Genomic DNA, 109,784 nt, shown 5'->3' on the forward strand with positions numbered 1-109,784 from the left:
TTGGAGTATTAAGTATTAAGATTGGAGTATTAAGTATTAAGACTTTGATGAATTTGCCACTGAACGTATCCTTATGCCCTACCGAACCTACCTATCGTTGGTGCCTTCGCTCGACGAAGGTCGGACACTGTGAACATTGTGAACCACTTTATGGAACATTGCGCTCCCTCAATGCCTAAGCCCGCCGAAGGTTGGTGCCTGAGCTTGTCGAAGGCTGGTGCCTGAGCTTGTCGAAGGCTGGTGCCTGAGCTTGTCGAAGGCTGGTGCCTGAGCTTGTCGAAGGCTAACCGCAAAGCACGCAAAGATCTACGCAAAGTTCACAAAGAAGGAAGCTTTCCATTTTTTCTATTTTTTCTATTTTTTAAATTCTTTTTATTCTTTCAATCTTTCAATCTTTCAATCTTTCAATCTCGAAATCTCGAAATCTCTTCCCCTGCCCCGGATAGCAACGGAAAGCCTTTGAAAAAAAAGCCGAAAAGTCGAACAACAAAAAAAGCGCGACCAACGGAAGCGCTTTTTTTGTTTGTGAGGCCCGGCTTTTTGACAAAGCTTGAAGTGGATAGCCGGATTAGGCCCTAAAAATAAGTATCGTTACACTATTCCGGATCGGTTTCGTTTGTAGGCGCTACCGATTTCTTGCCGAACTTATATATAACCGGAATCATGGTAACAGCAACTAAGCCGATAACAATAACTTCGATGTGTTCTTTTAAGTCGATTTGATAGTTCTCCAACAAGAAACCGTACAAATAATGCCCGGCGAAAATGAGCGAAAACGACCAAACGAAGGAGCTTAAAATATTGTAAAACATAAACTTTTTGCGATCCATGTTTACAATACCTGCCACAATGGGTGCAAAGGTTCGGAAAATGGGAACGAAACGCGCAAAAATAATGGCGCGACCTCCGTGCTTTTCGAAGAAATCTTTCGACTGTACCAAGTACTTTTTCTTCCACCAAAAACTGTCTTCTTTACTATACAAATAGTAACCGCTCTTGGCACCAAACCAATACCCTACGATATTGCCCAAAATTCCGGAAACTGCTACGAGCGTAGATAAAAGGGTAACGTTTAAAAAAGCACTTTCGATAAAAACCACGTTTTCGATAAGCTCGCGGTTGTAGATACCTGCCAAAAAAAGCAGGCTATCACCGGGAAGAAAGAAACCCGCGAACAAACCGGTTTCGGCAAAAACGATAAACAACACGATGAATAAGCCAACTTTTAGACCGTTTATATCGAAATGAATATAGAACAAGGGGTCTAGTAAGTTTTTCCATTCAAAATTTTCCATCTGTGTTTGTTTTGTGATTGTATGGGCGAAAATACTAATTAAAGAGGCTTCAGCCTAGTTTACTGCTCGTGTTTACCAATTTATTAACGCGTTTTTAAGCGAATTGTAAGCTACTGCCTTTTCAGAACGCTAAAGGTCAACTTCCTACAAATTAGCCGAACAACATAGCCACTCCTAAAACAATCATGATGCTGTTCTCGATAAAAGTGGCTTCGGTCATCGGCAATTTAAGCACGGTTCCCAAACAGGCACAGCGGATTTTCTGTTTGTGCAATAAGGTTCGCGTTACCCCCAAAGTGGTGGGAATTAGCGTTAATAAACTCACTAAAATCGCCGGAATAACTGCAATTTCAAGCAAAAACAAAATGCCTAAAAGCAGTTCCAGAAACGGGTAAGCGCGTGCGTAGCCTTGGCTTTTGGCGGCAATCGGATCGTACATGGCAAAACTTTGTGCGAATCCGCTCACGTCTAAGAGTTTGAAAAACGAGAAAACGATATAAAACAAGCCCATAAAAAGCAGCATCATTCGTTTGGGTTCAAACTCGGGAACGGCGCCAAGAACGGTGCCTAGCAAAAGAAATCCGAAGATTAAAAAAAGCGGAAACAGTTGTTTTAATTTGGAAACTTCCGCTTCGGTTTCGATTACTTTCTGCTTTACAGGCGCGGGTTCTTCAACTTCGTGATAAGCCGTTACGGTATATTTTCCGGGCAAGGCTTCGTTTAGTGCATCTGCCGAATAGCGAACAGCAGCATCTACTACGAGCTTTCCTTCGGCCATGTCGACCAAAACGTGTTGCATATCGGGCAAAACCGACAATGTATTTTCGACGGTAGCTTTACAACTTGTGCACGTCAGTCCGTTTATATGGTATATGGTACGCATTCTTTCAAAATTGTTTGTTAGATTTTTAGGATAAAATTTATCCGATAAGTTGTAGAATATTTTACTCGTACTACAAGCTAGATGAAATTTCTATGTTCTTTTTAATCGGCTATCAAATTGTATTTTCTCTTTTGAGATAACTTTGATTTTTGACGAATCTGGATGATTTGGATTTATTAAGTAATTGTATTCGTGTGGGACTATGGCACTCGGAACTTTTAAAACCGCTGCTTGTCGTTGAGAAACAAAATCATCTCCAATAAACTGCGTTATAATAGTTGGTGGTTTTGCGTCCCAATTTTCGGGCAATTGACTTACAAGTAGTTCTAAAACTTCGATTTCATCTGGTATGAAAATTTCAACGTAATAGCGATCGGTCGGCAAATCTTCAGAAAAATCTAAGTGTACAGAAACTTCAAGCACTGCAAGCGAACGAGATTCGGCAGTATAAACGAGATAAGTGTTTAAGCTATTCCATCTAAAGCCATCAGTCAAGGCTGCTCCCACGCCTGCTAAAGTTGCGTTTAAGTATTTTTCGCGCTCAACTCTAAAAACGGTCATTATGCTAAATTTCCGTATTCGATGCGATTTAGACAATTTTTCACCTCCTGAATACCGGTAATAGAATCCAATAAACTCTCTGGAGTATTGCCACTTAATGCGATATTTGGCTTTTTCAACCAACGTTGAAATTTGTCTTCCTCATTATTAAAAACTTCCAACCCAAAATCAAGAAGTTCAGTTAGTAGCAAAACAATTTCACTATCACGACCGTTTAGCAACGATTTCTCTCTCCGCTTTTTATTGTATGTTGTTTGCGGAAGACCAAAAATGTGCAAAACTTCTTTTATTGGCACATTAATTCGCTTGCTAATTACTTCCAATGAAGCGTACGGAATTCCAGCTCTTATAACACTTACGCGTTCTAGTTTTGTAGCCCAAACATATTCCTTGCCTTCCGATTCTAATCGCCACTGCGGAGCAGAAGTTTTAGCAAACATAGCTCTATTCACGCTTTCTTGCGGATTGTATGTTCCCTTTAGACCCACTTTGTTTTTCATAAAAACAGCACAATAACTGTAAAGATACAACAATTATGCTGCATTATCTCTCTTGCCCAAAATTAATAGCCGCCCTATTCTTTGCGATCGTATTTACAACAGTGGTGTAGATTGTTGTAGGTTTCGTCGTTGGCTTTTACATTTTTGGTATCGTGCCCTATTTTCGCGACCGCTTTCTCAACGTCGGTTACCGAACATTTGGTTTCGTTAATGATGAGCTGTAAAACCTTGTCGTCGATATGCCACTCAGCCGATTTAACACCGGGTACGCTGTACGCAGCTTTTTCAATGCGTTTCTTGCATTGCTCGCAATTGCCGTTTACTTCGACATTTACTTTTGCATTTTTATTTTTTTGTTGTGCTTGTGCAGAAAAGGCCACAAACAACAAAACGAGGTACACTAAATTTTTCATGATATAAAGTTAATTGATTTTAAAACGCAATCCTGCGTAATACATTCTTCCAAAAACAGGGCCATAAACTACCGAGGCGTCGAAATTGTTGCCAAACGGATCGTTAGCACCACTAATTACTTGAGGTTGTCTAAAATTTGTTGCGTTTTCAATGCCGCCGTACACTTCGAATACTTTGGAGAAAACACGGGTTACTTGGGTATTTAACGTACCGAATGCCGCCGACCTCTGCGGCAAATCGGTTGTGGTAGGTAATACTTGCGATCCGAGCCAATTATACGTTGCATCGAACTTCCAGCGTGAACCATTTTCGTGTTCGTGTGTCGAAAACTCGCCGTTTACAAAAAAACGGTGTTTTGCTTGCAGCGGTCGTTGATTTGCTCCCGACGCAAAATCGGTTTTCATGTCGTAATATTTATACGAAGTTCGCAAGTTCAGATGCGTTAAGATGTTGATGCTAAAATCGAGCTGTACGGCATTAACAAACGAATCGCCTTGAAGCATTTGAACCGATAATTCATTCGCTCGATACGGATCAATAACCACTTGTTGTTGAAAATCGGTGCGGTAAATATCGGCACCAATATTGGCACTACGTTTAAAAAGTTTAAACGATTGTGAATAGCTAAAACCGTAATTCCACGCAATTTCTGGATCTAATCCATAAATTTCGCCGTTGCCACTAGCTACATTCCAAATTCGATTGCTGGCAAGAAACTGTTGGTTTTCGGCAAAGATATTGGCAATGCGTTTTCCGCGTCCGGCGCTAACTCGAAGTGTACCGCCTTCCCAAGGGTTGTAACGTGCATGCAAGCGCGGTGTGGCAAAAACACCCAAACGGTTGTGATAATCCACACGAGCACCGGCTACTACACTAAAATCGTCGGTATTGTCGTACGTATATTCAAAGAAAGCACCAACCGAAGTATCGATGCGATGCGGGTTTGCCACAAAATTGGGCACACGAACCGTTTCGCCATACTGATCGAAATTAAACGACAAACCCGTTGCAAATTTGTTTAACGTATTCGAGATGATAGAATTAAAAATTAAATTTGAATAGAAATTTGTTTGGCTAATTCCGTATTGATTTAGTCCGTAAAACCCTTCTTGATTGTGATACGAAAATGCGTTCTGAAATCCGATGGATTGGAACGGCATGTCTGGAAACACGTAGCCAACTTTAGTTGACGCATCGAATCTCTGCGTATTGATTTCGGAACCCCAAGCCCCGTCGTGCAAAAATCCGGCGTGGTCGCGAAAATCTTTTTGGCCTGCTATTTTCTGATCGTTTAAGTATCGGAACGTGAAAAATCCGACGACTCCTTTTTCGTTGTTGGTGTACTGATACCGATTGAGAATATTGACTTGTTGTCCAGTTGGATTGTCGAGAAAACCATCGTGATTCATGTCGTTTTGAACAAGACGAGCATTTCCGTGTACGAGCAAAAGTGATTTCCATCGCTGCGATAGGGTTTGGGAAATATGCGTATTGAGTTCAAATCGCGCATCGGAAGAGCCGTAGAAATTGACGAAAAATCGTTCGGCCTCGAACGGCTTAAGTAATTCGGTATTAATTTGTCCGGAAATACTTTCAAAACCGTTGACGACCGAACCAGCACCTTTTGTAATTTGAATACTCTGAATCCACGTGCCTGGTGTAAACGACAAACCAAAAGCCTGACTGGCACCTCGAACCGACGGAATATTCTCTTCAGTGATTGTAAGATACGGCGATGTTAAGCCGAGCATTTTTATTTGCCTTGCGCCGGTTAGCGCATCTGCGAAAGCAACATCGATAACCGGATTGGTATCGAAACTTTCTGCTAAATTACAACACGCGGCTTTCAACAACTCCTTTTTTGTCATCACATAGGTGTTGGCAGCGGGCTTTTTCAGTTGTTTCAGCGAGCGTTCGTTCGCTTTTAGATTTACTTCCTGTAAGGTATCTTGCGCGAAAGTAGTAGCACTAAACACAAGTGCAAAAAGGCATAAAACCTTTATTTTATTCATTATAAAAATCCATTAAAAGTTAATTACTGATTCAAAAACCAATAATTTAACCCAAATGAATTTTCAGCGTACAAAATAAAATGTAAAGCGGCGGTGCGTGCGCATCGGGAAGTAATTCTAAGATTTGTTCTTCCTCGCACTTTATTACAAGTACAGCTTTTAGAGGTTGCGATTCGAAAGCTGTTCCGACCACCGCAGAAAAGTCGGGATACTTTTCAACCAGAAAATCTTTTTTGGCTTTTAGCTCTACTTTTTTGTCGGTACAACAAGGTTTGTCTTGTTTTGCTTTTATAGCGCAACAATCAACGCTGTTTTTAGAGATTGGTTCGCAATTGTCTTCTTGAGTAAAGAAATCGAGCGAAGCTAATTTATCGCCACAAAAATGAGCGGTAAATGCGAATCCCTGAGCGGTGCTCATTACCGTCAGTGCTAAGAAAATCGCTATGTACTTCTTAAAATTCACAGTACAAAGATAGGGAGGTCTGTCTTAAATAGCAGAAATGCTTACTTAAAATCTTCTTAATGTAGCTGTTCCACAAAGAACGTCGCCTGAAATTAGGAAGAAATCGGGTTAGTTAGTTTTGTTTGACAACTGCGTTTCGCTGAAAATAAAAAGCCGGAACGAACAATAAAACTAAAATCGGATGAATGATAAAACGGCGTGCATAGAACATGGACATGAGGTTTTCATTTCGCGTCCACACTAAAATGGTTAGGAAGATAAACATCGCAACCAAAAAGAAAATTCCGTAAAGAATTGCCGAAAAACGAACTAACTTCCAGTCTTTAAATAAGGCGTAAATAATTCCGAGAGAAAAGAGCGTATTGAGTGAATATCGAAAAAGCATACTCAGCGATAAAAGCATCGTATTGGCATGCGGCAATTGCTTACCGTAAAAATCTTGTTTAAAAAAGTAAATAAACGGGTCGTAAAACAAATGATTTTCAAATGCACGAACGCTAGCTAATAAAACTACAAATACCGCAAAAAGCAGAACACGTAATTTATGTTGGAGCAGTTTATTTAGCATAATTCGAAAATTTAGTTACCCAGACAATCCAGAGTACAAACGTTATGCCGTAGATGAGTAGCGGAAAAACAACATCGTGCATTAAATTTCCGTATTCGGGATAAGCATTTAGCCCCAAAATCAGTGCAACAATTCTGGCAATATTCAAAAAGTGAATGATTAATACTCCGCTTAATATAAAGAGAACGGTCGATTTCAATCTACCGGTAAAAGCAATCACAAACGCGGTAAATAAAATCATGATGCTAACCGCGTTGCAGCCTTCGACGATGCGTACTACAGACTCGGCGCCGAGATAAATACGAAAAGCGGGTTCATTAATGCTTGGCCCCATCGATGCTACGTAACCCAAGGCGTTTAAAAGCCACACGCTTTGTTCGGTAACGATTTTAGTAAAAAAATCGGGTTCGAAAATCGCTAAATTTAACGACCGTAAATAGCTTTGATATATAACAGTTGCTACGATATACGACAAGAAAAAGCGTCCAAGAAAGTGTATAAACGGCTTGTATTGTTGATAATAATTCAATTCTTTTTTTTAACAAAAGTATGTAAATCGACGCGAGTTCCTGTAATACCTTTGCAAAAAAAATACGAATGGAATATACAGCATTACTCGGTCAAGTACAGCAAATTTGCGCCAATGCAGCTACGACCAAAACAGAAAAGTTACAAGCAATCTGCGATTTATTAAAGGAAAACATTAGTTATTACGATTGGGTTGGCTTCTATTTTAGAAACGGCGATAAAGAAGAGCTTATCTTGGGTCCGTACGCTGGTGCAGAAACCGATCATACAGTTATTCCGTTCGGAAAAGGAATCTGCGGACAAGTAGCGGTTTCGAATCAAAATTTTGTGGTTCCAGATGTGAGTGCGCAGGACAATTACATTGCATGCAGCATGACGGTAAAATCGGAAATAGTTGTGCCCTTATTCGTAAATGGCGCGAATATCGGTCAGATCGACATCGACTCTGAAACCCTCGATGCTTTCGGTGTTGCCGACGAGCGCTTTTTGGAGCAGGTGAATGTGGAAGTTGCGAAATTGTATTAACTAAATCGATAAAAGCTGCGAGGTTTAACTTTGTTTTGGAGCATTACTAACGGCAAACTTTTGCTTATGCTCGCAGAGGAATCAGAAAATTACCAATTTGATTAAAAATTGATTTTCAAAAACTCATGAAATACCTACCAACGTTACTACTTCTATTCGCACTTACTTCATACAGCCAAGAATCGGTACAAATCATCTATCTAGATTCACTCGATCAAAAAACGGCTTACAGCAAACACAAATCATACGCAAGTATTAGTGCTGCAGAATCATCGGGAAGCTTTGAAGTGAGTCAGTTTTTAAAAGACGGGATTTTAATTGCCAAAGGCAAAAGTGCAGAACCAAATACTTGGGTAAAAACAGGAATCGTTACCGCATATTTTCCCGATGGGACAATAAAAAGTAAAATTACTTACGAGAAAGATATACCTAGCGGTACTGCTGAATTTTGGTATGCGAATGGAAAAAACAACTTGAAGGATCGTACCACATCCCTGAAAACAATAAAATCCAAAATTTAAAAATCGATAATTTCTGGGACGCAAATGGAAATCACCAAGTATCGAACGGAAATGGCTCTTACGAGGGTACTACTACTGAGGTTTTTGGTTACGAAATTCTGGAAAAAGGAACAATCAAAGACGGATATCGAGACGGTAGCTGGATATTGACAAGCATAAACAACAAAGAAAAATGGACCTTGAATTACGCTAATAACGCTTTTACAGACGGCATTTATGTAGACGATAAGGGCAATTCTGAAAATTTTACAGAATTATATACGTCTCCAATAGACAACGGTGGTAAGGAAAAAATAATGAAGCACTTGGTAAAAAATTTAATCATACCAGAGAATCTAACTTCTAATATTAAAGTCATTGCAAAGTTAACAATTGGCCTGCAGGGAGGTATCTCTAATGTTACTTTCCCAGATAAACTCGACGCCACGCTCGAAAAGAACATCAAAAGCGCATTACTTCGATTAAAGGATGTAAAACCAGCAACAAAACTGGGCAAGAAAATTAGCTATACGATTTCCTTTCCCATTAACATACAAGCCAGCAAATAGATAAAAGAGCGCAATTACTTCATATTTACATGTGTAAAACGCCAGAATGCTCCCAAATACAAACTGGAAACTGTCCTAAAGAAAACGGTTTCTAAAATTTTATTTTGCACAACGCGAATTAAAACATACCTTTGCAGCCGAATTGCAAAAACAACAATTCATACATAATAATCATTTTAACAATATTAGCATGTACTTAACTAAAGAAGTAAAAGAAGAAATTTTCACAAAGCACGGCGGTTCAGCTGGAAATACAGGTTCGGCTGAAGGTCAAATCGCTTTGTTCACATTCCGTATCAACCACCTAACAGGTCACTTGAAAAAGAATCGCCACGACTACAACACGGAGCGCTCTCTTGTGAAGTTGGTAGGAAAGCGCAGAAGCTTGCTTGATTATCTGAAAAACAAAGATATCAACAGATACCGCGAAATCATCAAGGAATTGAATATTAGAAAATAATCAAAAGGGAAAAGAGGTGCTTACGCGCCTCTTTTTTTTACACGACTTTCAGCCCTAAACAACTGATAGTCAAATTGCCAAAAGCAGAAAAAAAGTACGGTTTTTCATTGGGCGCACACAACTACAACAACAACACAGCTACCCATTGTTTAATCAAGTGAATTAAATTTTTATGATTCCAAACGTATTTAAAGAGGTTATCGATTTAGGAGACGGAAGAACCATCTCAATCGAAACCGGAAAACTTGCCAAACTGGCAGACGGCTCTGTTGTAATTAGAATGGGCGACACCATGTTGCTCGGAACGGTTGTTTCCGCAAGAAAAGCCAGCCCAGGCGTTGATTTTCTACCATTAACCGTAGATTATCGCGAAAAATTCGCCGCCGCCGGACGTTTCCCAGGCGGATTCTTCAAAAGAGAAGCCCGACCAAGCGACGCTGAGGTGCTTACCATGCGACTAGTAGATCGCGTTCTCAGACCTCTTTTCCCTGACGATTATCACGCCGAAACGCAAGTGATGATTCAACTGATGTCGCACGACGAATCCGTGATGCCCGATGCACTTGCAGGTCTTGCAGCTTCTGCGGCCCTTGCCCTATCAGACATCCCGTTTCCAACACTCATCTCTGAGGTGCGCGTAGGTCGTATCAACGGCCAATTCGTAATCAATCCGAGTAAAGAGCAACTCGAAAATTCCGACATCGACATGATCATCGGTGCTTCACGCGATACCATTGCTATGGTGGAAGGTGAAATGAAAGAAATTTCTGAAAAAGAAATGGTGGAAGCCATCAAATTTGCACACGAAGCCATCAAAATTCAAATCGATGCACAAGAGCGTTTACGCGATGCTTTTGGCAAAAAAGAAGTGCGTACCTACGAAGAAGAACGCCACGATGCCGAATTAGAAGCGAAAATTCACGAGTTGGTGTACAACCAATACTACGAAGTAGCGCAATCGGGAACAGGAAAACAAGAACGTGGCGAGCGTTTTTCTGAAATTAAAGAAGCTGCTAAAGCTACTTTTACCGAGGAAGAATTGGCAGAAAACGGCGACTTAATCAGCAAGTACATTTACAAAACGCAAAAAGAAGCCGTTAGAAACGTAATTCTTGATTTAGGCGTTCGCCTCGACGGCAGAAAAACTACCGAAATCAGACCTATTTGGTGCGAGGTGGATTATTTGCCACGTGTTCACGGATCGGCTTTGTTTACACGAGGTGAAACTCAGGCATTAGCAACAGCTACTTTGGGTACTTCGCGCGAAGCAAATATCATCGATTCGCCTTCAGAACAAGGAGAAGAAAAATTCTACCTACACTATAACTTCCCACCGTTTTCAACCGGAGAAGCGAAACCATTACGCGGAACGTCGCGTCGTGAGGTCGGACACGGAAACTTGGCGCAACGTGCCTTGAAAAACATGATTCCTGCCGATTGCCCGTACACTGTACGTATCGTTTCAGAAGTTTTAGAATCCAACGGATCGTCGTCGATGGCAACGGTTTGTGCGGGAACTTTAGCACTGATGGACGCTGGTGTGCAAATGATTAAGCCCGTTTCAGGTATTGCCATGGGATTGATTAGCGACAGTAAAACCGGACGTTGGGCGGTATTGTCGGACATCTTAGGTGATGAAGATCACTTAGGAGATATGGACTTTAAAGTTACCGGTACTGCCGACGGTATAACGGCTTGTCAAATGGATATTAAAATCGACGGTTTGGCGTACGACATCATGGAAAAAGCTTTGGATCAAGCACGTGAAGGCCGACTTCACATCTTGGGCAAGCTTACCGAAACGATGGCGCAACCACGTGCCGATGTGAAAACGTTTGCACCGAAAATCATTATGCGTACCATTCCAGGAGCCTACATCGGAGCCCTTATCGGACCGGGTGGAAAAGTGATTCAAGAATTGCAAAAAGCTACCAAAACAACTATTGTTATCAATGAAGTTGACGAACAAGGCGTTGTTGAAATATTAGGTACCGATCCAGACGGAATTGCAGCGGTGTTGGCCAAAATTGACAGCATTATCTTCAAACCAGAAGTGGGCGAAACCTACGAAGTGAAAGTGATTAAGCTCTTAGATTTCGGTGCAGTTGTAGAATATACGGCAGCTCCAGGAAACGAGATTTTACTTCACGTTTCCGAACTTTCGTGGGAGCGTACAGAAAACGTTACCGACGTGGTTAATATGGGCGATGTTTTTGAGGTGAAATACATGGGTATCGATCCGAAAACGAAGAAAGAACGTGTTTCGAAAAAGGCTTTGTTGCCACGTCCTCCAAGAGACGAGAATCGTCCGCCGCGCGATGAAAACCGCGGGCCACGAAACGACGATCGCGGACCGAGAAAAGATTTCAAAGGCCCAAGACCCGACAACAGAGGACCGCGCGAAAACCGCGAAGAAAAATCCGAATAAATAGAAAATTCGAATAATAATGAAGACCGCTGCATTGGCGGTCTTTTTTTTGGATTTAATTGGGGCGTGCCGGCGCAAAAAAGCAGTTACCCAAAGGAACATAGTGCACGCGCCGTCCGGCTTTCGGCTATATCTTTTCGCGCCGCGTTGCTCTGCGAAAAGGATACCGCCTCAATCCGTCACGCGGCAATCGTTACAAAAATAACGTTTCAAGAACATGAATTAGAAACAATACGCCTCTACTTTTATGAGTGCCGTGCTGTACATTTTTTATAAGAAGAATAAAGATTTTAAAAAAACGGAAAATCAAACTGAAATTGCAACATACGCCTAAACGGTTTACCTGCAATACCAGTCTTTCTAGATGCCTGCACCACGATTTGCAAAGTTAAATTTTAAAGAAATTGAACTAGCTTGAATTATCACAGTCTCAAACTATTGTATATTCGAGCAGAAAAACTAACTTGTAGTATAGTAGGATTATGAAAAAAATAGTGTGGGCACTTTTCCTTACAACTGCCGTATGGTCACAACAAATAGTCAAAACGTTTAATGTAAAGCTGGAAAAGAAAACCGGAGTATTTCACGTAATTGAAGAACAGAAAAAACAAATCGCTTTGTTCTTTACCGATAAAAAATCGGTTCGTGCGCTCCGATTAGACGATAATTTTCAGTTCATCGATTCGATTAACGCCGCACGAATCGATAAAAAATACGATGCTATAATTGGCTCTAGCGTTTCAGACAACCGATACTATGTTTATTGGTCGACACCCAACAACAAAGAAATCGTTGCCCAATGCTTTGATTTCGGAACTAAACAGACCAGCGAAAAAGCGCATAAGTTTGGTTTTTCAGAAGAACGCCTATTTAAGAAAATAACGGTCAATAACATCTTTTACCTCATTACCGCAACGAAAAACGAAAGCATTTTAAATCTATATGCTTTTGCAGATGGTAACGTGACCAAAAAAAGCATCGACTTGTCGAACATAGCCTTTATAAACGAGGAAATGAAACGAACCAAATTGTGGGACATTTTAAGTGCGCAAACAGACATTGATTTCCCTTTTGCCGTGCAGAATATTTTAAATGAAACACCGCCATCGCTGGCATTTAGCGCAAGTAAAAGAAAAGTATATGTGAAAGACAACACGCTGATTTTTGTTTTCGACACCAACCAGAGTTTTTCGCAAATGCTGCGTATCGATTTAAATGATTTTTCTGTTTCGCAAACCGCATTTCAGCAACCATTTTTAATTGAAACCGAACTTGGCTACAACGATTCCAATTCGTTTTTGGTGGATGACAAGCTCATTCAAATGAAAATTAACTCAGAAAAAATGAAGATTTCGGTTAAAAATATGGATAAGACGGAGCTAAAACTTATTGAACTGACCGACGAGCAAGAAATTGATTTTAAAAACTCGCCCATAATCCAAGAAAATGGCAATATTAAAAACACCCGTGTTTTAGAAACTTCAAATCAGCTGCTTCGCAAAATATACAACACCAACCCTTCCATAAGTTGCTACAGTTTTAATGATAAAATATACCTGACTTTAGGAGGCGTATCGGTTAATACGGCGAACAATGGTGTCGCAACAGGGGTCTTGATTGGCGGTTTAGCAGGTGGTTTAATTGCAGCTGCTCTTTCCAGTAATTACTCGGTAGATAACCTCGATTCGTACGCGAACCGAAAAATCATGTACATTAATTGTGTATTCGACAAAAATTTCAACCATATTGAAGGAGATATTATTAGACTTCCCTTCGACAGGTTACGCAAATTTGCTTTCGAAAATGAGAAACTTACCGCTCGAAGCATTTTTCAAATCAATAAGCAGTTGTTCTTTGGTGGCTACGATAACGAAAATCAAACCTACTCGTTTTACCGCTTTAGTAACTCCTTGTAATTACGGGAAGTAGTAGTTTAGTTTTTTGCTGGCCTTTTTAAGTACACAGTTTTCTCTGGAAACGATACGCCGCAATAGCGATTGACGCGAAAAGGGGACAAAAAACAGCGCGTGCGCACCGCGAGTTTTAAGGGCGACCAGCGGAAGCACGCAAAACCGCTGGTGTGCCGCAGCTGTTTGCGAACCCTTGCAGCAAAAAGCGCGACGCTGCGGTGTACGGAATTTCCACTATTGCCGCAGCGGATTGCCCAAAAAAAATAAACATAACATAATCAGAACTTTACGTTTAATTCTGAAATAATTTGGAAGAAATTTTTGGCTGTGTGTAACTTTTTGACAGAGCGCTGCGTACAAGTACTGTATCCATAACAGCAAGGAGTTAAAAAATGAGACAACTCAAAATTACCAAGCAGGTTACCAATCGGGAAACTGCATCGTTAGATAAGTATTTACAAGAAATCGGAAAGGTTGATTTGATTACCGCTGATGAGGAAGTTGAATTGGCACAGAAGATTAAAGCCGGCGACCAGCGCGCGTTAGAAAAGCTTACCAAAGCCAACTTGCGTTTCGTGGTTTCGGTTGCTAAACAATATCAGAATCAAGGACTTACACTTCCGGATTTAATTAATGAAGGAAACTTAGGATTGATAAAAGCCGCACAACGTTTTGACGAAACACGTGGATTTAAATTCATTTCGTACGCCGTTTGGTGGATCAGACAATCGATTTTACAAGCTTTGGCCGAACAATCGCGTATTGTGCGTTTGCCGCTGAACAAAATCGGTTCGATTAATAAAATTAACAAAATGTACGCTTTGTTGGAGCAATCGAACGAGCGTCCGCCTAGTGCCGAGGAAATTGCGAAAGAGCTCGACATGACGGTAAACGACGTGAAGGAGTCGATGAAAAACTCAGGCCGTCACCTTTCGATGGATGCTCCTTTAGTGGAAGGAGAGGATTCGAATTTATACGACGTATTGCGTTCGGGCGAATCGCCAAATCCGGATCGCGAATTGATTCACGAATCGTTGCGCATCGAAATTGAGCGTTCGTTAGAGACCCTAACACCAAGAGAAGCCGATGTAGTGCGCTTGTATTTTGGTTTGGGCGACCAACACCCGATGACCTTAGAAGAAATTGGTGAAACCTTTGATTTGACCCGCGAACGCGTTCGACAAATTAAAGAAAAAGCGATCAGACGCTTAAAACATACCTCAAGAAGCAAAATTTTAAAAACTTATTTGGGATAAATAATAAGTTTTACGATTTTTACGGCGAACAACAGTCTGATTAACTGTTCGTTTTTTGATTGATGATTGAAACTCCGGCTGATTACCGGAGTTTTGTTTTTTTGGGAGATTGCGTTCTACAGTTGCAAATAATGATAAAGTTTCGATAGAAAAAAGGTACTAAGCTAACCCCCAAGTAGTAAACTTAATTATATCAAACTTCAAAAAAACAACAAGGTAAAATTACTTTTGTCGCTCTGCTGAGATTGTCAAAAAGTTATTCTTTAATGTTAAATTTTTATCCGAACGTATCTTTGTAAATTAAAATACTTATATTTGTTGCATAACTTTACATTTTTAATTTATTAAAAAGCTATTTTTTACAATTGCAGCATTAATTGGTTTTGCAACCGCGTCTAACGCACAATGCAACCAGCAATCAACTTTATTAATCACAGAATGCGGCAGATGGTGTGTTACTGTGCAAGTTAAGCTTACTGGCTACCTAGAAGTTGATGCAGTCGCGCCGAGATACAGAAAGCCAACACTTGAAGAACTTCAGTTTGCCGCATCTGTCTTATGTTAAATTAACGATATGACAAAATGCATTTTTTTTACAATTGTGCTTACTTCTTCTTTTTTATTCGGTCAAGCTCCAAAGAAATCTACGACTGATGTTAAAATAACATACCAATTAAAATACAAACGTTTGGTAGATTCTGAAGATCGGAAAATTTCGCAGGGAGTTCTTCTAATAGGCAGAGACAATTCTTTCTTTTCGTTTGAAGGTATGATCGAACTTAACAAATTAAAAAAGGAAAAGGAGTTAACTATTGATGACGTAATGGCAAATCAACCACCCTATTATCTTGTTATTAAGAGAGAAAAAGGCAATTTAGTGCATTATGAGTCAATCGTTAATGATTACTACCTAATTAATGAACCTGTTTTGGTTAATTGGGACTTAATTAACCAAGATAGTTTGATTGGTAAAGTGAACTGTAAAAAAGCAATTACCAACTACGGTGGTCGGAAATGGATTGCATGGTATAATCCCGAAATTGCTGTTTCAACCGGACCTTATGTATTTGATGGCTTACCGGGACTGATTTATAAAATCTCTGACTCCGAAAACACATTCACTTTCGATCTTGAAGAAATAAAAAACGAGAAATTCGAAGTTGACTCCAATATTGCAAACTACTTTATTAACAGCGAACAAAAACCCTTCGAAGCCATATCTAGAGAAAAATTTTTCAAGATACGATCGCGACTAAACCGAATGAGTCTCGACCAACGGATGGCTTACATGAATCGAAGCAAGGAAGAGCAAGAGAAGTTATTGATTACAGACGAGAACGGGGAGGCAATTCGAACAAATTCGCCCGCTAAAGCAAAAAATTTCTTTGAAAAAGACCAATTGTAGTGAAATTGGTAAGAAAAGTATTCTGTGTGATTTTTATGGCATCCTTTTTTGGGATGCCATTTTCTATGTATTGCCAGCAGATTACGATCAAAGGTTTAATCACTGCTGAAAAAAATGAGGCCATCCAAGGTTGTATTGTAACTGTAAGCAACAGTAAAACGTTGGATAAAGTCTTAGCCTACGGAACTTCAATAAGTAATGGCGCTTATGAAGTCAATTTTGATAACAATACAAAACTAGACAGCCTTTACTTAACGGTAAAACACTTTAGCTATGAATCGATTTTAATTAAAATTCCAGCTAAAAGTATCATTCAAAACTTCATCCTTACGGAAAAAATCAATGAACTCAACGAGGTAATAATCAAAAAGGAACGAACTTTAGAAGTAAAAGGAGACACCTTATCATACCTGGTACACGGCATAAAGTCGGCTAAAGACTATACCATAGAAGATGTATTAAAGCGCATACCCGGAATAAGTGTAAAAGAAAACGGGCAAATAACCTATAACGAGAAGCCGATTAGTCATTTGTACATAAATGGCGTTGATTTACTCGAAGGACGTTACAGCATTGCCACACAAGGCATTCCTGCCGACGCGGTTAAAACTGTAGATGTGATGAAGAGGCACCATCACAAGCGAATTGACATTGGTAGAACGGAAAGCGATAATGTTTCCTTGAATTTGAAAATAAAAGACGGAGTTAATGCACTTTTCGGGACACTCAAGTCGGAAATTGGTATTCCGTTCCTAACAGCAAACGCCGATGTCACACCTATTTATCTTCGAAAAAAAATCCAAAACATAGGATCTTTAAAGGCAAATAACATCGGGAAAACACTAAAAAATGTAGGTGACGACCTGCAACTCGACAACAGTAATGCATACGCTCTCAAACTCAACGAGCTGCAGGTAATTAGCCCGCCCAACATTAATGGCGTAGCGATATCCGATAAATTTTGGCTCGACAACGATTCAAAAGCCATCACAAACGATGCACTGTATAAAGTAAACGACTCAACTTTGGTGAAATGGAATGCAAATTACGTGAACGAGTTAAGTCGTATTGAAAGCAAAACTACAACCACTTTTTTAGCCAACGATGCCACGAATACTAATGTAAATATCAGCAGAAATCAATTGCGCACACAGCGTTTTCAAACAGGATCGAGTCAAGAAATCAATAAAAGAAATTACTATCTAAAAAATAGTTTTAACATCAAACTTACAGACAATACAGGTAACGAAAAAAGCAACTTAAATAGCATTGATGTTCTTTCAACCTTTAATCGCCGCGACTTTCTGCTAAACGAAATAATTACTTTTAAAAAAGTGGTTTCTAGAAATAAAACGATAGAAAGCGGCGCCGTTGTTGATTTCGAGCTAAAAAATGAAACCTTAGCTGTTAATCCTCCGGTTTTTGAAGATCTGTTTAACTCGAATTCCCTGAATTCAAAAACAGCACAAGGCGTTCGCGTAACTAGGTTTAATGCGGGTGCTTTCGCGGAGTATCAATTTGCAATAGGAAAAGTAGAGTGGAAATTAAACCAAACTGCAAACTATCAGCATTTTAATTTTATGAGCGGACTCGAATTACAACCCACAACTACAAACCTTGAGTTCCCATTTAAAAGTGATTTTGAGTTCGATAAAACTACATCCATTACGGAACTTAAGTCGAATGTACTCCTAGGAAAAACTCGTATTTCGTGGTCCTTAGCCAGCGAATTCATTTCTTTACAAATGAACGAAAAGGCAGAAACTAATTTAAACCTGAACAAAAACTATTTATTTTTACAACCGCGGTTGAACATAAAACACACCTTCAATTCCAAATGGATTGCAGGAACGAGCTATTCCTTAAAAAATTCGATTTCAGACTTTAGAAATTTAATTCCGCCACTAATTTTAAGTAGCTTCAATACTCTGGTGCAAAATCCCTTTTTTGTAAACAAAACACAAGCTCATTCGATTACGCCTTACTTAAATTTCGACGATGTCCTAAGCAGCTTTTACCTCAACCTCAACTGTGGCTGGGACCAAACAAAATCCGATGTAACATTCGATAGCGAAGTAAATTCGGACGGTTTTATTACCAATAAAGTTATTTTAAGACCAAACACCTTCCTTACTTATCGCTTCGGAACAACTATTCGCAAGAGTTTTCTTGGATCCTTGAACGCAAACTTGTCTTACAATTTTAGATATACTGAAAACGAACTCTTTTTTAATAACGAGTTTCTAATATCGCTAAACAAATCACACAACATCGATTTTGAAATCAGTTGGGACGAAGGAACTTGGTTTGGAGCAGTTTATAAAGCAAATGCGTTCCTAAGCACCTCCTTTTTACCTAGAAATGAAGTGGAAAACAAAGCCCTATTCCAAACGGCTAATTTGGATTTCTATACCAGCGAAGAAACTCGGATTAGTCTCGGAACCGAAGCGGCAACTGCCACTACTTCTCGAGCCGCAAAAGCCGATACCAATGTACTTTTCAACGCACAGTTTTTTTACAAACCATCGAAGAAACTGTTTCTTTCAGCTGGACTGCTCAATTTATTCGACACTAAAGTATTTACAACGACGAATAGTTTAGCGAACATTGTAAACGTGTATCAATTTTCACTTCGACCACGACAGTTTACTTTAGGTTTGAATTACAGCTTTTGATAAAACTTCGGAAGTTAGCATTTGTATTTTACCCTCAAACCAACAAATACGAAGTACTTCTGCCACCACTGTCCGATTTTACAAAAACATTTTTGGCAATTAAATCATTTAAATCACGTACCGCGCTGTCTTTAGAACATTTGCCCATTTTAGCGTACTTCTCCGAAGTTAATTTTCCTTCAAAACCGTCTAAAACTTTATTGATAATGAGCTTTTGTCGCTCGCTGAGTATCGTTTCGGCATGCTTTTTCCAGAAGTTTACCTTTGCAAAAACCAAACTCAAATTAATCTCTGTTAACTTCAACGCATTCAGCAAACAAAGTAAAAACCAAACCATCCACTCGGTGATGTCTAAACTGCCGCGCTGCGTTTTCTCTAAAATTTCGTAGTAGTTTTTTCGATCAATTCGAATACTGGCCGACAAGCTGTAAAAGCGTTGCGAACTCGAATCGGAACGGGCCAAAAGCATATCCGTAAGCGCACGCCCGATCCTGCCATTGCCGTCGGAAAACGGATGTATTGTCACAAACCACAAATGCGCCATCGCAGCTTTTAAAACCTGATCGGGAGTTTCATCGCTGTTAAACCACTCCAAAAAAACTTCCATCTCTCGCGGAACGAATTCGGCCGCCGGTGACTCAAAATGAACAGTTTCTCTACCTATCGTACCCGAAACCACTTGCATCGGACCTCTGGCATCTGTGCGGTAGGCGCCAACGGTAATCCGATGAGAACCCGTTTGCTTCGACGGAAACAACCACTTATGCCACATAAACAAACGCTCGTGCGTCAGCGGCTCTTGATAATTTTGCGTGGCATCAAGCATCATTTCAACCACACCATCAATGTTGCGATCGAGCTTCAAACTGCCACCAATGTCAACTCCCAATTTCTGAGCAATTGACGAACGAACCAAATGCTGATCTAGATACTCGCCCTCTATTTCCGAAGTTTTTAGCACATCCAAAGTGAGCGTATTCAAAACGGCAGCCGATTGCAAGTCAAAACCAATCGCCTCCATCTTCCCCATCAAACGACCCTGTAAGTTTCGCACATGACTCAACAACGGAAGTATTTCCGACTCATCGTAATCAAACTTAGGCCAACCGCGCAATTTATGTATGTAAAATCCCACAACGCTTCCTTTCCCCAAAGATACATCATCCCTCTTGGTTTAAAAACTATTCGACGCATTTTTTGCATTTATTAAAGCAATTATTCGACGCAAAATGTATTAAAACTGAAATTTTATTACTTTATATGGCATAAATTACCTTAATTAAGCAGCTATTCGTTGCAGCTTATCCGAGTAAAACTACTGCTTATCTAACTCGCGGTCGTAATTCGCAACTACGAACAATTAAAAAACTGTTCACAATTAATGCAAACTTCAATCGTTATGGTTTGTAGAAAGGAAAATAATTAAAGTATTTTTGTTTTTAATCGTTTGATCTAAAACCACAACATATGAGCCTAAACGCAATTTTATTGCAAACCGAAACCGTAGCCGACACGCTTGCAAATGCAGCCGCTGCTGCCACAACCGATGTTAGTGTAACCGAAAATGTATCTTACCTCGAATTTTTAATGAAAGGCGGTATCATGATTATCCCAATCATCATCCTGCTGTTTTATTGCATTTTCGTCATCGTCGAACGCTACCTTTCCATCAAAAAAGCCACCAAACAAGACGTGCTCTTGCTACACGACGTGAAAGCGCAGCTTAAAGCCGGAAAAATCGATAATGCACTTATGGTGTGTAACCGCCAAAATACCGCGTCTGGTAACATTTTACGAAGCGGAATTGCTATAATCGGACGTCCGATCAGCGAAATAGAGTCGGTTATGGAAAAAACCGCAAACGTCGAAATTTCCCAAATGGAAAAAGGACTTGGCCACCTCGGACTCATCTCCGGTATCGCGCCAATCCTCGGATTTATTGGCACTATTTCTGGTGTAATCAAAATTTTCCACACCATTTCAAACACCGGTAATTTGAATATTCAGACCATTTCGGGCGGACTCTACGAAAAGATGATTAGCTCCGGAGCCGGACTCGTTGTTGGGGTTGTGGCTTACGCCGCTTACCATTTGTACAATATGTGGATCGACAGCTTTGCGCTTAAAGTCGAAAAACAAACACTCGAAATAATCAACATTATTCACGAACCACAACATGGCAATTAAGCGAAACAGACGATTTCATCCTGAAATTCCTACGGCATCGCTCAGCGATATCATGTTCTTTTTATTCCTGTTTTTCTTGATTATCTCGACCTTGGCAAATCCAAACGTGATTAAACTCACCTTGCCCAAGGCAAAATCAAACGAAACTACGAACAAAGATCACATTACACTTTCCGTGACTGAAGATCAACGCTATTTTGTCGATAAAACTGAGGTAAGTTTCTCTGAACTCGAAAACAAACTCTTAGAGCAAACTACGCTTAAAGGTGATAAAGTAGTGGTAGTGCGACTCCCGGCCGACAATAAAGTGCAAGATTTGGTCGACGTAATGCAAATCGGCGTAAAACTCAAACTCAATTTTGTAATTGCTACAGCGAAGTAGATTTCTTTTATTTCTAGAATTTTCAGAAGCTATTCCGGCTGTTCGCTGCAAATCCGCGCCCAAAAAACGTAATTTAACGTGAGTTTGATGTAAAAATTAAAGTTAGAAAACATTTAAATAGTTGATTACAAGGCGTATTTTCTTTGGGATACCGAGGTATCTCAAAAAAATACAACGCAGTAAGCGACTGTTTAAATGGTTAGCTTTAAAAATTGCTGAACAAAGATTTCCATAAAATATTTAAACACCTCAATTCGAGCGTTCTAACAAAGATTTTTATGTCGAACTCACGTTAAGTAACACAAGCTTAGCCTGGCTTCCGTTGGTCGCCCGCACGTCTTGGTAAATTAGTGTTTTTTGGGCTTTGGGTTTTTCGCTGCCATCCGGGCTAGGGCAATCGTTACCGAAAATCCGTTTCCTTTTACCGGCAACGAATCGTTCTTAATCAACATCGATTCTTTGGGCGCTTCACTTTCCGTTTCGTCGGTTTTCTTACTAAAAAAACGAATCTTCGGATTGTCTTTCGTTCCGCGAACCGTGCACGGAATTCCAATCAAACCAAAAGGCGGCAAACCAACGCGCAGTTTCAAATTCATCTGCCCGTTAAAATTCGTTTTTCCTTCAAATCGCAAACGAAACAATCCGGCACCAAATTTCGTCCGATCTATCGTAATCACATTGTTTCGAATGCTGCTTTTTACCACAACTTTTTTCAAATCCGGATTGGCTACGGCATCCGAACCCGTTTTCTTTCCAACAATCGAAAACATCTTTAGTCCTTTTACCTTAATGTCTTCCAAAGTCAACGAACCCGCACCTACGATGCTCGGATATATCGGCTCCATATTTTCGTTTAATACGCCGTTCAAGCGATAATCCAACGATACTAAACCCGAAGCACTCGCTGCCGAACTTGCTGCCGTTCTAAACAATTCGATTTCATTGTACGCGCGCTTAATATCGAAATTTGAAGCGGTAAGTCGTACATCGTAACCTGCTTTTTCCGTTCCGGAGTTTTTTTACGTTCCTGTAGCAGCCACTTTGCAGCCAATTAAATCGAAACCTGTTTTGGCTAATCGCAAAGTTCCGCGATCGGCATGTACGGCGCCAAAGAAGTCGTTCAAATTCAAATCGTTATAAACAATTTTTTGCGCTTTTGCACGCAAGGTAATATCCAGATTTGTGGGCACTACCACTACTCCACTGGTTTTCGCAGCAGCTGTACTTGTTTCGGGTAGTGTTTCCGAATCGTTTGGTTTCGCTACAGGTTCGGCTGCCATCCATTCAGAAACAACTAACTGATCGGCTTCAAACAAGAAATTTCCTTTCAACACCGCATCTTTCTCAAACAAAAACGGAATTACATCTAAAATCTGTCCGTTCATGCGCAACTCCGACGAGCCATAACGCGCCGTAAACGCATCAAATTTCATCTGATTCTTCACAAAAGAAAAATCGCCTTTCTCGACCTTAAAATCCAACGGCAGAATGCCCGCTTTCAAACGGATGTTCCGAACTTTCAAATAACCATCGTTTTGCAACGCGCCAAAATTCTTTGCTGCAATAGCCGAGGCTGCTCCCGATACATTTAATTTCATGTCGAGAAAACCATCAAGATTCGAGATTTTAAAAACTTTCGCAATCCGACCTACGTCTAAGGCGCCAGCAGCTTTGATTTTGTAAGATATATTTTCGGGATTCACAAACAAAGCCGAAGCGGTAAATGCTTGCTTTTCGAAAGTAAATTGTATGTTATTTAAATCAACTTTGGTGCTGCTTAACTTGGGCGTTTTGTTAAAAACTCCGGCAACTATATTAATATTCTGAATCGGATTTGGGTAGTAACTACTTCGTATCTCACCGTTATTCAAACTCAAATCGAAATCGGTTTTCGGCATCAGCGATTTACTTGCTTCGTATACACCGGCTATGGTTCCTTCTGCCTTGAGCGAGCCGCGCAACTTCACAAAATCCAAATTCAATGCATCAGAAAAGTCTTTTAAATCAAAACGTGCTTGTACATCCGATTTCATCAAAATCCGCTCAATTCCCGTTGAAACATAATTGGCTTTGGCAAAACCGTTCCCGAGCTTAAAATTAAAATCTTTTAAAGAGACATTGGTTTGCGAAAAGTTGAGTTGCCGCGCCGAAACCAACAATTTAAAATTCAAGTTTTCAATAGGCATGGGCGCCGATTTACTTTTCACCAAACCGTTTCGCACGTTAAATAAAAAATTAAAATTCGGATTGGTATTGGTTGCGGCGGCATACTTTCCTTTTATAGAAAAACCAACGTCGGCTTTGCCTTGGAGCATTGTTTGGCTTTGCCATTGCGTATATTCTGGGGGTAATGCCGAAAATAAATCGTCGAGATTGCAATCACTGGCGCGAGCAGAAATATCCATAAAGTAACCGTCGTTCAAAAACTCGAACAATCCATTAAATCGAACAGCTAATTTATTGATGATCAGATCGTTCTTTTCAAAAGTAAAAGCCAACGAATTGGTATTAATTTTTGTGATTAATTCGGCCTGAACTTTCTTGTCTTTTAAATACTGTTTTCCTCCGTAGGCTAAATCCAAAGCTTGAATAGAAGCAGTGGTTTGCAAATCGAAAACAGCTCGATCTAAATTTCCGACTCCCAAATAATTAAAACCCCTTGCATTAAACAAGAAATTCAGTGATTGGTCGGCGTAATCGAGTTTTGCATTATTAATTTCTATGTGCTCCAAACGAATGGCCGTAGTTGAAGAATCGGATTTCGACTTAGTATCAGCCGATTTATAGACGTTATAATTGGCGCGACCTTGCGTATCGACTTTGATAGCTATTTCAGGATTTTCAACATAAATTTCATCGATTTCAACGGTACTTTCAAAGACCAATTTATACAAATCGACACCAAAAGCTACTTCTTCCGCACGAACTAAATTTTGATCTTGAAAAGGCGCAGAACCGTTTAACTTAAATCGCTCTAAGGATAAGGTAAGCGACGGGAAGTGGTTGAAGAACGACAAACTGCTCGATTCAAAATCGAGTTTACCGTCAATATGTTGGTTTGCATACGCTTTAACTTCTTTCTCGATAAATTCCGGAAAAAGGAGCGGAAACAAAAACATGAGCAACAAAACCAGCAGAAGGGAGCCAGCTGTGTACTTTACTATTTTTAAAAGTATCTTAGGAAGTTTCATCGTTACAAAGGTAACGGGCTGTTTCTAAACGGCAAACAAAGAGCATAAAAAAGCCGCTCGATTAGAGCGGCTCTTTAAAACTTAGTTTTTCACAAGTTTGACACTTGAAGTTCGGCTAAAGGCATCGGTTGCCTTTACGATATATACTCCAGGAGTTAGATCTGAAATATCGAAACTGAATTCAGCGTCGTAACTGTTTGAAAATGATTTTACTTGCTGACCTCTGATGTTATAGATTTGAACATCAGCCACAGCTTTATTCAAAGCAAAACTATTTGTTGTTGGATTCGGACTAGCCACAAGTGCTTGAATATCTTCGAACGAATCTACATTCAATAAAGCTTGTTGGTTACCGTAAACTCTGAAACCACCGGCTGGAATCGAAATTGGAGCCGTAGTATTGGTTACAACCAATTGTGTGTTATCCATTAAGTTATACCATGTTCCAGTGAAAGGGAAACTTGGATTAATGTTTTGCTGCGCTACAGAAAAGTTTGCTAAAACAACTACGTTTCGCAATTGCGTTGTTGGCAGAGAATTGTTGAAAATATAGATACGCTGACGGATGTTATTTCCGTCTGGACTTATAGCGTAGTCTCCTTCAAATACAGGCTCATTAATTTTCAATTCGATTAATCTCTTGAATGCCTGATAAATCGGACCTCTGTTTGCACTACCTAACCAGTTATTTGTCCACTGATACTGTGGTTTTGTGTCTAGCTTACAATCGCCAGCAGTTACATCAAAATCGGTATTTACGGTGCCGTTTGTACAAGTGAAAATGGAATCGTCGCAACCCAATTCGGCAAAATGCCAAATCATTTTTGGACCTGGTACTAATAATGAGGTAGCTGCAATAGAAGCGGCTCTGCTAAGTGTATTGGTTAAGTTATTAAGTGGAGGAAAAGCACCACCACCGTTTCCGTAAGCACGTGCACTGTACATTACACGCTCTTTATCGTGAGATTCTGGATAACCAATGAGACGCTTCGCAGAAAAACCTCTTGAATTATGACCAACACGGGTGATATCTGCATCTGTAGAATAACCACCTGCTAACTGTGAATAAGCGAATGTCAATTCACCCCACATCATTACACCTTTGCTTGGGTTTTCGTTGATACGATAATTTGCCCATTGTTGCTCTTCGCCATCGCTACCTAAATGCTCGAAAATAGCTAAGTGAGTTGGATCGAGCGACCAAGTAAAGTCGGCGTATTCTCTTAAAACATCAACACGATCTTGATGATATCCATTGGTACATGATTCTTGATTTGGTCCAGGAGGACAGTTTTGGGTAAATCCTTTAGTCAAATCCCAACGGAAACCGTCTACTTTAAATTCTTCAATCCAGTGCTTAACGACACGCTTTACATAATTTCTAGTACGTGATTGTTGGTGATTAAAGTCAGAACCTACGTTATAGCTGTGCATTCCTTGTGTATTGAAATATGGGTTCTCAGAACTTGGATCACCCCAACCATCTCCGTCTGGGTCGTTCATCCACATACGAACCATTGGATTGCGACCAAAAGCGTGGTTAAGTGCGATATCTAGAATTACAGCAATGCCGTTTTGGTGACATAAGTCTATGAACTCTTTGAATTTATCAGAAGTTCCATAGAATTTATCTAAAGCCATGTGGAAAGAGGTATTGTAACCCCAGCTTTCGTTACCTTCGAATTCCATAACGGGCATCAATTGAATAGCGTTAATTTTCAAATTAACGAAGTAGTCCATTTTATCAATTAAGTCTTGATAGCTGCGATTTGAATCGAAGTCGCGTACTAAAAGTTCGTAAATAACCAAGTCTTCTTTCTTAGGTTTAACGAAATTGGTAACCTGCCAATTATAAGGAGTTGGATTTGTTTTGAAAACAGTAATCTCTCTGTTTTGTCCGGCTGGATATGCCGGAATGTTCGGATACTTTGAACTAGGAATCCACGGATCGTCGAAGTTAGAGATCACTAAAGTTGAGTATGGATCTGCTGTTCGAACGAGTGAAGGCGAATTGTTAATTGGAGTCGTATCTACTACCCAATATTGATATAAGATGTTTTCGCCTGGAGTTAAGTTTTCTAGTGTCAACCAAAATTTTGTGGAACCTGGTGCAGAATCTTTGCGCATCGCGTGAGCTGCAGTAGGCTGCCAGTTGTTGAAGTTACCTGCTACGTAAACGAAATCTTTTCCGGGCGCATCGAGAACTAAAGTAGCCTTAGTTTGATCGGCCATTAAGTTAACGCCATCAAGCATATTAGCCGGCATCGCTTGCGAAATTGTTCCTGGATTTACTAATGCCGAAAATCTTTTTGTAATGGTAAAAGCCCCTTGTGTTACTTCTAATTCGTAAACTTGATTTCCATTAATATTTGTATGATTAAAGGAAAATGTAGAGGTAGCGGGATTTGTAGACAACACATTGCCATTAGCTCTCAAAACATAAGCTGCATCACCATTAGTGTTGTTTGCAGTAATATTCAACGAACCATTAGCTGCTAGAAGCGTCGTGCTGTTTTCAAGTGGAGCTGTTAAATTTACTTGAAACGCACCTACTTCTGTTAAGATATCTTGCGACTTTTTATCACCCGTACCGTTTTTAGCTTTCACCAAAAATCCAATTCTACCAATACCTACGCGATTGTAGAAGGTGGTTGGTGTCATTGTGAAGGTATAGGTATCATTGCCTGCGTTGTAAGTGAACTTGTTTGCTTCGTTAGAGTTTATCCATTGACCGTTTGTGGGACAATCTTGGATGTTTGCATCGTTGATATCAAAGCTCCAAGCCCAGATATACAATGCATTGTTCGTTACGCCCCAAGTAGATTCATTGACGCTATTACCGTTAATTGTAATAGTAATTGAAGTAGTTTCCTCAAATAGTGCGGGTGTTATACTGTGGGTTACAGTTTGCTGTTGCCCCATAGCAGTAACACTGATTAAAAAACATAGAAACAGTATAATTTTTTTCATTTTGGAGAATTTTATTGCGGAAGATAAAAAGGGCTATGGAAAAGACAGCCCTCTTTAAAAAAATTTTAAGAACGAATTAGTTTAGGGTCAGTGTGTAAGTGTACTGTCTTGGGTTACTAAGATCAAGTACCACGTGATAGTTTCCAGAAGCATCTACTGACAAATTTGGTCCATCATAGTTCATTGATCCGTCATCATCAGGATCTCCTCCCAAATTAATCGTCCAAGCATTGTTTGCTCTAAACTTAAACTCACCAGCAGTCATTTGGATATCTCCTTCAAAAGCCTTCGTAGTAGGATTATAAGTCAAAGGAGTACTAGCATCCCATCCACCTGGCGTAGCTGCGCCAACAATCCCCCATGCTGCAGGCTCTAGTGAATAGGTTAAAGACGTTGTGTTAGCTCTAACTCTGTAATACGCAGTTGTAGAAACTGCGCAATTAACTTCATCGGTATCTGTTAGGATACCAGAAAAAGTCCCATCATCTCCGTAATCAGTATTACCCCAGTTGAAGTTTCCTGCAGGATCTGGAGCTACAAATTTAAATTCACCCGCAGTAAGCATGATAAAACCCTCATAATCAGTTTCCCCAAAAGCAGAAGCCGCCAAACGTGGCGCAGTTCCCGGCGACCAGTCTTGATAAGCTCCAGGAACAGCTAATTTTGGTAATGCCGTTGAATATGGTGTAACCAAATAGGTAATTACGTCAGAAAAACGCTCTTGTGACGCTGGCTCCCCAACGCTTGATTTTACACGGATTTCAATTGCTCCTTGTGTAAAAGGAGTTAATCCTACAGAAACAGAAGCTCCATTTAAAGCTTCAGAAATTACGCTTGCATATGTGTTAGAAGTTGAAACTAAATCTAGTGGACTATCGAAATTATCACCAGCTTTATCAATCTGAACTACGTAAGTTATACTAGTTGGCGTACCGTAATCCATAGCAGCCCACGTTAAACTTAATCCTGGATTCAGAGGCGTTTCAGGACCTAATACCACTGCATCGCCAGATGTTGGAGATAAAATTGCAAAATCTCCTTTAGCTTCTAAAAATCGAAGCTCTTGTTCGTCTTCACAAGCAACAAAGCCTGTAAACAATGACAATAAAAAAACGGACTTTAATATTCTTTTCATTTTTAATACTTTTTATTTTTTTTTAATAACCTGGATTTTGAGTTAAGTTTGGATTAGCAGCAATAGCAAGAACAGGGATTGGATAAACAGATCTGAAGGCACCGATAGCAATACCGTTTTGCGCATTACCTTTCCAAGCCCAATTGTATGATCCACCAGTAAATCGACCGTATCGAATTAAATCTTGACGTCTGTGAGCTTCCCAGTGCAATTCACGGGCACGCTCATCTAAGATGAAATCAAGAGTTAACTGACTTGCAGTAATATTTTGCAAGTTGTTTCCATTCGCGCGCTCTCTTAATAAATTAACATAATTCAATGCGTTGCTAGCAGTGGCATTAGATGCTCCTCTCAAGAAACACTCGGCGTACATTAAATAAACATCTGCTAAACGGAATAATGGAAAGTCTGTATCCACAAAAGTTTGGTTACTTCCATTGGCTCCTGACGACGTTTTGTTCGAATATTTCGCAAGAATAAAACCTTGATCGCGATTGATAACATCAGTAATATCTATAGGTCTAGAACCCGAAATAATAGTGTTTCGTACATCGTTATCAAACTGTGCGCCATTGAATTTCTCGACAAACTGTCTTCTTAATCGTATAGCACCACCCCAACCACCAGGACCAACTCCTAATGATTCTCCATTTGCTTCTAAAGACCCTACAGAACCATTAATCATAACCGTAGTTGGTCCAAAATTCTGAGTAACTACACCGTCAGACTGGATTGCGAAAATCATTTCTGGAGATGTGTTGTTATCAGCTGCAAAGTTTGCCAAGTAATTTGGAGCTAATGAATAGCCACCAGCGATGATTGCTTCGAGTTGAGTAACGCACTCATTATACTTTTGCTGACCAATATAAACTTCAGCGTTTAGATACATTTTAGCTAAGATCATACGAGCCATAGCAGCGTCTAATCTTCCCGACTGATTTGTTCTTGGAGCTTTCAAAGCAGGTAACACAGCTAAAAGTTCCGACTCGATGTAGTTGAATAACTGCTGTCTGTCGTATTGAACACCTGCAACTGCTACCGGTTGGTCTTCTGTATTGAATGCCGCTTTACCAAACATATCCATCAAATGATAATAAGCTAAAGCACGTAGAACACGAATTTCATCGCGATAGGCTGGAATTTCAGCAGCGTTTTGTGGGTTACGGCTAGCTACTAAATCTGGAGTACTCTGTCTTAGAAATTCATTACATAACGCTATTTGAAATTGCGCACGACTGAACATACCTCTAACAATTGGGTTTTCGGCAGTCCAAATATTTCTCTGAATTTCACGAACACCTGCATCGTTTTCGTAGCTCCACAACATTTCATCTGTTGCAAGCGATTGCAAATACAGCAAACATCTACCATATTGGCTTGTCCCCGCATCAATTCCACCAATGTTGGAACTTCCTGGACCTTCGGTTCCAGTTAACGCAAGGTTTCCGTAAACTCCAGCCAGACCGGCAACGTACGCATCAGGACGAGCGAAATACTCGTCGGACAGGAAAACGGCTGGGTTATTCGGCGTAATTTCTAAATCACTTTCACAAGAAAACAGTAGCGTTCCCGTGAGCGCGAAAAAAACCGACTTTAAAATTTGTCTTTTCATTTTCATTTTGCTTTTTAAAATTTCACGTTAGCACCAAACAAGAACTGACGCTGTCTTGGATATATCGTATTGTCAATACCTTCGTTGTTGATTTCAGGATCCAATCCGCTGTATTTCGTGATGATGAAAGCGTTCTGACATCCTGTAAATAGACGTAAAGAAGCTTTACCATCTAACCATTTTGGGAATGTATATCCTAAGGTGATGTTATCCATTCTAAGGAAAGAACCGTTCTCGATATATAAATCAGACAAGATTGTTTCTGCTGCTCCAATCGAAAACTCATTGTCAAAATAACTAGTAGGAATGTTCGACAACTGCGCATCTGCACTTAGTGCGTAGGTTGAATAAGCGCGTCCAGCGTTTACCTGGTTAAAGACTCTATTTCCAATACTTGCACGCATGAAAAACGAGAAATCAAAATTCTTGTAATTTAGATTCGAAGAAAAACCAAAGGTTGCGTCTGGATCTGGATTTTTGTAGATATAACGGTCGTTCTCATTAATGATACCATCGGCATTCAAATCTGCAAAGGCACCTTCAATTGGGCGACCCGTTGTATCATACAATTGCTTGTACATTAAAAATGAAAACGGAGTAAATCCTTCACGGTGCACACCGCTTCTTCCACCGATACCGCCAGGTAAAGAACCTGTTAATATATCTGAATCTGCAACCAATTCCTCAATTCTACGCTCGAAACGCGTTACGTTAAAGTTAACGTTCCAATTAAATGAATCACCTCGAACGATATCTGCATTAATCGAAAATTCAATACCTTTTGTTGAAAAGCTACCAATGTTCGCTGGACCTTGGTTTCCAAAGTTTGAACCATCGGCAAAAGGAGTTTCCGCGAAGAACAAGTCTTCCGTTAATTTATAAAATACGTCAACGGCTCCATTAATTCTATTTCCAAAGAAACCGTAATCGATACCTGCATTGTAAGTGGTCGTTGTTTCCCACTTCAAATCTGGATTATACGATTGTGGAACTCCAACTTGGAAATTCGTTCCTCCAATGTTGTACTGCGAATTTGTAAAACCAACGTTGTAACGAGCAAGGTAGAAATCGCCGGCATTAATATCCTGTTGACCAGACACACCGTATCCTAATCTTAATTTCAAATCAGAAACTGTATTAGAATCTTTAAAGAAATCTTCTTTCATCTTCCATGCAAAAGCTGCTGCCGGGAAGAAACCCCAACGATTATCCTCAGAAAAACGCGAAGTACCATCGCGACGGAAAGAAGCAGTAAGAATATACTTGTCGTTGAATGTGAAATTAGCACGTCCAAAATATCCTACTAAAACGACATCTGGATCGGCAAAATTAACCGGCACTCTGTTTGCGGTTAGGTCAAACATATTTCCAGAATTATAACCATCGTAGGTAAATACTTGGTAAGAGTAACCAGCTGTTGCATCGATGTTTACTTTTCCAAAAGTTTTGTTGTATGCTAAATAACCATCGAGCAATTTATTCGTTCTTCTCTGTGATAAATAGGTTGAACGACCAATAAATCTAGTTGCGTCGGTTGGGTCAAGATCTGCAGTGGCCACACCATTTGCGCTTCTGAATAAAGTTCTAACACTATATGCTTGATCGTATCCTAAATTAACAACAGCGCGTAGTTCAGGAAGGAAATGAAACTTGTAATCAAACTCTAAATTTCCGAAAACACGATCTTGGCGTCCTTGATCATCGGTTTGTAACAACTGTGCTACAGGATTTCGTGGCGATTGCGGTGCTGGCAATGCTCCTGAAGGACCAGCTATTTGGTATTCAAAAAAACCACTAAATGCACTAGGTTCGTAACGAACTGGTTTAGTCGGATCGAAACGAATTGCTGTACCTTCCACTCCGTCAGCAAAACGATTTTTCTCTACAACATAATTTGCAGAAAAATTGATTTTTAAATGATCTTTAAATAGGCGTGGATTAAGTGCTAGAGATGTACTTGTTCTCTGAAAGGTATTAGTTAATCGCAAACCTTCCTGAAAGGTATTATTCAAAGTAAGTTTTGCTGGAACCACATTGAAAAGACTTCCACGAATCGACAAGTTGTTATCTACAAAGTCTGTTCTTCTGTAAATCTCATCCTGCCAATTGGTATCGGAAATAATACGGCCTTCAATTTGTGGTGTAGTTGGATCGTCAAAAGTACCTGGCGCCGCGTTTGGATCTGGAACACCAAGTCTGTTGGTAATGTAAGCCGAAGGATTTGCTGGATTAAACGCCGGGCTCACAGACTGAAGAAACGAAGTAAATTGACTTGCATTCATTACTTCAATCTGATTTATCTGATTTCCGCTTCCGTATTGGAAGTTGTAATCAACGGATAGCTTTTTAGAACCTCTCTTAGTATTGATGATAATAACACCATTAGCTGCTCGGGAACCGTAGATTGCCGTAGCCGACGCATCCTTTAAGATATTAAAGCTCTCGATGTCATTCGGATTTAACGATGCTAGAATTGAGGTTGATCCTTCATTTCTATTATTTGTAATCGGCAATCCGTCAATAACAATTAATGGATCATTCGAAGCCGACAGCGAAGAACCTCCTCGAATTCTGATCTGAGCACCTGAACCAGGAGCACCACCACCTAAGTTTACAGTTACACCAGCAACTCTACCCGCAAGTAGGTTTTCAGCTGTGACGTTTGCTCCTTTGTTGAATTCTTTAGAACTTAGTTGTGTCACCGAACCCGTAGCATCTTTTTTACGAACACTACCGTATCCAATTTGAACCACAACCTCGGTAAGTTCATTTGTTTCCTCAGCTAAGGAAATGGCAACAGATTTTTGCCCAGTAAAGGTTTCCGATACTTCCTTATAACCAATAAAAGAGAAGACGACTACCTGTCCATTTTTTAAACCAGACAGACTAAATTTCCCGTCGAAATCTGTGGAAGTACCGTTTGTGGTACCTTGAACGACTACGCTGACCCCCGGTAACGGCTGCCCTGATGCTTTATCAGTTACCGTTCCCGTTAAAGTGCTCTGTGCTAGAACACTAAACGGCAGAAGTAGTACGGAAAGTAACAACTTTTTGTAAATTGTTTTCATACATTTTGTTTAGGTTAAAATTGAGTTTTTTTGCTTGTAATTTTGCTTCGAGTGTTAAATTTATGTAAATCTGTCACGAAAAAAAATTTAGCTTCGTTAAAGATACGCCGAAAACGTTTTCGTGTTGAAAACTTTTACAATCACGCATATTTTTAAGGAAGTAATTCACAGAATAGAAAATTCGAATTACCTTTATTCACAAATCAATATTTCTTAAATTGTCAAAATGAAGCGCAAAGTCACACTAAAGCAAATTGCAAAAGAGTTAGATGTTTCCATTTCAACCGTCTCAAAATCACTTCGCGATTCACCCGAAATATCTGAAGAAACCCGACTCAAGGTGCAAGCATTTGCTAAATTGTATAACTACAAACCAAACAATATTGCTCTAAGTCTCAAAAACAGAAAAACTAAAACCATTGGCGTGATCATTCCTGAAATTGTTCACCACTTTTTTAGTACCGTTATTAGCGGTGTGGAAAGTGTTGCTAATGAGTACGGCTACAGCGTGGTAGTATGCCTTTCCAACGAATCGTTCGACAAGGAAGTAATCAATATGGAAATGCTTGCTAACGGTAGTATCGACGGCTTTATCATGTCGCTTTCAAAAGAAACGCAATTCAAAAAAGATTTCCACCACATAAATGAAGTGATTAGCCAGGGAATGCCTGTGGTTATGTTTGATCGAATTACAAATGAAATTTTTTGCGATAAAGTAATCATCGACGACAAACAAGCTGCCTACGAAGCCGTATCGTATCTAATCGAAAAAGGTCGAAAACAAATTGCTTTAGTCACCACAGCCGATTACGTTTCCGTGGGCAAACTCCGTACCGACGGCTACATGAAAGCACTTGCCGACCACGATATTGCCGTCAATGAAAAGCTCATCATTCGTGCCGACGACGAAATTCAGTGCAAACAGGAGGTTCAAAAACTGCTTGAGCAAGGCGCGATCGATGGCGTTTTGGCTGTAAACGAATTGTATGCCGTAACCATTATTAAAACAGCCAACAAAATGCAAATTGCCGTACCGGAACAACTGGCTGTCATTGCGTTTACCGACGGAATTATTTCGCAATATGCAACTCCAACAATCACTACTGTAAGTCAAAACGGCATCAAAATGGGGCAAACCGCTGCCAAAATGCTCATAGACCGTTTGGAAGAAGAGGAAACCGAATACAGTACTGCCGAGCAATACACCACAGAAGTAATTGAAACCAATTTAATTATCCGAGATTCAACAAATTAACTGTCGTTTCCAAATTTTAATTTTTTAAAACTTATTGAAATTCTATTTTTTCGATATCTTTGGCAGCAATTATCAAAGCTTGTAATTTACTTCGAAAACAAATAAAGTTTTGATAAGCAACGCGCTTATCGTATCTCATTTTAATTACGATAATGGAAAAGCGAAAATTAAGTTTTTGGCAAATCTGGAACATGAGTTTTGGGTTTCTTGGTATTCAGTTCGGGTTTGCACTGCAGAACGCAAATACATCAAGAATCTTTGACACTCTTGGTGCCGACCCAGATAAGATTGGATTTTACTGGTTAGCAGCCCCACTTACAGGTCTTATTGTACAACCAATTGTTGGCTATTTTTCTGATCGAACATGGACTCGATTAGGGAGAAGACGTCCGTATTTCTTGGTCGGTGCAATTTTAGCTTCACTGGCATTATTCGCCATGCCTAATTCGCCTAGTCTTTGGATTGCAATTGGAACTTTGTGGATTATGGACTCTTCCATAAACATTTCCATGGAACCTTTTCGCGCCTTTGTTGGTGATAACCTGCCCGAAAACCAAAGAACTCTAGGCTTTGCCATGCAAAGTTTCTTTATCGGACTTGGAGCGGTTGTTGGCTCGGCATTGCCCTGGATATTTACCAACATTTTCGAACTTTCAAACACGGCTGCTGAAGGCGTAATTCCGGATTCTGTAAAGTGGTCTTTTTATGTCGGAGCAATTGTCTTTTTTCTAGCGGTATTATGGACGGTTCTTAAATCGAAAGAATATTCTCCCGAGGAACTACAAGCGTTTGAGGACGCCAAAAGAGCAACATCTACCAAAGACCACCACGAAAAGGTGAGCACACAAAAGAATGTAACTACAAAACTACAAGCAACTTACGGTGCCGTACTCGCTCTTATAGGAGGAATACTCACGTATTTTGTACATCAACTTAATCTTAAGGCCGATGCAAATGGGGAAACTGGAGCACATAAAGAATTGTATTTACTGTCCATTGGTCTGTTAGTTGTTGGAGTGCTTTTCCTAATTGTATCGCAACTTAGAAAAAATGAGGTGCGAAATGGCTTTACCGTTATCATCACCGATTTATTAAACATGCCAAAAACCATGAAACAACTTGCCTATGTGCAGTTTTTTTCGTGGTTTGCGCTTTTTGCCATGTGGATTTACACCACACAAGCGGTAACTGGCCACGTTTTTGGCACAACAGACTCCACCACGAAAGAGTACAACGATGCTGCCGATTGGGTTGCGGTGATGTTTACCATCTACAACTTAGTAGCTGCTGCAGTGGCATTTTTACTTCCAGCTTTAGCTCGTCGAACCAGCAACAAGTTTACACATATGTTGGCGCTCATCGCGGGAGGTATCGGATTGATTTCAATCTATTTTCTTTCCGACAAAGTAGGATTACTGTTGGCTATGACTGGCGTTGGAATTGCTTGGGCAAGTATTCTTTCTATTCCTTATGCCATGTTATCGGGTTCCTTACCAGCTGCAAAAATGGGCTACTACATGGGAGTTTTTAACTTCTTTATAGTTATTCCGCAAATCGTTGCAGGAACGGTTCTCGGATTTATGGTTAAAGAATGGTTCAACGAACAACCTGTTTATGCATTGATTGTTGGCGGATGTTCGATGATTTTTGCGGGAATTTTAACGCTTGGTGTTTCTACCAATAAAAAAATTGACATTAATGAGTAAAAAAGGTTTCATATTCGATTTAGACGGCGTAATTGTTGACACTGCGAAGTATCACTACTTGGCGTGGCAAAAAATAGCTGAAAAGCTCGGAATCGAATTTACACCACACCACAACGAAAAACTAAAAGGCGTTAGCCGCGTTCGATCGCTGGAAATAATTATGGAACTCGGAAAAATTACAGCGACCGAACAAGAAAAACAACTTTGGCTCACACAAAAGAACGACGACTATTTATCCTATCTAACCGATATTGATAGCTCTGAGATCTTACCAGGCGTGATGCCTATTTTGTCGCATTTAGAAACACTAAAACAACCTATTGCTTTAGGTTCGGCGAGCAAAAACGCACGGCCGATTTTAGAAAAAACCGGTATCATTGATTTGTTCGACGCCATTGTAGATGGAAACGACGTATCACAGGCGAAACCCGATCCGGAAGTTTTTTTAGTTGCAGCTCGTAAACTTAATCTGGCTCCTGAAGATTGTATCGTTTTTGAAGATTCGGAAGCGGGAATTCAGGCAGCAAACATTGCCGGTATGGTAAGTGTAGGAATTGGCGATGCGAAAGTACTTCATGAAGCCGCTTTCAATTTCCCGGATTTCACGCACATGGACACCGCATTTATTGACGGTTTATTAAAAAAAGTAAAAGCTTAATGTAGAATGATGCAGGACGACTGCAAAACAAAATTTATTTAAATGAATCAGGATTATATCAAACCCGATGGATGGTCGATTATCGAAGAAGGATTTGATCAGGAACGCGTAAAATCGTCTGAAAGTTTGTTCAGTATTGGAAACGGAGCCATGGGGCAACGTGCCAATTTTGAAGAAAGTTACAGCGGAGAAACGTTTCAAGGCAGCTATATCGCAGGGATTTACTATCCCGACAAAACCAAAGTGGGTTGGTGGAAAAACGGTTATCCCGAGTACTTCGCAAAAGTACTCAATGCACCGAACTGGATCGGAATCGATTTTTCTGTAAACGGAGAATCGTTCGATTTGGCGAAATGCACCGCAGTCGCTGATTTTAAACGCGAACTTAACATGAAAGCCGGTTGGTACCGCAGAAGCTTTACGGCAACACTCGCCAACCAGTCGCAAATTGCCGTCGAAGTAACGCGCTTTCTATCGCTCGAACTCGACGAAGTTGGCGTTATACAATACAACATTACCGCTTTATCTGGCGCGCTTTCGCTGAAAATAAACTCGTACGTAGATGCTGCGGTACATAACGAAGATGCCAACTGGGAAGAACGTTTTTGGGAAACCTTAAGCAGCACCAAAGCAACCGACGCCGTTTACGTTACCGCACGCACTTTTAAGACACACTTTGAAGCGACCACATTTGGCGCAACAAACGTGAGCAACAACGGAACAGCTATCGCTGCGAAAGAAATTTCACAAGAATCGGCCGATAAATTAGGTGTTGTTTTTGAAACTACTGTTGCTCAAAACACAACCCTAAGTATCACCAAATTTGGTGGCTATACGGTTTCGATGAACCATGAAAACACGGTAGCTGCTGCGCAAAAAGTTGTAGAACAAGCACGTGCTTTAGGCTACGGCAAATTACTGCAGATGCAAGCTGAAGCGTGGTCGAAAATTTGGGAAATGAGCGATATCACTATTGAAGGCGATGTAAAAGCGCAACAAGGTATCCGTTTCAATATTTTCCAACTCAACCAAACGTATCTTGGAAAAGATTCGCGTTTAAACATCGGGCCGAAAGGATTTACCGGCGAAAAATACGGCGGATCAACCTACTGGGATACCGAAGCATATTGTATTCCGTTTTACATGGCTACAAAAGATCAGGAAGTGGCGCGTAACCTACTTACGTATCGCTACAACCAACTCGATCGAGCGATCGAAAACGCAGGTAAACTCGGTTTTAATAATGGTGCCGCGCTCTATCCGATGGTTACTATGAACGGAGAAGAGTGTCATAATGAATGGGAAATTACTTTCGAAGAAATTCACCGAAACGGCGCTATTGCTTTTGCTATTTACAATTACTACCGCTACACCGGCGATTACAGCTACATTCCGGAAAAAGGTCTTGAAGTTTTAATTGGTATTGCTCGTTTCTGGAAACAGCGCGCCAACTTCTCGACAGATAAAAATAAGTATGTGATTTTAGGTGTTACAGGACCAAACGAATACGAGAATAACGTAAACAACAACTGGTACACCAATTATATTGCGAAATGGTGTATGGAATACGCAGCCGAACAAACCGAACGCGTAGCTAAAGAATATCCCGCAGATTACAGTCGAATTGTCGCAAAAGTAAAATTGGGTTCACAAGAAATTAGCGAATGGCGCGAAGTAGGTACCAACATGTATTTCCCGTATTCGGAAACGTACGGCGTTTACTTGCAACAAGACGGTTTCTTGGATAAAGAGTTGGTAAAAGTCGACAAGCTCGATCGTTCGCAGCGTCCGATTAACCAAAAATGGTCTTGGGATCGCATTTTGCGTTCGCCATATATTAAGCAAGCCGACGTACTTCAAGGATTTTATTTCTTTGAAGATCATTTTACCACAGAAGAATTAGAGAAGCATTTTGATTTTTATGAACCTTTTACCGTTCACGAAAGTTCGCTTTCGCCTTGCGTTCACTCGATACAGGCGGCAGTTCTTGGAAAAATGGAAATGGCTTATACTTTTTACTTGCGTACATCGCGCTTAGATTTAGACGATTACAATAAGGAAGTTGAAGAAGGCTGCCACATTACCTCGATGGCCGGAACATGGATGAGTATTGTAGAAGGTTTTGGCGGCATGCGCGTAAAAGACAATCAGTTGCACTTTACACCACGCATACCGAAAGAATGGGAAGGATACTCGTTTAAGATTAACTTCAGACATCAGATTTTAAAAGTTACTGTAAAGCACGGCGAAACGCAGTTTATGGTGGATGGCGACAAACCGTTGCACGTCATTGTGAACGGAAAAGCTGTAGAAGTGATACCCAACAGTTTAATTGCTGTTTAATAAAACTGCCCGTTTTTTCGGGCAGTTTTTGGTTACTGCTGTTTGGATAACGATTGCCGCGGCAAGGATTGCAGCAAGGTGCCGTGCACCGCGGAAAGCCTGGCGGCAGCCGAAAACTCTTTTTATTGAAGTACAAACGTTGGCTGCCGAGCCGCCCAAAAAATAAAAAAAATGAAAAAACTTATTGCTTTACTCCTACTTGCTCAGATTGGATTTGCACAGATTCAAAAAGTAGAACCGCCGTTTTGGTACAGCGGCATGAAAAAAACCGAATTGCAATTGATGCTTTACGGTAAAAATATTGGAAATTCCGTGGTGAGTTGTGATAAAGCAACTGTTGTTGGCGTAATTCGCACGGAAAATCCGAATTATTTATTTGTGAATTTGGATTTGAAAAACGTTCCGGCTGGATCACTTGAACTGTCTTTAACGCAAGGGAAAAAAGTTGAAAAACGTACGTACGAACTACGAGCACGCAGAAAAGACAGTGCTAATCGTAAAGGATTTGACTCGAGCGATGTTATGTATTTACTGATGCCGGACCGCTTTGCCAACGGAAATCCGAATAACGACAGCACTTCTGACACAGCCGATAAATTTAACCGCAGTTCGCAAGACGGACGTCACGGTGGCGATATTGCCGGTATGAAGAAACATTTGGATTATCTGGAAGATTTAGGCGTTACCGCAGTTTGGAGTACGCCTTTATGCGAAGACAATGACCCGAAAACCTCGTATCACGGCTACGCACAATCGGATGTTTACCGCATTGACCCGCGTTACGGCAGCAATGAGGAATATGTTGATTTTGTGGAAGCTGCACATCAGAAGGGCATAAAAGTGGTTAAAGATTACGTGACCAACCACTGGGGAACTGAACATTGGCTTTTAAAAGATTTGCCTACGTACAAATGGGTGCATCAATTTCCGGGTTACGGCCAAACCAATTACCGCATGACCACACAATTCGACGTAAATGCTTCGAAAATTGACAGCAGATACTGCATGGACGGGTGGTTTGTGCGTTCTATGCCCGATTTAGATCAGACCAATGAATTGGTTTTAAACTACCTGACACAAAACGCATTATGGTGGATCGAATACGCCAATTTGGATGGATTTAGAGTAGATACGTACAGCTACGCCGACAAGCACGCTATTGCAAAATGGACCAAAGCGATTATGGATGAATATCCGAATTTCAACATCGTGGGCGAAGTTTGGATGTACGACCAAGCACAAATGGCGTATTGGCAGAAGGATAGTAAAATTGGCGCGATACAATCGTACAACTCGTATTTGCCGTCGGTTATGGATTTTACGCTTCAAGGCGAATTGGGTTCGGCTTTGAAAGAAGAAGAATCGAATTGGACCAATGGTTTAATCAAGGTTTACAACAATTTTACAAATGATTTTCTGTATCCGAATACCGATAATTTGTTGGTGTTTTTTGAAAATCACGATACTCAGCGTTTCAACCACATTTACAACGGAAATTTCGCGAAATACAAGATGGCGTTAGCTATTATTGCAACGGTCCGTGGGATTCCGCAGATTTATTACGGAAGTGAAATTGGTATGCAAGGCAACAAAGACAAGGGAGACGGCGACATTCGCAGAGATTTTCCTGGCGGTTGGAGCGGCGACACCAATAATGCCTTTACGTTAGCTGGTAGAACTGCCGAGCAAAACCAATTTCACGAATTCACCAAAAAAGTGTTCAATTACCGCAAGAATAATCCGGTTTTGCACTTTGGAAAGATGAAACACTATTTGCCGATCAACAACGTTTATGTGTATTTCCGCACGTTGAATGAAAAGTCGGTTATGGTAGTAGTGAATAACAATAAAGAAGCCCAAACACTAGACTTAACAACGTATAACGAAAGTTTAGCGGGTTACAGAACTGGACAGGAAATCGTGACGGGTTCGAAATTAGAAATCAATAAATCGCTCTCAGTTCCGGCACAAGACGTGTTAATCATAGAGCTACAAAAATAATTATGCGTTTTACAATTCGTATTTTCCTTTTACTTGCGGTAACAGTAGGTTATGCGCAGCGCGAATACCAATCGTATTCCAACGACAACGGCATTCACACGATTCGAGTTTCCGATGGTGTTTACAAGATCCGATTTTTTAGCAACGAAGCAGTTGAAACGGAATTTATTGCCAACGGCAGTACCACTGAAAGTTCGCTTGCAATAGTTGATAAATCCGTTTATAGAGAAATTAAAAGCCGGGAATTGAGTGATAAAATCAACCTATCGTCGGGCTTAATACGTGTCGTTGTAACTTACAAACCGTTTAGCATCGCGTATTATAAATCCGGTCAATTAATAGCCACCGAATTGGCGGCTTCGCGAACAAACAAAGAAACTTCGGTGAAACTCAGTGTAAATGCTGATGAGAGTTTGCTGGGAGGCGGTTCGCGGGTTTTAGGAATGAACAGACGCGGCAACAAACTGCGACTGTATAACAAGGCACATTACGGATACGAAACGCGATCGGAGTTGATGAACTATTGTATTCCGATGTATTTATCGTCGGAACTGTACGGAGTTCATTTCGACAATACGTGGGTAGGCGATTTAGATTTAGACAGCGGAAAACAAAATGTAGTTACCTATTCGGCAGAAGGCGGGCCAGTACGCTACCAAATTTTTGCAGGCCGAACTTGGAAAGATTTAATAAAAACATACACAACTTTAACCGGGCGTCAACCTTTGCCGCCGCGTTATGCCTTAGGTAATTTTAGCAGTCGATTTGGTTATCATTCGCAAAAAGAAGCAGAGAAAACAATTGCTGCGTTCAAAAAAGAAGGAATTCCTGTAGACGCCATCATCTTTGATTTATATTGGTTTGGAACAACGATCAAAGAAACTATGGGAAATTTAGAAGTATGGCGCGACAGCTTTCCGAAGTTTGAAAAAATGATTTCGAAGTTCTCAAAACAAGGCATTAAAACCATTTTAATAACTGAACCATTCATTCTTAAATCGTCGTCGAAATGGAATGAAGCTGTTGCAGAAGGAATTCTAGCCAAAGATTCGCTTTCACAACCTGCGGTTTACGACTTTTACTTTGGAACGACTGGTTTAATTGACCTCGACAAACCTAAGGCGAAAGAATGGTTTTGGAATGTGTACGATAAATTCATAAAGAAAGGCGTTGCTGGTTGGTGGGGCGATTTAGGTGAACCCGAAGTACATCCAAAATGGGTGCGTCACGAATCGGGAGTAGCGCACCAGGTACACAATGTATACGGACACAAATGGGCGGAACTTTTAGCTACGAAATATGCTGAAAATTATCCAAATACACGTCCGTTTATTCTAATGCGTTCAGGATATTCGGGTTCGCAACGTTTCGGTATGATTCCGTGGTCGGGCGATGTTAACCGAACTTGGGGCGGTTTGAAAGCCCAACCTGAGATTGCCCTCCAGATGGGATTGCAAGGTTTAGGCTATATGCATTCGGATTTAGGAGGTTTTGCAGGAGCGAATCTCGACGACGAATTATACGTTCGCTGGTTGCAATACGGCGTTTTTCAACCTATTTTCCGACCTCATGCACAGGAAGAAGTGGCTTCGGAGCCCGTATTTAGAAGTGAAAACGCAAAAAAACTAGCTCGTAAAGCTATTTTGGAGCGCTACGCCTTACTGCCGTACAATTACAGTTTAGCGTTTGAAAACAACCAAAACGGAACGCCACTGATGCGACCCTTGTTTTTTGAAGAGCCAACCAATAAATCTCTTTTTGTAAATGCAGATGGTTACTTGTGGGGAAATGATTTCTTAGTTGTTCCCGTTACCGACGCTAAGTTGGATGAAAAAACCGTTTACTTTCCGAAAACAGCGCGTTGGGTAGATTATTACGATCCGACAAAAATCTACGAAGGTGGAAAATACGTTCCTGTGAAAACAGCTGAGGATCACATTCCGGTTTTCGTGCGTTCAGGAGCAGTTATTCCTACTTGCAGCGACCTAAATGCGGGTTCTGCTTCGATGAAAGAGCTTACATTAAGTTATTATTACAACGAAAATTACCCGACTGTCGCGACGGTTTATTTTGACGACGGTACTACGACAAACGCTTTCGAAAAAGGAAATTACGAATTGCTGCGCATTACGAAAGATACGGGTAGCGAAACGCTGAATATAAAATCAGAAAAGGGAACTGCTTTTAAAGCGGTTAAGCGAAAAATCACTTTGAAGATCATTCAAGCACCGAAAACACTTACTGCAATTGAAGTGAATGGAAAATTATTAAAAAACAACTCGAAATCGGCTGATGCAGCTCCAAGCTTTTCTTTTGAAATAACTTCGGGACAGGAAATAAAAATCAATCTTAAAAAATGAAAGGGATTAAAATCGGATTATTAGCGCTACTGATTTTTGCAAGCTCATGTAAATCAACCGAAACTGCACAAAAATCAAGCAGTAAAAAGCCATTTGTTTGGGAAGCGGCCAATGTGTATTTCTTACTAACCGATCGTTTTTACGACGGAAACGCAAGTAAAACCATTTACTTAGATCGGAATAAAGAAACGGGCAAGTTGCGCGGATTTGAGGGCGGCAATTTAAAAGGTGTGATCAAAAAAATGAAAGAAGGTTATTTCGAAGATTTGGGTATCAACGCCATTTGGATGACTCCTTTGGTAGAGCAAATTCACGAAGGAACCGATGAAGGAACTGGATTTAGCTACGGTTTTCACGGATATTGGGCGAAAGATTGGACGCGATTAGACCCTAATTTTGGTACCGAAGCCGATTTAGCCGAACTCGTTAAACTTGCCCACAGCAAAGGCATTCGAATCATTCTCGACGGAGTTGTAAATCATACCGGGCCGGTAACTCCGAAAGATCCGGTATGGCCCGACGACTGGGTGCGTACGAGTCCGCAATGCGTATATCAAACATACGAAAACACGATTAGCTGTACGTTGGTGAAGAATCTTCCGGATGTAAAAACTGAATCTGAAGCCAATGTTTCCCTCCCTCCTGCCCTGGTTGAGAAATGGAAAAAAGAAGGTCGGTACGAATCCGAAATCGCATCTTTGGATAAATTTTTCAAAGAAACGGGCTATCCACGCGCACCGAAATACTACATCATAAAATGGTTGGCTGATTATGTGTTAAAATATGGAATCGATGGTTACCGTGCAGATACAGCTAAACATACCGAAGAAGATGTATGGATGGCACTAAAAAACAGCTGTTCTTCTGCTTTTGAGCAGTGGAAAAAACAAAATCCGAAAGATGTCCTCGACGAGAATCCGTTTTATATGATTGGCGAAGTGTACAATTACAGCATTCACGACGGACGCCAGTTCAAATTTTCAGACAAGACTGTCGATTATTTCGCGAATGGATTCGATAATCTCATCAATTTTTCATTCAAAGGCGACGCCAACAAACCTTACGAAGAATTATTTTCACAGTACAACAACTACTTACAAAACCAGCTTAAAGGCAAAAGTGTCTTGAACTATGTTTCCTCGCACGACGATGGAGGTCCGTTTGATAAGCAACGTAAAAAACCATACGAATCTGCCACAAAATTGCTGCTTTGCCCGGGCATAGCTCAAATTTATTACGGAGATGAAACGGCGCGCCCACTCGATATTCCGGGTACTCAAGGCGATGCCACCCTGCGTTCGTTCATGAATTGGAACGATTTGAAAGAGAATAAAGCCACGCAAGATATTTACGCACACTGGAAAAAACTGGCAAACTTCCGTAAAAACCACACGGCGGTTGGCGCGGGAGTACATCAGAAAATTAGCAGTAAAAACGGTTATTTCTTTAAACGAACGTATCAAAAAAACAATATCAAAGATGTGGTTGTTGTTGGCTTAGATTTGAGTGAAGGAAGTAAAGAAATTCCGGTTGATAGCGCTTTCGCGGAAGGAACAAAAGTGCGCGATAGGTATTCCGGACAAACAACTGTTATCAAAAATGGTGTTGCAGTTATTGATTCCAATTTCAAAATTGTATTACTCGAGGCACTATAAAATATCGAAATGCTAAAAATTGGTCATCGCGGAATTCCGACGCAGTTTTTGGAAAATAGCCTAAAAGGTTTTGAATACTGCTCGGAATTTGGCGCCAATGGTATCGAATACGACGTTCGAACAGACCGCGACGGCGTATTTTGGATTATGCACGACCGTTCAACCAAACGTACTTGCACAGAAGCCGTTCTTTTGGCCGACACAGCTACTGCCTTACTAGAACAAATTCGGATGTGCGACGGCAGTACTATTCCAAAATTGCGAACCGTATTAGAGCGTTTTCCAAATCTGCTGCACAATATGGAATTAAAAACGACGGCAGCTGCAGCCTTGATTTCATTTTTAGATGAAACCCTTGCTGAAGTTCGATTTCCTAAAGAACAAATTGTACTCACGAGCTTTTTACCCGAAAATTGGCCGATATTTGCCCAAAGTAGGTATCGATTCGGATGTTTGTTCGAACATATAAATGAACAAGACATTGCCCATATCGCAGAATTACAGCCCGAATTTGTAGTCTTAAACCACGCTTTCGCGGAAGAAAAAACCGTTCGAAGCTGCGTTGATTCTAAACTGAAAGTCTGGCTCTATACGGTGAACGATCGGGCTGCCGTCCGATTTTGGAAAAGTACTGAATTGATCGACGGAATTATAAGTGACGACTTTACGCTTTTAAATGAAATGTGATATTGCAATAATTGGCGGCGGCGCGGCAGGGTTCTTTACGGCCATCAATGCGGCAACACAAAATCCGAAACTAAAATTTGTGATTTTAGAGCGCGGAAAAGAGGTGCTTTCGAAAGTGCGTATAAGCGGCGGCGGACGTTGTAACGTGACGCACGATTGCATGGATCCGCGTGAATTGGTAAAGAATTACCCGCGTGGCGAAAAAGAACTGTTGGGTCCGTTTTCAAAATTTGGCCCGAAACAAACCATTGAGTGGTTCGAATCGCGCGGCGTTGCGTTAAAAACCGAATCCGACGGCCGTATGTTTCCGATTAGCAATAAAAGTCAGACGATAATCGATTGCTTTTTAAACGAATGCAGAAAACTCGGCATCGTCATCGAAACGGGAATTGTTGTAAAAGACATTCAAAAAACTGCCGACAGCTTTGAAATCACAACAACAACGCAGCCCGTACATGCACAGAAAGTCGTTGTAGCTGCTGGTTCGAGTGCGAAAGTTTGGGATATTTTACAAAATCTAGGTCATAATATCATCCCTCCCATTCCGTCGCTGTTCACATTCAATGTAGTTGAAAAAGAGATTACGGCACTTGCAGGCATCTCTAAACGAGTTAGCGTATCGATTCCACAACTGAAATTAAAACAAGTAGGCAATTTACTCATTACCCATTGGGGATTTAGCGGGCCGGCAGTTTTGAGATTGAGCGCCGTTGCTGCTCGTGAATTAGCGAAATTGGAATACCGCTTTCAAATTCAAATCGATTGGCTCAACGAAGACTCTACTACAGCCGACTACGAAACGGAACTGCGAACGTTACTTTTAGAACACCACAAAAAAACGATTCTCAATACCAATATTTTTGGATTTTCGAACCGGCATTGGTTGTTTCTGTTGGAAAAAACTGCCATTCCGCAACAAAAGAAAATCGCCGAGTTAAGCAAAAAAGATTACCGTGCAATGGCAACGGTGCTGCGTTCCGATGCGTACCAAATCAACGGAAAAAGTACGTTTAAAGAAGAATTTGTAACCGCAGGAGGCGTTTCTTTAAAAGACATCAACTTCAAAGATTTTTCCAGCAAAAAAACAGAAAACCTCTATATCGTGGGCGAATGTTTAAACATTGACGCCGTAACAGGAGGTTTTAATTTTCAAAACGCTTGGACAGGCGGTTTTCTTGCCGCTATGGCATTAACGCAATAAATCGGTTACTAAAGACGGAAATAATCCAATCGTCAGATTCAATAGCAGAGCAACTGTTGCCACTGCGTAGATGTAAAACGGACGACCGGTTCTCTCGTGTTGCGGTTCTTTGGTGTACATCGCTAAAATCAGCTTGAAATAATAACCTACAGCGATAATTGAATTCACTACTGCTACGATTACTAAAGCCAGATGCCCGCTTTCTAAAACTTGCGAAAACAACATTAATTTAGCGAAGAAGCCTGCAAAGATCGGAATACCCGCCATCGAAAGTAAAGAAGTGGTGAGCACGAACGCCAAGAAAGGATTTGATTTTCCTAAACCTTGAAAGTTCACGATATCTTCGTTTTCTAAATGCCTGCACACGTATAGAATAACACTAAACGCACCGATTCCTGCGAAAGCATAAGCCGTACCGTAGTAAAGCAGCGTTCCTGCAGAAATCTGAGTTCCTATTAATGTCATTAGCATAAAACCAGCATGCGATATCCCTGAAAAAGCCAACATACGTTTTACATTCGCTTGGCGTAACGCCATGATGTTTCCAACGGTCATCGACAAGCCAGAAAGCACAACAAGTACCGTTTGCGACGTTTCGGGTAAATTACCACTCATTGCGAAGAAAAGCTTAAAGAAGGTTGCCATAGCGGTTACCTTCGCCAAAGTACTCATTGTTGCAGTAGTTAATGCTGGTGCACCTTCATAAACGTCGGGAGCCCAGAAATGGAAAGGAACTGCTGCAATTTTGAACAAGAGTCCGATAGCGAGCAAAATTCCACCGATGTAGAACCATTCTTCAACGTCGGCTGAAACGGCAGCTTCCATAATCACACGCATATCAAACGATCCGATGGCACCGTAAATCAAGCAAATTCCAAAAAGAATGATACCTGAAGCGAACGAACCCATTAAGAAATATTTCATTCCCGATTCGTTCGACTTAATATTCAAACGGCGACTTGCAGCTAGGATGTACAGAGAAATAGAAAGTACTTCGATTCCTAAAAAAAACATGGCTAGATTTCCGAAACTAACCATAGCGGCGGCTCCTGAAAGCAAGAAAATTTTAATGGCAACGAAATCGCTCAATTTCTCAGGTACGTCGTCGTAAAAATGATGTCCTAAGGCGACCAAAAAGGTTGTAAGCACGATAAACAAAGCCGTAAAAGTCACCGAGAAGTTATCTACTACAATCATGTTGTTGTAGTACGAAGCTGTTTGGTTATAATCTAGACTATTTAAGTATAAAATTCCGCACAATGCCACGATTGAGAACGGAACTAAGATCTTTCTGAGATTCAGTAATTCGAATATCAGACAAATAACGCCAAGTGCTGTAATTGCTATTAAAGTGTTCATTCCGGTTGGTTAGTTTGTGCTAATTTGAGCGATAATTTCATTTACGGCTGGTGCAATCAAATCGTTTATTGGTTGCGGATAAATTCCAAAGAAGAAGATAACAGCGGCTAGAGCGCCAAAAATAAGCGACTCGGTCACGGATAAGTCGGCAAAAGGCTTTTTGTTGGCCTCACCCAACATAACTTGCTGGTACATTTTCAACATGTAATATGCTCCCAAAACAATGGTTAAACCTCCAATTACGGAAAACCAAACGTTCTGAGTAGAAAGTGAAAACAACAATCCGAATTCACCCACGAAATTCACAGTACCAGGAAGCGCGACCGATGCTAACGTAACAATCAAGAATGCAGAAGCAAACTTTACGGCTTGTGCTCTAATTCCACCAAGTTCGCTGATGGCGCGTGTTTGGTAGCGACGTTCAATGACTTCAACAGCAAAGAAAACGCCAACTACAACTAAACCATGACCAAACATTTGAATGATGCCGCTGGTGATTCCATCGGCGGTCAAACCATAGAAACCTGCAGCTATTAATCCAACGTGCGCTAAAGATGAATACGCGAGTAATTTCTTGACATCACGCTGACGCAAAGCAACGATCGATCCATAAATAACTCCTGCAATTCCGATCCATACCAAATAAGGCATCAACTCTTTCGATGCATCGGGCGAAATAGGAATTTGCCAACGAATCACGCTATACAATCCCATTTTAAGCATGATACCCGAAAGTAACATCGTACCCATAGCAGGCGCCTTTTGGTACACGTTTGCTTGCCAAGTATGAAACGGAATCAGTGGAATCTTAATCGCATACGCTAAAAAGAAACCTCCAAAAACAAGTAGTTGCTCGTCGTAAGAAAGTTCTAATTTATATAAATCAGTTAGTAATAAACTTCCCGCTTTTCCATACAAATAAACAAAACCAACAAGCATAAACAGCGAACCAGCAAACGTGTAAATAAAGAATTTCACCACTTGCTTTTTGCGTTCTTCAGCATCACCGCTTCCCCAAATTAATGCAATGAAGTAAATCGGTATTAAGGCAACCTCCCAAAAGATGTAGTATAATAATCCGTTTGAGGCAACGAATGTTCCACACATGGCGAAAGCCATCAACAAGACGAGTGCGTACAACGATTTTGCGTTTGCGAATTTCGTTTCGATACCGCTTGCCACGATTAGCGGAAGCAATGTTGTGGTGAGCACCAGCATGAGAAGTGCTAAACCATCAAGTCGTAAATCGAAACCAATGCTTGGCTTTGAAATCCAATCAAAATGAATATTTTCTGGCAACTGCCCGCCGTAATGCAGCGAAACCAGATAAAGCGAGTATCCGAACGCTACTGTTGAGATCAACAATGCAACACGAGATGCCGCTTTATCAACGGAAAAGTAGGTAAGACCGGCGCCGACTAAAAGTAAAATAAGTAAGTAGATAACTTCCATACGTGCTGATTATTGAGCTAAAAATAAATACGATACTATAAGACAGAATCCGATTACAAAAACGAATAAGTACAATCCGATACTGCCGTTGTGTACTTTTCTTCCCTGATTGCTGATTTCTGCAGCAGCTTTTCCGAATCCATACACCAACGAACCTAGAGCCGTTTCCACCACATCTCTGAAGAAACGCGCCAATAAATTAATCGGTTTTACAAAAACGCTGTCGTACAATTCGTCAACGTAGTATTTTTCAGCCAGTACTTTCGTAAATCCAGTTACTTCACTGTCTTCACCCGGAACTTCTTTGTTTGAAATGTATTTTCTGTACGCGATAAAAATTCCAACAAGCGCACCTACCGAAGCAACGGCCATCAAGATATACGCTGTTTGATCTAATGCGTGATGCTCTGGCGCACCATCTGTATGAAGCAAGGGCTCTAAAAAGTGCATCAACCAACTTGATCCTGGAATACTGATTAATCCGCCAACGGCAGCTAGAGTTGCCAAAATAACAAGCGGTATCGTCATTAAAGCAGGACTTTCATGCAAATGACTCTTTGCGTGTTCTGTTCCTCTAAATTCACCAAAAAAGGTCAAGAACATTAAACGGAACATATAAAAAGCTGTAAGAATAGAAGCTAACGAAGCTACTGCCCAAAACGGAATGCTGTAATGGAAAGCTTCTAATAAAATTTCGTCCTTAGACCAAAAGCCTGAGAGTGGAAAAATACCTGCAATTGCTAAACTTGAGATAAGCATGGTAATGAATGTGATTGGCATTACTTTACGCAAACCACCCATTTTTCGCATGTCTTGTTCGTCGGAATTCGCGTGAATTACCGAACCTGCACCCAAGAACAAACACGCCTTAAAAAACGCATGTGTGATTACATGAAAAACGGCAACTTCATACGCTCCAACTCCCAAGGCTAAGAACATAAGTCCTAATTGCGAAACTGTTGAATACGCCAGTACTTTCTTGATATCATTCTGCGCTAAGCCAATCGTAGCCGCGAAAAGTGCTGTTGATACACCAACTACGGCGATAACATTCTGAATGGCCGGAACTAAATCGAATAAGAAATGCAGTCGCGTAACCATAAAGATACCTGCCGTTACCATCGTTGCTGCGTGAATTAATGCAGAAACTGGCGTCGGACCAGCCATGGCGTCGGGTAACCAAGTGTATAGTGGCAACTGTGCCGACTTTCCGCAGGCACCAATAAACAAACAAAGTGCTGCAACTGCCAACCAAGTAGAATCAACCAAACTACCTTTCGTTTGAAAAAATGTTTCCAAACCTTGATAATCGAGCGTTCCAGCTACAGTTGCTAAAATGAATATACCGATAAGTAAGCCTAAATCGCCCACACGGTTCATGATGAACGCTTTCTTTGCAGCATCGTTGTAAGCCTGATTGCTGTACCAAAATCCGATTAGCAAATACGAGCACAATCCTACACCTTCCCAACCGATAAACAAAATTGGTAAGTTACTTCCGCTGACCAAAACGATCATAAAGAAGACAAACAAGTTCAGATACGAGAAAAACTTATAAAAATCTTTATCGTGGTGCATATAGCTGATCGAATACAAGTGAATCAGCGAACCGATACCCGTCACGAAAAGCAACCACAATAAACTCAATTGATCGAATTGAAAAGAAAAATCAACACTAAAATTTTGGAATGTCAACCAGTGAAATAAATCAGCTTTCGTATCCGCGCCAGGCTCCAAACCCAGAAACAGCAACAACGTACAAACAAAACTAATAACAATAGCTAAAGTTCCGATAGCACCTGAAGCACCTTTTCCGAGTTGCTTCCCTAAAAAAGTATTGATTAAAAAGCCACCTAACGGAGCTAATAACAGCAGTAAAATAATCGATAAATCCATTAGTTATCCTCTAAGCTTTTTAAGATTTGACACATCAATCGACCCGATATTTCTGAAAATAGAAACCAAAATAGCCAAACCAACAGCTACTTCGGCTGCAGCTACAGCCATCGAGAAAAATACAAATACTTGTCCTTGTGCATCTTCATGGTACGTCGAAAACGCAACAAAAAGAAGGTTCACTGCATTGAGCATGATTTCAATAGACATCAATACAATAATCGCGTTTCGACGATAGAGCACACCGAAAACTCCGATGCAGAACAACAACACCGACAAAAAGATGTAATTGTTAATTCCAACTTGATTTAAAACGTCCTGCATTATAGTTGTACTTTTTCTTTTTTAGACAATAAAACAGTTCCAATCATCGCTACAAGAAGTAATATCGATGCAAATTCAAACGGCACCATATAACCTTCTTCGCCATCAAGTAAAACTTGACCTAATACTTTAATCGATTGATAATCAATTCCACTAGCCGGAACCACATCGGCAACGGGTTGCGAATTCACAAAAATCGTTAGCATTATTAAACACATGCAGCAAAAAACCACCACAGCGCCCAAACGGGTAATGCGCGGTTTGTGCACCTCGTCTTCTTTGTTCAGATTCATAAGCATGATCGTAAACAGAAGCAAAATCATAATGGCGCCGGAATACACGATAATGTGAACGATAGCTAAAAATTGTGCGTTGAGTAGCAGATAATGACCAGCGATTGTAAAGAAACAAATCACCAAATAAATAGCCGAGTGAATCGGATTTCTGCTGTAAATCGTTAAAAACGCTGTAGCAAGCGTAATTGCCGATAAAATGTAAAAAGTGAGTAGTACTGCCGACATTAACGTGTCATTTGAGATTGAGCATTAATCATTGCCTGAGTTAAAGGCATTACCAAACGGTCTTTTCCAAAGATAAAGTCTTCACGACCGTACATCGCTGGAACCAACTGCTTAGATTCTGTGAGATAAATTGCGTCTTTCGGACAGGCTTCTTCGCACAATCCACAAAAAATGCAACGCAACATATTAATTTCGTAAACCGAAGCATACTTTTCCTCGCGATACAAATGCTTTTCTTCAGGCTTGCGCTCGGCTGCAGTCATCGTAATCGCTTCAGCCGGACAAGACAAAGCGCATAAACCACAAGCCGTGCAGTTTTCACGACCCAATTCATCGCGCTTTAATTGATGCTGACCCCGATACACATCGCTGCGCTCACGCACTTGCTCTGGATATTTGATGGTAACTTTTCGCTTAAATAAGTGCCTGATTGTGATAAACAATCCCTTAATAATCGCAACTAAATAAAGGCCTTCCCAAAAATTCATCTTTTTGTTCACCACCTCTTTTTTGCGTCCCGATAATGAAATCGTTTCTATTGCCATCTCTAATTTACTTTTTCGTTTTTATAGACTCTATCTGTCTCAGTATTTTAAACAAGGTGTCCCGATTACTTTCGGAACTAAATCCTTTTCAAATCTCGTTTCTAGTTTCTCTCCCGATAGCCGTCGGGGCTCGTTTCTCGCTTCTCAAAACTATTCTATTTTTTTGAAGCTATTCCCGCTATCCGCTGTATCTTTTTTATTCCACGAGGCTTCATAAAAAAGGATGCCGCTCCTATCGGGGCTAGGGCAATCGTTACCGACTAAAATCCTAACGCCTCTAAAATTTCGCTCTTCAATACAAATGCACCCGTCAAAAATATGTTCACAATTGCCAACGGAATCAATATTTTCCAACCTAAACGCATCAACTGATCGTAACGAAAACGCGGAATCGTCCATCTTACCCACATAAAGAAGAAGATGAAGAAACATATTTTCGCAAATAAAACAACAATTCCTAAAATATTAGCCGGATTTACACCCCAGTTGTTAACCACCCATTCCATACCGGGATAGTTGTATCCACCAAAGTACAGGGTCGCCAAAATTGTCGATGAAATAAACATACTCGCGTACTCAGCAAAGAGATAGAATCCCATACGCATAGACGAATACTCGGTGTGATAACCACCAATTAACTCGGCTTCACATTCCGCTAAATCGAAAGGCGTACGATTGGTTTCTGCGAAAGAGCAAACCAAGAAAATCACAAAACCAATCGGCTGGTAAAACACGTTCCACTGCATGCCCGGCTGCTGCGCCACGATTTCGCGTAAGCTCAACGAACCACTCATCATTAACAGAGCAATAATGGCCAATCCCATTGCAATTTCATACGAAATCATTTGGCTGGCCGCACGCATGGCGCTCATCAACGAAAATTTGTTGTTCGATGCCCAACCGCCAATCATGATTCCATAAACACCAACAGATAAAACGCCAAAGATGTACAATAAAGCCACATCGATGTCGGTTGCTTGCAAAATCACGGTTCTTCCAAACATTTCCAACTTATCACCCCACGGAATCACGGCGCTAGTCATTAAAGCTACGCTCATCGAAATTCCCGGGCCTACGATAAATAAAAACTTATTTGGCGTATCTGGTAAAAATTCTTCTTTACTAAACAATTTCAAACCGTCGGCAAGTGGCTGTAAAATACCGCCTTTTCCCGCGCGGTTCGGACCAATACGATCCTGTAACCAAGCAGCAACTTTACGTTCCGCTAAAGTCGAATACATAGCCATAAGCATCGTAATCGCGAAAATGACTACAATGAAAATGCTCTTTTCTATAATGATTGCACTATCCATAGACTACAGGTTTCCTTTTAAAAACGTTTCTTGCTCTTCCGGCTTCAAAGGTACACTCGTCATCGAAATTTTCTTGCGATCTTGGTCGCGACCTTTCAAAATATTTTTTTCGGTTGCAATTACTACTTTGTCCAACGGACGTGTATAGTTATTTTGGTTGATAACCGAATCTTTTTCAAACTTGCGTGGACCTTCAATCACCCAATCCGCAACGTTTTTGTGCTCAAAACGACATTCGTTGCAAATAAATTCTTCCACTTCGTGATATTCGTCTTTACGACCCGTTACACGCTGAATTTCGTTTCCAAACATCCAAACAGTAACTTTTCCGCAACACTTATCGCAATCGCGGTGTGCATTAAACGGCTTGTTAAACCAAACGCGCGATTTAAAACGGAAGGTTTTGTCGGTAAGTGCACCAACTGGGCAAACATCGATCATGTTTCCAGAAAACTCATTGTCGATTGCTTTTGAGATGCAAGTCGAAATATTAGAGTGATCACCGCGATCGAGTACGCCGTGTACGCGATTATCAGTAAGCTGATCGGCTACCATCACACAACGGTAGCACAAAATACAGCGATTCATGTGCAATTGGATATTCGGTCCGATGTCTTCGGGTTCGAACGTGCGTTTTTCTTCGATAAAGCGCGTCTGGCTCTTACCGTGCTTGAAACTTAGATTTTGCAAGTCGCACTCACCGGCTTGGTCGCAAATCGGACAATCTAACGGGTGATTGATCAATAAAAATTCGGTAACCGACTTACGGGCGTCTTGCACGCGTTGCGAACTGGCGCTGTTCACTTCCATCCCGTCCATACAACCGGTAACGCACGAAGCCATAAGTTTTGGCATCGGACGTGGGTCGGCATCTGAACCTTTACTCACTTCTACCAAACAGCAACGACATTTTCCGCCGCTTCCTTTTAGTTTCGAATAGTAGCACATTGCCGGCGGAACGCTTTCGCCTCCCAACATTCTTGCAGCTTGCAAGATGGTTGTTCCCGGTTCTACTTCAATCGGTTGCCCGTCTATTGTTACTTTCATTAATCTTATATTTTAACGAACTCTTTTATTTCAAACTCAAACTTCTTTTCAAGCAAATACTCGATTTGCAACTTAACTTTTAAAACGTGATTGTCAAAGCTTGCATGTTCTTCTAAAACATAATCAATTAGCTCTGCAAATCTACTATCATTTTCAGGAGTAACCGACTTTGATTTCTGCATAAACTCCTCAAAACTTTCAAATTCAAAAGCGCTCACATCTTTATTTCGCTTTATCAAAAAACTATTAATCCAATGCTCAAATTGTCTCGGACCAATCAAAAACAAAAACTGAAATTTCTCTTCTCTTTTAAAACAACGTGAATTGGCATCTTTATAAATTTCTTTAAAATCAGCTGGAATCCTCTTGTTTTTATCTTCATCTATAATTCCAATTCTAAAACTATCTTTACTCCTTTGTACAATTCCTTTTATGACTTCACTTTCATTTTTCTCCTTTCGAATCAAGCCTTTATTTCCTAGCAGTTTTGCGAAGAAATAACGATCGGCGTTGCATTCTACTCCAATAACAGCCATTTCTTAATTGTTTTCCCACAACTGGTCAAAATTAAAAAATGCATTCATCCCAAGCTCGTAAACGTCCTCGTTGTTTTCTCGCTTCATCAGCTTAACCTGTGTTTCGCCTTGAACGTTGTTAACTAGATATATGTTTGTCTTGGCTTTACTGTCGTCGTCTCGAAGAAATTCTTGAATGATAAAATCGCTATGTGTTACAATAAAAAACTGATTTTTATTTTTATCGTATTTTACTGCGTTTGTAAACTCTTGAATATAAGGCTCAAAACAGTGCGCTTCGGGTTCTTCAAATAATAAGACCGATTCATCATTACTTATTATTGCAGCTTTGTAAAAAATTAATCTCTGCAAAGTGTCTGCAATCATATTATACGAAAGGGTAAATACGGTGCCATCATTATACTCTTTAAAAATCTTTAAATCGTTGGTACTTTTTTCAATTAAAAATTTTAAATCGTTTTGCTTAAAGAGTAGATTTACTTGTGCCCTTAGCTCCGGAACAGAAGCGATAATTCTTCCAATATTTTTCCCAGAAGGAAACTCTAAGCTATCTTTATTCGAAACTTTGTTACTACTAACGTATCCACTAAAATTATATTTCTTAACGCGATTCCTCGTAGTAAAATCTTTTTTAATTTTTACCTCAGAATTTCGATCATTCTCCTCATTATAAGAATCAAAAATAATCGACCTTATTGGATCTCCGCTATCAAGAGTCTTGTAATGAAGAAAAAGCTCTCCATAGCTGAACGTTGACTTTATGGAACTTGAATCGAGTTCGACAATAGCTTCTCGACCAGTATCTCCCTCAAAAAATAATTCTTGATAATTATTTTGGCGGACGAAATCAGCTAAATGAACGTCGTTTCTATCCAGTGAGAACATCCCGTATAACCCCAACGCCTCCAACAAATTACTCTTTCCGGCATTTGGCTTTCCAATAAACACGTTAATTACATTACAATCCTCAATCGATGCTTGACGTATCGATTTAAAATTGCTGATATTTATGTTATTAATGTGTTTCAAGGTTTTATAAATTCTGGTAATTTAAACTCCTACTCCAGCCACTAAATGTTTCACCTTTTCAAACGGCTCTGCTACAAAATGGTCGCGATTTTTTATTTTTTCAGGGAAACGAACATGGTATTCAAATTCATCTCTAAAATGACGAATGGCAGCAGCAACCGGCCATGCAGCGGCGTCGCCTAACGGACAAATCGTATTTCCTTCGATTTTCGATTGAATATCCCACAACAAATCAATGTCTTCTTCGCGACCCATTCCGTTTTCAATACGGTACAATACTTTCTCCAACCAACCTGTTCCTTCGCGGCAAGGCGAACATTGTCCGCAGCTTTCATGGTGGTAAAAACGTGCAAAATTCCACGTGTTGCGAACAATACACGCGCGATCGTCGTACACGATAAATCCGCCCGAACCCAGCATTGAACCGGTAGCAAATCCGCCATCGCTCAAGCTTTCGTAAGTCATTAAACGATCTTCACCGTTTGCTGTTTTGTATATTAAATTCGCGGGTAAAATCGGCACAGAACTTCCACCGGGCACAAACGCCTTCAACGGACGATCGGTGCTCATTCCACCTAAATATTCATCGGAGTTCATGAATTCATAAACCGACAAACCTAACTCTATTTCGTAAACACCTGGATTCTTAATGTTTCCAGATGCCGATATTAATTTTGTACCTGTTGAGCGTCCGATACCAATTTTAGCGTAATCGGCACCGCTGTTGTTCACAATCCACGGCACTGCCGCAATCGTTTCCACGTTATTTACCACAGTTGGATTAGCCCACAGACCCGATACAGCTGGAAACGGTGGCTTAATACGCGGATTTCCACGCTTGCCTTCCAACGATTCAATCAATGCAGTTTCCTCACCACAAATGTACGCGCCGGCACCACAGTGCACGTGTAACTCTAAGTCGTAACCCGAACCTAGGATGTTCTTTCCGAGAAATCCTGCAGCTTTAGCTTCGGCAATAGCACGTTCCAAGATTTTGTACACCCACATATACTCACCACGGATGTAGATGTAGGATAAATTCGCGCCAAGTGCATAGGAAGAGGTAATCATTCCCTCGATCAGCAAATGCGGAATGTACTCCATCAAAAAGCGGTCTTTGAAAGTTCCTGGCTCCGACTCGTCGGCGTTGCAAACCAAGTGCCTTGGCTTACCACTTTTTTTATCGATAAAGCTCCACTTCATTCCAGCTGGGAAACCTGCGCCTCCACGTCCGCGCAAACCCGACGTTTTCACTTCTTCCACAACCTCGTCCGGCGTCATATTCTTGAGTGCCTTTTCTACGGAAGCATATCCTCCCTCCCGACGGTACACCTCGAATGTCTTGATTCCAGGAACATTTATTTTATCTAGTAATATTTTTTGTGCCATAGTATTATAAACTACTTTTTATAACAAGAATATCTTTTTTTAATGGTACGATCTCTTTCGTTACAATTTGATATATAATCGATTCATCTACTCGAAAGTATTCATGCGAAATCATATTTCTTGTCGCAATAATCTTTCTCCAAGGAGCCGATGTTTCGCTGCCGTAAAGCAATTCCTCAGAAATATGATTGGTAGCTTCACCAATTATTTCCAGCAATCTTTCGACGGCTAACTTTTTTTCTTAGTTGGAGCAAAAGTCTTCGAAAGAAACATTCTTCATAATCATCTCTATCTTTTCAATTGCTTCCAAAATATGAAATATTCGGACCTTATCTCCAAGATTACGCTTCATAAATCAATACTTTGTCGCTATCTATCTCTTGCTCGATTAATGGAGAAACATACTTGGCAGAAACAAAATCAACATTCTTATTCAATAATTCTTTAATTTCTTCCCACCATCCAACGTAATTCCAACCTATATGCTTTGAATAATCCCAATCGATAAGTAAATCAATATCACTATTTTCATCTGCCTCGCCTCGTGCGTACGATCCAAACAAATATACTTTATGTACCGGTTTATCCCGGAAGAAAGTTCGTATTTGTTCAACTTGAGAGGCTGACAATTGCATTACTTATCGTGTAAGGTTATCTTATTCTCTTTGCAATCTGCGATCAATTGATCGATCTTTTCTTCATTGAGGTGCTCCACGTAGAAATCGCCCAACTGCATCATTGGTGCGTATCCGCAAGCTCCTAAACACTCTACTCCGCGTACTTCAAATAAGCCATCGGCAGTAAGCTCTGCCACATTAACACCTAATTTCTTACAGGTATAATCCATTAAGTTTTCCACACCATTCAAACAGCAAGGCGAAGTTTGACAAAACTCGAACATATACTTGCCAATCGGACGCTGATTATACATGGTGTAAAAGGTCACAACTTCGTATACCTCGATAGGTTTAATACCCAGAATTTCGGCAACTTTATCTTGAAGCGGTACACTCAACCAATTGTCGTGCGCATCCTGCACTTCGTGTAAAACAGGTAACAAAGCCGACTTGCGTTTATCCGCCGGATAACGCGAAATCAACTCGTCGATGCGTGCTTGAAGTTCAGGTGTTATATTGATTTCTTGATGGTACTGTTTTCTTTCCATAATTTCGTTATGCATCTAATTCGCCAGCAATTACATTTAAGCTTGAAAGTGTTGCAATCGCATCGGATAACATTTCACCTTTCACCATATAATTAAAGGCTTGGTAGTAAATAAAACACGGACGTCGGAAGTGTAAGCGGTAAGGTGTGCGACTTCCGTCGGTAATTAAATAAAACCCGAGTTCTCCGTTTCCGCCTTCTACTGGATGATATACTTCGGTAACCGGAACCGGCACTTCGCCCATTACAATTTTAAAGTGGTAGATTAAGCCTTCCATAGTGTTGTATACTTCATCTTTTGGAGGAAGGTAATAATCGGGAACGTCGGCGTGATACGGACCTTCTGGCATTTTGTCGATAGCCTGACGGATAATTTTCAAACTTTCCCAAACTTCGGCATTACGAACACAAAAACGATCGTAAGTATCGCCTGATTTTCCAACAGGGATTTCAAAATCAAAATCTTCGTAAGAAGAATACGGCTGCATCACACGAATGTCGTAATCAACTCCAGTTGCACGTAAATTCGGACCTGTAAATCCGAAATTCATGGCGTCTTCAGCTGAAATCGCACCCACGTTGATGGTACGATCCATGAAGATTCTGTTTCGCGTAAGTAAGCTTTCAAACTCGGTCCAGATTGGTGGAAATTCTTCCAAAAGTTTCTCAATTTTTTCAAAAACTTTCGGCGACCAATCGCGTTCAAAACCACCGATTCGGCCCATATTTGTTGTAAGACGTGCACCGCAAATCTCTTCGTAAATCTCATAAATCTTCTCGCGATACTGGAACACATATAAGAAACCTGTAAGAGCACCCGTATCAACTCCTAAAACCGAATTACAAATAATGTGGTCGGCAATACGAGCAAGTTCCATTACGATTACGCGCATGTATTGAACACGCTTCGGAACTTCAATTCCCAAAGCCTTTTCTAAAGTCATCCACCAACCCATATTGTTGATTGGCGACGAACAGTAGTTCATACGGTCGGTAAGTGGCGTAATTTGATAAAACGGACGATTTTCTGCAATCTTTTCAAAGGCGCGGTGAATGTACCCAACCGTTCCTTCGCCCTCAATAATACGCTCGCCATCCATTAACAAAATATTTTGAAATATTCCGTGGGTTGCTGGGTGGGTAGGTCCTAAATTGAGGATGGAAAGCTCACTGCCGTCGTCGTTTTTATGCTTTTCGATAATTGTAGCAAAACGTTGTTCTGGTGGTAAAAGTAACTCTGACATGGTACTGCTTTTAGATTAACAATTATCTGTTGTTCTTCCGAAGAAACGGTCGTCTTTATCGGTACGACCACCATCTTCTAGTGGATATTCTTTACGAAGCGGAAACACCGTCATTTCATCCATGTTAAGGATGCGTTTCAACTGCGGGTGACCCATAAATCGGATACCGTAAAAATCGTAGGTTTCGCGTTCTTGCCAGTTTGCACTTCGGAACAAATCAGATACCGTAGGGATTTCAGGCTGCGCACCACTCAAAAAGCATTTGATGCGAATACGAACGTTTTCAAACCAATTGTGTATGTGATATACCACTGCAAACTGCCTGTCTTCACTAGCTTCTGGATAATGTACGCCGCACAAATCGGTTAAAAAATTAAAGTTCAATGACGGTTCACTTTTCAAAAACTGAATCACCTCTTTGATTACAGCTGGCTCAGCTTCAAAAGTTAATATGTCGTGAATTTGATTAAAGTCGGAAACGCTGTCCCCAAACTTGGCAAGCAGCGTTTCGTGAATAAATTGGTTTTCTAAACCCATTTTATTGGATGTTGTATGAGGCTAATAATTCAGTGTACTCAGGTGAACTGCGGCGGCGTACCGACTCGCTTTTCACTAAATCTTGCAAACGCATAATCCCGTCGAGAATTTGCTCCGGACGCGGCGGACAACCTGGCACGTAAACATCGACCGGAATTACTTTATCAATTCCTTGAAGCACGCTGTAGGTGTCGAAAATTCCGCCCGAGCACGCACAGGCTCCAACAGATATAACCCATTTAGGTTCTGCCATTTGTTCGTATACCTGACGCAAAATAGGCGCCATTTTTTTTGCGATAGTTCCCATTACCAGAAGCATGTCGGCCTGACGTGGTGAAAAACTCATACGCTCCGAACCAAAACGCGCCACATCGTAATGAGACGCCATGGTAGCCATGAATTCTATACCACAACAAGAAGTTGCAAAAGGCAAAGGCCAAAGCGAATTAGCACGCGCTAACCCTACTACTGAATCGAGTTTAGTTGCAAAAAAACCTTCTCCGGCAAAGCCTTCTGGAGCAGGTGCATTGGTAATTATTTTTGAATCGCTCATAGTTGTATCATCGTTACGTTAAGGATTACTCCCACTCCAAACCTTTTTTCTTGATTACATAAAAGAAACCAACCAACAACAAAGCCATAAAGATGCCCATTTTAAGGAAGCCTTCCATACCCATAGCCTTGAAATTGACCGCCCACGGATACAAGAAAATTACTTCCACATCAAACAAAACAAATAAGATGGCTACGAGAAAATACTTTACAGAGAATGGAATTCGAGCGTTTCCGATGGATTCAATTCCACACTCAAAATTCTTGTCTTTATTTTTTGAAAGCCTGCGTGGACCAAGAAAACTCGAACCCACAATGGTTAGCGCAACAAAACCGACCGCTAACAACATCTGCATCAAAATCGGAACATAATCAACCTGAGAAGATTGCATCATTTTGTTTAAATTTTTGCCCACAAAGATAAACGGCAACGGGGATATTAACAACCTTATTAGGTTCGACAAATATTAAAGTTGTCTATTTTTAATCATTATAAATAATATGTCCGTTTTTTAGTTCAGCCACCAAATCGAGGCGTTCAAAATTGCCGCAAAAGCAACCCATATCATATACGGAATCAATAACTTAGCCGAAACGACATCGATTTTCCGAAATTGCAGGTAGGTTTCGTAAATCAACAATTCTAATAAAACAATCTCGACTAATGCCAAAAGCGGATTTTTCAATCCGAAAAACAAAAACGACCATGCCGTATTCAAGGCGAATTGAATCCACCAAAATAAAAGTGCTTTTCTGATCACAGCCACTTCCGATTTTGTGTTGCTCCATACTCGAGCAGCAGCTATGGCCATGAAAACGTACAAAACACTCCAAACCGGCGCAAACAACCAGTTTGGCGGATTAAAAAAAGGTTTTTCTAAAAAAACAAACCAAGTTTCGATTCCCGGACGCGTTACCTGCCCGACTAAAAATCCGATTCCCAATGTAGTGGCAATCAAAGTTGCACTTTTTACTGCCAAATCTCTTCCTGTCTTCATACGTACAAAATGAAAGTTGATACACGCGCTTTGTATTATCTTTGCGCAAAAACTTCATGCAGCTTCACGAAGATTTTATCACAAACTTAATTCCTTCCGCAAATTTTCAGCACAAATCTACGTTTAGTGCGCCAAGTAATATCGCTCTGGTTAAATATTGGGGAAAAAATCCGGATCAAACCCCGGCAAATCCGTCGATTAGTTTCACACTGAACGACTGCAAAACCATCACTTCCGTAGAAGCAAGCTTTGCAAATCAGTTTTCATTTGATTTTTATTTCGAAGGCGAACGCAAACCAAGTTTCTTGCCTAAACTACAAACGTTTTTTGACAAGATTCTTCCCTACTGCGCGTTCTTGAACGGTTTAACACTTAAAATCGATTCCAAAAATACATTCCCACATTCGTCGGGCATTGCTTCATCGGCCTCGGCTTTGGCAGCTTTAGCTATGAATATCTGCGACATCGAACGCCAACTCAGTTCCCATCCGAACGAAGAACACTTGTTGAAAAAAGCTTCGTTTTTAGCCCGAATTGGTTCTGGCAGCGCCTGCCGAAGTATTTCTGGAAATCCGGTTATCTGGGGAAAAAACGAAACCTTTCCAGCGGCATCCGATTTGTACGGCATCGCTTTTCCAAATACCTTACACGCGGTTTTTCACAACTTTCAAGATACTATAATGCTTGTAGATGTTGGACAAAAAGTAGTTTCCAGCACAGCCGGGCACGCACTGATGAACAACCATCCGTTTGCCGCAAGCCGATTTGAACAAGCGCACCGAAATCTGGCAATAATTTCAAAAGCATTAGAACAAGGTGATCTCGATAAATTCATCGAAATAACCGAAAGCGAAGCGCTGACCTTACACGCGATGATGCTTACTTCAACGCCTTCATTCATCTTAATGCATGCCAATACATTACAGATTATCGAGCGGGTACGTCGCTTCCGCGAAAGCACAAAATTACCGCTTTGCTTCACACTCGATGCCGGCGCAAATGTTCACTTACTTTATCCTGAAAGCATTAAAAGTGAAATTTTAGAATTTATTAAGGAAAATCTTGTTGAATTTTGCCAAAATCAGCAGTACCTTTGTGATACTGTTGGCAACGGAGCACAAAAGTTGAACTAACAGGAAATCAACAACATGAAAGGACCACTTTTTTACTCTAAGATATTACTGTTCGGAGAATACGGAATCATCAAAGATTCAAAAGGTTTATCCATTCCTTACAACTTTTACAACGGTGCGCTAAAAATAGATGGCGCTTCAACCGAACAAGCAAAAGCATCAAACCAAAGTTTGATTCGCTTTACCAACTATTTAAAAGAACTCACTAAGCAGCAACCCGAATTGGTGCAATTCGATTTCGAAAGTCTCGACCGCGATTTACAAGCCGGCATGCACTTCGACTCGTCGATTCCACAAGGTTACGGCGTTGGAAGTAGCGGTGCGCTCGTAGCTGCCATTTACGATAAATACGCGCTCTCTAAAATCAGCGTACTTGAAAACTTAACCCGTGAGAAACTGTTGCGATTGAAAGAGATTTTCGCAAATATGGAATCGTTCTTCCACGGAAAAAGTTCCGGACTCGATCCCGTAAATTCATATCTCAGCATTCCGATTCTCATCAATTCGAAAGATAACATCGAAGCAACCGGAATTCCGACCCAACGCCCAGAAGGCAGCGGTGCCGTTTTCCTACTCGATAGCGGAATTGTGGGCGAAACTGCGCCTATGGTTCAGATTTTTATGGAAAACCTAAAAGACAAAGGGTTCCGTAACATGCTGAAAAATCAGTTTGTAAAATATACCGATGCCTGTGTGGAAAATTTCCTAGCGGGCGACCTCAAATCGCTTTTCGAAAATACCAAACAACTTTCTAAAGTTGCCATCAATCACTTCAAACCCATGATTCCTTCGCAATTTCACGAAATCTGGGAACGCGGTATCGAAACCAACGATTACTACTTAAAGTTGTGCGGATCTGGTGGCGGTGGTTACATCTTAGGCTTTACCCAAGATTACGAAAAAGCTGCCGAAGCTCTCAAAAACTACAAGCTCGAAGTGGTATACCGCTTCTAAAAACACATGCTTAGCCGCAAAAACAAACGCTTGCTGATGAAATGCGTCAGCTTGTTTTCGGTCGTTCGCGGCTATAATATTCCTATCATTTTCCTAGCGCAATACCTTTCGGCGATATTTATTCTTGCTGGCGATATGCGTGCGCTCCATGTACTGCTCGACCCGCTATTGCTTTGCATTGTACTCGCCTCGGCTATCACAATTGCTTCGGGATATATCATTAATAATTTCTACGATTCGCAAAAAGATTTAATAAACCGACCGCGAAAATCCTTACTCGATCGTTTGGTATCCCAAGGCACCAAATTGCGTGTGTATTTTACGCTAAATTTCATCTCAGTAGGCATCGCCTTTATCGTCTCCTGGCGCGCAGCAGCGTTTTTTAGCGTGTACATTTTCCTGATTTGGTTTTACTCGCATAAAGTCAAAAAGTACTTACTGGTAGGGAATTTAATGTCGACACTCCTCGCCATTTTTCCATTCTTTGCGATTTTGCTCTACTACAAAAATTTCGAACCCGTTATTTTCGGGCACGCTACTTTTTTGTGGCTGCTGCTGCTCATGCGCGAAATTGTAAAAGATTTAGAAAACCTAACGGGCGATTTAGCCAATAACTACCACACAATTGCCGTTGAATACGGCGAGTCTAAAAGCAAACAAGCATTTACAACAGCCTCGGTACTCACACTCATTCCCGTGTATTTGTTAATCGAACGTTACGATGTTGGCTACATGGATTTATACTTATACGTTTCCTTAATCGTACTCACGGTTCTAAACATACTACTCTGGAAAAAAAGCGAAAAAAGTCGCTATTTATTGGTTCACAACGGTATTAAAGCACTCATTGTAGCAGGCGTTTTCTGCATTGTACTCATCGACCCAGGCGTATTGTACCACGGTAAAAAATTGTTGTAGATTTCGATTTTTTGGGCAGCTATTCCCGCTGTTCACTGCAAGTTTTCCGTTTGCTACGCGCTCGAAAATCGCTTTGCCACGGCTTCCGCTGGTCGCCGCCGCAAAGCGTTTCTCGCAGCGCACCAACCGCAAAAGCTTTTCGTTGCCATCGGGGCTGCGGCATTCGTGCACAAAACAACCTGCTAATTGACGGGCATTGACTACCTTTGCCAAAATTTTGAATTATGCCGGGGAAATCAGAAAAACCGAGAAAGACAGCTACATCGAAGCCAAAAAATAAAAAAACGACTTATAAAAAAGATTACAAGCCTTCCGACAGTCGCAAGGAAATTTCTGCCGTAAAACCAGCAGCCAGACAACCTAAAAAAACGACCGCCGACGAAATTCGTCTCAACAAATACATCGCCAACAGCGGCGTGTGCTCCCGTCGAGAAGCCGATATTTACATCCAATCCGGAAACGTAAAAGTTAACGGCGAGCCCATAACCGAATTAGGTTACAAAGTAAAACCAACCGATAAAGTTGAATTCGACGGCGTAAAACTCACTCCCGAAAAGAAAGTGTACGTTTTGCTAAACAAACCAAAAAGCTTTACTACCTCAACCGACGATGCAGGCGGACAACGCAACGTAAACGAACTCATAAAATCGGCTGCAAACACTACACTTTATCCCATTGGCCGCATGGATAAAACCACTACAGGTTTGCTGCTGTTCACCAACGATCACGACCTGATTAACAAATTCGGTTCGCCAAATCAACGTAGCTCGAAAATCTATCAAGTTTCTCTAGATCGTAACTTGAAATTCGAAGACTTAGAACGTATCGAAAAAGGTGTTGAAATGGATGGGCATTTCCTACGTGTCGATTCTATCAGCTACATCGACGATGCGCCAAAAAGTGAAATTGGTTTACAAGTAAACTCTTCAAACCCAAAGCACGTGCGTGCCATATTCGAATCCATGAAGTACGATGTTTTAAAAATCGACCGTGTTGCTTTCGCCGGACTTACCAAGAAAAATCTCGCACGCGGTCAATGGCGCTTCCTGACTGACCAAGAAATTATCAATTTGAAGAATGTGTAAAACGTCGCCAGACGAATGCACCTTACTTCCCTCCTCCGGCGATAAAATCCTTTAAGTAAAAAGGTTCAAAGTAGGCAACGTCTTCAAAGGCGCCGTCTGTGAAACGCTTATGCGCCAAGGCAAGCATGTCTTTGGCCGAAGGATACGGCAACGATTCATCAATGATAATATTTGTTCGATGGGCAAACAGCTCTTTACATTTCGTTGCGCCGTCGCCAAACAAAACTAGCGTCTCGCTGAAATTTTCAAACGAATGTTCGTCGAGAATCTTAGCCGAAACCGGTTCTATTATTTGGTTATTCGCATCGTAAACGGCAGTGTAGACTTCCATACGGCGCGCGTCGAGCATGGGCACTTTATAACCCGAATGTAGTTGCTTGGGTGTCGCTAAAACTTCGAGCGTAGAAACCGAAATTAAAGGAATACTTAGTGCATAACACAAACCTTTCGCGGCCGCAACACCAATACGTAAACCCGTGTACGAACCTGGACCCGCACTCACCGCCACAGCAGCCAAATCGGCAAATTTTACTCCGGCTTCGTCTAAAACGTTTTGAATAAACGTGTGTAATAACTCGGCTTGCGAGTAATTCTCGCCTGCAAATTCTTTTGCTGCTAAAAAAGCACCGTCTTTCGATAAAGCTACCGAACAATTCTTGGTAGCCGTTTCCAAACACAAGATAAGCGCCATTATTTAGCGGCTTTTATATCTTTGGTTTTAACCAAATCGCCCGAATTTAATTCTTTGCTTACCAGACCAAACGGACCCGTAATTACCACATCGCCCTTTTTCAAACCGGAAATAATTTCGATGTTGCTGTTATCTTGAATACCTGTTTTTACGATTCGTATTTTAGCTTTATTACCCACTTTCACAAACACGCACTCCAAACGTTTGTCGCTTTTTGGCGCAGGCGTTTCTTCGGTCTTAGCTTCGTCGGGCATTTCAAATTGCGGCTTCTTCACCGGAAGTGTATCGCTTTTTACCACTACACTACTAATCGGTACAGCAATAACATCTACACGTGTTTTGGTTATAATGTCGACCGTGGCTGTCATTCCCGGACGAAACGGCGAGTAGGTTGCCGGCTTGCCTTCTAACAAATCGGCATACGATTCTTTTAACAAGCGCACTTTTACTTTGAAGTTCGTTACTTGGTCGGCTGTGGTTGCTGTACTTGCCGAATTCGAAATGCTGGTAACAATTCCTTTGAACTCTTTTTTCAAATAGGCATCAACTTGAATTTTAGCAGAATCGCCGATACTAACTTTAACAATGTCGTTTTCGTTCACATCAACTTCCACTTCCATTTGGTTTAGGTTTGCCACGCGCAAGATTTCGGTTCCCGCCATTTGCTGCGTTCCGAGAACACGTTCGCCTAACTCCACATTGAGCATCGAGATGGTTCCGTCTGCAGGAGCGTAAATGGTAGTGCGTCCTAAATTGTCTTTAGCTTCTTTCACAGTAGCGCTCGCCGATGCCACATTGTAATACGCCGATTGCTTATTAGCTTTGGCTACTTCAAACGCTGACACGGCTTTTTCAAAATCGGCGCGAGAAATAATTCCCTTTTCGTAAAGCGTTTTATTTCGGTCGTAAGCGGCTTTAGCTTCGGTAAATTGCGCATCAGCTTGCGACAAACCGGCTTTCGTTTGCGACAATCCGGCTACAGTTCGATTTAAGCCCGAGGTATATAAATCGGGATTGATGCGCACGAGCAAATCGCCTTTCTTAACCACTTGACCTTCTTTTACAGGTAGTGCAATGATTTCGCCCGAAACTTCCGAAGAAATTTTCACTTCTACTTCCGGCTGAATTTTTCCGGTTGCCGAAACGGTTTCGACGATGGTTTGTGTGCTGGCAACAACGGTTTCTACTTCTTTCTCTTCGCCAGACTTTTTAAAGGCACCCGACGATGCGGCGTATAACAAACCGCCGATTACTGCTACTAGAACGATTACTATAATCCAAACTTTTTTCTTTCCCATAACTATTGTTGCATAATTGGAATTCCGAAATAGAATTCAACGACTTTTACTTTAAAGATGTAATCATATTTGGCGCGACTCAACTCGGCCTGTGCGTTTACGTACAAGGTTTGTGCCTGACTTAAATCGAAGGCATTCATTAAGCCTACGTTGAAACGTTCGGTGGCGTATTTAAACGCTTCTCCGCGTGCTTCAACAGCAGTTACTGCCGCTTCGTAAGTTTTCAATGCGGCATTGGCGTCGGTGAAAGCTTGGAACACGTTCCGTTCGAGTGTAAGGTTTTCTTGATCGAGGTTGGTTTGTGCGCGTTGGAAGGCAATTTTTGCGCGACGAACTGAATTTCGTGAGGAGAATCCGTTTAGAATCGGAATCGTAAGTTGTAAACCAAACTGGTGACCTTTATTTTCGACGAATTGATCGGCAACCGAACGTGGCCCACCTAAAACGGGACGGAAATTAGGTTGCAGAACGTTAAATGTGCTACCGTTAACGTCGACAGTTCCGATTACCGAAGTGGGGTTATCGGTATTGGGTTCAAAACCTACAATTCGATCGGTGTAGGCGGCACGAGTATTGAAACTGTAAAAACCTTGTAAAGTTGGCGAATAGGCTGCTTTGGCTATTTGAATATCGCGTTGTGCTAAATCGAGATTGGCTTGTGCAATTTTAATTTCAACGCGTTCTTTTTTTGCTTTCTCGTAAATGGTTTCAGGCGACTCGAGCATGGTAGCGCTGTTTTGCACTGGATAATCGGCATCGACGGTATCGAAATTTCTAAAATCTTCCAATTGAAGCAACTGCGCCAAGCTCAGTTTCGAAATCAGTAAACTGTTTTCGGCTACCGCCAGGGTTTGTCGGTTTGTAGCTACTGTGGCTTGAATATCGAGTAAATCGCCACGCGGAATGGAACCGGCTTCGACTAAATCTTTGGATCGCGCTTCTTGCTTGAGATTGTTATTAAGCTGTTCTTGTTGAATTTTGAGATTTTCCTTGTTGAACAAGATTTGCAAGTAAGCGTTGGCCACATTAAGCGAAATATCGTCTTTCATTTTTGAAAGTCGGTATTGCGAGGCAAGCTCAGATAATTTAGCTCTGCGGTAGCGGTACAAATTCGAGAGACCGCTGAATATGGTAACACTCGAATTGAGACCTGCGCTGGTAAATTGTGTGGTTTGGTTTTCGAGTAAACCTGTGGTGATGTTCTGGTTTAAACCAATGTTCCACGAATGATTTCCGTTGGCGCTTATGGATGGCAGGTAATTTCCGATGGCATCGCTACGCTCGATTTTTGCTGTTTCGAGATCGAGTGCCGATTGCTGTACCGATATATTTTTTTCGAGTGCGTAGTTAACGCATTCGAGTAATGTCCACTTTTTAGCTTGTGCAAAAGAGGAAAAGACACCCGAACAGGCAACAAAAACAACGATTAGCTGTGCTTTAACTTTTGGCATTAGGTTTGATTTGCTCTGTAAATTGACGAAAAGAAATGCAGAGTGTTACAGTTTGAGGTAAAATTTGTACACTTTTTTTTGGAAACGATTGCCCGCGAAAGGTATTGCAGCGGAAACAACGCCTGTGGCAAGAGAATTGAGGCGCGGCAGCTGCGTGCGACCAAAGGAAGCGCCGCAGACCCGCTAGCCGAAAGCGATTGCGCAGGTGGTGTTGCAGCGAAAAGACCGACCCTGCGGTGGGGAAATGAGCGGCGCAGGGTTTCGCCCAAAAACAAATGAATCACTTTACTACTTTTGCTTAAATTTTGAATATGAAAAACCTAGTTTGGCTTTTGGCGGTGGTGCTTACAGCCTGTTCATCGGTAAAAAAAATAGAATCGCTCAAGCCGGAACCCGACGATGCGGCGCCATTGATTTACGATACCGAACCCTCGTTTCTGAACATGCCGGTAGAAATTTCGATACAAGATATTGAAAACCAAATAAATAAAACGCTTAACGGCGTTATCTACGAAGATAAAGACATCACCGACGACGACATTAAACTAACGGTTTGGAAACAAGCACCTATTCAGTTGCGATCGGAAGGTGGCAAGATGAAAGTGATTTTGCCGCTAAAGGCAAAGATTTTTTACCGTTACGGTACTTCGAAATTGGGAATTGACTTGTACGACACTCGGGAATTTGACTTAAACGGCGTGGTGAGTTTATTGAGCGAAGTGAATTTGCTTAACTGGAAACTGCAAACCAAAACTCGAATTAGCGACTTGGATTGGAAGGAATCGCCGAGCATGACAATTGGCAGCAAAGTAGTTTCGATTACGTATTTGGTAGATCCGGCTATAAAATACTTTAAGGGAAAAATCGAGAAAAACATAGACGATGCGATTAAAAAAACCGTTGATTTTAAGCCGCAAGTTTTAGATGCTTTGGCTAAAATGTCGGAACCGAGTTTAGCGAGCGAAACGTACCAATCGTGGGTTCGATTTACTCCGATTGAAGTGTATGCCACTGATGCTACGATTGGAAAAAGTACGTTGGTGATGGATATGGGTGTGAAGTGTAAAATTGAGACGCTTGTAGGCGCCAAACCGAAATCGCTTTTTAATCGAGATGCGGTTGTATTGAAAGCGGTAAAATCGGTTCCGCATGCAGTGAATGCTAAAGTTATTGCTGTTTCGACGTATGCCGACGCCGAGGCGATAATCACCAAAAATTTTGCCGGGCAAGAATTTGCTTCGGGCAGCCGAAAAGTAAAAGTAGAGCAGGTAAAATTGTGGCATAAATCAGGCAAAATAGTTGTAGCCTTAACGCTTTCGGGTAGTTTGAATGGCGATATTTACCTCAGCGGATTCCCGGCTTACAACGCACAAACCAAAGAAATTTACTTTGATAATCTGGATTATGTGCTGGATACAAAAAGTACTTTGATAAAAGCGGCAAATTGGTTGGCTTCGGGCACAATACTTAAGAAAATGCAGCAAGCGTGCAGATACAGTATTGCGCCGAATTTAGAGGAAGGCAAAAAACAGTTGCAGCGCTACACTTCGAACTACAGCGTAATGCCGGGCGTTTTTGTTAACGGAACGATGAACGATGTTGTTTTTGATAAAATTCAAGTGAACAACAAAGCTATTTTGGCGTTTTTGGAAGTGAGTGGAAAAGTGACGGTTAAGGTGGATGGGTTTAAATAAGGTGAGTTCGAAAGACTCAGGCGGCGACATTCAGGAAGTGCTGTCGTACTAATGATTCGAGTGGATACAATTTTCTGGTGACTTGCCTAATCAGATAGCGATTTAAGTCTTACAATTCATTTCATTTCAAAGAGTACACTTATCTGGTTTTTGATTTGGTGAAATTATAAAATTGCTTACTTCCTTTTGGGTTTTAAGTTTTTGGTATCTGCTTTCTCCGTCAACAATTCTCTTGCATTAAAAGAAGATATTACATTTTTACCCGTTTTGGCTTCGAGTTCTTTTCGCGCCACTTTGGCCACATTGCCGCCTTGTTTAGCAACTTTTTTACTTTCCTCAAAATCTTTAGGATTAGTAGCCGCCGATATATCTTTAGTAGATGCTTCAGCAAGCATGTTTAATATGAGTTCGGTATTAGTCATGTTATCCCGTAGGTTTTCCTTCTTTAAACCTTTCAGTATTTTATATTCTCTAGTTGTTTTGCCAGCCCATGCTTTGGTGATGATATCGGTAAGTGTAGCAAACTGTAAGCCTTCTTTTAATCCTCGCTTTTTCCATTCTTCGGTTAATTCCTTGCGTATTTCAATACTTTTTAGACGTTGATTTATCCAGTTTTCACTGTATCCTAATTGTTGATACTCGTATAATGCTCGATCAATAGTCAATTCTGGGTCCTGTATCTCGTCTAATCGCTCGCTAGCAACTTGTGCCAACCACAATTTAAAAGGTTCAGCTTTGCGTGACGGAATGGATTGAATTAGCCTAAAAAGTTGTTCAGTATCTGCTACGTCAGTCATCCTCATTTTTCCGTCAGGAGCAAGCATTTTCAAACCGTGACAATTCGTCACGGTTTCATTCCCTTCTTCTTTGAGTCTTTGCTTTAGTTTTCTCCAGTAAGCGGCCGCATCAACGCTTTCTGTAAGGATGGCTATAACATCTATTATCGAGATAAACCACTTTTCAAGGTCAGCATCCCACAAGGTTCTTACTTTTCTATCTTCAAAAATCTGTATGGTGTTTTGTTGTTTCATCTTTGGTAAGATTACTAGTTTTAATCCAGTAGTATCCTGTTTTTTATTGATTTCTAGCTGTAGTGCAATTATTCTTTCTAAGTTACCAGCAAATACACGTTAATCGTGTCTTGCTATTTTTGAAACTGTTCCGCTGCACATTCGTTGGTTAACCAGACAGCTTTTAAGTTTTGTATTGGCGGCTTCGATCGATCACATAATTATCCTTGCCGTATCAAATTTACTTCACTCATTTGTAAAAATGAACTATTAATTTTAATAACGTGAGTTCGACACCAAAATTTTCGTTAAATCGCCGGAAGGGAATATTCTAGCGAACGTAAGAATAAGTTCCACGAATTATTTTATTATGCTATTCATTTAAACAGCGTTGTACTTCATTTTCCGAAGAATGCGCAGCGCGTGTTTAAAATTCTGAAAAGCATTTGGGTTTGATAGGCTTTTAAAAATCGATTTCGCGTCGATGAGTTTTTGTTTTGCGTCTTCGAAACCGTTTAAATACGCAATCATAAGAGTTTGCGGCACCGATTCTAATTCGGATTCGCGAACTGTCTCGGGTTTTTGCACAGCTCGATGCAAAGTGGCAAGCGTTGCATTATAAATATGGTGTAAAACTTTTCGGTTGTATTCGGGCGGTTCGAACAACATTTCGGTGTCGAGTTTGTAATAACCGTTATCGAAAAAACGTATAGTTTGCCGTTCGAGCGGATAGTAACTGGTTTTGTCGTTGAGTCCGAGTGCAATAAATTCGGTTATCGTAAAACTCGACTCGTTGAATTCAATAAGCACCTCATCTTGAGCCGAATAGAATAATTTTACCTGTTCGTTAATCAGTTCGATATCTACGCGCGAGAGGTAGGTTTTGTCTTTTACTTTTTTGGGAATTCCTGCCCAGCAAATCACAAAGAGTTCTTTAAAAACCTTGTAATGCGCGGGCATGTCGCGGTGTTTTACGTACATAAAATCCATGACACTATCGAGCGTATCTTGAATGCTGTTTCGACTGTTGTTCTCGATGCTTACCACCGTGGCTACATTTGTAAAATTCCGAGAAACGGGCATTTCAACCGGTACGCTGTTCGAACCGATACGCACAAAACAGCTTTTGGGCAAAATAGTATGGATGCCTTTTTTAAAAAACGACGCTTTATTTTTCGGACTGATCGTCACCAATCCAACTACTTTGCCTTTCGGCAGATGCGGAAACGGCACGTTATCGTATTGAATTTTAGGCGCATGTTCCAAAAAAGCATTCACTAAGTTTTGAATCCGACTGTCGTCGAAGAAATCGTCGCCAACAATTTCGTTGTCTTTGTCTTCCACGCCTACCACGATATACGAGTGATTGGCTGGGTTTGAATTTGAAAGCGCACAAATGTGTTTCAGAAATTTTGCTTTTCCTTCACGCGTGTGCAAGTTTAGCTGTCGCTTTTTATCGTAAAAACTCGACTCGTCGTTGTGTGCGAGCAGATTTTTTATGAGCAACCGCTTGTTTATCATAGTTTTCTATTTACCAAAGTTGCCGAAGCCTGATCGGTTGGATAAACTACTAAATCTGAAATATTTACGTGAGGCGGCATTGCTGAGATAAAATGCACAATATTGGCAATGTCTTCTGGTTTTAATGGCTGAAAACCTTCGTAAACTTTTGCTGCTCGTGCTTCATCGCCTTTGAAACGAACTTTAGAGAAATCGGTTTGTACCATAGCCGGATGTATGGCACTTACGCGAATTCCCGTTCCGTTTAAATCGATGCGCAAGCCATTGGTTAGCGTATCGACTGCCGATTTCGTTGCACAGTACATGTTTCCGCGCGGATACACTTCTTTTGCGGCCGTCGAACCAATGTTTATGATGTGTCCGCTGCCCACTTCTAACATTTTAGGCAAAATAGCTTTGGTGAGAAACATCACGCCTTTGATGTTCGTATCGATCATGAGTTCCCAATCGGAAAGGGCGGCGTCTTGGGATAAATCGAGGCCGTGTGCGTTTCCAGCATTGTTTACTAACAAATCAATTTGCGAAAACTCGTTTGGTAGAGAATTTACAAAACGGGCTACTTCTTCCCGCGAACTCACGTCGAATAGCGCGGTGTACACGGCGGTTTGATTTTCAAGTTCGCTTTTAAGTAGTTCGAGCTTTTCGCTATTGCGCCCGCAGAGTATCAATTGGTAATTCGCTTCAGCACATTTTCGTGCAATAGCCGATCCGATACCTCCGGTTGCGCCGGTAATAAGAGCTTTTTTTTTCATGGTACTTTATGTCCTAATGCTGCGGTATAAATTTCAAACCATTCGATGGTACTCATCGAAAAAGTAAGTGCTTTCAGTTGGCTTTTGAGTCGGTTTACATCGGTAGTTCCCACTACGGGAGCCACTTGCGCCGGATGTTTTAAAATCCAATTTAGTAAAATGGTATCGGTTCCGACATCATATTTTTGAGCGAGTTCTTCAACAACGGGTTTTAGGCGTTTAGCAATTTCCGAATCGGTTTTAAAATAACTTCCGAGCGGATTCCACGCCATTGGTTTTATTTGGTGAAGGAGCATAAAATCGAGTGCACCTGAAGTTGCGGCTTCGTGTTGGGTCGCCGAAAACTGAATTTGATTGAACTGAACCGGAAGATACTTTAAAAGCAAGGCTGTTTGATCATTGGTAAAATTCGACACTCCAAACGAACGGATTTTTCCCGCTTCCAATAATTGGGTTACCGCTGCGGCCACTTCTTCGGGTTCCAGAAGCGGACTTGGCCGATGGAGTAAAAAAACGTCTAGATAATCGGTTTTTAAATTTGCAAGCGATTGTTCTGCGGAAGCGGTAATGTGTTCAAAACTGTAGTCGTAATGTTTAATTTTCACCGGACGTGCTTCGCTTACGTACTGAATACCGCATTTTGTAATCAATTGAATTTTCGAACGATCGATTCCACTTTCGCGTAAAGCGGCGCCAAAAGTAGCTTCAGTAGTGTAACCGCCGTAGATATCGGCATGATCGAAATCGGTTATTCCACTTTCGTGGAAGGTACGAATGCGCTCGGCCATATCGTTTACTTGGAAGTCTTTGCCCCAAACACCCCAGGTCATCACGCCGGCAATTATTTTATTGGGCGATTTTTCTATCATTTTCCCTAGATTTTTCAATAGTTTCCCAAAAGTCTTAAAAATATAAAAAGGAAATCACAAATGACACTTAAGGTTTAAGTGTGCTGTTGGAATTTAACCATCCTTTAACAATCATCATCCCAAAAAAAAATTCAATTTGTGACCAGATTTTAACATAAAACAAACTGAATTAATAACACAAGAGATGGAAGACCAAAGAACATCGGTAGATATCCGCGCAATTAATGAGAAAATTGAACGCGAAAGTGCATTTATCGACTTGTTGTCGATGGAAATGAACAAAGTTATCGTTGGGCAAAAAACCATGGTAGAGCGCTTGCTCATCGGATTACTCGGAAAAGGTCATATCTTGTTAGAAGGCGTACCTGGATTGGCAAAAACTTTGGCGATAAACACACTGAGCCAAGCCATTCAAGCGAGTTTTAGCCGGATTCAATTTACGCCCGATTTACTTCCAGCCGACGTTATCGGAACGATGATTTACAACATCAAAGCCAACGAATTCTCGATAAAAAAAGGACCTATTTTCGCTAACTTCGTACTTGCCGACGAGATTAACCGAGCGCCTGCCAAAGTGCAATCGGCTTTATTAGAAGCGATGCAAGAAAAGCAAGTAACCATCGGCGATACCACATTTAAACTCGACCAGCCGTTTTTGGTTCTAGCTACACAAAACCCGATTGAGCAAGAAGGAACGTATCCGTTACCGGAAGCACAAGTCGACCGTTTCATGCTTAAAACGGTAATCGATTATCCGAAAATCGAAGAAGAGCGCTTAGTTATTCGTCAGAATTTATCGGGCGGATTCGAAAAAGTGAACGCAGTAATCAGCACCGAACAAATAATCCGTGCTCAAGCGGCGGTTCGCGAAGTGTACATGGACGAAAAAATCGAAAAATACATCCTCGATTTAATTTTCGCGACGCGTTATCCAGAGAAATACAAGTTAGAAAGCATCAAACCATTGATTTCTTTTGGCGCATCGCCGCGTGGAAGTATCAACTTGGCGACCGCGGCAAAGTGTTATGCATTCATTAAACGCCGTGGTTATGTAATTCCAGAAGATGTTCGTGCCGTTGTGTACGACGTATTGCGTCATAGAATTGGTGTGACTTACGAAGCTGAAGCTGAAAACGTAACGTCGGTCGATATCATCAATAAAATCATCAATGAAGTTGAAGTTCCTTAATCTGTTCTGAAGCCACACCACATGGACACAAAAGAACTATTAAAGAAAGTCCGCAAGATTGAAATCAAAACTAAGCGCCTGAGTGATCATATTTTCTCGGGAGAATATCACACGTCGTTTAAGGGACGTGGTATGACGTTTAGTGAAGTTCGTCAATACAACTTTGGCGACGACATCCGAAACATCGATTGGAACGTAACGGCGCGCTACAACGAACCTTTTGTGAAGGTTTTTGAAGAAGAACGCGAACTCACAATGATGTTACTTGTTGACATCAGTGCCTCATCGAATTTCGGTTCAACGGCGCAATTTAAAAACGAAATCATCACCGAGATAGCCGCTACTTTAGCCTTTGCTGCTACAAACAACAATGATAAAATTGGTTTGATTTTGTTCACTTCGCAAGTTGAATTGTATATTCCACCGAAGAAAGGAAAGTCGCACGTATTGCGTATTATCCGCGAACTCATCGAATTTCAGCCAAAGCAAACCGCTACAAATTTGGCCGAAGCGCTGCGTTTTTTATCGGCTACTCAGAAAAAGCGCGCTATTGTTTTCGTGATTTCCGATTTTATGTCTGATCCGTACGATTCGACACTCAAGATAGCAGCACGCAAGCACGACATCACGGGTATTCGTGTGTACGACGAGCGCGAGCAAACGCTTCCTGCTGTAGGTTTGATTCCGGTTTTCGATGCCGAGGCACAACAATACGTTTATGTGGATAGCAACCGAAAATCGGTTCGCGACGCCTACAAGCAAACGTTTGTGCAACAAGCAACTTTCTTTAAAGAAACGTTCAGCAAATGCGGCGCAGGTGTTGTAAATACACGTGTCGACGAAAGTTATGTAACCAAATTACTCGCCTTTTTTAAATCCAAAAACTGATGCGCAGCCTACGAATACTTTTTCTGATTCTTGCCTCGATACCGGTTTTCGGACAGCAAACAACGGTGCAAATGTCTGTAGATTCTACAGCCAAAAAAATTGGTGCCGAGTTCCGAGTAACTGTGCGAACTACCGTTGATACAGCTGATATCGTTAAATTTCCGGTAGCTCCTCGATTCGGAAATCTAGAGGTCATTCGAAATTATAAAGTCGATACCATAGAAAATGGCGCAAAATTCGAACTGATTAAGCGCTACGGACTTACACAATTCGACCAAGGTAAATACGTTATTCCGAAACTTCCTGTAAAAATTAATGGCGAAGTGTACTTTACCGATGCCATTCCGATTGAAGTGGCTGTTGTAAAAGTGGACACGCTGAAGCAAAAAATGTTCGACATTAAAACCGTTGTGGGTCCGGAAGGCAGCACCGACTGGTCGTTACTTTGGTTGTTACTTGTTGTCGTTATTCTACTCGCGATAGCAATTTGGTATGCGAAACAAAAGAAAGCGGCTGCAAGCTTAGAGAAAGTCGTTGTTTATAAAACACCGATAGATAAAGCAACGAATCTTCTAAAATCGCTCGAAAGCAAGCAGCTATGGCAAAAGGGTGAGGTAAAGGCGTATTATTCTGAACTTACCGATATTGCTCGAACGTATATTGAAGAAGAAATCAAAATTCCGGCTTTAGAAAGCACTACCGCAGAGCTAATTGTAGCTTTGAAGAACGTAGCCAAACAAAAAAAATACAAGCTATCGGCTGATACGTTAGAAGATTTAAAACAAGTTTTGATGCAAGCGGATTTGGTGAAATTTGCGAAATCGAAACCCTTAGAATTTGAAATCGAAGCCGACAAGCAGCGCATTGAAAAAACGATCGTGACCTTACACCAAGCGATTCCGGAAGAGATTTTGGAAGAAGAATCGCCAGTGGAAGAACTACAGGAATCACGCGCAGCTAAAAAGCGCAGAAAACGTCAGGTTCGAATGCTTGTGGCCGCTTCTATTGGCGCAATTGCTCTTTGTTTAGGAACTTGGATTGCAATTTCGGGTTATACGGAAGTTAAAGATACGCTACTGTTTAACCGAGGAAAAATCTTGCTTGAAGGCGAATGGATTAAGAGCGAATACGGATATCCGGGAATTACTATTGAAACACCAACGGTTCTTAAACGCGAGAAAAAAACGCTTTTGAACGCAGCGCAGCCGGCACAAATCGCGAACATGCAGAGCTTTTCTTCAGGCGACTTCTCCGACGCTTTTTCGATTAGTATTTCAACACTAACCTCAAAAGATACCACACAAATTCCGTTGGATAAAATACTCGAAGAAACCTTGCAGCGCCTAGAGCGCAATAATGCACGAAACATCATTGGAGATCAGGGCGAATTCACTACACCCAACGGTATATCGGGCTTGCGCGGCATTGGAACGTTCTCGCAAATCAACACCCTGACCAACAAGAGCACAAAGTATTATTACGAGCTATTCATCTTTAATCAAGAAGGAGGAATTCAGAAAATATTGTTGGCACATCCGGAAGGCGATAGCTACGGAAAGAAAATCGCAGAACGCGTAATTAATAGTATCGAACTCAGACAACTCAACAACAATGCAGGGAACTAGTTTTTTAAATCCTGAATTTTTATGGCTGCTCCTCTTGCTGCCTGGCCTTGCTGCGTTTCAATATTTTTTCCGAAACAAGCGAACGCCAAAAATGCAGCTAAGCAGCACTAAAGCTTTTGCTAAAGCGCAGCGATTTCCTGTAATTCTGGATCAGATCTTATATTACGGACGGTTATTAGCGTTTGCGAGCTTAATTGTGGCACTGGCTCGACCACGATCTGTAGATGTTTCCAGCCAGACCAAAACCACCAAAGGAATCGACATTGTTATGGCTATGGACGTTTCGGGTTCGATGTTGGCAAAAGATTTGAAACCCAACCGTATGAACGCGCTCAAACGCGTTGCCGCTCAATTCGTATCGGAACGACCTAACGACCGTATAGGAATCGTAGTTTATTCTGCGGAAGCGTACACAAAAACACCGGTAACCAGCGATAAATCGGTTATTTTACAAGCACTCGACGGTGTGAAATACGACCGCATCTTGCAAGATGGAACGGGAATTGGTATGGGACTCACCACTGCCATTAACCGATTAAAAGATAGTAAAGCAAAAAGTAGAATTATTATTTTGCTGACCGATGGTGTAAATAATGCCGGATTTATAGAACCGGAAACGGCTGCCGAAATTGCAAAAGAATTTGGTATTAAAGTGTACACGATTGGTATTGGAACTAATGGAATGGCCGAATTTCCGTACGCCATTGCACCTGATGGTTCGTTTTTATTCCGCATGATGAAAGTGGAAATCGACGAGCAACTCATGAAAAATATCGCTGCGAAAACCGGAGGAAAGTACTTTAGAGCCACTTCAAACCAACGGTTAAGTCAGATTTACAAAGAAATCAACAAGCTAGAAACGACCGAAATCGAGGAATTGAAATTTTACGATTACGACGAAAAGTACCGACCTTTTGTTTGGTTGGCTTTCGGATTGTTGTGTTTTGAATTTTTAGTTCGTCAAACGTATTTTAGAAACCTTGTTTAGTTATGTTCGAATTTGAAAATACAAGCTATTTCTACTTGCTCGCCATCGTTGGGTTTTTTGTGGCGTTGTTCTTGTTCGGACGCCTTCGCGTGAAGCTGGCGCGGAAGAAATTTGCTCAAGAAAGTGCCCTTCAAAAACTAATTCAAGAACGATCTACCGCAAAAACGTGGTTGAAAGCAGGATTGTTTTTATTGGGACTGAGTGCCGTGATTATTGCTTTGGTGAATCCGAAAGTGGGAACAAAAACCGAAACTGCGAAACGCCAAGGAATTGACATTGTTTTTGCCCTCGACGTTTCAAAAAGTATGCTGTGCGAAGATGTTGCGCCCAATCGATTGGAAAAATCGAAGCAAATCATTTCGCAAATCATGAATCAACTCGGCGGCGATCGCGTGGGTTTGGTTGCTTACGCTGGAAGTGCATTTCCGGTTCTGCCCATCACTTCCGATTTTGGTGTAGCGCGTATGTTCTTGCAAAGTGCAAATCCGACGATGGTTTCCTCACAAGGAACTTCGCTCGATGATGCGATTCGGATTTCTGCCGGCTATTTTGAAGAAGATTCGAAAGTAAATAAACTTCTGATTTTGATTTCAGACGGCGAAGATCATTCCGAAGGAGCTTCAGATGCTGCCGAAGAAGCGAATAAAATTGGTCTCAAAATTCTTACCATTGGAGTCGGGACGGAGCAAGGCGGTCCCATTCCTCTCAAAGAAAACGGTATCACCAAAAGCTTCCAACGCGATAATGCCGGAGAAGTAGTAACTACCAAAAGAAACGAGGCGTCTTTAAAAGAAATTGCCGACGCAACAAACGGTGCTTATGTTAACGGAAACGAAACTAAAGCAACCCTTGAAGCTGTAAAAGCGGCTCTCGATAACATCGAAAAAAGCGATTTGGAATCGAAAGAATACACCGATTTTAACTCGCAATTCCAGTGGTTCATCGGTTTGGCATTGCTGCTTTTGTTTATTGACTTTTTTATGTTAGAACGAACTACAGCGTGGTTAAAGAAGTTAAATCTGTTTAACGAATAGTCATGAAAAAACATTTGTACCTCATAGCGTTTGTACTTTTTGGCTACTGTGGATTTTCCCAATCGGCTAAAAGCCAAATTGCGCGCGGCAACGACGAATTTGAAAATAAAAACTACAACGAAGCGGAAACAGCGTATCGAATAGCTACTTCAAAAGGAGAAGGCGTTCGGGGAAGCTACAACTTAGGAAATGCTATTTATCGAATGAAACAGCCTGCCGAAGCTGGCTTTGCCTACTTTCGTTCGGTTGAGAATGCAAAAACCAGAACCGAGAAACACAAGGCGCTTCACAACTTGGGAAATGTATTTATGAATATGAAAGATTACGCAAAAGCAGTCGAAGCTTATAAAAATGCGTTAATTAACGACCCAACCGACGAAAAAACGCGCTATAATTACGCTTTGGCAAAAGAACTCTTGAAAAAGAACCCGCCAAAGAACAACGATAAAGACAAAAACAAGGATAAAAAAGAGAAGAACAAAGAGAAAAATAAACAGGATCAGAACAAGAAAGACGACAAAAACAAAGATCAAAAGCAAGATCAGCCAGGTAATGATCCAAAAAAGAACGATAACAAAAATCCTGGAAAACAAAATCCTGGAAAAGCTGGAATATCCAAAGATCGCATGCAGAATTTACTCGATGCGGTAAATAACGAAGAAAAGAAAATTCAAGATAAAGTAAACAAAAACAAAGTAAAAGGAAAACCCGTTCAATCGGAAAAAGACTGGTAGAACCGCATGAATATGAAACTCGTAACATACATTTCTGCAATCTTCTTCTTGCTGCTGCAAACCGCTACTGCACAAGTACAGTTTGAAGCAAAAGTGAGTAAAACCACTTTGGGCATTAACGAAAGGCTCAGAATTGATTTTACCATGAACGACGATGGCGATAATTTCGAACCGCCAAACTTCGACGCCTGCGGATTTAAAGTTGTTGCCGGACCGAGCCAACAGGTAAGTCAGTCGTGGATCAACGGACGCTCGTCATTTAGCAAAACCTATTCGTATTTTCTCATTCCAAAATCGAGAGGAACGCTCACAATTAAACAAGCATCCATAGAAATACGCGGACAGATTTACAAAACTTCACCCGTAAGGATTACTGTTACTGCAGCCGTCGAACTCCCGAAAGATCCAAACTACGCACCTCAAGTAAGCGTGAACGATGCCATACATTTGGTTGCCGAAGTTTCTAAAAACAATCCGTACATAAACGAGCCAATTACGGTAGTTTACAAGCTGTACATCAGTTACGACATCGGTGTAAAATCGTGGCGCGAACTTGACAAACCCAAATACAACGATTTTTGGTCGCAAAACATCGACATCAAAGAACTTCGCGCAGAAGACGGAACCTACAACGGCGAGAAAATGCGTTATGTTGTGCTTCGCAAAACTGTACTGTATCCGCAGAAATCGGGCAAATTAATGATTGAACCTTTGTCGTTAGATATCGATGTACAACTACCTTCTAACCGACGAAATTTCTTCGGACAAGTACTCCTCATCGACGATTCCAAACGGGTTTCGGCTGGCGCAAGAACGATAAATGTGAAACCACTCCCTGAAGCTGGAAAACCAGAAAATTTCAATGGAGCCGTGGGCCGTTTTTCATTTAACGCCAAACCGTCGAAAACTACACTGAACAACGGCGAAAGTCTCGACTTAACGGTAAGCGTTAGCGGAACGGGCAACCTAAAACTGTTCACACTTCCAAAACCTACAGTACCGAGTTCGCTCGAAATGTACGATCCAGTTCACAGCGAAAATGTGAGTACACCCTTGTCGGGAATGACGGGAAGCATCTCAGATACCTACACGATAATTCCACAATTTAAAGGCGATTACCCCATCAAACCGCTGACGTTTAGTTACTTCGATCCGAGTGTTGGCAAATACAAAACAATAAGCAGTGCACCTTTTACCATTAAAGTTCTCGACGGACCCGCAAATGCTTCTGCAACAGCTTCAAACGGAAACGAGGTTCAAAAACAAGCACTTACCAAAACGGCGCAGTTTAAATTCATTAAACTGAAAACCAAATTGGTGAACAAAACTGAAGGCGACTTCTTCGGCTCCACCGGATTCTACTCGCTAATGATTTCACCACTTTTAGCATTGCCGCTATTACTGCTCATCCGCAGACGCAACAAAGCAGTAGCGGCCGATGTAGTTGGAAACAAAACAAAAAATTCAAACAAACTTGCCAAGCGCTTTTTATCGGAAGCTAAAACCGCGATGAACGACAAGGAACGATTCTATATCTCCTTAGAACGCGCGCTTCATAACTTCCTGAAAGCCAAATTGCAAATTGAAACTTCGGAAATGAGTAAGATGAAAATTGCCGAACTTCTGCAAAACAAACACGCTACTAACGAAACGACTTCGGCGCTAATTCGACTTATCGAAAGCTGCGAATTTGCACGTTATGCGCCGACCTCAGAATCGGTTATAAATGCCGATTACGAAACGGCGGTCGACTTATTAAACCAACTCGAAAAGCAAATTAAGTAAGATGAAAAAGTTTCTTTTTTATAGCCTGCTTTGCTGCCAGTTTTTAAGTGCGCAGCCGCTTTTTGACAAAGCCAATACCTTTTACCGTTCTGAAAAGTATAGCGAAGCGGCAAAAGCATATGAAGAAATTCTGGCGAGCGGAAAATTCTCTGCTGAGGTTTACTTTAACTTAGGAAATACCTATTACAAATTAGGCAAAGTAGCACCGGCTGTGTACAACTACGAAATGGCACTTTTATTGAGACCCGGTGATGAAGACATAAAAAACAACCTAACATTTGCCGAGCAACTGCGTATCGACGATATCAAGGAAGTTGGAGAAGCGGGTTTTGCAGTTCTGCTTGCCGATACTTTTCCGGGATTTAACCACAACAGTTGGGCAAAAATTGCTGTGGCATTTATGCTTTTGGCCTGTGTAGGAATTGGTTTTTATTACTTTGGTTCACGACGCTTAGTACGAAAACTCAGCTTTATCTTTGCGAGTTTTGCATTTCTTCTCGGAATTGTCGCGGGCGGATTCGCACAGCTAAGCTTTACAAGCAGTAACAGCAAAAGAGAAGCTGTAGTTTTTGCAGAGAATTTACCGGTAAAATCGGAACCTAAAGCGCAATCGGCCGACGCGTTTTCGATACACGCTGGAACCAAAGTGCGCATACTCGAAACACTCGATCGTTGGTTCCACATTCAATTGCAAAACGGCAACGAAGGTTGGGTACTAGCTTCAGAAGTTAAAGAAATCAAAAGGCAGCGTTAGCTTCAAAGTCAAATCGGGGAAATACAAAACACGCCAAACGCATAGATTGCTGGATGATCGGATTTTCATAAAACCAAAAAAATTCGGGATAATACTGCATTTCGAATGCGCGTTCGAAATAGCACATCAAAATTCCAAAAATCAACATAAACTGCATGGTGTACGCACCAACGCCAATAAAGTTGTTGATGATGCCCAAATTTTGAAAACGGTAGGTAGATGCTAAATCGATTATCTGCGAACGTTGATACGCCTCCAAGAGAATGTAAGCACCTATAAAAGCGCAATTTTGACAAATTTGACGCGGCAATTCGAATAAAAGTCCGATTAACTGCGCCAACGACGGCTGAATTTGTAAAGCCGCATACACCACAAAAAAACGCCAGGCAAGCAGCATACACGAGGTGTAACCCGCTAAGTACAAGCCACGCAGCATCACAACGATGAACAAACAATACACAGCAAGTTCGATGTACATGGGGCAGTTAAAATTTCATTCGAATTTAAATGAAAGTAAAGCTAACTTTCTAATTAATTTTGTCGAAATTATACGAATCAAAGCAGCAGAAAAATGTCGAGAGATCAACAATTAAAAGAACGATGGGAAGCAGTGGTGAAAAAACTCTCGGACCAATTTGCCGACGGAGAAGAGCTCGATCTCGACGCCATAATTTACCTCATTGGCGTTCAAGAACTGGGACAAATACACCGCAAGTTCGAAAAAGACGAGAAACTCAATTTAATGCACATCGCTATCTGCCGATTGTTACAGCCGTACGGTTATTACGAACTCGACTATGTAGATGCCGAAGGTTGGCCACATTACCGCATTCTCGAACCTCTTCCGCCACTAAAAGCAGGCGAACAACGGTTGTTAATGACCGATGCCGTGGTAAATTATTTCCTCGAAACTAAGTATATTCAATAATGTTTTTCAAGCAAAAAGGAATTAAACCCTAAATTTGCACTTTCAAAATTTGCTATGATCGATCAGATACATGCCTACATCAAAGAAGTAGAAGCGTTTCAAACTACCGACAAAAACGAACTCGAACAATTTCGAATCAAGTTTATTGGCTCAAAAGGTATTTTGAAAGATTTATTTGCCGCCTTTAAAGCCGTTCCAAACGAAGAAAAAAAGGCTTTTGGCCAATTGATTAATCAGTTGAAAAATGCTGCTGAAGAAAAAGTAGCACAAATCACGGCAACGCTTGAAGCAGCTACACTTTCGGCGCCAACGCTAAACGACCTTACGCGTCCAGGCGAAGCTTTTACTTTAGGGGCAAGACATCCGATCTCGATCGTGAAAAATCAGATTTTAGACGTATTCGCATCCATCGGGTTTAATGTTTCCGACGGACCCGAAATCGAAGACGATTGGCACAATTTCACGGCTTTGAACTTGCCCGAATACCATCCGGCACGCGATATGCAAGATACCTTCTTCATACAAACCAATCCGGATATCTTGCTGCGCACCCACACCTCAAGTGTGCAAGTACGCTACATGGAAGCAAACAAGCCGCCGATCCGTACCATTTCACCCGGACGCGTGTTCCGTAACGAAGCCATTTCATCGCGATCGCACTGTATCTTCCACCAAGTCGAAGGTTTGTACATCGATAAAGATGTTTCCTTTGCCGATTTGAAGCAAACCGTACTCTACTTCACCAAAGAAATGTTCGGTAAGTCGAAAATTCGTTTGCGACCTTCTTACTTCCCGTTCACGGAACCAAGTGCCGAAGTTGATATCTACTGGGGACTAAAAACCGAAACCGATTACCGAATTACCAAAGGAACCGGTTGGCTCGAAATTATGGGCTGCGGTATGGTTGATCCCAACGTTTTGAAAAACTGCAACATCAATCCAGACGAATTTACCGGTTTTGCCTTCGGAATGGGCATCGAGCGCATTGCCATGCTGCTGTATCAAATTGGCGACATTCGCATGTTTTACGAAAACGACGTTCGTTTCTTAAACCAATTCAGCAGCGCCATTTAAATCGTAGAAACGATGCTAAAAGATTATCAAATTCCGGAAGTAAAAAACGTATTCTTCGCTGCTGTGCAGGAATGGAGCGACGATTTTATGGCCGATGTTTGGTACATTTATTTGATTAACGACAGTGATTTCGACATCGACAGCGTGATGGTCGTCTCAAAAGCCTTCGGAACAATCGATGGCGAAATGAAAAAAACTTCGCTGCTGCGCCACGCTTTTATGCAAGTTCCCGCAGTTAGCGCTATAAAAGTCGAACTTTTAGAAAACAGCCTCATCCAACTCAACAACGAGTTTATGCTTACGTACTTTATAGGTAACACGCTGTACGACAAAAAATTCACTTTCAAAGCCAACAGCGTACACGTAAATCACACCGAAGAAGTTCCGATTTTATTCAAACCTGGCGTAATCGTAAACTAATTATAGGTATTTTTTTGGGCGTTCCCGCTCCTGTTTTCCACACTTCGTGATGCTACGCGCGCAAAACAATCGCGGTTGGGCGTTCTTTCCCCGCGATAGCTATCTGGGTTTTTGTGGCTTAAACGCTACCACAAAAAAGCTTTCCGCTATACCCGAGGCTTTAGCTGAACTGACCGAAGGTAATCCCTAACGCGGAACAACGTAATAAACGATCCGAGTTCAAACATAATTCGTTGTGAAAAGGCGCGAAACTTAAATACAAAATCGCACACAACTAAATACCTTTGCAAAAAAATTTCTCCATGCATTTTCTTTCGGAAGATTTAGAAGAGTACATCGCCGCACATTCGCAAGCCGAACCTCCATTGCTCAAACAACTGGCTAAAGAAACCTACCAAAAAGTGCTCATTCCGCGCATGCTTAGCGGGCATTTTCAAGGTCGGGTTTTATCGATGATTTCTAAACTAGTACGACCTACACGCATCCTCGAAATTGGCACCTACACAGGTTACGCCACTTTAGCGCTCTGCGAAGGTTTGCAAAACAACGGCGAGGTACATACTATTGACATCAAAGAGGAATTGCAGCCGTTTCAGCGCAAGTTTTTCGATCTTTCGCCGTATGGCCAACAAATCACGCAACACCTCGGCGAAGCCATTCACATCATTCCGACCTTAGAGCCGGGTTTCGATTTGGTGTTTATCGACGCCGACAAAGAAAATTACATCAACTACTTTGATTTGATTGTACCGATGATGAACCGCGGCGGCATTATTTTGTCGGACAACGTACTGTGGAGCGGAAAAGTCGTAGAACCATTGGTGGCGGGCGATGTAAGCACAGAAGTACTGCTCGAATACAACAAAAAAGTTAATACCGATCCGCGTGTGGAAACGGTTTTGTTGCCCATCCGCGACGGACTCACACTCACGCGCGTGCTTTAAATTACCGCTGATTTCAAGAATTTACTGCCGTAACGCGCACAAACAGATCGATGTAGCGCCAAGGCCAACGTACCCGACAAAATACCGAAAAGATACCCGCATAGAATGTCGCCCGGAAAATGCAAACCCAAATAAATACGGCTGTACGCAAAAATTAACGGCCAAAGAAATAGTAAGAAAGCATAGCGGTAATGTTTCCGCAGCAGCGCAAAAATAAATACTGCCGATGCCATGGAATTAGATGCGTGTCCGCTGAAAAATGAAAAAGATTTACTGCTTTTGACTTCACGCATGAATCCTTCAAGAGTCGGATCGTTACACGGACGTAAACGCATGAATGTATTTTTAACCAAATTGGTGGTTTGGTCGGTAAATACGAGCATTAACGCGATAATAAGTATCAGAACCAAAAGGTGTTTCCAACCGTAATTCTTTACCAAAAGATAAAATAAAAAGAGAAAAAACGGCGTCCAATACAATTGTTTTGTGATTAACAACCAAAAACCGTCCCAACGTTCTGAACCCAGATTATTCAAAAATAAAAAAACGGTGTGATCGAGCTCCGAAAGATATTCCAACATTAGCGCTGCCGTTTTACGGTTCCTTCTAGTTCTTGAATTCCAGCCTTAGCTGCATCAATTTCCCGGTTCACATCGCTAATTAAGGGCGTATCCGGATTCTCGAGAACCTGCGTAATTTCGGTCGGATCGAAGCCTTTTTTCAACTTATCCAACTCCTCGCTCAATCCGCCGGTTAACGATTGCTTGTTAATTCCGTGCTCGTCGGCGTTTTTGGTAATCTCGTACTTAAGCTCGTTGGTAGCGTTTTTGAGCTGCGCCATACCTTTTCCGAGTTGCCGCGCTACTTCAGGAATGTTCTTAGAACCAAATAACATGATGGCTACCAGAACGATAAAAATCATTTCACCACCGCCTATTCCAAACATAGCTAGATTCTTTTAGATTACAAATTTACGCACGTTCCTTGAAACTCCGCTTTAATTATTTCCCAAAAACACCTGCGTCGGTCGATTTTGGCCAAGAGTTGTTGCTGGTATCCACATCGGCTGTTTCCAACTTTGGATCAACTTTTACGCTTTTCAACAACTTCTCTGTTGCAAATACCCGACTTACCTCAGCGTCGTTAAAACGCCAGATTTGCGCCGGAAAACGATGCATTTCCGTAGTACCGTCTTCAAAAGTTAGTTCTACCAACAACGGCATTACCAATCCGCCTGGCTTATCGAAAGTAATTTCATAGAAATATTTCGGAATCTTCAACTTCGCGCGTTCCTCTTCGCTAAACTTCGACTTCAAAAACTCATCTAAGTTCTTCACATCCTCGATTTTGAGCGGCTTGTTGAGTTCTGCTTTAAAATCTTCGCTAGTTTCCGACAACATATATACCAACGGACCCGAATTTGCCAATCGACGGCGACGACCTACCGGTGGTGCTTTAAAATTCTTTGGTGCATCGTTACTTACAAAATAACGAGTTACTTGCTTCACGCCAATATCCACATAATCGGTGGTATAGAACCAACCGCGCCAAAACCAATCTAAATCCACTGCCGAGGCGTCTTCCATCGTACGGAAAAAATCCTCAGGTGTTGGGTGCTTAAACTTCCAACGGTTGGCGTATGTTTTAAAGGCATGATCAAACAACTCGCGTCCCATGACGGTTTCACGCAAGATATTCAATGCTGCTGCTGGTTTTCCGTAAGCATTATTCCCGAATTGACGGATGCTTTCCGAATTAGTCATAATTGGTTCCAAACCAGTTTGCGCGCCGCCCATGTACGGAGCAATCAAACGAGCCGGGCCGCGATCAACCGGAAAAGTAGCTTCCCACTCAATCTCTGTTAAATACTCCAAAAAGGTGTTCAAACCTTCGTCCATCCATGTCCACTGACGCTCATCCGAATTCACAATCATCGGAAAATAGTTGTGCCCAACTTCGTGAATAATTACGCCAAGCATGCCGTACTTTACGCGATCCGAATACGTACCATCGGCTTCCGGACGTCCGAAATTCCAGCAAATCATCGGATATTCCATACCCTGATCTTGGGCATTGATTGAAATCGCTTTTGGATACGGATAATCGAAGGTATATTTAGAATAGGTCTTTAATGTATGTGCAACGATTCGCGTAGAAAACTCGCCCCAAAGCGGATTTCCTTCTTTTGGATACAATGAAATAGCCATTGCTGTACCGTTCTGTAACTTCACCGCCATGGCATCGTAAATAAATTTTCGCGAAGTTGAAATACCAAAATCGCGGACATTGGTAGCTTTAAATCGCCATGTTTTCTTTTGATTGCTGAAGCCTTTTTCAGCAGCTACTGCCTCTTCTTGCGTAACCACAACTACAGGTTTGTCAAATGTTTTCTCAGCCAATTGATAGCGCTTGAGTTGCTCGGCAGTGAACACTTCCGAACGATTCTGCAAATCGCCTGTTGCTTCCATAATGTGATCGGCCGGAACGGTAATAGACACTTCGTAATCGCCGAAAGGCAAAGCAAACTCGCCCGAACCCCAAAATTGCATGTTCTGCCAACCTTCAACATCGCTATACACTGCCATACGCGGATAAAACTGGGCTAAAACATAAAGTTTATTGCCGTCGGGAAAAGCTTCGTAACCCGATCTTCCACCATCGAGTTGGTAATTGTTTACATTATACCACCACTTTACCTTAAAGCTAAACGACTCGCCTTTTTTCAAAGGTTTTGGCAAATCGATGCGCATCATGGTGTAATTAATCGTGTAAGGCAATGCTTTTCCTTTAGTATCGGTTACGTATTCGATTCGAAAACCACCGTCGAATTTCTCTTCCATAAACCGACGTGAAAATCCGGCAGCAGCCATCGAAGTTTCCATTTTTTGCGAATCAGCTAAAGGTGTTTGCGAATTGCGCGCCTGCTGATTTTGATCGAGTTGCATCCACAAATATTCCAAAGATTCACCTGCGTTATTGGTGTAAGTAACGGTTTCTTCGCCATACACTTTTTGGTTTTTATCGTCGAGTTCTATCGACATTTTATAATCGGCTTTTTGCTGATAATATGCCGGACCTGGCGCTCCCGAAGCCGTACGATACATGTTTGGCGTAGCTAACAAATCGTACATCTGACGAAACTTACTGGTGTCGGTGTGTCCGGCCGCAGGTACACGTGGCGTTTCTTGTGCCATCGAAAAAGCGCTAACTAAAAGCGCCGCAGTGCAAAATCTTAAGTAGTATTTCATATACTCGAATAGGTAAATGTAGGTTCGCTGCTGGTGAGAATGACACTCTTTTTGGTACCGTTCCACTCCAACTGAATTATATTTTGTTGTTCGTCGTAAACTTCTGTAATACATGGGTTTGAAAGCTGAATACGATTTATCTTCCCCTTAAACTTCACCCGAAGGTAAACGATAATGGTGTTGTCTTCACGTTCAAATTTCAAATATTCTAAGGATTGTTGTTTTCCGTTAATCGAAAAAGTAAATTTCTTTTGTAAGTAACTTTCCAAAGCCAATTCGTCGGCTGGAGTATGTTTATTGTCGCCTAAATACGTTTTGCGTTTGGTAAATACGGTTAACGCTTCGTTTAAATCATCTATGAAAATGCGACCGGTAATTTCAAATTGAGCGGCTTTAGCATTGTGAATTACTTTGTAAAGCGACACGTAGAATTTGTGCACAGGCCTTTCGGCGGAAGCCATCGCAGTAGCCATCAGTAAAAACAATACAAAGCACTTTTTCATAGGCCAAAAATACGGATTCTGTGGCAGCAATTTATGCCTTTCAGTGTTCTTTACTTTTTGAGATGTTCTTGATAAATCACCCAGTAGCGAGAAAGCTGAAACAAAAGTGCCGAATCTGTAGCTTCTTTCGCTATTTTTTGAAATTCAGGCTCCTCGGCGGCAAAACGCACCATATCTTCAACTTGCTGTTTATCAATTTTTAATCTTTTTGCTAACTCTGTGGCATCAAATTTATCGAATACACGCTGTCGAGCAATTTCAGCCCGCTCCGCATCGAGCGCACGTTTGTACTTTCGAATTCCGCCGTTGAGTTTATTCATAATCGGATCTAAACTAAAAGAAACTCCGCCTACCCCTGGGCCTAGACCCATAACAGGATCTAAACTAGCTATACGTTTAAAACGCCGTTCGGCTACAGTATATCGCTTGGGTGTATAGCCAATGATACCGGCCAACATGCCGTCGTAATTCGCAATTTGAACCTCTTCCAGCGGAATTGCTTTTGCCGTTAAATTCACGCGCATCCCTAACTTGAAATGATTTTCCTCGACCAACACGCGAAAAAAATCGATGCCATCGCCATAAAACAACAGCAAATCGTCGGCTTGGCACAGAATCTCAAAGCTGCCATTTTCTGCTATTTGGGTTTCCTGCTCGGTCGTAGCGTTTTGCACAAAAACCGCCGATGTCGTATAGCCCGAAATCGCAACGCTACCTTTTAAAATACTGCGCTGCGCCACTACTGTATTCATACAAAGACAAAAGAACAACAGGCGTATCATCTAAAACTTTTTAAATTCGGTGGCTAATTCACTCAAGGCGAACATAATTTGAAACCGATTACCGCTCGAAAGCACAACCGTGAATTTCTGATTTTCAGCGGCGTAATACAAAAATCTTGCTACATCATCTTTCGGAATTTTTAAAGATTCCGTAAAGTAGGATTCTTCAAACATGCGACTCAACTTCTCATAATTGCGTTCATACCGCTCATGTTTTAGAGCGCGTTTCAACATTTTAGTGCGACCCGAAATGGCGTTAATGAATCCGTCTATGGTTGTCGATTGTGCCGTATACAACCGTCGTTCGGCAACCGTTAATCGCTTGGGCTGCTTCTGTAAAATGCCCATCTTCACCAAATCATACGACTGCGTATACACGATTACTTCCTCCAATTCTTCAGGTTTTTCTTCCATGAGCAGACTAAAATTCCCCGAAAAATCGGCTTTCTCAACCAAATGTCGCGCTTTCACGTAGCCTGTTTTCTCAAACAAAATCAAGTCGTCTTCCGAAGCAGCAATACTAAATCGGCCCAGCTCATCGGTTCGGGTTTCTTGTTCGGTGCTCAAATTTAAAACAATCACACGCGGCAAGGTTCCGTTAACCGACTTCACGGTACCGTTCAACATTTGCGCCTGAGCACACGCGGTTAACAAAAAAAGAAAACTGAAAATCGGACGAAACTTCATATAAAAATCAAATTTAAAAGTATCCCGATTCCGTTTTCAGCGTGTTACTATAAAGTTGTGTTAATTTGCCAAAAACTTCTTTTATGCGCAAACTCATCATCGCCAGTACCTCAACACTGCACGGAACCGCTTATTTAGAATACCTAACCGACACATTGAAATCTCATTTTCAAGGCGTTACAAAACTTGTTTTTATTCCGTTTGCGCGACCCAGTGGAATCTCTCATGATGCTTACACCGAAAAAGTTACGACCGCTTTCGCGAAATTGAATATAGAAGTAGTGGGTTTACATACTTTTGATGATGCCGCTGCGGCGCTTACCCATGCGCAAGCTATTTTCACTGGCGGCGGAAACACTTTCGTTTTGGTTAAAGAATTGCACGAACGCAACTTGTTTCCTGTGCTTTTGGACGCGATAAATTCGGGAACGCCGTATCTAGGTTGCTCGGCCGGATCCAATATTTGCGGACAATCCATGCAAACTACCAACGACATGCCCATTGTCATGCCGCCATCTTTCCAAACCTTGGGTGTATTGCCTTTTAATTTGAATCCGCATTTTCTGGATGCCGATGCCCAATCAAAGCACATGGGCGAAACACGTGAAACGCGCATTCAAGAATACCACGCCTTCAATACAACACCCGTACTCGGACTCCGCGAAGGAAGTTGGCTCGAAGTTTCCGACGAAAAAATCATTTTAAAAGGAGCACTAACCGCACGTTGGTTCACACCGCAACAAAGCGCAACTGAACTCGAACCGGAAACCGATTTAACTAAAATGTAGTTTTTTTTGGGCGTTCCCCACACTTTTTTTACGTCGGCCTAAAGGCACTCCTGCAAAAAAGCGTGGGTCAGGCCATCCGCTGTATCCCAAAAATCCCCGACTGAGGGCCATGGCAATTTTTGGGGATGCCGCTGCTGTCCTTAACGCGGAAAAGTCGTTATTAAAAAAATGGTTTTTACGAGCTAGTACACTTTACATTTTTTCATTTGTAATATTGCAATATTACCTCTTATAAATAACTGCCTATTAAACGCTTAATCGTGCAAAATCCGACTAAAAAATCAAAGATTAAGCCTGATTAAAAACTAACTTACTTGCACGAATTGCCTCAATACTAGCACAACGGCGTCGGTTGGTATCTACACGTCCGAAACGGAAAAGGTCTTCTTTGAAAAAAATGGTTTTTTGCGAGATATTCAACTTTACATTTTTTCATTTGTAATATTGCAATATTACCTCGCATAAATAGCTGCCTATTAAACGCTTAATCGTCCGAAGCTCGGCCGAAAAATCAAAGATTAAGCCTGATTAAAAACTAACTTACTTGCACGAATTGCTTCAAGAGCAGCATCCCAAAGTCCGATGCGCGCTTTCAAAGCTTCGATAGTTGCGGCAGTTGCAGCTTCCCATAAAGCAGCATCGCTTCCGCATAATTCCGAAGTCATTTCTAAAGCTAAATGACTGTGATGACCACCATCAACTTCAATATGACGCTCGATGTAATACACAAACGNTTCAAGAGCAGCATCCCAAAGTCCGATGCGCGCTTTCAAAGCTTCGATAGTTGCGGCAGTTGCAGCTTCCCATAAAGCAGCATCGCTTCCGCATAATTCCGAAGTCATTTCTAAAGCTAAATGACTGTGATGACCACCATCAACTTCAATATGACGCTCGATGTAATACACAAACGATTTCAGTGCGTCGGGCGAATTCACGGCCATATCGCGCAGGAGCGAGGTAAACATATTTGGAATTAAATCTTCGCGACCAAAAGTAAAGACAGCCGCTTGCAACGGTACATTACCGCTTGCTATTAAATTAAATGTTGTGTCCAAAAATTTCGTGACGCCTATTGCTAAATCGGCTTGTTCAATGACGTTCTGTACTGCAACGCCCGATTGCAACTGCTGCAAAAACGCATTAATAGCTGTACTATCAGCGTCCGCATTTCGCATCGCTTTCAAATACATCTCGAAATGACTCATGCGAATACCGTTTTCATCGATATCCGATTCTTCGCCACAAACAATTTCATTGATTAAAAATCGGGTATTGGCATTTCCCACCGGAATCCAAGGAAGATCCACGCAAGTTAATCCGCGTTGCAAACTTTTCAGCAAACTCATAAAGTCGAAAACCGCAAAAACGTGGTGTTGCATAAAAATCCGCAGGTCGGCTAAGGTTTCCATCTCAGCGTAAAGCGAATGATTTAAGATTTGCTCGCGATACGGAGCAATTTGCAACTGTAACTTTTCTACGTGGGCGTTCATATTCAAAATTTTTGCGAAATTACATTCTAATTCTATCGTTTTTAAAAACTTTAGAATTTCCTTACCACTTGTTAAGAACCTTTTGCATCGGCAGATTACTTACAATTTCTCAAAATAAAAACTACATTTGGTTTTTACTCTAATCATTATGTGGAAAAATCATCCTAAAGCACTTCCTTATTTGTTTTTATCCGAAATGTGGGAACGTTTCGGCTATTATCTCATGATCGGTATTTTCACGCTGTACCTCAAAGACGTTGAAGCAGGCTTTGCTATGACCGAAAAAGAATCATCTGATTTATACGGAACTTTCATCGCTTTGGTTTTCTTAACACCGTTTTTAGGCGGACTCATCGCTGATCGTTATTTAGGCTATAAAAAATCAATCATCATCGGCGGTTTGTTAATGGGTGTGGGCTACTTTTTAATGGGTGTTCACAACATTACGGTTTTGTACATTGCCATGACATTAGTAATTCTCGGCAACGGCTTCTTCAAACCTAATATTTCGACTTTACTCGGTAATTTCTATTCCAAAGCGCCCTATTTGGATAAAAAAGATGAAGGATACAACATTTTCTACATGGGTATTAATATTGGCGCCTTTGTCTGTAACTTCTTTGGTGCAGCTTTAAAAATTGCACTGGGCTGGCAATGGGCTTTTATGGCTGCCGGACTGGGTATGTTTGTGGGCGTTTTGGTTTTTGTTTTAGGAAGTAAACACTACCACGGCTATGAGCAAAAGAAAGGTGTACAACCGGGCGATATGCCTTTTTCGAAGATTTTACTGTACATTTTGCTGCCTTCTGTTGGTTTTGGAATCATCGGTTGGTTGTTGAAGGGAACTGCCTCAGATACAAATCCAGACAGCTACATTTTTGGCTCCGACTCAACAGATGCATTCATTTTTGCGTGTATTCCCGTCGTCGCATTTTATGCTTCGCTGTATTTTCGCGCTAAAGCAGAAGACAAGCGACCCATCGGCGCCCTACTCGCCATCTTTTCTGTGGTAATTTTGTTTTGGGCTGTTTTTAAACTAAACGGCTCTGCTTTAAACACTTGGGCCGATAGATATACGGATCGTGAAGTGTCTGGCTCAACACAAGCAGTCTTTAGTTCTTTAAAACTGTCACAAGAACTTGAATACAAAAAAGATACGATTGAAAAATACGACGAACAATTTCGCCTTCAAAAAGTAGATGGTGCTGTTCAAAAAGAAGTTGCTTATCCGCTCTATTTCAGAAATGTGGCAGCCGAAAAAAAACCTCAAGACGGAGCAACGATTAGCGTTTGGGCAACCAACTTAAGCCAGTCGATAAATCCGGGTTGGGTTATTTTACTCACGCCGCTGGTAGTAGCGTTTTTCACTTGGTTACGCGGTCGCGGAAAAGAACCAGGAACACCAACAAAAATCGCTTTCGGATTACTGATTTCCGCACTTTCGGTCTTAGTAATGGTTGCTGCGGTAAATGCGGGTGGGAATGGCGCCGAAAAAGTAAGCGTTTGGTGGCTCATTGCTAATTACGGCATCATAACCATTGGCGAATTATTTCTAAGTCCGATGGGATTGTCGGTCGTCTCGAAATTGAGTCCACCGAAAATTACCTCACTAATGATGGGAGGTTGGTTTCTTGCGACATCAATCGGAAACAAATTAAGCGGCGTTTTAGCTAGTTTATGGGACACTTATCCGGATAAAGCCAATTTCTTCTGGGTGAATTTCGGTCTATTAATGATTGCTACGTTAATGATGTTTGCCTTATTGCGTCAACTCAATCGCGTGATGGCCGAAAAAGGACTAAAATAATGACAGCAGCTATTCAAGATTTTCAGGGTAAGTTTCCGAAACAACTCTGGCCACTATTTTTCAGCGAAATGTGGGAGCGTTTCTGCTTCTACGGGATGCGCGGAATGTTGGTTATTTTTATGGTCGACGTGCTACTGCTCGACACTGAAAAAGCCAATTTACAATACGGCGCCACGCAAGCTTTCGTTTATGCTTTTACATTTATTGGCGGCTTGTTTGCCGATAAAATACTTGGCTTTCGGAAATCGCTGTTTTGGGGTGGTATGCTAATGATTGCTGGAAGCGTCATTTTGGCAATCGATCCAAAATCGTTCTTCTTTCTTGGCATCAGCTTTACAATTATTGGAACCGGATTTTTCAAACCCAACATCACAACCATCGTAGGAATGCTCTACAAAGATGGCGATGCTCGGCGCGATGCAGGCTTCTCGGCCTTTTATGCAGGCATCAATCTGGGCGCGCTTTTGGGAGGTTATTTATGCATTTCCGTTGGAAACGGATCGCTTTTTTCAGAATATGTTCCAACACATTTGCGCTGGAATGTAGCCTTTAGCTTCGCAGCGGTAGTAATGATTATCAGTTTACTCACATTTATCAATACGCAAAAAAAGTTGGGAACCATCGGTATGAGCCCGTTATTGCATCTAACGGTGTCTAAACGTAGGTTGGTTGAAGTCAGCGTTTTTCTGGGAAGTTTGGTAACTATTCCGATACTGATGACACTAGTATCAGTTCCAGAATACACCGATATTTTTATGGCAGTAATTGGTCCAGCTGCACTTTTATATCTCTTTTATGAAATGCGAAATTTCTCTCTAGTTGAAAACAAAAAATTGATTGCAGCATTGATATTCATCCTGTTTTCGATTGTTTTCTGGGGATTTTTTGAACAAAGTGGTGGTTCACTGAGCTTATACGCGGCTGAAAATCTGCACAATACATTCTTTGGTCTCACACTCGATCCAAACGGCGTAAACAACTCCGCGAATTCATTATTTGTTATCCTTTTTGCAACCCTTGTTGGTTTGTTTTGGGTTTGGCTCTCGACAAGAAAACTAGAACCTTCAACAACCTCGAAATTTGGGTTTGGATTTTTATTTCTAGCAGGCGGATTTCTAATTTTCTTTCTCGGTAAGAACTTCGCTTCAGAGAGCGGACTTACTTCTCTTGAATTATTTACCTTGGGTTGGTTGGTGATTACTTTCGGTGAATTGTGTTTGTCGCCTATCGGAATGTCGGCAGTAACAAAATTAGCTCCTGAAAAAATTCAAGGAGTGATGATGGGAATGTGGTTTTTAGCGAGTGCGTACGGACAGTACATGGCTGGAATTTTAGGCGCAGGTATCGCAAAATCGGCAAAAAACATGTCGAATTTTGAGAAACTACAAGTCTACACCGCTGAATACAAGCTGCTGGCATTATATGCATTATTAGCAGGAATTTTACTATTATTGCTTTCGCCTTACATAAAGCGATTAACAGGCAGTGTAAAATAATTTCAGGCACGAATTTTGTAAAATTGTTAGTATGAAAAAAATACTCTTATTCGGTTTTCTTATGGTCTCATTTTTGGGAATGAGCCAAGATGTTAAATGGCTTACTTTGGAAGAAGCCCTAGTTGCGCAACAAAAAAATCCAAAACCTATTTTCATGGATGTGTACACCACTTGGTGCGGACCATGTAAAATGTTGGATAAAAACACCTTCGTTGATCCAAGCGTAACAGCTATTATTAATGAAAAATACTACGCAGTAAAATTCAACGCAGAAGGAAACGACGAAGTGAACTTTAAAGGCGAAACCTATTCCAATCCGGGTTACGATCCAAACAAGAAAGGTCGTAATTCTCAACATCAGTTTGCGCAATTCTTGAAAGTTCCCGGTTATCCATCAATGGTAATTATTTCTCCAGCAGGCGAGATCAAAGAAACAATCGTTGGGTACCACACTCCAGAAAATTTGATTGCACGAATTAAATAAATATGAAAAGCACTTTTAAGTTACTGCTAATCTGCCTTCTATTTGCCGCGCCTTCCATACAAGCCCAAGAATTAAAGTGGTACACAAACATGGAAGAGGCTTCAACGATTGCCGTAAAGAAAAAGAAGCCTTTGATGCTTTTTTTCACAGGTTCAGACTGGTGCGGCTGGTGCATTAAATTGCAAAAAGAAGTTTTTCAAACACCCGAATTTAAAAGTTGGGCAGCAAAAAACGTGATTTTAGTTGAACTCGATTTTCCAAGAAGAAAAACACTCGACGAGAATACTAAAACGCAGAATATGAATCTGCAAAAGCTATTTAACGTTCGCGGTTATCCTACGGTTTGGATTGTTGATGTCGATAAAAAGAACACAGCAAACCTCGAACGTCTTGGAAGCACAGGTTACGTTGCTGGTGGCCCGGCGGCTTGGATTACGGGTGCCGAACAAATCATAGCCAACAAAAAGAAGTAATTTTATCAATTAATACGCGCTAAGCCGTATTTCTTAACAGAGATACGGCTTATTTTATTGTAATTGCTCCATACTCTCGAACGCTGTAAAAACGAATACGATTTGCGCTGCAGCTTTCTTTCCACATTCGTTCTAAATAAAGCGGAACATCGGCGCAAGCCACCACACACTCCGGCTGGTATTGCTCGATCAATCGCTGTACATTGATTCGTGCCGCCTTGTTTAGAATGAAGATGTGTGCGTTGCGAAGCGATTCATCTACAAAATTTGTGTCCACATACACCAATTGCTTTCCGTTTACTCGAAAATAATGCTTCGACAAAGCGAAACTCCAATCACGAACTTTTGCTTGGCGCACATAATCATTCAAAACAGATTCAATCGAAGATCTCTTCGCAGTAAAGATAGTTGCAACATCATTCTTTTGTTCAATTAAAATGGGTTCCGACCGTTGATACAAAACTGTTAAAGTATGCGTATCCGATAAACGTATTCTCTCTGTTAAAATGCCGACTTGAAAACACAGCAACACGACGCCTATTGCATAGAGATATTTGTAATGGCGAGAACTAATGTACAAGATCAAAACAACCAGCAGAAAATAGGTTAGCAGACATTGCCAACCTGAAAAAGATACGTTCTCAAAAACCAATTGCCTGAAATCAGATAGAAAGGCTACGCAGCTGTTCATGCTATCAATTAAGAACGAAACTATGTTGGCGAAAAAGTCCGGTATCACCGTAAACAAACTAATCAAAACAGCTATTGTTGCTGCTATCATAACTATTCCCAAAACAGGAATCAAAATCAAATTAGAAATCAAAAATAAAAACGAAAACTGATGAAAATAGAGTACTGTTAATGGTGCAGTGCCTAGTTGTGCTGCGAGTGAAACACTCATCAAATCACGAAAGTAATTCACGATTCGAAATCTGCTTGCAAACAAGGAAGAGAAACGCGGTTGCAGAATTAAAATTGATAGCAACGACAAATAACTCAATTGAAATCCAACGTCGAATAAGTAAACCGGATGAATCGCCAATAAAATCACTGCCGAAGCAACAAGTGTATGAATGGAATTTGTTTTGCGATTGATAAACTTCCCAATCAAAGCAAAGGACACCATAAATACCGACCGTACGACCGACGGACCGAAACCTGCTAAAAAAGCAAACAGCCACAAAATCAGCAACAAAGTCAGTAATTTACCGAAGCGCCAAACAGGCGTGTTGGGTAATTTGTTCAAAAACGCATACATACAAAGTACCAAAATGCCGATATGCAAACCACTTACCGATAAAATATGAACGGCACCGGCAACCCGATACTCCTCGGTAATGGTTTCACTCATGCCTTGTTGTTGACCTAAAACAAGTGCCATAAGCATGGCTTGCACGTCGGCCGACAATTGGCTGCGCGCTAAATTTTGCTCGGCAACAGTGCGCCAAGATTCGGCAACGGTTCGAATACTCCAATCGGTCGAACGAGCAGTGGTGTACGCACAACGATTCAAATAAATCTGCGCACTAATGCCTTTTCGATTCAAATACGCTTTGTAATCAAAAGCTCCTGGATTTCTCGGCGGCTGCAACTTTGAAAAACGACCGTAAGCTTGTACGATACGCCCAATGGCAACGGCTGTATCGGCTTCCGAAACGTATACAACTGCCTTTCCTAAATACGTTTTCTCTTTAGTACGATAAACTTGAGCATAAAACCGCCTGTTGTTTGAACCGTTTCGTAGTCGTTCAAAAGGCTTGATTAATACGTGTTCAGGTTTGTTAAATTGAAAATTAGAAACTTGATTACGGTTGTATAAGTCCGTACAAATTGCTCCACAAAAAAGTGCCAGCAAGTACACAGCGAGGCTTCGAAATGTACCGCCCGTATCGAAAGTACTTCGAAACTTCCCGACCGAAAACCAACAAAGCAGCAAACTCGCCGGAACTAAAAACAGCAGCGGTATGACACAAAAGAAACCCAGCACGATTCCGGCAAGGAACGCAACCGCTGTTTTCGATATAGGAAATTGCAACTGATTCATGAGAAAAAAAGGAGCCGAAGCTCCTTTTACAATTAAATAACCCAGTCGAAATCAGCAAAGGCCTTCCACTTAATTATCTACGTGGCATGAGATTGGATGTTTCGGAAAACAATCACTTCTTTCAACACGGTAAAAGTAGAAGGGTCGGGAAAAATAATTTTACGGAAAAACCGTAAATTTCAAAAAATTTACGCTTTGTTCGGAATTCTGTTTATTTGAACGAAACTCCTTTTGTAATAAGGCTCTTTTGTAGAAGAAATGATAACGCCTTTATTGGTTGACGAGTGAATGAACTTAATTTCATCGCCGATAATCTCGACAACCATACCCACGTGATTGATGACGCTTCGTCCGTTGGTTTTGAAAAAAATCAAGTCGCCGGCTTGTACATCGGCTAGATCAACTTTTTCGCCTACCTGCGCCATCTCGTGGGAACTGCGCGGCATTTTGATATCAAAAATATTAAGTACGGCAGTTACCATGCCCGAGCAATCCATTCCCGCAGGCGTTGTTCCTCCACCGCGGTAACGAACACCGAGAAAACCCATCGCATTATTAATCATTTGGTTGCCCAAATAATTTGTGAACGACGGAAACACCAGATCAGAATCGGGTTCTTCGTTGATGATATTCTTTTTCGAAGGCTTTGTTTGTGGTTTTGGCTTTGCAACCGCAACTTCGGGTTTTGGAGTTGGCTTAGGAGCCGGAGCTAGCTTTGTCGCGGCAGGGACCTTTGGCGCTGCAGCCATTTCAGAAGCAGTTTTTGTTGAAGCGGTCGACGTAGTTTCTGTACGCGGTTGGTAAACGCCTTTTTTCATGGCTTGCTTCTTAGACGTTATAATTTGCGACGAACCCACAAATGTGAACATCAAAAAGGAAATCAGAAAAAAGAATCTCAATCGCGTCATAGTTTACTTTTTATTTTTCAGACGATGTCTTTAGCTTTATTAATAAAACTGTGTCGGAGCATAACGGCAAAATTCGTGCCGTAGTACATTACTCGGACGGCAAAAATAGAAATAATTGCCTGAGTTTCGATTCGAAAAAATCTTAATAACTGTTAATTAACAACTTGCAAATCGGCGAGTATCAGTTCCGCTGTTCGTCGACTCGCACCGAAACTCCCCAATTTTGCAATCAATGCCTCGTAATCGTACAACATTTTCGCGCGGTGCTCCGAAGCTAAGCAGCGATCTAACTCCGACTTCAAATTCTTTTCGTTAAACCGATCTTGTATCAATTCGGTTACAATTTCTTGATCCATGATCAAATTCACCAACGAAATATATTTCAATGTCAAAATGCGTTTTGCAATCTGATAGGAAATAAAACTTCCGCGATAGCAAACAACCTCAGGAACTTTGAACAAGGCCGTTTCTAAAGTTGCCGTTCCAGAAGTTACCAAGGCGGCGGTAGCGTGATGCAGCAAATCGTATGTAACACCAAAAAGTAGCTTTACCTGATAATTCGAGATAAACTTCTTGTAAAATGCTGCTTCTTGCCCAGGCGCTCCTGCAATTACAAACTCGTATTGCGGATAATACGCCACCATCTTAAGCATCTGTGCAAGCATTTTCTCGATTTCTTGCTTTCTGCTTCCCGGTAAGAAAACAATCTTCGGTTTGTTGTTTAATTGGTGCTTGGCGCAGAAGGTATCAAAATCGTCGTAACTGCGCTGAGCCATCGCATCCAACAACGGATGTCCGACGTAATCCACTTTAAAATGATGTTTGTCTTCGTAAAACGATTTCTCAAACGGTAAAATAACAAACATCCGATCCACATCTCGCTTTATCGCTTTAATCCGATTTTCTTTCCAAGCCCAAATTTGTGGCGAAATGTAATAATGAACGCGAATTCCGTGTTGCTTCGCCCACTTGGCAATGCGCATATTAAATCCCGGATAGTCAATCAAAATCAAAACATCCGGCTTGAATGCGGCGATGTCGTTTTTGCAAAAAGCGATATTCTTTAAAATGGTTCCCAAATTCTTTACCACCTCAGCAAAACCCATGAATGCTAAGTCACGGTAGTTTTTCACCACCTTCGCTCCCGCACCTTCCATCAATTCGCCACCCCATGCGCGAATTTCAGCTTGTACATCGAGCTGCACCAATTCTTTAATCAAATTCGAACCGTGTAAATCGCCCGATGCCTCTCCAGCAATAATGTAGTATTTCATCTTACAGGAACAGAGTTAAAAGAGTAAGTAAAATGGCGCCCAGTACAATTCCACGCGCTATAAAATCGCGTTTTTTGTACATCAACCAGAAAAACAGTCCCAAGTTTGGAATACTGCAAATGGTAATAAGTTTTCCCAACTTATGCTGCTGATATAGCAATTCAAGTCCTGGCATATAACTATACGGTGTTAGCAAATAGATAAACAATACCGATGTTACTACTGTTAGTACTAGTGCTAAAAGTGCTCCGATAAATAGTTCTTTCCAATTACTCATTCCAATTCCATGTATTAAGTTCTGAAATGGCGTGATGTGCCGTTAAATCGAACTGCGTCGGAACAATCGAAACGTAGCCCGCTTCCAGTGCGTGCTCGTCGGTGTCGGTTCCTTGGTCCAAATTTACAAAGGTTCCGGTAAGCCAATAATAACTTTTCCCTAATGGCGAAACGCGCTTATCGAACTTTTCTTGCCACATGGCATTTGCCTGCCTACAAATCTTTATTCCTAGAAACTCCTTGTCCGGATGCGGAAAGTTCACATTTAAAACCACACCTTTAGGTAAACCGTTTGCCAAAACCTGAGCCGCAATACTGCGAACAAAAGGTCGGCACGGCTCAAAATTTGCATCCCAGTTGTAATCGCTGAGCGAAAATCCAATAGCAGGTATACCTTCGATCCCCGCTTCTACGGCCGCACTCATCGTTCCCGAATAAATAACATTGATCGACGAATTACTGCCGTGGTTGATTCCCGAAACACATAAATCGGGCTTACGATGCAAAATTTCATTAACAGCAAATTTCACACAATCTACCGGCGTTCCCGAACAACTGTACTCTTCAAAACTACCGTCGTTGCTCAACTTTTGCAGATACAGTGTATTGTTGATCGTAATTGCATGCCCTGTGGCACTTTGTGGTTTGTCGGGCGCCACAACTAAAACATCGCCAAGTAAACACATTTCCGAAATGAGCGTACGAATGCCGGGTGCGGTAACCCCATCGTCGTTGGTAACTAGAATTAAAGGCCTGCTTGTTTCACTAGACTGCATGACAACTATTGTTTAAATTTGTAACGAACGCGAAGACATTGCGTCAAACCCCAAAAATAACTAATTTTAGTGGGGCAACTAAGCTGATTTAGCTTCCGATTCGTTTCTGACGCCAAAATGCGCTAACAATCAATAAACCAAACAGTTATTGGTTTAACAAAAAATTATAGCGCAGCAAAAAGTATCGGCACGGTTTTTACTTACCTTAGTTATTGTTTTAGATGAAAACTCTGATAGATTTTATGAAAAAGAATTTTAAGATAATCGCAGCACTATTAGTGCTTTGCGTGGCATTGTGGTCGTTTTTTCCAAAGTCGTCCAACAATGATGAGAAAGACAAATTATTACTTGAATTGCTGGCTTTTGTTTTACAAAAAGGACATTACGATCCGAAAAACATCGACGATAATTTCAGCAAAAGCGTGTACAAAGAGTACATCGAGGCGCTCGATCCTGCCAAACGCTTTTTCCTTGCATCGGATATCGAAGAATTTAAAAAGTACGAACTAGAAATCGACGATCAAATCAATAATAAAGATCTCACGTTTTTTAATCTCACCTACAATCGTTTGATGGAACGTATGCAAGAAAGCAAATCGTTTTATAAAGATTTGCTCGCAAAACCGTTCAACTACGACGAAAACGAAACTTTTGATACCGATTACGAGAAAATGCCGTACGCAAATTCGATTAACGCACTCAAAGATCGTTGGAGAAAACAAATCAAGCTCGGAACCTTATCGTCTTTAACCGATAAACTCAAATTGGAAGAAGACAAAGCAAAAGCCGATGCGAACTACAAAGCAAAATCGTATGCCGATTTAGAAAAAGAAACGCGTGAAAGCTCTGAAAAATCGCTCGACGATTATTTCAGCTTTGTGAAAGATTTGAATCGCGAAGACTGGTTTGCCATCTTCGTAAATTCTATTGCCGAAGGTTTTGATCCGCATACCAACTACTTTGCACCGGAAGATAAAGACAAGTTCGACCTCAGTATTTCGGGAACGCTCGAAGGAATTGGTGCCCGTTTACAAAAGAAAAACGACTTCACCGAAATTACAGAACTTATTTCTGGCGGACCCGCTTGGCGCGATAAACAACTCGAACCCGGCGACGTGATCATGAAAGTGGCACAAGGCGCTGCCGAACCCGTTGACGTTGTGGGCATGCGTCTCGACGATGTCGTTAAGAAAATTAAAGGTAAAAAAGGAACCGAAGTGCGCTTAACCGTGAAAAAAGTAGACGGTTCGATTAAAGTAATTTCGATCATTCGCGATGTGGTTGAAATCGAAGAAACCTACGCTAAATCGAGCGTGGTAGAGAAAGACGGCAAACGCTACGGCATCATCCACTTACCGAAATTTTACATTGATTTTGAAAACAAAGACCGCCGCGATGCCGCCAAAGACGTTGCGTTGGAAATCGAACGTTTGAAAAAAGAAAATATCGACGGCTTAGTCATGGATTTGCGCGATAACGGCGGAGGTTCTTTACGAACTGTAGTTGATATAGCGGGCTTGTTTATCGATAAAGGTCCGGTGGTACAAGTGAAATCGGCAGGTAAAGAACAGGAAGTTTTAGCCGATACCGACTCGCGCGTTCAATGGGACGGTCCGCTGGTACTTATGATCAATAACTTCTCGGCTTCAGCCTCAGAAATTTTGGCTGCTGCGATGCAAGATTACGGTCGTGGCGTAGTTATCGGAAGCAAGCAATCGTACGGAAAAGGAACAGTTCAAAATGTAATCGACCTCAACCAATTGGTTCGAAACAGCTCGGTGGGCGATTTAGGTGCGGTGAAAACTACAACGCAAAAGTTCTACCGCATTAACGGCGGCTCTACGCAACTAAAAGGTGTGAGCAGCGATGTGAGCATTCCAGATCGCTACAGTTATATCGAAATTGGCGAGCGCGACATGCCTAATGCCATGGCGTGGGACAAAATTGCACCCGCCGATTACAAAACGTCGACATATAAAACGGCCATTCAAGCGGCTATCGAAAACAGTAAAAAACGCGTGGCGGCGAGCAAACAATTTCAGCTTATCGATCAAAATGCCAAATGGTTGAGCAAGCGCAAAGACGAATTGGTGTACAGCTTAAACTTGCAACAGTTTAAAAAAGAGCAAGATCAGCTGGAAAACGAATCGAAAAGATACAAGTCGATTAACGATTACAAAACCAACTACGTGTATAAATCGTTGCCTTACGAGTTGGCGCAAATCGAAAAAGACAGTATTCTGAAAGAAAAACGCAACCGTTGGCACGAGCAACTTCAAAAAGATGCGTACATGGAAGAAGCGCTCAACGTTTTGAGCGATTTAAACAACGTGTCGGGAACCAAGCCCGTGGTAAACGTAAAGAAGAAAGAAAAAGCAATTAAATCGTAATTTTTTTCTGGGCGTTCCGGCAAAACAGCTAACCGCAGTAGTACACGAACCGTATAAAAGTTTATGCCCGTTCACTACTGCGGTTTGCTATTTTTGCCGTCAGGCCATTCGCTGATATAAATTTGGTCAAAAGCCTTTGGTACAACGCTAGGGCAAGCTTCCGTTGGTCGCTTTCCCTTGTCGGTACCAAAACCCTTTTGCCCGCAATTTATACCGCTGCTGTCCTTAACGCAGGAAAAACGTAACACAAAAATCATCATGAATAAATCACCTCAAATGAGTTTCCCAAAACGCGCGTTCTCTATCGTTGTACTTATCGTTGCGTTTCTGTGTTTACCGCTCATCTTAATGCAATTTACCGACGAAATTTACTGGACTGCAACCGATTTCCTTGCCATGGCCGGCATACTTCTCGGTTTTTGGCTTTTTCTGGAAATCTTGTACCGTTTCGTCCACAAAAAAGGGCAGCGAATTTTGGTAGGATTTATTGTACTAATCGTGTTTATACTGATTTGGGCCGAACTAGCCGTCGGTATTTTCAACTCGCCATTCGCCGGAAACTGATTTCAGGACAATGATTGCCCGCATGAGGTGGCAACGCGGAAATAGTGAAACCGCCAGCGCTGTTGCTACTTTTTACAACTGGCGACCAGCGGAAGCCCATTTGTAAAAAAATAGTAGCAAAGCAGTGGCGGTTTTATTATTGCAGCAGCGCAACCGACCCCGCTGTATGTATTTCCACTAAATAGCGGGGGCACGCCCAAATAGCAAAAAAACAGCTCGATTAATTGCGAAGCTTTTGCAGGCTTTTCTCTTTCTTTTCGAGTTTAATTTTCAGATCGTTCACACGTATTTGTTGTTTGTTGCGTTTTTGCTCCATTTTCAAAACGTCTTCGTTCGAAGAATTGCTTTTCTCGCGTACACGTTGCAGCTTTTCTTCGAGTTTAGCCAAATCTTCCTGCTCGTTTTCGATACGTCGATTAATCTTTCTAATTTCACTTTCAGCGTCCGCAATCTTATTCTGACGTTTTTCCAGTGCTTTTTGTGCCTTTTCGGTCTTTCGCTGTTCTTTAGCGATTTTCTTTAGATTTTTCTCGGTTTCGCGTTGTGCCTTTTCAGCACGTTCTTGCGCTTCCTCGGCCCGCTTTTGAGCTTCGAGTGCCGCTTCGGTATTAATCTGGTTGTAATTTTCTTTAAGTACCATCGTAGAATCGCGTTGTACCGAGAGCGAATCTACCGGCGAAGAACCGCCGTTTTGTTGTGCGTTGGCAAATGCTCCCGTTAGGAACAAGGCCGTAAATAAAATCTTTGAGTTATCCAAATATATTCCGTATATTTATACCTGATTTA

At 41.3% G+C, this 109,784-nt stretch carries 99 protein-coding genes and 1 pseudogene; 44 read left to right on the forward strand and 56 right to left on the reverse strand.

Annotated features, from left to right (window positions below; all coding sequences use genetic code 11):
* Positions 1-596 precede the first annotated feature (596 nt).
* The 9 genes from CHX27_RS11995 to xrtF form a co-directional block, all read right to left on the reverse strand.
* On the reverse strand, positions 597-1,295 hold the full coding sequence (locus CHX27_RS11995; protein WP_094487015.1) for a DedA family protein: 699 nt from the start codon (positions 1,293-1,295) through the stop codon (positions 597-599).
* 151 nt (positions 1,296-1,446) lie between these two features.
* Complete coding sequence (locus tag CHX27_RS12000) at positions 1,447-2,178, reverse strand: heavy-metal-associated domain-containing protein (RefSeq protein ID WP_094487016.1); 732 nt, start codon at positions 2,176-2,178, stop codon at positions 1,447-1,449.
* Positions 2,179-2,268: 90 nt separating this feature from the next.
* Complete coding sequence (locus tag CHX27_RS12005; protein ID WP_094487017.1) at positions 2,269-2,739, reverse strand: RES family NAD+ phosphorylase; 471 nt, start codon at positions 2,737-2,739, stop codon at positions 2,269-2,271.
* Positions 2,739-3,239: a type II RES/Xre toxin-antitoxin system antitoxin gene (gene parS, locus CHX27_RS12010; RefSeq protein WP_094487018.1), complete on the reverse strand. Its 501-nt coding sequence runs from the start codon at positions 3,237-3,239 to the stop codon at positions 2,739-2,741. The genes CHX27_RS12005 and parS overlap by 1 nt, the downstream gene beginning before the upstream one ends.
* 74 nt (positions 3,240-3,313) lie before the next feature.
* Entirely contained in the window at positions 3,314-3,652 is a 339-nt protein-coding gene (locus CHX27_RS12015) for a heavy-metal-associated domain-containing protein (RefSeq protein WP_094487019.1), read from the reverse strand.
* 9 nt (positions 3,653-3,661) lie between these two features.
* Positions 3,662-5,665 (reverse strand): TonB-dependent receptor plug domain-containing protein, encoded by a 2,004-nt coding sequence (locus tag CHX27_RS12020; protein WP_094487020.1) that lies wholly within the window; start codon positions 5,663-5,665, stop codon positions 3,662-3,664.
* A gap of 46 nt (positions 5,666-5,711) precedes the next feature.
* Positions 5,712-6,128 (reverse strand): HYC_CC_PP family protein, encoded by a 417-nt coding sequence (locus CHX27_RS12025; RefSeq protein WP_133063469.1) that lies wholly within the window; start codon positions 6,126-6,128, stop codon positions 5,712-5,714.
* Between the two features lie 112 nt (positions 6,129-6,240).
* Positions 6,241-6,696 (reverse strand): exosortase F system-associated membrane protein, encoded by a 456-nt coding sequence (locus CHX27_RS12030; RefSeq protein WP_094487022.1) that lies wholly within the window; start codon positions 6,694-6,696, stop codon positions 6,241-6,243.
* Complete coding sequence (gene xrtF, locus CHX27_RS12035) at positions 6,686-7,225, reverse strand: exosortase family protein XrtF (RefSeq protein ID WP_094487023.1); 540 nt, start codon at positions 7,223-7,225, stop codon at positions 6,686-6,688. The genes CHX27_RS12030 and xrtF overlap by 11 nt, the downstream gene beginning before the upstream one ends.
* Before the next feature lie 68 nt (positions 7,226-7,293).
* On the opposite strand from xrtF, the gene CHX27_RS12040 reads away from it, so the two are divergent.
* From CHX27_RS12040 to CHX27_RS12080, 9 genes are all read left to right on the forward strand, one after another.
* Positions 7,294-7,749 (forward strand): GAF domain-containing protein, encoded by a 456-nt coding sequence (locus CHX27_RS12040; RefSeq protein WP_094487024.1) that lies wholly within the window; start codon positions 7,294-7,296, stop codon positions 7,747-7,749.
* A gap of 125 nt (positions 7,750-7,874) precedes the next feature.
* The gene (locus tag CHX27_RS12045; RefSeq protein ID WP_094487025.1) at positions 7,875-8,270 is read left to right on the forward strand and encodes a toxin-antitoxin system YwqK family antitoxin; all 396 of its coding nucleotides are present in this window, start codon (positions 7,875-7,877) and stop codon (positions 8,268-8,270) included.
* Positions 8,198-8,818, forward strand: coding sequence for a hypothetical protein (locus CHX27_RS12050; RefSeq protein WP_094487026.1), 621 nt, complete (start codon positions 8,198-8,200; stop codon positions 8,816-8,818). Before CHX27_RS12045 ends, CHX27_RS12050 begins: the two co-directional genes overlap by 73 nt.
* Positions 8,819-9,008: 190 nt before the next feature.
* Positions 9,009-9,278 (forward strand): 30S ribosomal protein S15, encoded by a 270-nt coding sequence (rpsO, locus tag CHX27_RS12055; protein WP_094487111.1) that lies wholly within the window; start codon positions 9,009-9,011, stop codon positions 9,276-9,278.
* 172 nt (positions 9,279-9,450) lie between these two features.
* Entirely contained in the window at positions 9,451-11,706 is a 2,256-nt protein-coding gene (locus tag CHX27_RS12060; RefSeq protein WP_094487027.1) for a polyribonucleotide nucleotidyltransferase, read from the forward strand.
* A gap of 482 nt (positions 11,707-12,188) precedes the next feature.
* The gene (locus tag CHX27_RS12065; protein ID WP_094487028.1) at positions 12,189-13,622 is read left to right on the forward strand and encodes a hypothetical protein; all 1,434 of its coding nucleotides are present in this window, start codon (positions 12,189-12,191) and stop codon (positions 13,620-13,622) included.
* Between the two features lie 386 nt (positions 13,623-14,008).
* On the forward strand, positions 14,009-14,872 hold the full coding sequence (locus tag CHX27_RS12070; protein ID WP_094487029.1) for a sigma-70 family RNA polymerase sigma factor: 864 nt from the start codon (positions 14,009-14,011) through the stop codon (positions 14,870-14,872).
* A 574-nt stretch (positions 14,873-15,446) separates the two neighbouring features.
* Positions 15,447-16,277 carry a GLPGLI family protein gene (locus CHX27_RS12075; protein ID WP_094487030.1) on the forward strand — a complete coding sequence of 277 codons (831 nt, stop codon included), beginning with the start codon at positions 15,447-15,449 and terminating at the stop codon, positions 16,275-16,277.
* Complete coding sequence (locus CHX27_RS12080) at positions 16,277-18,952, forward strand: TonB-dependent receptor (RefSeq protein WP_133063470.1); 2,676 nt, start codon at positions 16,277-16,279, stop codon at positions 18,950-18,952. The genes CHX27_RS12075 and CHX27_RS12080 overlap by 1 nt, the downstream gene beginning before the upstream one ends.
* 34 nt (positions 18,953-18,986) lie before the next feature.
* On the opposite strand, the gene CHX27_RS12085 is transcribed toward CHX27_RS12080, so the two are convergent.
* Positions 18,987-20,105, reverse strand: a complete 1,119-nt coding sequence (locus CHX27_RS12085; protein WP_243388997.1) for a Fic family protein — start codon at positions 20,103-20,105, stop codon at positions 18,987-18,989.
* Positions 20,106-20,419: 314 nt separating this feature from the next.
* Here CHX27_RS12085 and CHX27_RS12090 point away from each other — a divergent pair, with 314 nt between their 5' ends.
* Together CHX27_RS12090 and CHX27_RS12095 are read left to right on the forward strand one after the other, a co-directional pair.
* Positions 20,420-21,139, forward strand: coding sequence for a MotA/TolQ/ExbB proton channel family protein (locus tag CHX27_RS12090; protein ID WP_094487032.1), 720 nt, complete (start codon positions 20,420-20,422; stop codon positions 21,137-21,139).
* Positions 21,129-21,521, forward strand: a complete 393-nt coding sequence (locus tag CHX27_RS12095) for an ExbD/TolR family protein (protein WP_094487033.1) — start codon at positions 21,129-21,131, stop codon at positions 21,519-21,521. Before CHX27_RS12090 ends, CHX27_RS12095 begins: the two co-directional genes overlap by 11 nt.
* A gap of 347 nt (positions 21,522-21,868) precedes the next feature.
* Here CHX27_RS12095 and CHX27_RS12100 read toward each other — a convergent pair whose 3' ends face one another.
* The 6 genes from CHX27_RS12100 to CHX27_RS12125 all read right to left on the reverse strand — a co-directional run bounded on the left by CHX27_RS12100 (position 21,869) and on the right by CHX27_RS12125 (position 33,497).
* Positions 21,869-22,453: a hypothetical protein gene (locus CHX27_RS12100; RefSeq protein ID WP_449403969.1), complete on the reverse strand. Its 585-nt coding sequence runs from the start codon at positions 22,451-22,453 to the stop codon at positions 21,869-21,871.
* An 87-nt stretch (positions 22,454-22,540) separates the two neighbouring features.
* Complete coding sequence (locus CHX27_RS12105) at positions 22,541-24,712, reverse strand: AsmA family protein (protein ID WP_094487035.1); 2,172 nt, start codon at positions 24,710-24,712, stop codon at positions 22,541-22,543.
* Positions 24,713-24,793: 81 nt separating this feature from the next.
* Positions 24,794-27,682, reverse strand: a complete 2,889-nt coding sequence (locus CHX27_RS12110; protein WP_094487036.1) for an alpha-amylase family glycosyl hydrolase — start codon at positions 27,680-27,682, stop codon at positions 24,794-24,796.
* Between the two features lie 76 nt (positions 27,683-27,758).
* On the reverse strand, positions 27,759-28,817 hold the full coding sequence (locus CHX27_RS12115; protein WP_094487037.1) for a SusE domain-containing protein: 1,059 nt from the start codon (positions 28,815-28,817) through the stop codon (positions 27,759-27,761).
* Positions 28,818-28,839: 22 nt separating this feature from the next.
* Positions 28,840-30,429, reverse strand: coding sequence for a RagB/SusD family nutrient uptake outer membrane protein (locus CHX27_RS12120; protein ID WP_207758962.1), 1,590 nt, complete (start codon positions 30,427-30,429; stop codon positions 28,840-28,842).
* Between the two features lie 14 nt (positions 30,430-30,443).
* A complete protein-coding gene (locus CHX27_RS12125) occupies positions 30,444-33,497 on the reverse strand; it encodes a SusC/RagA family TonB-linked outer membrane protein (RefSeq protein ID WP_094487039.1) in 3,054 nt (1,017 codons plus the stop codon).
* A 226-nt stretch (positions 33,498-33,723) separates the two neighbouring features.
* On the opposite strand from CHX27_RS12125, the gene CHX27_RS12130 reads away from it, so the two are divergent.
* From CHX27_RS12130 to CHX27_RS12170, 9 genes are all read left to right on the forward strand, one after another.
* Positions 33,724-34,752 carry a LacI family DNA-binding transcriptional regulator gene (locus CHX27_RS12130; RefSeq protein ID WP_094487040.1) on the forward strand — a complete coding sequence of 343 codons (1,029 nt, stop codon included), beginning with the start codon at positions 33,724-33,726 and terminating at the stop codon, positions 34,750-34,752.
* Between the two features lie 152 nt (positions 34,753-34,904).
* Positions 34,905-36,458 (forward strand): MFS transporter, encoded by a 1,554-nt coding sequence (locus CHX27_RS12135; RefSeq protein ID WP_094487041.1) that lies wholly within the window; start codon positions 34,905-34,907, stop codon positions 36,456-36,458.
* Entirely contained in the window at positions 36,451-37,116 is a 666-nt protein-coding gene (gene pgmB / locus CHX27_RS12140) for a beta-phosphoglucomutase (RefSeq protein WP_094487042.1), read from the forward strand. The genes CHX27_RS12135 and pgmB overlap by 8 nt, the downstream gene beginning before the upstream one ends.
* Before the next feature lie 42 nt (positions 37,117-37,158).
* Positions 37,159-39,459 (forward strand): glycoside hydrolase family 65 protein, encoded by a 2,301-nt coding sequence (locus tag CHX27_RS12145; RefSeq protein WP_094487043.1) that lies wholly within the window; start codon positions 37,159-37,161, stop codon positions 39,457-39,459.
* Between the two features lie 171 nt (positions 39,460-39,630).
* The gene (locus tag CHX27_RS12150) at positions 39,631-41,460 is read left to right on the forward strand and encodes a glycoside hydrolase family 13 protein (protein ID WP_094487044.1); all 1,830 of its coding nucleotides are present in this window, start codon (positions 39,631-39,633) and stop codon (positions 41,458-41,460) included.
* 2 nt (positions 41,461-41,462) lie between these two features.
* Positions 41,463-43,820: a TIM-barrel domain-containing protein gene (locus tag CHX27_RS12155; RefSeq protein ID WP_094487045.1), complete on the forward strand. Its 2,358-nt coding sequence runs from the start codon at positions 41,463-41,465 to the stop codon at positions 43,818-43,820.
* Entirely contained in the window at positions 43,817-45,475 is a 1,659-nt protein-coding gene (locus CHX27_RS12160; protein WP_094487046.1) for an alpha-amylase family glycosyl hydrolase, read from the forward strand. Before CHX27_RS12155 ends, CHX27_RS12160 begins: the two co-directional genes overlap by 4 nt.
* A gap of 9 nt (positions 45,476-45,484) precedes the next feature.
* Positions 45,485-46,162 (forward strand): glycerophosphodiester phosphodiesterase, encoded by a 678-nt coding sequence (locus CHX27_RS12165; protein WP_094487047.1) that lies wholly within the window; start codon positions 45,485-45,487, stop codon positions 46,160-46,162.
* Positions 46,152-47,363: a BaiN/RdsA family NAD(P)/FAD-dependent oxidoreductase gene (locus CHX27_RS12170; RefSeq protein ID WP_094487048.1), complete on the forward strand. Its 1,212-nt coding sequence runs from the start codon at positions 46,152-46,154 to the stop codon at positions 47,361-47,363. The genes CHX27_RS12165 and CHX27_RS12170 overlap by 11 nt, the downstream gene beginning before the upstream one ends.
* On the opposite strand, the gene CHX27_RS12175 is transcribed toward CHX27_RS12170, so the two are convergent.
* The 19 genes and pseudogenes from CHX27_RS12175 to CHX27_RS12265 form a co-directional block, all read right to left on the reverse strand.
* Entirely contained in the window at positions 47,352-48,722 is a 1,371-nt protein-coding gene (locus CHX27_RS12175; RefSeq protein WP_094487049.1) for an NADH-quinone oxidoreductase subunit N, read from the reverse strand. The two genes, CHX27_RS12170 and CHX27_RS12175, sit on opposite strands and share 12 nt — an antisense overlap.
* A 9-nt stretch (positions 48,723-48,731) precedes the next feature.
* Complete coding sequence (locus CHX27_RS12180) at positions 48,732-50,174, reverse strand: complex I subunit 4 family protein (RefSeq protein WP_094487050.1); 1,443 nt, start codon at positions 50,172-50,174, stop codon at positions 48,732-48,734.
* 9 nt (positions 50,175-50,183) lie between these two features.
* On the reverse strand, positions 50,184-52,070 hold the full coding sequence (gene nuoL, locus CHX27_RS12185) for an NADH-quinone oxidoreductase subunit L (RefSeq protein ID WP_094487051.1): 1,887 nt from the start codon (positions 52,068-52,070) through the stop codon (positions 50,184-50,186).
* Between the two features lie 3 nt (positions 52,071-52,073).
* Positions 52,074-52,394, reverse strand: a complete 321-nt coding sequence (nuoK, locus tag CHX27_RS12190) for an NADH-quinone oxidoreductase subunit NuoK (RefSeq protein ID WP_094487052.1) — start codon at positions 52,392-52,394, stop codon at positions 52,074-52,076.
* Entirely contained in the window at positions 52,394-52,915 is a 522-nt protein-coding gene (locus tag CHX27_RS12195; RefSeq protein ID WP_094487053.1) for an NADH-quinone oxidoreductase subunit J family protein, read from the reverse strand. The genes nuoK and CHX27_RS12195 overlap by 1 nt, the downstream gene beginning before the upstream one ends.
* Entirely contained in the window at positions 52,915-53,460 is a 546-nt protein-coding gene (locus tag CHX27_RS12200; protein ID WP_094487054.1) for a NuoI/complex I 23 kDa subunit family protein, read from the reverse strand. Before CHX27_RS12200 ends, CHX27_RS12195 begins: the two co-directional genes overlap by 1 nt.
* A gap of 260 nt (positions 53,461-53,720) precedes the next feature.
* Complete coding sequence (gene nuoH / locus CHX27_RS12205; protein ID WP_094487055.1) at positions 53,721-54,773, reverse strand: NADH-quinone oxidoreductase subunit NuoH; 1,053 nt, start codon at positions 54,771-54,773, stop codon at positions 53,721-53,723.
* A 3-nt stretch (positions 54,774-54,776) separates the two neighbouring features.
* Positions 54,777-55,820, reverse strand: coding sequence for a 2Fe-2S iron-sulfur cluster-binding protein (locus CHX27_RS12210; protein ID WP_094487056.1), 1,044 nt, complete (start codon positions 55,818-55,820; stop codon positions 54,777-54,779).
* 5 nt (positions 55,821-55,825) lie between these two features.
* Complete coding sequence (locus CHX27_RS12215; protein WP_094487057.1) at positions 55,826-56,356, reverse strand: hypothetical protein; 531 nt, start codon at positions 56,354-56,356, stop codon at positions 55,826-55,828.
* A 3-nt stretch (positions 56,357-56,359) separates the two neighbouring features.
* Entirely contained in the window at positions 56,360-57,385 is a 1,026-nt protein-coding gene (locus tag CHX27_RS12220; protein ID WP_165764511.1) for an AAA family ATPase, read from the reverse strand.
* 21 nt (positions 57,386-57,406) lie between these two features.
* A complete protein-coding gene (nuoF, locus tag CHX27_RS12225) occupies positions 57,407-58,774 on the reverse strand; it encodes an NADH-quinone oxidoreductase subunit NuoF (RefSeq protein ID WP_094487059.1) in 1,368 nt (455 codons plus the stop codon).
* A gap of 4 nt (positions 58,775-58,778) precedes the next feature.
* A pseudogene (locus CHX27_RS15835) lies at positions 58,779-59,000 on the reverse strand (HepT-like ribonuclease domain-containing protein); the annotation flags it as partial.
* Between the two features lie 115 nt (positions 59,001-59,115).
* Entirely contained in the window at positions 59,116-59,409 is a 294-nt protein-coding gene (locus tag CHX27_RS12235) for a nucleotidyltransferase family protein (RefSeq protein ID WP_094487060.1), read from the reverse strand.
* Positions 59,409-59,939: an NADH-quinone oxidoreductase subunit NuoE family protein gene (locus tag CHX27_RS12240; RefSeq protein WP_094487113.1), complete on the reverse strand. Its 531-nt coding sequence runs from the start codon at positions 59,937-59,939 to the stop codon at positions 59,409-59,411. The genes CHX27_RS12235 and CHX27_RS12240 overlap by 1 nt, the downstream gene beginning before the upstream one ends.
* Positions 59,940-59,946: 7 nt before the next feature.
* Entirely contained in the window at positions 59,947-61,182 is a 1,236-nt protein-coding gene (locus CHX27_RS12245; protein ID WP_094487061.1) for an NADH-quinone oxidoreductase subunit D, read from the reverse strand.
* 15 nt (positions 61,183-61,197) lie between these two features.
* A complete protein-coding gene (locus CHX27_RS12250; RefSeq protein ID WP_094487062.1) occupies positions 61,198-61,719 on the reverse strand; it encodes an NADH-quinone oxidoreductase subunit C in 522 nt (173 codons plus the stop codon).
* Between the two features lies 1 nt (position 61,720).
* Positions 61,721-62,272 (reverse strand): NADH-quinone oxidoreductase subunit B, encoded by a 552-nt coding sequence (locus CHX27_RS12255; protein ID WP_094487063.1) that lies wholly within the window; start codon positions 62,270-62,272, stop codon positions 61,721-61,723.
* 25 nt (positions 62,273-62,297) lie between these two features.
* A complete protein-coding gene (locus tag CHX27_RS12260; RefSeq protein ID WP_094487114.1) occupies positions 62,298-62,663 on the reverse strand; it encodes an NADH-quinone oxidoreductase subunit A in 366 nt (121 codons plus the stop codon).
* A 120-nt stretch (positions 62,664-62,783) separates the two neighbouring features.
* Complete coding sequence (locus tag CHX27_RS12265) at positions 62,784-63,269, reverse strand: TspO/MBR family protein (protein WP_094487064.1); 486 nt, start codon at positions 63,267-63,269, stop codon at positions 62,784-62,786.
* Between the two features lie 56 nt (positions 63,270-63,325).
* Between CHX27_RS12265 and CHX27_RS12270 the strand changes: the two genes are divergently transcribed.
* From CHX27_RS12270 to CHX27_RS12285, 4 genes are all read left to right on the forward strand, one after another.
* On the forward strand, positions 63,326-64,402 hold the full coding sequence (locus CHX27_RS12270) for a diphosphomevalonate/mevalonate 3,5-bisphosphate decarboxylase family protein (protein WP_094487065.1): 1,077 nt from the start codon (positions 63,326-63,328) through the stop codon (positions 64,400-64,402).
* 15 nt (positions 64,403-64,417) lie between these two features.
* Positions 64,418-65,356 (forward strand): mevalonate kinase family protein, encoded by a 939-nt coding sequence (locus tag CHX27_RS12275; protein ID WP_094487066.1) that lies wholly within the window; start codon positions 64,418-64,420, stop codon positions 65,354-65,356.
* A 6-nt stretch (positions 65,357-65,362) separates the two neighbouring features.
* Positions 65,363-66,274: a geranylgeranylglycerol-phosphate geranylgeranyltransferase gene (locus CHX27_RS12280; RefSeq protein WP_094487067.1), complete on the forward strand. Its 912-nt coding sequence runs from the start codon at positions 65,363-65,365 to the stop codon at positions 66,272-66,274.
* A 224-nt stretch (positions 66,275-66,498) separates the two neighbouring features.
* Positions 66,499-67,359: a pseudouridine synthase gene (locus CHX27_RS12285; protein ID WP_094487068.1), complete on the forward strand. Its 861-nt coding sequence runs from the start codon at positions 66,499-66,501 to the stop codon at positions 67,357-67,359.
* Between the two features lie 22 nt (positions 67,360-67,381).
* Here the strand turns inward: CHX27_RS12285 and tsaB are convergent, their stop codons facing one another.
* Genes tsaB through CHX27_RS12300 form a run of 3 tightly spaced genes read right to left on the reverse strand, consistent with a single transcriptional unit; the run spans position 67,382 to position 70,799 of the window.
* Positions 67,382-68,050, reverse strand: a complete 669-nt coding sequence (gene tsaB / locus CHX27_RS12290; RefSeq protein WP_094487069.1) for a tRNA (adenosine(37)-N6)-threonylcarbamoyltransferase complex dimerization subunit type 1 TsaB — start codon at positions 68,048-68,050, stop codon at positions 67,382-67,384.
* The gene (locus tag CHX27_RS12295) at positions 68,050-69,348 is read right to left on the reverse strand and encodes an efflux RND transporter periplasmic adaptor subunit (protein ID WP_094487070.1); all 1,299 of its coding nucleotides are present in this window, start codon (positions 69,346-69,348) and stop codon (positions 68,050-68,052) included. The genes tsaB and CHX27_RS12295 overlap by 1 nt, the downstream gene beginning before the upstream one ends.
* 2 nt (positions 69,349-69,350) lie before the next feature.
* Positions 69,351-70,799 carry a TolC family protein gene (locus CHX27_RS12300; RefSeq protein WP_094487071.1) on the reverse strand — a complete coding sequence of 483 codons (1,449 nt, stop codon included), beginning with the start codon at positions 70,797-70,799 and terminating at the stop codon, positions 69,351-69,353.
* 311 nt (positions 70,800-71,110) lie between these two features.
* Here CHX27_RS12300 and CHX27_RS12310 point away from each other — a divergent pair, with 311 nt between their 5' ends.
* Positions 71,111-72,493 carry a DUF4403 family protein gene (locus CHX27_RS12310; RefSeq protein WP_094487073.1) on the forward strand — a complete coding sequence of 461 codons (1,383 nt, stop codon included), beginning with the start codon at positions 71,111-71,113 and terminating at the stop codon, positions 72,491-72,493.
* A gap of 176 nt (positions 72,494-72,669) precedes the next feature.
* Here the strand turns inward: CHX27_RS12310 and CHX27_RS12315 are convergent, their stop codons facing one another.
* The 4 genes from CHX27_RS12315 to CHX27_RS12330 all read right to left on the reverse strand — a co-directional run bounded on the left by CHX27_RS12315 (position 72,670) and on the right by CHX27_RS12330 (position 76,645).
* Positions 72,670-73,524 carry a BRO-N domain-containing protein gene (locus CHX27_RS12315; RefSeq protein ID WP_094487074.1) on the reverse strand — a complete coding sequence of 285 codons (855 nt, stop codon included), beginning with the start codon at positions 73,522-73,524 and terminating at the stop codon, positions 72,670-72,672.
* Positions 73,525-73,884: 360 nt separating this feature from the next.
* On the reverse strand, positions 73,885-75,024 hold the full coding sequence (locus CHX27_RS12320; RefSeq protein ID WP_094487075.1) for an ATP-binding protein: 1,140 nt from the start codon (positions 75,022-75,024) through the stop codon (positions 73,885-73,887).
* Positions 75,021-75,776 carry an SDR family NAD(P)-dependent oxidoreductase gene (locus CHX27_RS12325; RefSeq protein ID WP_094487076.1) on the reverse strand — a complete coding sequence of 252 codons (756 nt, stop codon included), beginning with the start codon at positions 75,774-75,776 and terminating at the stop codon, positions 75,021-75,023. Before CHX27_RS12325 ends, CHX27_RS12320 begins: the two co-directional genes overlap by 4 nt.
* Positions 75,773-76,645 carry an aldo/keto reductase gene (locus CHX27_RS12330; RefSeq protein ID WP_094487077.1) on the reverse strand — a complete coding sequence of 291 codons (873 nt, stop codon included), beginning with the start codon at positions 76,643-76,645 and terminating at the stop codon, positions 75,773-75,775. Before CHX27_RS12330 ends, CHX27_RS12325 begins: the two co-directional genes overlap by 4 nt.
* A gap of 184 nt (positions 76,646-76,829) precedes the next feature.
* Between CHX27_RS12330 and CHX27_RS12335 the strand changes: the two genes are divergently transcribed.
* The 8 genes from CHX27_RS12335 to CHX27_RS12370 all read left to right on the forward strand — a co-directional run bounded on the left by CHX27_RS12335 (position 76,830) and on the right by CHX27_RS12370 (position 85,642).
* Positions 76,830-77,834 (forward strand): AAA family ATPase, encoded by a 1,005-nt coding sequence (locus CHX27_RS12335; RefSeq protein WP_094487078.1) that lies wholly within the window; start codon positions 76,830-76,832, stop codon positions 77,832-77,834.
* Positions 77,835-77,855: 21 nt separating this feature from the next.
* On the forward strand, positions 77,856-78,722 hold the full coding sequence (locus tag CHX27_RS12340; protein ID WP_094487079.1) for a DUF58 domain-containing protein: 867 nt from the start codon (positions 77,856-77,858) through the stop codon (positions 78,720-78,722).
* Positions 78,723-78,793: 71 nt separating this feature from the next.
* Complete coding sequence (locus CHX27_RS12345) at positions 78,794-80,347, forward strand: BatD family protein (RefSeq protein WP_243389000.1); 1,554 nt, start codon at positions 78,794-78,796, stop codon at positions 80,345-80,347.
* The gene (locus CHX27_RS12350) at positions 80,334-81,335 is read left to right on the forward strand and encodes a vWA domain-containing protein (RefSeq protein WP_094487081.1); all 1,002 of its coding nucleotides are present in this window, start codon (positions 80,334-80,336) and stop codon (positions 81,333-81,335) included. The genes CHX27_RS12345 and CHX27_RS12350 overlap by 14 nt, the downstream gene beginning before the upstream one ends.
* A 2-nt stretch (positions 81,336-81,337) precedes the next feature.
* Positions 81,338-82,369 (forward strand): VWA domain-containing protein, encoded by a 1,032-nt coding sequence (locus CHX27_RS12355; RefSeq protein ID WP_094487082.1) that lies wholly within the window; start codon positions 81,338-81,340, stop codon positions 82,367-82,369.
* A gap of 2 nt (positions 82,370-82,371) precedes the next feature.
* Entirely contained in the window at positions 82,372-83,103 is a 732-nt protein-coding gene (locus CHX27_RS12360; protein WP_094487083.1) for a tetratricopeptide repeat protein, read from the forward strand.
* 12 nt (positions 83,104-83,115) lie between these two features.
* The gene (locus CHX27_RS12365) at positions 83,116-84,888 is read left to right on the forward strand and encodes a BatD family protein (RefSeq protein WP_165764512.1); all 1,773 of its coding nucleotides are present in this window, start codon (positions 83,116-83,118) and stop codon (positions 84,886-84,888) included.
* Position 84,889: 1 nt separating this feature from the next.
* A complete protein-coding gene (locus CHX27_RS12370) occupies positions 84,890-85,642 on the forward strand; it encodes a tetratricopeptide repeat protein (RefSeq protein WP_094487085.1) in 753 nt (250 codons plus the stop codon).
* On the opposite strand, the gene CHX27_RS12375 is transcribed toward CHX27_RS12370, so the two are convergent.
* Positions 85,626-86,120: a hypothetical protein gene (locus tag CHX27_RS12375; protein WP_094487086.1), complete on the reverse strand. Its 495-nt coding sequence runs from the start codon at positions 86,118-86,120 to the stop codon at positions 85,626-85,628. The genes CHX27_RS12370 and CHX27_RS12375 overlap by 17 nt on opposite strands.
* 93 nt (positions 86,121-86,213) lie before the next feature.
* Here CHX27_RS12375 and CHX27_RS12380 point away from each other — a divergent pair, with 93 nt between their 5' ends.
* The 4 genes from CHX27_RS12380 to CHX27_RS12395 all read left to right on the forward strand — a co-directional run bounded on the left by CHX27_RS12380 (position 86,214) and on the right by CHX27_RS12395 (position 89,008).
* The gene (locus CHX27_RS12380) at positions 86,214-86,570 is read left to right on the forward strand and encodes a hypothetical protein (RefSeq protein ID WP_094487087.1); all 357 of its coding nucleotides are present in this window, start codon (positions 86,214-86,216) and stop codon (positions 86,568-86,570) included.
* 54 nt (positions 86,571-86,624) lie between these two features.
* Positions 86,625-87,644 carry a phenylalanine--tRNA ligase subunit alpha gene (gene pheS / locus CHX27_RS12385; RefSeq protein WP_094487088.1) on the forward strand — a complete coding sequence of 340 codons (1,020 nt, stop codon included), beginning with the start codon at positions 86,625-86,627 and terminating at the stop codon, positions 87,642-87,644.
* Between the two features lie 12 nt (positions 87,645-87,656).
* Positions 87,657-88,064 (forward strand): hypothetical protein, encoded by a 408-nt coding sequence (locus CHX27_RS12390; protein WP_094487089.1) that lies wholly within the window; start codon positions 87,657-87,659, stop codon positions 88,062-88,064.
* Positions 88,065-88,366: 302 nt separating this feature from the next.
* Positions 88,367-89,008, forward strand: coding sequence for an O-methyltransferase (locus CHX27_RS12395; RefSeq protein WP_094487090.1), 642 nt, complete (start codon positions 88,367-88,369; stop codon positions 89,006-89,008).
* On the opposite strand, the gene CHX27_RS12400 is transcribed toward CHX27_RS12395, so the two are convergent.
* Genes CHX27_RS12400 through CHX27_RS12425 form a run of 6 tightly spaced genes read right to left on the reverse strand, consistent with a single transcriptional unit; the run spans position 89,005 to position 94,228 of the window.
* Positions 89,005-89,589 (reverse strand): phosphatase PAP2 family protein, encoded by a 585-nt coding sequence (locus tag CHX27_RS12400; protein WP_094487091.1) that lies wholly within the window; start codon positions 89,587-89,589, stop codon positions 89,005-89,007. The genes CHX27_RS12395 and CHX27_RS12400 overlap by 4 nt on opposite strands.
* A complete protein-coding gene (locus tag CHX27_RS12405; RefSeq protein WP_094487092.1) occupies positions 89,589-89,954 on the reverse strand; it encodes a Sec-independent protein translocase subunit TatA/TatB in 366 nt (121 codons plus the stop codon). Before CHX27_RS12405 ends, CHX27_RS12400 begins: the two co-directional genes overlap by 1 nt.
* A 55-nt stretch (positions 89,955-90,009) precedes the next feature.
* The gene (locus CHX27_RS12410) at positions 90,010-92,256 is read right to left on the reverse strand and encodes a M1 family metallopeptidase (protein WP_094487093.1); all 2,247 of its coding nucleotides are present in this window, start codon (positions 92,254-92,256) and stop codon (positions 90,010-90,012) included.
* Positions 92,253-92,759: a DUF6702 family protein gene (locus CHX27_RS12415; RefSeq protein WP_094487094.1), complete on the reverse strand. Its 507-nt coding sequence runs from the start codon at positions 92,757-92,759 to the stop codon at positions 92,253-92,255. Before CHX27_RS12415 ends, CHX27_RS12410 begins: the two co-directional genes overlap by 4 nt.
* Before the next feature lie 50 nt (positions 92,760-92,809).
* Positions 92,810-93,511 carry a hypothetical protein gene (locus CHX27_RS12420; protein ID WP_094487095.1) on the reverse strand — a complete coding sequence of 234 codons (702 nt, stop codon included), beginning with the start codon at positions 93,509-93,511 and terminating at the stop codon, positions 92,810-92,812.
* Positions 93,512-93,541: 30 nt separating this feature from the next.
* On the reverse strand, positions 93,542-94,228 hold the full coding sequence (locus tag CHX27_RS12425) for a hypothetical protein (protein ID WP_094487096.1): 687 nt from the start codon (positions 94,226-94,228) through the stop codon (positions 93,542-93,544).
* Between the two features lie 83 nt (positions 94,229-94,311).
* Between CHX27_RS12425 and pepE the strand changes: the two genes are divergently transcribed.
* A complete protein-coding gene (pepE, locus tag CHX27_RS12430) occupies positions 94,312-95,016 on the forward strand; it encodes a dipeptidase PepE (protein ID WP_094487097.1) in 705 nt (234 codons plus the stop codon).
* A 518-nt stretch (positions 95,017-95,534) separates the two neighbouring features.
* Here the strand turns inward: pepE and CHX27_RS12435 are convergent.
* On the reverse strand, positions 95,535-96,506 hold the full coding sequence (locus CHX27_RS12435) for a DUF3050 domain-containing protein (RefSeq protein ID WP_094487098.1): 972 nt from the start codon (positions 96,504-96,506) through the stop codon (positions 95,535-95,537).
* A gap of 148 nt (positions 96,507-96,654) precedes the next feature.
* Between CHX27_RS12435 and CHX27_RS12440 the strand changes: the two genes are divergently transcribed.
* From CHX27_RS12440 to CHX27_RS12455, 4 genes are read left to right on the forward strand one after another with little or no spacing between them, the layout of a single operon-like run.
* A complete protein-coding gene (locus CHX27_RS12440; RefSeq protein ID WP_094487099.1) occupies positions 96,655-98,313 on the forward strand; it encodes a peptide MFS transporter in 1,659 nt (552 codons plus the stop codon).
* Positions 98,313-99,809: a peptide MFS transporter gene (locus tag CHX27_RS12445; RefSeq protein WP_094487100.1), complete on the forward strand. Its 1,497-nt coding sequence runs from the start codon at positions 98,313-98,315 to the stop codon at positions 99,807-99,809. Before CHX27_RS12440 ends, CHX27_RS12445 begins: the two co-directional genes overlap by 1 nt.
* 31 nt (positions 99,810-99,840) lie before the next feature.
* A complete protein-coding gene (locus tag CHX27_RS12450; RefSeq protein ID WP_094487101.1) occupies positions 99,841-100,293 on the forward strand; it encodes a thioredoxin family protein in 453 nt (150 codons plus the stop codon).
* A gap of 2 nt (positions 100,294-100,295) precedes the next feature.
* Positions 100,296-100,766, forward strand: coding sequence for a thioredoxin family protein (locus CHX27_RS12455; protein WP_094487102.1), 471 nt, complete (start codon positions 100,296-100,298; stop codon positions 100,764-100,766).
* Positions 100,767-100,815: 49 nt separating this feature from the next.
* Here CHX27_RS12455 and CHX27_RS12460 read toward each other — a convergent pair whose 3' ends face one another.
* The 5 genes from CHX27_RS12460 to surE all read right to left on the reverse strand — a co-directional run bounded on the left by CHX27_RS12460 (position 100,816) and on the right by surE (position 106,044).
* Positions 100,816-102,810 (reverse strand): ComEC/Rec2 family competence protein, encoded by a 1,995-nt coding sequence (locus tag CHX27_RS12460; RefSeq protein ID WP_094487103.1) that lies wholly within the window; start codon positions 102,808-102,810, stop codon positions 100,816-100,818.
* Positions 102,811-102,998: 188 nt separating this feature from the next.
* On the reverse strand, positions 102,999-103,718 hold the full coding sequence (locus CHX27_RS12465) for a C40 family peptidase (RefSeq protein WP_094487104.1): 720 nt from the start codon (positions 103,716-103,718) through the stop codon (positions 102,999-103,001).
* A gap of 152 nt (positions 103,719-103,870) precedes the next feature.
* Positions 103,871-104,992, reverse strand: coding sequence for a lipid-A-disaccharide synthase (lpxB, locus tag CHX27_RS12470; protein WP_094487105.1), 1,122 nt, complete (start codon positions 104,990-104,992; stop codon positions 103,871-103,873).
* A 1-nt stretch (position 104,993) separates the two neighbouring features.
* Positions 104,994-105,269, reverse strand: coding sequence for a hypothetical protein (locus CHX27_RS12475; protein WP_094487106.1), 276 nt, complete (start codon positions 105,267-105,269; stop codon positions 104,994-104,996).
* The gene (gene surE, locus CHX27_RS12480; RefSeq protein WP_094487107.1) at positions 105,262-106,044 is read right to left on the reverse strand and encodes a 5'/3'-nucleotidase SurE; all 783 of its coding nucleotides are present in this window, start codon (positions 106,042-106,044) and stop codon (positions 105,262-105,264) included. The genes CHX27_RS12475 and surE overlap by 8 nt, the downstream gene beginning before the upstream one ends.
* 221 nt (positions 106,045-106,265) lie before the next feature.
* On the opposite strand from surE, the gene CHX27_RS12485 reads away from it, so the two are divergent.
* Positions 106,266-108,434, forward strand: coding sequence for a carboxy terminal-processing peptidase (locus tag CHX27_RS12485; RefSeq protein WP_094487108.1), 2,169 nt, complete (start codon positions 106,266-106,268; stop codon positions 108,432-108,434).
* Between the two features lie 258 nt (positions 108,435-108,692).
* On the forward strand, positions 108,693-108,998 hold the full coding sequence (locus CHX27_RS12495; protein ID WP_243389001.1) for a hypothetical protein: 306 nt from the start codon (positions 108,693-108,695) through the stop codon (positions 108,996-108,998).
* A gap of 220 nt (positions 108,999-109,218) precedes the next feature.
* Here CHX27_RS12495 and CHX27_RS12500 read toward each other — a convergent pair whose 3' ends face one another.
* Positions 109,219-109,755, reverse strand: coding sequence for a hypothetical protein (locus CHX27_RS12500; protein WP_094487110.1), 537 nt, complete (start codon positions 109,753-109,755; stop codon positions 109,219-109,221).
* Positions 109,756-109,784 lie beyond the last annotated feature (29 nt).

Origin of the sequence: Flavobacterium aurantiibacter, assembly GCF_002251775.1 — a bacterium.
GTDB classification, from domain to species: domain Bacteria; phylum Bacteroidota; class Bacteroidia; order Flavobacteriales; family Flavobacteriaceae; genus Flavobacterium; species Flavobacterium aurantiibacter.

Bases quoted from the DNA above. Each gene is read 5' to 3' on its own strand.
- CHX27_RS11995 (WP_094487015.1), bottom strand. From the start codon at position 1,295: ATGGAAAATTTTGAATGGAAAAACTTACTAGACCCCTTGTTCTATATT.
- CHX27_RS12000 (WP_094487016.1), bottom strand. From the start codon at position 2,178: ATGCGTACCATATACCATATAAACGGACTGACGTGCACAAGTTGTAAA.
- CHX27_RS12005 (WP_094487017.1), bottom strand. From the start codon at position 2,739: ATGACCGTTTTTAGAGTTGAGCGCGAAAAATACTTAAACGCAACTTTA.
- parS (WP_094487018.1), bottom strand. From the start codon at position 3,239: ATGAAAAACAAAGTGGGTCTAAAGGGAACATACAATCCGCAAGAAAGC.
- CHX27_RS12015 (WP_094487019.1), bottom strand. From the start codon at position 3,652: ATGAAAAATTTAGTGTACCTCGTTTTGTTGTTTGTGGCCTTTTCTGCA.
- CHX27_RS12020 (WP_094487020.1), bottom strand. From the start codon at position 5,665: ATGAATAAAATAAAGGTTTTATGCCTTTTTGCACTTGTGTTTAGTGCT.
- CHX27_RS12030 (WP_094487022.1), bottom strand. From the start codon at position 6,696: ATGCTAAATAAACTGCTCCAACATAAATTACGTGTTCTGCTTTTTGCG.
- CHX27_RS12040 (WP_094487024.1), top strand. From the start codon at position 7,294: ATGGAATATACAGCATTACTCGGTCAAGTACAGCAAATTTGCGCCAAT.
- CHX27_RS12045 (WP_094487025.1), top strand. From the start codon at position 7,875: ATGAAATACCTACCAACGTTACTACTTCTATTCGCACTTACTTCATAC.
- rpsO (WP_094487111.1), top strand. From the start codon at position 9,009: ATGTACTTAACTAAAGAAGTAAAAGAAGAAATTTTCACAAAGCACGGC.
- CHX27_RS12060 (WP_094487027.1), top strand. From the start codon at position 9,451: ATGATTCCAAACGTATTTAAAGAGGTTATCGATTTAGGAGACGGAAGA.
- CHX27_RS12065 (WP_094487028.1), top strand. From the start codon at position 12,189: ATGAAAAAAATAGTGTGGGCACTTTTCCTTACAACTGCCGTATGGTCA.
- CHX27_RS12070 (WP_094487029.1), top strand. From the start codon at position 14,009: ATGAGACAACTCAAAATTACCAAGCAGGTTACCAATCGGGAAACTGCA.
- CHX27_RS12075 (WP_094487030.1), top strand. From the start codon at position 15,447: ATGACAAAATGCATTTTTTTTACAATTGTGCTTACTTCTTCTTTTTTA.
- CHX27_RS12090 (WP_094487032.1), top strand. From the start codon at position 20,420: ATGAGCCTAAACGCAATTTTATTGCAAACCGAAACCGTAGCCGACACG.
- CHX27_RS12095 (WP_094487033.1), top strand. From the start codon at position 21,129: ATGGCAATTAAGCGAAACAGACGATTTCATCCTGAAATTCCTACGGCA.
- CHX27_RS12105 (WP_094487035.1), bottom strand. From the start codon at position 24,712: ATGAAACTTCCTAAGATACTTTTAAAAATAGTAAAGTACACAGCTGGC.
- CHX27_RS12110 (WP_094487036.1), bottom strand. From the start codon at position 27,682: ATGAAAAAAATTATACTGTTTCTATGTTTTTTAATCAGTGTTACTGCT.
- CHX27_RS12115 (WP_094487037.1), bottom strand. From the start codon at position 28,817: ATGAAAAGAATATTAAAGTCCGTTTTTTTATTGTCATTGTTTACAGGC.
- CHX27_RS12120 (WP_207758962.1), bottom strand. From the start codon at position 30,429: ATGAAAAGACAAATTTTAAAGTCGGTTTTTTTCGCGCTCACGGGAACG.
- CHX27_RS12125 (WP_094487039.1), bottom strand. From the start codon at position 33,497: ATGAAAACAATTTACAAAAAGTTGTTACTTTCCGTACTACTTCTGCCG.
- CHX27_RS12130 (WP_094487040.1), top strand. From the start codon at position 33,724: ATGAAGCGCAAAGTCACACTAAAGCAAATTGCAAAAGAGTTAGATGTT.
- CHX27_RS12135 (WP_094487041.1), top strand. From the start codon at position 34,905: ATGGAAAAGCGAAAATTAAGTTTTTGGCAAATCTGGAACATGAGTTTT.
- pgmB (WP_094487042.1), top strand. From the start codon at position 36,451: ATGAGTAAAAAAGGTTTCATATTCGATTTAGACGGCGTAATTGTTGAC.
- CHX27_RS12145 (WP_094487043.1), top strand. From the start codon at position 37,159: ATGAATCAGGATTATATCAAACCCGATGGATGGTCGATTATCGAAGAA.
- CHX27_RS12150 (WP_094487044.1), top strand. From the start codon at position 39,631: ATGAAAAAACTTATTGCTTTACTCCTACTTGCTCAGATTGGATTTGCA.
- CHX27_RS12155 (WP_094487045.1), top strand. From the start codon at position 41,463: ATGCGTTTTACAATTCGTATTTTCCTTTTACTTGCGGTAACAGTAGGT.
- CHX27_RS12160 (WP_094487046.1), top strand. From the start codon at position 43,817: ATGAAAGGGATTAAAATCGGATTATTAGCGCTACTGATTTTTGCAAGC.
- CHX27_RS12165 (WP_094487047.1), top strand. From the start codon at position 45,485: ATGCTAAAAATTGGTCATCGCGGAATTCCGACGCAGTTTTTGGAAAAT.
- CHX27_RS12170 (WP_094487048.1), top strand. From the start codon at position 46,152: ATGAAATGTGATATTGCAATAATTGGCGGCGGCGCGGCAGGGTTCTTT.
- CHX27_RS12175 (WP_094487049.1), bottom strand. From the start codon at position 48,722: ATGAACACTTTAATAGCAATTACAGCACTTGGCGTTATTTGTCTGATA.
- CHX27_RS12180 (WP_094487050.1), bottom strand. From the start codon at position 50,174: ATGGAAGTTATCTACTTACTTATTTTACTTTTAGTCGGCGCCGGTCTT.
- nuoL (WP_094487051.1), bottom strand. From the start codon at position 52,070: ATGGATTTATCGATTATTTTACTGCTGTTATTAGCTCCGTTAGGTGGC.
- nuoK (WP_094487052.1), bottom strand. From the start codon at position 52,394: ATGCAGGACGTTTTAAATCAAGTTGGAATTAACAATTACATCTTTTTG.
- CHX27_RS12195 (WP_094487053.1), bottom strand. From the start codon at position 52,915: ATGTCGGCAGTACTACTCACTTTTTACATTTTATCGGCAATTACGCTT.
- CHX27_RS12200 (WP_094487054.1), bottom strand. From the start codon at position 53,460: ATGGCAATAGAAACGATTTCATTATCGGGACGCAAAAAAGAGGTGGTG.
- nuoH (WP_094487055.1), bottom strand. From the start codon at position 54,773: ATGGATAGTGCAATCATTATAGAAAAGAGCATTTTCATTGTAGTCATT.
- CHX27_RS12210 (WP_094487056.1), bottom strand. From the start codon at position 55,820: ATGAAAGTAACAATAGACGGGCAACCGATTGAAGTAGAACCGGGAACA.
- CHX27_RS12215 (WP_094487057.1), bottom strand. From the start codon at position 56,356: ATGGCTGTTATTGGAGTAGAATGCAACGCCGATCGTTATTTCTTCGCA.
- nuoF (WP_094487059.1), bottom strand. From the start codon at position 58,774: ATGGCACAAAAAATATTACTAGATAAAATAAATGTTCCTGGAATCAAG.
- CHX27_RS12235 (WP_094487060.1), bottom strand. From the start codon at position 59,409: ATGCAATTGTCAGCCTCTCAAGTTGAACAAATACGAACTTTCTTCCGG.
- CHX27_RS12240 (WP_094487113.1), bottom strand. From the start codon at position 59,939: ATGGAAAGAAAACAGTACCATCAAGAAATCAATATAACACCTGAACTT.
- CHX27_RS12245 (WP_094487061.1), bottom strand. From the start codon at position 61,182: ATGTCAGAGTTACTTTTACCACCAGAACAACGTTTTGCTACAATTATC.
- CHX27_RS12250 (WP_094487062.1), bottom strand. From the start codon at position 61,719: ATGGGTTTAGAAAACCAATTTATTCACGAAACGCTGCTTGCCAAGTTT.
- CHX27_RS12255 (WP_094487063.1), bottom strand. From the start codon at position 62,272: ATGAGCGATTCAAAAATAATTACCAATGCACCTGCTCCAGAAGGCTTT.
- CHX27_RS12260 (WP_094487114.1), bottom strand. From the start codon at position 62,663: ATGCAATCTTCTCAGGTTGATTATGTTCCGATTTTGATGCAGATGTTG.
- CHX27_RS12265 (WP_094487064.1), bottom strand. From the start codon at position 63,269: ATGAAGACAGGAAGAGATTTGGCAGTAAAAAGTGCAACTTTGATTGCC.
- CHX27_RS12270 (WP_094487065.1), top strand. From the start codon at position 63,326: ATGCAGCTTCACGAAGATTTTATCACAAACTTAATTCCTTCCGCAAAT.
- CHX27_RS12275 (WP_094487066.1), top strand. From the start codon at position 64,418: ATGAAAGGACCACTTTTTTACTCTAAGATATTACTGTTCGGAGAATAC.
- CHX27_RS12280 (WP_094487067.1), top strand. From the start codon at position 65,363: ATGCTTAGCCGCAAAAACAAACGCTTGCTGATGAAATGCGTCAGCTTG.
- CHX27_RS12285 (WP_094487068.1), top strand. From the start codon at position 66,499: ATGCCGGGGAAATCAGAAAAACCGAGAAAGACAGCTACATCGAAGCCA.
- tsaB (WP_094487069.1), bottom strand. From the start codon at position 68,050: ATGGCGCTTATCTTGTGTTTGGAAACGGCTACCAAGAATTGTTCGGTA.
- CHX27_RS12295 (WP_094487070.1), bottom strand. From the start codon at position 69,348: ATGGGAAAGAAAAAAGTTTGGATTATAGTAATCGTTCTAGTAGCAGTA.
- CHX27_RS12300 (WP_094487071.1), bottom strand. From the start codon at position 70,799: ATGCCAAAAGTTAAAGCACAGCTAATCGTTGTTTTTGTTGCCTGTTCG.
- CHX27_RS12310 (WP_094487073.1), top strand. From the start codon at position 71,111: ATGAAAAACCTAGTTTGGCTTTTGGCGGTGGTGCTTACAGCCTGTTCA.
- CHX27_RS12315 (WP_094487074.1), bottom strand. From the start codon at position 73,524: ATGAAACAACAAAACACCATACAGATTTTTGAAGATAGAAAAGTAAGA.
- CHX27_RS12320 (WP_094487075.1), bottom strand. From the start codon at position 75,024: ATGATAAACAAGCGGTTGCTCATAAAAAATCTGCTCGCACACAACGAC.
- CHX27_RS12325 (WP_094487076.1), bottom strand. From the start codon at position 75,776: ATGAAAAAAAAAGCTCTTATTACCGGCGCAACCGGAGGTATCGGATCG.
- CHX27_RS12330 (WP_094487077.1), bottom strand. From the start codon at position 76,645: ATGATAGAAAAATCGCCCAATAAAATAATTGCCGGCGTGATGACCTGG.
- CHX27_RS12335 (WP_094487078.1), top strand. From the start codon at position 76,830: ATGGAAGACCAAAGAACATCGGTAGATATCCGCGCAATTAATGAGAAA.
- CHX27_RS12340 (WP_094487079.1), top strand. From the start codon at position 77,856: ATGGACACAAAAGAACTATTAAAGAAAGTCCGCAAGATTGAAATCAAA.
- CHX27_RS12345 (WP_243389000.1), top strand. From the start codon at position 78,794: ATGTCTGTAGATTCTACAGCCAAAAAAATTGGTGCCGAGTTCCGAGTA.
- CHX27_RS12350 (WP_094487081.1), top strand. From the start codon at position 80,334: ATGCAGGGAACTAGTTTTTTAAATCCTGAATTTTTATGGCTGCTCCTC.
- CHX27_RS12355 (WP_094487082.1), top strand. From the start codon at position 81,338: ATGTTCGAATTTGAAAATACAAGCTATTTCTACTTGCTCGCCATCGTT.
- CHX27_RS12360 (WP_094487083.1), top strand. From the start codon at position 82,372: ATGAAAAAACATTTGTACCTCATAGCGTTTGTACTTTTTGGCTACTGT.
- CHX27_RS12365 (WP_165764512.1), top strand. From the start codon at position 83,116: ATGAAACTCGTAACATACATTTCTGCAATCTTCTTCTTGCTGCTGCAA.
- CHX27_RS12370 (WP_094487085.1), top strand. From the start codon at position 84,890: ATGAAAAAGTTTCTTTTTTATAGCCTGCTTTGCTGCCAGTTTTTAAGT.
- CHX27_RS12375 (WP_094487086.1), bottom strand. From the start codon at position 86,120: ATGTACATCGAACTTGCTGTGTATTGTTTGTTCATCGTTGTGATGCTG.
- CHX27_RS12380 (WP_094487087.1), top strand. From the start codon at position 86,214: ATGTCGAGAGATCAACAATTAAAAGAACGATGGGAAGCAGTGGTGAAA.
- pheS (WP_094487088.1), top strand. From the start codon at position 86,625: ATGATCGATCAGATACATGCCTACATCAAAGAAGTAGAAGCGTTTCAA.
- CHX27_RS12390 (WP_094487089.1), top strand. From the start codon at position 87,657: ATGCTAAAAGATTATCAAATTCCGGAAGTAAAAAACGTATTCTTCGCT.
- CHX27_RS12395 (WP_094487090.1), top strand. From the start codon at position 88,367: ATGCATTTTCTTTCGGAAGATTTAGAAGAGTACATCGCCGCACATTCG.
- CHX27_RS12400 (WP_094487091.1), bottom strand. From the start codon at position 89,589: ATGTTGGAATATCTTTCGGAGCTCGATCACACCGTTTTTTTATTTTTG.
- CHX27_RS12405 (WP_094487092.1), bottom strand. From the start codon at position 89,954: ATGTTTGGAATAGGCGGTGGTGAAATGATTTTTATCGTTCTGGTAGCC.
- CHX27_RS12410 (WP_094487093.1), bottom strand. From the start codon at position 92,256: ATGAAATACTACTTAAGATTTTGCACTGCGGCGCTTTTAGTTAGCGCT.
- CHX27_RS12415 (WP_094487094.1), bottom strand. From the start codon at position 92,759: ATGAAAAAGTGCTTTGTATTGTTTTTACTGATGGCTACTGCGATGGCT.
- CHX27_RS12420 (WP_094487095.1), bottom strand. From the start codon at position 93,511: ATGAATACAGTAGTGGCGCAGCGCAGTATTTTAAAAGGTAGCGTTGCG.
- CHX27_RS12425 (WP_094487096.1), bottom strand. From the start codon at position 94,228: ATGAAGTTTCGTCCGATTTTCAGTTTTCTTTTTTTGTTAACCGCGTGT.
- pepE (WP_094487097.1), top strand. From the start codon at position 94,312: ATGCGCAAACTCATCATCGCCAGTACCTCAACACTGCACGGAACCGCT.
- CHX27_RS12440 (WP_094487099.1), top strand. From the start codon at position 96,655: ATGTGGAAAAATCATCCTAAAGCACTTCCTTATTTGTTTTTATCCGAA.
- CHX27_RS12445 (WP_094487100.1), top strand. From the start codon at position 98,313: ATGACAGCAGCTATTCAAGATTTTCAGGGTAAGTTTCCGAAACAACTC.
- CHX27_RS12450 (WP_094487101.1), top strand. From the start codon at position 99,841: ATGAAAAAAATACTCTTATTCGGTTTTCTTATGGTCTCATTTTTGGGA.
- CHX27_RS12455 (WP_094487102.1), top strand. From the start codon at position 100,296: ATGAAAAGCACTTTTAAGTTACTGCTAATCTGCCTTCTATTTGCCGCG.
- CHX27_RS12460 (WP_094487103.1), bottom strand. From the start codon at position 102,810: ATGAATCAGTTGCAATTTCCTATATCGAAAACAGCGGTTGCGTTCCTT.
- CHX27_RS12465 (WP_094487104.1), bottom strand. From the start codon at position 103,718: ATGACGCGATTGAGATTCTTTTTTCTGATTTCCTTTTTGATGTTCACA.
- lpxB (WP_094487105.1), bottom strand. From the start codon at position 104,992: ATGAAATACTACATTATTGCTGGAGAGGCATCGGGCGATTTACACGGT.
- CHX27_RS12475 (WP_094487106.1), bottom strand. From the start codon at position 105,269: ATGAGTAATTGGAAAGAACTATTTATCGGAGCACTTTTAGCACTAGTA.
- surE (WP_094487107.1), bottom strand. From the start codon at position 106,044: ATGCAGTCTAGTGAAACAAGCAGGCCTTTAATTCTAGTTACCAACGAC.
- CHX27_RS12485 (WP_094487108.1), top strand. From the start codon at position 106,266: ATGAAAACTCTGATAGATTTTATGAAAAAGAATTTTAAGATAATCGCA.
- CHX27_RS12495 (WP_243389001.1), top strand. From the start codon at position 108,693: ATGAATAAATCACCTCAAATGAGTTTCCCAAAACGCGCGTTCTCTATC.